Raw genomic sequence first — 111,051 nt, 5'->3', positions numbered from 1 at the left:
CGCTCAAAGGCTATCAACAAATAGGACCCTTTTCATTAGTTCTTTGCACGTTTTGGGCTGCGTCAGCTACAATCGGCTATGCCCTTGATTTCCTTTAAAAAGAACATTCACGCACCTATTGAGGTTCCCTCGCAAACCATCCTGATGACGGCGTTGCTGGATGCGGGACTCCCCGTCGCCTCGAGCTGCGATGGCGATGGCGTTTGTGCGAAGTGCAAAGTCATTATCGTGGAAGGAAAAGAGAATCTGACCCCGGAGAACCCCACTGAGAACTTTCTCAGGGAAACCAACAACATCCCCAAGGATGTCCGCATCAGTTGTCAGACGCAGGTTCTGGGCGACATCACCGTGGACACCACTTATTGGTAGGCTTCAAAGTCTGACAAGTTTTGACGCCACTTGTGCTGTCAGCTAAAGATCCCGCTTCTTAAAGGGAATGCCCGGATCTTCCGGCTCGTGATCAGGACGATCCAGACGCCGAGCCTCTGTTGGTTTCGGCAAGGCGCAGCGGTCACCTTCGATGTATGAAAGCCGCAACCGGGCCGTAAGACCCTTCTGATTTTGATTGTAGCAAGGAAGCGCTGAACTGCGCAGGGTGGATACGGAGGGCTCAGCCGGTATAAGGTATTCAGAGCCTCTGACAATCGCGGCTTCAGCCGATGGTGACAAAAGAAGCCCCAATAAAATCCATCTCATAAGACCCCCTTGCAGAGGTCTCAGTATAGCCTGTTATCACGACAAAATCTTAAATCTGCCAAACGACGCTGGACCCAGCCCCAGGGGCCTAGACAGTGCGGTTGTTTCTTAAACGGACAAAATTGATCTTGATACCTTCACGCAGGAAGATCTTTTCAAAAGCGGTTTCGAAGTTCTGCTCTTTCATTTCTGAATTGTGCAGATCCTGAGTTTCAAAAACGATCTCATACGGGGACTGACGGATTTCATCCATCGCCCACAGGAAGTACACCAAAGAATCTGTTTTAAAGTTGATGTAAGAGCCCGGCTTCTGCAGACGATACAAAAGCTCCAGATTCTGTTTGCACACAAAGCGGTTCTTCGGCTTCTTCGGAGACGTCCAAGGATCCGGGAAATGAATGTACACGTTGTCGATTTCGTTTTCTTCAAACAGCTCATCAATGTTGAAGGCATGAAAACGTGTGATCGCCGCATTCGTGCAGCCCGCGTTCACCGCGCGGCGGATGCTTTGAATCAAAGGTTTGTATTTCAACTCCAGGCCCACCAAAAGACGATCCGGATGAGTCTTGGCGTGATGGGCAAAGTAAGTCCCGTTTCCGGTCCCCACTTCCACATCCATTGGCATCTTGGCGTCTGCCTTAAACACATCAGAGCGCCATTTGCCCTTGTTGAGCGGCGCACGCAGTTCATCAAAGGCCACATGGGAATATTCCCCATTCAAAGCCAAAGTGTAAGCGTTCTGATTCGGTAGGTCTTTTGTGATATTAATTTGTCTTCTTGGAGCCTGAGTCGTCATGGGTCCCTTGATTAGTCGGCCCCGGGTCATCGGTCAAGCTTTTCACAGAGAAGTCGGCCAGAGACTGGAACGGCTGCAAACGAATCGGGCACTGAGCCAAATCACAGTGAGCACAAAAGGATTTTTTACAAGGGTCCAAGTGAAACGCCAGCTCTCCATCAAACTCATAGTCCTTGACCACACGAGCCTCAAACTCCTGGGTCATATCGTGAACCTGAGCCACATCCCAATATTCCGGAACCACCATGTGAGCATCCACGTGGTGGAAACGCCCTGAGCGGATCACACGCATATGATGAATGTCGATGACTCCAGGGACCCGGTTCTTTCTGATCGCCTCAGCCAGAAGCTCCAAGGATCCCAGATCCTGCGCATCCAGCAACCCACCCAGCGATTCACGTACAATTTTGAAGCCGGAATACGCCAGCTGCAAGCCCACGACAATGGCAATGACCGGATCCAGCCACTCAAGCCCCGTCAAAAGCACCAGGCCCAAGCCCACCATGACACCCACGGTGGTCCATACATCCGACAAAACGTGAGACCCACTGGCTTTCAGGGCATCAGAATGATGACGAGTCCCCACCGTTTTCAGATAAAACCCTAGAATCAGATTCAAAACTGCTGCACCACCCACAATCAGCAAACCAGTTTCCAGCTCTTGTGGAGGTTCGTGAAAAAGCAACGCTTTGGCACTTTCGCCGATGATCATGATCGCTGCAAAAAAGATCATCCCACCTTCAAATGCTGACGAAAAGTATTCAGCTTTGCCATGCCCGTAAGGATGATTTGCGTCCGCCGGTTGCGCGGCAAAACGAATCACAAAAAGAGCCACCACCGCGGCAATCACATTCACAATGCTTTCCAGAGCATCTGACAAGACCGCTGCCGAGCCAGTTACTTTGTAGGCCCCAATTTTCAGACTGAAAATCAATACACTGGCTACCGCCGACACCCAGGCCGCGCGCGAACGAACTTTATCTGAAGAAGATGGCATTGCTTTATTCATATATGAGGGTTTTCGTAGATCCCCCCAGGAAGGTCAATAGATATTAGCCCGCAGCCTTACGACGCTTCATCGCCGCTGCTGATTTGAGCTCGACCACCGGGGCCGTTTCGGGTTTGTAGAAAGCCACACGGTTTCTGCCCGCGCGTTTGGATTCATAAAGAGCATGGTCCGCACGACGAACCAGTTCACGGGCACTGATATTTTCCCCAGGAACCGTGATTGCAAACCCCAGGGACGCCGTCAGCTTCATGGAGTCTTCCCCATTACGGAAGGTCGTCTTTTCAATATTCTCGCGCAAACGTTCGCAGAAATACATCGCTCCGGCGTGGTTGGTCTCTGTCAAAACCATCAGGAACTCATCCCCACCGTAACGGGCCGGGATGTCAATATTGCGGGTGTTGGCACGAATGATCTTGCCCACTTCGGACAGCACGTAGCTTCCGAACAAATGATCATGACCGTCATTCACGGTTTTGAAATAGTCCATGTCCATCATCACCACGCAGACATCACGATGGAAACGACGTCCCCGCTCCAGCTCGAAGTCCAGACGTTGATACAGCGAACGCATGTTGTACAGACCCGTCAGGTCATCCGTATCCACAAGTTCCTTGAGTTTTTCATTAGCAAAAAGAAGCTGTTCATGCAGATCACGAATTCGCAACTGCGAGCGAATGCGTGCCAGCAGCTCCAGCGGCACAAAAGGCTTCACGATATAGTCATCCGCCCCAGAGTCCAGGGCTTCGATAATAGCTTCAGTACTGGAGTTTTCAGAGACGAAAACGCAGGAAACATGAGACAAACGCTCACGCACGGATTTTAAAACCCGTAAACCCGCCATCGACGGCGCCATCCAGTCAAGAATCACAATGTGAGGAATCCAGGATTCGATCAGCTTGTGCGCTTCGGCTTCCGTCGTCACACCACGAGCGTCATAGCCTTCCCAACGCAAAGGCTCCAGGAGAATCTCCAGGCTGTCTTTGTCATCGTCGATCACCAGGATACGGCGACTTTTAGGTTGTTTGGGGCTGACTTCAAAACTCATCTACATACCAGTGTAACGTTTGGAATACTGATCGGTTAGTTCCGGGAATTGTTTAGACGATTTTCTAATCATTAGACCAGAAGCGGACTTCGGTCGGGGACCGGTCGGAGAAGGGCTGTGGGAGGGGCTCCGGCGCTTCGGACAATGTGACTGGCCTCCTGCCAATCACCCCTTCGGGGCTTACGCTTCAAAAGGCCATCATGGCCTTTTGATCCTCGCTCGTTGCTGCTTTAGGGCTTCGAGATGGTTTTGCGGCTCGTTGGTGGGCCTGTTAGTTAAGTGGTCTGGGATCACTGCGGAACTTGCGACGGAGCCCCTCCCACAGCCCTTCTCCGGCGCGGCGACCTTGTTTCTTACGCAGACTTAAGACTGGGCGGATTCTTAAATTTTCTGTGATTTTTTGTCGGGTGTTTTTATGCGGTCTTGTGCGGGCTTATTCGTTGAATTGTCTTGGGATTTTCGTTATTTATGGTTGTGGTGTTTTTCTTTGAATTTTGAAGGATGTTTTTATGAGTTTGAACTTCACCGAATACGAAGCAAAGTGGCAGAAAAGATGGGCGGACGCGAAAGCGTTTCAGGCTGAAACAAACAGTTCCAAGCCGAAGTACTATGCCTTGGACATGTTCCCTTATCCGTCTGCTTCTGGATTACATGTGGGTCACATGGCCTCTTACACCCCAGGGGATATTATCTCTCGCTACAAGCGCGTGAACGGGTTCAATGTTCTTCATCCGATGGGATATGACGCCTTCGGCTTGCCGGCAGAGCAATACGCCATCCAAACGGGTGTTCACCCGGCTATCACCACTCGCAAAGCTATCGACAGCTTCCGCAAAACTTTGCAGACCTTTGGTTTCAGCTTCGACTGGAGTCGTGAGATTTCCACCTGTGAGCCTGATTACTACAAATGGACTCAGTTTATATTCCTGAAACTTTACGAGCGTGGACTGGCTTATCAAAAAGAAGTTCCTGTCAACTGGTGCCCGGCTTTGAAAACGGTTTTGGCCAACGACGAAGTTGTCGATGGCAAATCCGAGCGCGGCGGTCACCCGGTGATCCGTGTTCCGATGAAACAATGGATGCTGAAGATCACCGACTATGCCGAACGTCTTTTGAATGATCTGGACAAATTGGACTGGCCGGAAAGAACCAAAGAAGGTCAGCGCAACTGGATTGGCAAATCCGAAGGCGCGCGCATCACCTTCCAGGTTTCTGAAGACCCCGAAACCTTTGAAGTCTTCACCACTCGTCCGGACACTCTGTACGGAGTGACCTTTATGGTGATGGCACCGGAACATCCTCTGGTGAAAAAGATCACTTCTCAGCCACAATACGCGGCTGTGGAAAACTATATTGCTGAAACTGCCAAAAAATCAGAAGTGGACCGTAAAGCCACGACTGAAAAAACCGGTGTTTTCACCGGGGCTCATGCCATCCACCCCATCACGGGCGAAAAGATTGAAATCTGGATCGCCGATTATGTTCTGATGGACTACGGCACGGGCGCCATCATGGCCGTTCCCGGTCACGATGCCCGCGACTTTGAGTTCGCAACCAAGTTCAATATCCCAATCAAGAGTGTTCTGGAAAGTGATCAACTGCCGTTTGAAGGCGACAGCGTCATGATCAACTCTGAATTCCTGAATGGCCTGAACAAGCAAGAAGCCATCAAAAAAATGCTCGACTACCTTGAGCAGAACAAACTGGGTGTGCGCGAAGTTCAGTACAAACTGCGTGACTGGCTGTTCAGCCGTCAGCGCTACTGGGGTGAACCGTTCCCGATTGTTCACTTTGCGGACGGCTCCAAGGGTGTTCCTTTGAACGAGCTTCCTGTGGTTCTGCCTGAAGTGGCAGACTACGAACCGGCTGACACTGGCGAAGCTCCGTTGGCCCGCAATGCTGAATGGGTGAAATACATGGATGGCGACAAAGAAGGTCGCCGTGAAACTGACACCATGCCAGGAGCGGCAGGATCTTCCTGGTACTTCCTGCGCTATATTGATCCTCACAACACGGAAGCTCCTTTCAGCCCCGAGGCTGAAAAGTACTGGATGCCGGTGGATCTTTACGTCGGTGGCCCCGAGCACACAGTCGGCCACTTGCTGTATGCCCGCTTCTGGACAAAGGTTCTTTTCGACTGCGGCCTTGTAACCCACGATGAACCCTTCCAAAAACTGGCTCACCAGGGAATGATCCTGGGGCCCGATGGCGAGAAAATGTCGAAATCCCGTGGAAACGTGATTTCTCCAGAGGACATTGCGCGCTCTCACGGGGCTGATGCTTTGAGAACCTTTATCAGCTTCATGGGTCCGGTGGACAAGGACAAGCCTTGGGCTCCGACCGGTATTGACGGCGTCAAACGCTTCCTGGATCGTATCACTCGCCTGGTGGTCAACGACGATGGCCAGTTGGTGGCAACTCAGGAAGCTTTGACTCCGGAGATTGAGAAATTAGTTCACAAAACGATTAAAAAAGTCACAGAAGACATTGAATCCATGAGTTTCAACACGGCAATCAGTGCCATGATGATTCTGGTGAACGAACTTTACCGTGCAGAATGCCGCTCGGTTTTGGCTCTGAAACCTCTGGTCCAGATTCTGGCGCCGTTTGCTCCGCACTTGGCTGAAGAATTGTGGGAAAAAATGAATGGCGAAGGACTTTGCGCTTTGGCTCCATGGCCAAAATATGATAACACCCTGTGCGCTGATGACACTGTGACTATCGGCGTGCAAGTGAACGGAAAAATGCGCGGCACGATCGAAATTGGCGTGGCAGCTTCTGAACAAGAGGCTGTGGCGGCGGCGAAAGCCGTTCCTCAGGTGGCTTCTGTTCTTGGTGACAAAAATCCCGACAAGGTGATTTACAAAGCCGGGAAGATTTTGAATTTGATCGTTAAATAACTGGGTTCTTTTACCGAAAAGGACCCCTGAAAAACAACATGGGGTCCTTTATCCGGGCCCCCTAGTCGTGAGGGCCAAAAGAGATGTCTAATTGGAGTCCTGAAAAAAGCGCTGAGCTTTATGGGATCAACAACTGGGGCAACGGTTATTTCAGAATTAACAGCGCAGGCAATGTTGCTGTCACTCCTATGGGGGCGAACGGTCCAACTGTGGACCTGCATGAGCTGACCCAAGATCTTTTGGACCGCGGTATTCGCGTTCCTATCATGATTCGTTTTCCGGAAATTATTAAATCCCGCGTGGAGCTTCTGAACGGCTGCTTCCAAAAGGCATTTGCCGATCATGGCTACAAAGGCCAATACCGTGGCGTTTACCCGATCAAGGTGAACCAACAACGTCACCTGGTTCAGGAACTGGTGAAGTACGGTAAAGGTTATTCCATGGGTCTTGAGGCGGGCTCCAAGCCGGAACTTCTGGTGGTTCTGGCATTGATGAACACCGAAGACGCGTTGATTATCTGCAACGGCTTCAAAGACTGGGAATACATTGAAACGGCGATCTTGTCCCAAAAACTGGGCCGCAACACCATCATCGTGGTGGATCGTAAAGAAGAATTGAAAATGATCGTGGACGTGGCGAAGAAGTTCAACACTCGTCCAAAAATCGGCTTCCGCGCAAAGCTCAACACTCAAGGCGCGGGTAAATGGGTTGATTCTTCCGGTGCACGCTCCAAATTCGGTCTGACTTCCACAGAAATCGTCGAAGGTGTGGAGTTCCTGAAAAATGAGGGCATGTTGGATTGCCTGGAACTTCTGCACTACCACATCGGTTCTCAGGTGCCTCAGATCCAGTCCATCAAGTCCTCTTTGAAAGAGGGCGCACGCTTCTACACTGAGCTGTACAAAATGGGCGCAGGCCTGAAGTACATCGACGTGGGCGGCGGCTTGGGCGTGGACTATGATGGTTCTGGCCACTCTGACAGCTCTGTGAACTATTCTGAGCAGGAATACGCCAACGACATCGTGTCTGTACTTCAGACTCTGTGTGATGAAAAAGGCATTCCACATCCAAACATCGTGACAGAATCCGGCCGCTTCCTGGTGGCTCACCACTCGGTTTTGGTGTTTAACGTGATGGGCGTGAACGATCTTCACCGCCATGAACCGCCTCGTCCCGCGACGAAAGGCGATCATTCCATCATGCAGGACATGCAGTACATCTTTGAAAAGGTGAACAAAGACAATATCAACGAGTGCTTCAATGACCTGGAACAGGCCAAACAAGAAACTCTGCAGTTGTTCACTTACGGCGTCTTGAGCCTTGAGCAGCGTGCATGGTGTGAATCCATGTACTTTGCAATCGCGACCAAAATGGTGAAGCTGGCAAAAGCCACTCCAGACTGTGAAGACATCGTGGCCGCCCTTTCCAAAGAGCTGTGCGACACTTACTTCTCCAACTTCTCTGTGTTCCAGTCTGTACCGGATTCCTGGGCAGTGGGTCAGTTGTTCCCGGTGATTCCTATTCACCGTCTGGGTGAAGAACCCAAGCGTGAAGCGACTTTGGCGGATTTGACTTGTGATTCTGACGGTGTGATCGAAAAATTCATCGACACAGCTTCCGGCGAACCGAAAGAGACCATTCGCTTGCATCAGTTCACCGATGGACAGCAGTACTATCTGGGCGTGTTCCTGACCGGTGCTTACCAAGAGATCCTGGGCGATTTGCACAACTTGTTCGGGGATACTGATGCGGTTCATATCTCTTTGAACGGCGTGGGCTACACCATTGACCACTACGTTCCTGGTGACACTGTGACAGAGGTTCTTTCCTACGTTCAGTACGGCCGCTCTGAAATGGTTGATAGCGTTCGTCAGGCGACGGAGGAAAGTATCCAGAAGGGCTCCATCACCAAGCAGGAAGCCAAACTTCTGATCAAACATTATGAAGAAGGTCTTTCCGGTTACACGTACCTGGAAGAGGCTGAGTAAGAAGAATTTTAAGTTCCCAATAAAAAAGGGCTTCTTACGAAGCCCTTTTTCTTTTTCCAGAAAAATCATCGTCCCGTGGAAACCTTTGAGGAACTCTATAAGTCCCTCAACATAGAATTTATTCTCGCTCTGACATTACTGAATCGTCGCCACAAAGGAACTGCTGGATTTCATCTTGGTCGGAATGATCACAGCCGGGCAGCGAGCGTAGTCTTTTTTTGATTTATAAGCTACTCGATCCTGAGACTGTTTGCGGGTAAAACGATAACCATCCGCGGACTTGGCAAAGGAATAAGTAGTGACTGTATCAAGACGCAAAGTCTTGCGACTGGTTGAATAAGGACGACAGTCGAAATCATACTGCGTGTCCTGATACTGGACTGTAGAGTCAGTGTGGGCTGTGAACTCGACTGTTCCATCCGCCAGAATACGACCTTTCTCCTTCCCTTGGGCATCCACCAAGGAACCACCTTGAACCTTCAAAGACACCGGCAGATCATTCCAACCACCAAGGCGGTTGCAGTCATAGAAAGAAAAATCCAACTCCACTTTCTCGGCGGACTGGTGGTAGTTTAAAGCCACCGTGCACTTTAAATCCATGTTTTCATAGCTGCCATCTAGGCGCTCGTAAGAAGCCGTCATAGAACCTGAGCCCTTCAACTCCCCTAACACCTGCGCTTGGGAAGCCGAGAATCCAAGAACAACTAAAATGGAAGCCATGTATTTCATCTAAAACTCCTTTGGACTGGGATGCTGACGCGCCTTAGCCAGAAAAAACAACCAGGCACCTTTTTCCAAAAAAAATGGGTGAACTTTCGTTCACCCACATCATCAAATCTGTTTTTATTTTGCACCAAAATAAGACTGTTTTGCCTTACATTTTTGAATCGAAGGCGTCGCGGACTGCGAAACCGATATTGATCAACAAGGTCAGAGTCAAAACAATCGCCACCATCGGACCCCAAACGATCCACTCTGCAATCGTGAACCATTTTTGGGCCTGAGCCAGCAGCTCACCCCAGCTTGGTGTCGGAGGACGAAGACCCAACCCCAGATAATCCAGGAAGGACAACGTGTTCACCCCACCGGCGATAAAGAACGGCGCAAAGGTCACAATCGGCGTCAAACCGTTCGGAAGGATGTGTTTACCAATAATACGCTTGTGGTCCGCACCAATCGCGCGGGCCGCTTCCACGTATTCACGCTTTCTCAAAGAAAGGAACTGGGCACGCATGTAAGCAGAAATTCCTGTCCAACTAAAGACAGAGAAGAACACAACCAACAATGGCAAGCTTGGGTTGAAGATCGAGATCACTGTGATCAATACGAACAGGATCGGAATACTTTCCACAACCTCAACGATACGCTGACCGAACAAATCGGCTTTGCCGCCCAGATAACCCATCAGGGCCCCCATCGTGATACCGATGGCATAAGTGACAATCCAGCACCCGATAGAGAACAACATCGTATAGCGGAAACCGTAAAGCAGACGAGTCAAGACGTCACGACCACTTTCATCAGTTCCAATCCAGTTGATCTTGGTTGGAGGAGATGGGTAAGTGTCGACCATTTTATTGGCCTCATAAGGGTCCCACTGAATCAGAGGCCAGACTGCCCAGTCGCCCTCTTTCATTTCAAGCTCACGATAGTCCATCACAAAGATGTCATCACGGCCAAAGGCAGTTGGGTGATAGTCCTTAAATAGTGGGAAATACAATTTACCCTGATAGCTCAAAACATGGGGATGATTGTTCGCCCAAAGTTCTGCAGTGAAGCTCACGAAGAACATCGCCATCAAAATCCAGAAAGAGACCACAGCCACGCGATCGCGCTTGAATCGCTTATATCTCTTCAACGTCAATTCATTGCGGATAAGATATTTTTCGATCATTTGAAGTCAATCCTTGGATCAATAAGAACGTAAATGATGTCGCTGAAAATACGGCCCAACATCAACAACATGGATGAAATAAAGGTCAGACCCATGATCACGTTATAGTCACGGGACAAAACGGACTGATAGCCCAGCAAACCAATCCCATCCAGGTTAAACATCTGTTCGATGATCAGAGAGCCCGCCAGGAAGGCACCAAAGAAGCCGCCCAAACCTGTGGCAATCGGGATCAAGGCATTACGAAGAGCATGTTTGAAGACGACCACTCTTTCAGCCAGACCCTTGGCACGTGCCGTACGAACGAAGTCGGACTTGATCACATCCAGCATGGAGTTTCTCATCAAAGTGGAAAGCTCCGTGAAGCCGCCGATCATGTAACAGATCAAAGGCAATACAAAGTGATGGGCGCGGTCCACGATTTTACCCCAAGTCGTCAGGGACTCATAGTCGTCGGAGTGCAAGCCGCCTAAAGGGAACAAATTCAACTTACCCGCCAAAACCACGATCAGGAAAATACCCAAAACAATCGGCGGAATAGAATAAGTCAGATTCAGAATAATGGTTGTCCAGCGGTCGAACCCCCCGCCCGCATTGATGGCCTTACGAACCCCCAATGGGATACAAACCAGATAGGTCAAAAGCAAAGAGGCAATACCAAACTGCAGGGAGACCGGGAATTTACTTTTGATAACGTCGATCACCGGTTCCTGGTAGGTGAAGCTTTCACCGAAGTCCATGCGAACCAGGTTTTTTACCCAGATAAAATAACGAACGTGGATGGGCTTATCGAAGCCATATTGTTTTTTCAAAGCCTCGATAACTTCTTCATTCACGGAGGTGTCGCCACGGGTGTTGATCCCGCCTCCACCGCCGCCGCCCCCACCACCACCGGCAGCGCCGAAGCGGATGGCTTGAAGCTTCTGCTCAATAGGGCTTCCTGGAGCGAGGTTAATCAACGCAAAGGTGACGATGGTAATTCCGAAAAAAGTCGGAATCATCAATAACAATCGGCGAATCAGGTAAACGATCAAGGCCTTACTCCCACAATATGCATTCGATTACAGATTAGACAGTTACGCTGTAATACTAATTTCGATGAGGCGCAAGAAAGAAGGCGTACATTGTACGCCTTCTGGTAAAAAATTAATTATGATTGCGCAGGGCAAAGGCTATTTAGCCTGCAACCACCAGTAGTCTCTACCGATCTCATATTTGAAGGTATCTGCAGGTTTCCCCATACGAGAGGAATTTGCATAAAATGCATACTTATCGTTGAACAGGAACGCATAAGGAGCATCTTCAGCGATCTTCGCGTAAACCTTTTTAAGTGCAGCAACACGTTTTGCTTTATTTGGCTCAACGCGAGCTTGGTCGATCAGCTTGTCCACTTCAGGGTTTTTGTAAGCGATGAAGTTAGAACCACCGGCAACCGCACTTGCGGAGTGCCAGATTTGTTTAGGATCTGGATCTACAGAACCACCACCCCAAGCCATAGTCACAGCGTCGAAGTTCCCTTCGTCAACCAGCTTCAGGAAAGAGTTCCATTCCAAGTACTTAAGATCCATGTCGATACCCGCTTTTTTCAGGTCTTCACGGTACATGGTGTAGTATTTTTCAGTGTCTTTAGATGGGTAGATCAAAGTGAATTTGAATTCCATCTTTTTGCCGCCAACTTCTTTTTCAAGAACACCGTTCTTGTCTTTGTCAGTCCAGCCAGCTTTAGCCAAAAGTTCTTGAGCTTTCTTCGGATTGAATTCCAAAGCCTTGTTACCTGGGTTGTACTCAGAACGAAGGTAGATCGCACCGTTAGCAAGATCAGACATGCCGTAACGGAACTTTTTGTTCATTTCTTCGCGGTTCAACAAGTGAGCCAAAGCCACACGCACGTTCTTGTCCTGGAACAAATCTTTGCGGAAGTTCCAGCCGATGAAACCGTAGGATTTCGGCGCGCTGTTTTCAACTTTGTTCTTGATGATGGTTTTGCCCCAAGGAGCACCCACCGCTTTTTTCATGAACGCTTCAACACGCAGATCAAGGTAATCAAGCTCGCCTTTTTTCGCGCGCTCAAGCTCTACGTTTTCATCTTTGTAGAAACGCATTGTGATCGTGTCGAAGTTGTACATACCAGCGTATGCAACGTCTTTGTTGCCGTACCACTTATCGAATTTCTTCAAAGAGATCAGCTGACCACGGTCAAACTTGGAAAGAACGTAAGGACCCGCGCAGATAAGCTGGCGGTTCATTTTTTTGGACTTTTCAACATCGCTGTAGATCTTCTTAGGGATTACAGTCAAAGTCGCCGCAGATTCGAAGTTGTTGAAGTAAAGATCACGAGCCGTGAAACGGATTGTGTGAGCGTCGATAACTTCGGCTTTCGTCAAACCTTCATAGTACGGACGCAAGTGAGCAGCTTCGTACTTAGGCTCAAAGATCGCGTCGAAAGAGAATTTCACGTCGTCAGCCGTGACTGGCGTGCCGTCGTGGAAAACTGCGTCTTTGCGCAGGTGGAACGTGAATACTTTATTGTCTTTGGAGATTTCCCACTTTTCAGCAAGACGTGGTTTCCAGTCGTAAGTTTCGCTATCACGAGTCGCCATGCCGTCACACACGTAGTTTTGAACATAACGTGAGTAAGCGTCTGTTGCTGTGATCGGATGAACCGTCGGAGGCTCACCGCCAAGATTGAAAACGAAATTTCCGCCTTTTGGTGCGTTCGCATTTGGTGCGGCTGCAAAAGCGGGAGCTGTCAAAGCTGAGCTCAATACAAGAGCCAGGAGTCCCTTCATATTCATTGTGTATCCTCCAAGGAATTTCGCTGGGAATTTAAGTGGTTCCCAAAGTTGGGTTAAAATGGGTTATGCGACAAAAATAATCAAGTTATTGCTCGATTGACGCCGCGCTTAAATGCTATACCATTGGGGCTGATTTAAGGAGTAAAAAATGTCTGAAAAGACTACGAAATTTGATCCCACAACCACCATCTCTGCAGAGTTCGGAATCTTCGGAATTCCTATGACCGAAGAAGAGTCCAAAGTCGTCTTGGTCCCTGTTCCCTGGGAAGTGACAACGTCCTATGGCGAAGGCGCCTCTCGCGGCCCAAAAATCATCCGCCAAGCCAGTGAACAGATTGATCTTTTCGACATCGAAGTGGGTAAAGCCTACGAGGTCGGCTACCACATGCGCGATTTCCCGGAAGACCTGTGCACTATGAACGACAAGTTCAAAGCTGTGGCTCAGGAATTGATCGAAATGCGAACAAATCTCAGCGAAGACGAAGCCAAAATGAATAAACTGGCCGCTCAGGTCAACGAAGCCTGCGAAGAGATGAGCCAATGGGTCTATGACCAGTGCTCAGACGTCCTGAAAAAAGGTAAACTTCTGGGGCTAGTGGGCGGCGACCACTCCACCCCGTTGGGGGCCATCCGTGCCGTCAGCGATAAATACAAAGGTGAGTTCGGTGTTTTGCACATCGACGCCCATGCCGATCTTCGCAAAGCCTACCAAGGATTCAAACAATCTCATGCTTCCATCATGTACAACGTGATGACTGATGCTAAAAAGCCTCAGAAGCTGGTTCAAGTCGGCATCCGTGACTTCTGCGAGGAAGAATACGACTTCAGCAACTCCCGCGAAGACATCAAGGCCTTCTACGACCTGGAACTAAAGCGCCGCATGCTCAAAGGCGAAACCTGGGAACAAGTCTGCAAAGACATCATCAAAGAGCTTCCTCAGAATGTGTATATCTCTTTTGACATTGATGGACTGGACCCGGCGTTCTGCCCTCACACAGGGACTCCGGTTCCGGGCGGTTTGAGCGTGGATCAGGTGTTCTTCCTGTTCCGCGAAGTTCATGCCTCCGGTCGCAAGATCGTGGCCTTTGACCTGAACGAAGTTTCCACTGGCGGCCTGTCCGAAGAAGAGGTCGAGTGGGACGGCAATGTCGGCGCACGTATTTTGTATAAGATGTGCGGTTGGCTGGTGAAGAGTCATGCTTAAAGTTTACGAATACGCCAAGTGCTCCACTTGCGTGAAGGCTTTGAAGTTCCTCGATGGCAAAAAAGTTAAATACGACAAGTTGCCCATCGTCGACAAAGCGCCCACTCAAAAAGAGCTGAAGGAAATGCTGGCCGCCCTGAAAGAACGTGGCGGCAATCTTCGCAATCTCTTTAACACTTCCGGTGTGATGTACAAAGAGATGAAGCTCAGTGAAAAACTTCCTTCAATGAGCGAAGCGGAGGCGATCAAGCTGCTTTCGGAAAATGGCAAGCTTGTGAAACGCCCGTTTGTGATTGGCGAAAATGTTCATCTGGTCGGCTTCAAAGAAGACGATTGGAAAAAAGAGTTCTAAGAAGACAAAAAGGGATTCAGCAACTGAATCCCTTTTTTAATGGCGTGGACGATAGCTCGGAGGACGTTTTTTGTTCACTTCCTCCTCGAAGAATCCATGCTTTTTAAAGCGCAGGATCAACAAAGCTCCCCCGAAACTTAACGCCAGCACCAGAATCACGACAGACAGGCTGATCATACCAACCTCCTCTCTTCGCTTCCTGATTCTTACACAGGAAAATGTGAGCAAATAGCAGAAGTGTCGTGTTAGTTCTTGTTTTTAAACAAGTTAGAAATTCTTTGCATCCAGCGCTTCACTGCACGCCGCAAGGGTGTCGCATCCGACATATCGTCCAGATTCACCAGGACGTGCAGGACCACGATCATCACCGTGACCAAGGCCATAGAGCCTGGAATAAGGGCCAACGCCGGTGAAAGTCCTGAGAGCTCTTCCTGCAGGATTCTAACCGAGATGGCCTGAATAACGAAACAAAGTGGCTATGAGAAGGCCAGATAAAACCATCTTCTTCATAGGGGTGTCCTTTCTAATACAAACGAAGCCGTTGTGACTCCGTTGCTTGGCAAAAAGGATCTAAAGCAACAGTGATGCCAGAAAAAACGCACCACTTCTTCTGTTGGATTAGATGGCAAATTTCAATTGAGAGGAATCTTCATCTGTCGTGGATTTCTTTTGGGAGCCTAAGCGAACTCCCAACCCCACCAGGCGCACGGGCACCGCACGTCGGTTCCAGGCCTTTACTAAAAGACGTTCAAAATCCTGCAGCGTGGGAAGCTCCTGAAAGACCTCCTCATGAGTGGTTTGTTTGAAGTCGAAGAATTTCAACTTCACCACCATGCCCTTGATGCGATCATGATACTGCCCACGATCCATGCGCAAAACAAAGTCCTCGTACAGAGAAGGCAGTGCTTTGGCACAATCCTCAAGTGTCTGCAAATCCTTGTTAAAGGTTTCTTCCACCGTCAGGGACTTTCGCTCCCACTCAGTGACAACATCACGATTGTCGATCCCCCGGGCGAAGTCATAAAGTTCCGCCGCCCGGGAACCAAACCAATGTGAAAGCTCCAAGACCGAATACTTCTGAATGTCACCGCAGGTGTACAACCCCAGATCATTCATTTTTTGTCCGGTCACTTTACCAACCCCGAAAATTTTCCCCACAGGCAGATCCTTCACGAAGGCCTCTACATCCTGAGGGCGGATCACAAACTGACCGTTGGGTTTTTTCCAATCGCTGGCTATCTTAGCCAGAAACTTATTCGGAGCCACCCCGGCTGATGCCGTCAACTTCAACTCGGTAAAGATCAAGCGACGGATTTCCTGCGCAATCAGGGTTGCACTGCCACCAAACAGCTGGCAGTCCGTCACATCCAGATAGGCCTCATCCAACGACAGGGGCTCAATCTTGTTTGTGAATCTTTCAAGAATTTCGCGAACTTTGCGGCTTTCAGATTTATATAAGTCAAAATGCGGAGGAATCAAAATCAACTGCGGGCACAGGCGCACGGCTTGAGACGACGGCATGGCAGAACGAACCCCGAACTTGCGAGCCTCATAGCTGGCAGTGCAAAGAACACTTCGGGAATTCGGTGGCCCACCGATGCCCAAAGGCTTCCCCTTGAGCTCAGGATGGTGCTTCACCTCCACCGCTGCATAAAAGCAGTCCATGTCGATGTGAATGATCTTCCTCATTTACATATTATTTACACATCAAAGGAACTAAATCAAGTCGGATCTGCTTCCATCTCGGCCGGAGGCTGGGCCTCGATCGGAAGTCCCTTCACCGGAACGAACTTCGATGAAATCATCAGATGAACTTTGTCGGCAATCAAACCACGGTCATCTTCCGGGGTGGTATAGACAGGCTCCAGGAATTCGATTTCACCTTTAACGGATTTAAGCACCGCCGACTTCCACATCGAAGTCACAAACGGAATGTCACCATACCAACAAAGGTGATCCCGCCACTTCAATGAAAACTCTTCGCCATTCACTTCACGGAAGTTGATCACCACGGGCTGAATGGGAACCCCGGCCTGAGCCGCCGCCATCATCAGGGTCTTTTTAAATGGCAGGACTCTCTCTCCGTTTGTGGATGTCGCCTCTGGATAAAGCACCACGCGGAAACCGGCACGCAGGGCCTTTACGATGGATTTCATCTCTTCCAAAATTTTTGTGCGGCTGCGGCGCTCGACGTAGATACAACCACCCATTTCAGTGAGCGTTCCCAAAAAAGGAGTTTCACGCATTTCATTGGAAGTCACAAACAGCATCGGGTGGCAGGAAGCAAGCATCAAGATATCAACAAAGCCCATGTGGTTGCTGACTATCAGACACTTCTGGTCCGGCGAAGGTTTATTGACGACTTTCAGATCAAGATTGAAGACTTTAAGAATCAAGCCTGCAAAGAAGTTAGAGTTGCTGGAAAAACGAATCAGTCGCTTATGGGGATCCCGCACCACCAAGTGGCAAATAAAGGACCACACCATAAACGTCAGAATGATGATAACAAAAACGGTCAGTTTTATGACTCCGCGGAGTCCAGCTTGAATCTCTTCCACAGGGTCCTATTTAAATCTTCCCGGTGAAGAATGGTCAAGAAGTCAATGCACTGAAACTCGCGATCCCAGGCCGGTTCCCCGCCGATATAGGCCCCCGCCTTCAGATAAGCACGACATAAAGGAGGAAGAAGTTCCTCGGCCTGAGCTCTCTGAGTCTCCGTGAGAGGGCTTCGGACTTCTTCTAAAAAGTGATTTAACATAGGCATGGTGTATGCCAGAGTCGGGCGCGTGCGCAGTCCCGGCACCACCCGACCTTGCTCTTCAAAGTATCGGGTCAGCAAGGCCGCATCACGTGGGTCATCCGTTTTCACTGTGGCACAGCCAAAAAGCATTTTAGAATCCGAGGCCGCCATGTACTCCGCAATCCCTCTCCACAAAAGAGAAATCAAAACCCCGCGGCGGAAGTCTTTGTGAATGCAGGCACGGCCCAGCTCTAACTTCACACCCGGCTGCGCCAGAATTCCGTTCATCATAAACTCTTTGGCCGAATAAAACTCATCGGTAAAGAGGGAGCAGTTCAGGCGATAGGTTCCAATAATGCGATCGCTGCGTTTTTCCTTGATGATCAGATGATCACAATCAAAATCAAACTCATCAACGTCCACTCCTGTCGGAGCTTTCTTCCCCTGCATTTCGCGGTGAAAAACCTCGTAACGCAAAGTCAGGGCCTCTTTCAGTTCTTCCACATCCGTCACCGTCTTGATTTCAAACGGTCCGACATCGGAATGAATCTGGATTTTGGCTTTGAACTTGTGAATGCGGTTCAAACGCAATTGATAGAAAGACTGCAAATTCAAAGAAACACGTTCCAGACTGGCGTAAGCAAGTGAGTTGATCATCAAGGCCCCTCCCCTTTTGGATCTGCCTCAGTGTAGCGGGATTTGTTTTTCAGAATTGTCAGAACTCGATCAGGATATTGTTGGCATTACCTTGAAGATCCATGATATGACCAGCTCATGGGTGAAGACACATTCAAAAATACTCTCAGTCATTTGCAATTGAACGAAGAGGCTCGGTCCTACCTGAAAGAAATCATTCAGAACCTGCCTCAGGACCTTGCTCCAGATCACCCCGGTTACTACTCGCACGAAACCATCGAAAAACTTTACACTGACGCCGGCGAAAGACTGTCGCGGCAGTTGGCTTCCGTTTCCGGCACCATCGATTTTGAAGAGCTTCGCTCTGCTTGGACCATCGTGGTTGTGGACTATCACCGCAACAACAACTGGAACTATCCCGTCACAGACAAGAAGCCTGAAAAAATTCTGACCCAGGAACAAAAAACCGCCCGCGAGCTGTGGCCTTATATTCTGATCATGACTCTGGGGCTGCTTGTTTTAAAAACCAGCTTCTTCTATTTCGGAATGCATTCTGCGGCAGCTCCCAGCACCACCAACACGGTCATGCTGGTGGTGACTCTTGTGGCGTTCTTCGGCGCCCTGGGATTCTTTATATGGAAAAAGAACAAGAAGGACTGATTAAATAATCAGAGAAGCCGCCTTGTTCAGGCGATCAAACAAGGATTCCCAACGTTCACCCTGTTGATGAGCTTCGCGATAAAACAGGATGCAGTCCTTGCCATGGGATGCCGATTCGCGCAGATGCCCGTAGAGCTCGCGCGTGGCCAGCAAAGGATCCGCCGACAGTTTCAATATTTCATAAGAATGAATACCGCCCTTGGGTTTGATGATCTTGATACTTTCGATTTCATCGGGCAGATCATTCATCTTGGTATTTACTTCCGCCAAAACACTTTCGGGGCTGCGCTGCGGGTCCAGACACACAATCAGCGGAACTGGTGGCATATAGTGATGCTTCATGTGACCCGGTGATTCCCTTTTGTCCACCTGCTCTATAAACTCGTAGGCAAGTCCTTTATTTTTTAAAACCTGTTCCAGATCAGATTTCAAAATGTGCCCACGGCGCAAAATCGACAAAACTACTTTTTCTGGACGGTGTCGCACCAACAATACGGTCGACTCGATACCGATTTCACACTCACCACCATCGACGACAAAGACATTTTCATTTTTGAATTCCACACGCACATGGCTTGCCGAGGTGGGCGAGGTTCGGCCAAATTTATTCGCACTGGGCGCTGCCAGCGGAACACCCACCTGCTGCAAAAGCTCCAGAGCCAGGGGGTGGTTCGGCATACGAATCCCCACCGATTCCAATCCCGAAGTGATCATGGAGTTCACCGACGGATCACGTGGCAGAACCATCGTCAAAGGTCCCGGCCAGAAGGCCTCGGCAAAGGCTTGGGACGCTGGCCCCCAGAAGGCGGTCACCTTTTTGGCTTGTTCAATTGATGCCACATGCACGATCAAGGGATCGAAGAAGGGTCTTTCCTTTGTAGTAAAGATCTTTTCAATGGCTGAGGGGATATCAATACGGGCAGCAAGCCCGTAGACCGTTTCGGTGGGGAAGCCAATGACTCCCCCTTCTTCTAAAATAATTTTTGCCTTAGCCAAGGCTTCGTTCGGCGTCATGGTCTGTTTGTACCACTACTTTTCCTCGCGGAGAATACCTAAAGCACTTTCCCGGACAATATCCACACTGGCCAGGAAGGAAATCAGCAAACTTAAACAGGTGATAATCACCACCGACAACAAAGGCTGTACCAGCGACAACCTGAATTCACTTTCAAATATGAATGTATTCAGCCCAAAACTGACCAACACGCTCAAGGCGGCCCCGAAAAACGAGGCAATGAAGGCCAAAAACGCAAACTCCGTCAGAATGAAGCTTGCGACCTCACCTCCGGAAGCGCCCAGAATCTTCAACATGTTCAGTTCCCAACGGCGCAGCTTGATCTGACTTCGCACGATCGAAAACAAGACGATGTATCCGGTCAGCAACGCCAGGCCCGCCATCAGCTCCAAAGACCAGCTCATCTTTTCTGCGGTTTTAAGAACATCATCCACCGTGCGAACCACATCGATGATAGATACGTTGGAAAACTGCTGCGCCAACGCATTTTGCAGATCAACCCTTTGCTGTTCTGGCAGGAAAGGAATGGCCGAAATCCACGACTTCGGAGCGTCATTTAAAACACCCTCCTGAACCAAAATAAAGAAATTCGGCTGGAAACTTGTCCACTTCACTTTGCGCAGATTGATGATCTCACCTTCCACCTCCACGCCCTGCACATCAAAGACCAGAACGTCTCCCAGCTTAAAGCCCATGCGATCGGCGAAGCGGGTTTCCACCGACAGTTCGGCACGCTTTTGTTTGTCCGGGTCAAACGGCCCTGAGAACGGCCGCCCCTTGATCATGATCTCTGAGCTCGACAGCCCTTCGCGGTAAGACAGATTCATACCTCGATTGCGGAAGCGGGCTTCGCGTTCTTCTTCGCGGGTTTTAAAGCCCTGGCTTTCAATCTTTCTTTCATAGTCCTGGCCGTTGACCTTCAAAATACGCGCGCGCACCAATGGTGACCTTGCCAGCGGTGTCACATTTTTTTCTTTTAGAACCTGATCAATGCCCGGCCACTGTTCATCCTGAATATCAAACATGAACAAGGATGGAATTTTGGATTTTCCTTCAAACTGAAATTCGGCCTGCAAAGAGTTTTTCAACTGGGGCAGAATATTAATCAGCAAAGCACCCATCCCCAGCGCCACAAAGACCGCCAGGCTGGCTCCTGCACGTCGGGAAAGACTTAAGAAGCTGAATTTAAAGAACCAACTATGCAATCCCTTGATCAGGCCTGCGGCTTTGACTGTCACATAACCAATCAACAACAATGCCAAAACCACCAAAATCATGGCACCGATAAACAAGCTGCCAATTTTCCAGGAGTGCGCCTGATAGACCGCCAAAAAATAGAAAAGCACCAGACATGGCAGGAACGTCCAATAACGTCTTTGCCCTTCCCCGACAGCAAACTTTTCTTCGCTGAATAATTTTGCCGCGCGAAGATCAAAGATTTTCATCAGGAACGGGATACTGACAACAAAACTGCCAAAGACCGCCATGAAAAGACAAATCACAAACGCTTCACTCGTGATAGTGGGATGCAGATCAAACGGCGTAAAACTTCCTAAGAGTTTACTTAGAAGGGGCAGCACCAAAAGACTGAAAAGCATCGTCGGGACTGTTGCAATCAACCCCAGCATCGAGGCCTGCAGAATATACACCCCAACGGCTTGCCCGCTTTGCAAGCCCAGAGTGCGAAGGATCGCAATCTCCTTCATGCGCGTGGAAAGGAACAGACGGTAGATGTAGGCCGCCCCCAACGCTGACATGAACAATGCCACAATCGACACCAGCCCCAGATAGTCCGAAAGATAACCCAGCTGTCGACCGGAATCCTCTCCTGCGGTCGCCGGGGTTTCCACGTTAATTTGTGGATCGTTCAGCACATTGTAAAGCCCCTCTCGCACCTGGGCTTCCACAGATCCTGATGGCAGCAGAAATAAGTGCGCCAAAGAAAAGGTGCTGCCATACTGAAGCAGACCCGATTGCGGCAACAACTCACGATTGATAAATACACGCGGCGCAAGACTCGCAGCACGGAAGGTCTGAGTCGCATCCTTCTTGACCAAATCAGAGATCTGCAACTTGAGCTGCCCCAGTTGGATTTCATCACCGGCGTCCAATCCCAGTTGGGATCTTAGTTCCGGATAAATCCAGGCCTTTTGTTCTTTCAAAATATCCTTATTGTCGCTGGTCGAGGTGATCTGACGACCGGATTCCAGTTCCAGCTCTCCATAGAACGGATAGGTGCCATCCACGGCCTTAACCAAAACCAGACGCGAGCCCTTGGAAGAACTTAGCATCGCAAAGAACTCGTAGATCTTTCCTTCTTTGGTGCCCGCAGGCAGAGCCTGGCGCATCTTCGCAGTTTCATCTTCGGTCAGCTCACGACGAGCCGTCACAGCCAGATCCGCTGAAAGGATGGCCTTGGAGTTGGCCTGGATTTCAGTTTCCAACGCCTCATTAAAGGCCTGGAGGGACACAAAGCCCGTCAGCCCCAGACTTAAATTGAAAATAAAGAACAAGCCAAAGCGCCAACTGCGCAAAAGCTCTCGGCAGGCCAGTCTTAACAACATTATGCTTCCCTCAATTGGCCGTCTTCAAGGCGCAAAGTGCGTTCACATTTTTTCGCCAACGCTTCACTGTGTGTCACCAGCAAGGTCGTGATCTTGTGTTTGCGAACGATATCAAAGAAGACATCCATGACCTTGTCACCCGTGTGCGTGTCCAGATTTCCGCTGGGTTCATCCGCTAAAAGAATTTTTGGTTTTACCACCAACGCCCTGGCAATCGCCACACGCTGGCACTCCCCACCGCTCAATTGACTTGGGAAGTGAGTCAATCGATGCCCCAATCCCAGTTCACGCAAAGCCTCTTCGGCTCGTTCGCGCGGGTTGTCCATTTTCAGGATCTCCAACGCCAGCATCACGTTTTCCAAAGCCGTCAAGTGAGCGATCAGGTGATACTGCTGAAAGACGACAGCAATGTTTTGCGCACGAAACAAGGTCATCTGTTGTTCTGTCATCGGGGTCAGGTTGATATTATCCACAAGGATTTCCCCACGATCCGCACGTTCCAAGCCAGCCAAAATTGACAGCAGCGTGGACTTTCCGCTTCCCGATTGACCGACGACGGAAACCACCTGGCCGGGTTCAATGGTTACGTTCAGGCCTTTGAGAACCTGGATCTCGGTTTCGCCTTGGTTAAAACCTTTACGGACATCTTTCAGGATCAAGCTCACAGGGCCCCCTTCAAAGCTGTAAAAACATTGTCAGCAATAATTTTGTGACCTTCTTCATTTGGATGAATTCCGTCGGCCAGATTGTATTTCGGATTTCCCGCCACCTTATCCAGGATGAACGGAATGAAAGTGACCTTGTACTTCTTCGCCAAGGTCTCGTACATCTTTTTGAATTGGTCGGTGTAGGCTTTGCCATAGTTCGGCGGCATGTACAGGCCCCCTAGAATGACCTTCACCTTTTGCCCTTGAGCATACTCTATCGCCTGAGCCAGATGCTTTTCGCTGTCTGCAATCTTAAGACCCCGCAGGCCATCGTTCGCCCCCAAGGCCAGAATCACCGCATCGGGCTTGGACTTAAAGACCCATTTCATACGACTGATACCAGACGCTGTCGTCGACCCACTGACGCCGGCATTGATGACGGTCCACTCCTTTTTGCCAGCTTCATGCAGCTTCTTTTCAAGCACCGCCGGAAAAGCCGCCTCTTTAGCCACGCCATAACCTTCAGTGAGCGAATCACCCAAGACGACTAGTTTTTTTTGAGCAAATGAGAAGGAACTAAAAGTAAGAATCAGAAGAAATAAAAAAGGTCTCATAGGGTTCCTATGAGACCTTAGTTTTGAAGACTATGACAAGTCCAGCTTCGTCAAAGTATGGGCTACTTAGCGAGGACCACCACGGCCGCCACCGAAGCCGCCGCCACGTGGACCACCGGCATTACGGCCGCCACCACCGAAACCACCACGACGAGGACCACCCTCACGAGGAGCTTGAGGACGAGCCTCAGAGACATTGATAGCACGGCCATTCAATTCAACGCCGTTGCCTCTTTCAATCGCCTGATCCGCAGCGGAATCATCAGCCATCTCTACAAAGCCGAAGCCTTTAGAGCGACCTGTATCTCTGTCCATGATGACTTTTGCTGAATCCACCGCACCGAATTGTGCGAAGTGCTGATGAAGTGCCTCATCGTCTACAGAGTAAGGCAAATTGCCTACGTAAAGTTTTTTAGCCACAAAGACCTCCTATAATGGTTGGGCTGTTATACCCGAGGAAGCCTTCGAACAAGATAAAATCGAGTACACTCACACGGGGACCTTAACTATCAATAACGCTAGCATAGCCCAAAAAACGTGCAAGACCAAATTTATGAGCGCATATTATTAAATTGTAAGGGTACTGGGAAATTGCCTCCACGTACCAAGCTGATGCACTCCTGAAGCTCGTCAATACTTTTTGACGACACCTTCAATTTGTCATCAGCAACCTGAGGCTGCACCTTTAACTTGGAATCCTTAATCAATTTAATGATATCCTTGGCAACCTCGCGGTCAATTCCCTGTACTAAAGTGACCTTTTGACGAAGCATTCTTCCGCCGGCTTCCTCAATTTTTTCAAACTTGATGGCTTTAATATCAATCCCGCGACGATGCAGTTTGGTCTGAAGAATACTGGCCATGGCACCGATTTTGTAATCGTCTTCGGCCGTCAGTGTGATTTCTTTTTTATCCCACAGAACTTCAGCTTTACTGCCCTTAAAATCATAGCGCGCTTCGATTTCCTTGCGCGCCTGATTGATGGCGTTGTCCACTTCCTGAATGTCGATTTCAGATACGATATCAAAAGATGGCATAACGTTTTCCTCTATCCAAAAAATCTATTAGTGGTGACCTGCGTCCCCGTGCAAACCATGCGGGTGACCGTGTTGAATTTCTTCAGCCGTCGCTTGACGAACCAAAACCATTTCAATGGCGAACTCAAGATCCTGACCAGCCAAAGGATGATTGCCATCCAAAGTCACCGCTTCGTCAGTGATTTTAGTCACGCGAACGATGTGTGCTCCTTGACCTAGCTCCAAACGAAGGTGAGCGCCCACTTCCAACTGAGGAAGATGTGCAAGCTCTTGCTTAGGAACATCCATGAACATGTTGTCCTTCACTTCACCGTAAGCATCTTTCGCCGCAAGCTTAACAGTTTTTTTATCGCCCTCTTTCATCTCTTTGATTTCTTCTTCCAATTTAGGAATGATCTGGCCCGCACCCTCAAGGAATGGAAGTGGTTGATTCTTTTCAGAAGCGTCCAACACATTGCCATCAGGCCCTTTTAGAACGTAATTAAATGCCAAGACTCTTTTCATTTTTAGGCCTCCTATAGCGCTAATGCCCGAGGGTATCCCATTTTGGGCCCCCTCAGGCAACCGAAAAGACCCAGTTCTTTTGAATATTTAACGAGACACTTGAAATTGAGACGCAGAGCTAGATATAATTATATTTAGGACCTCTTTCTGAATGAAAACGGTCCCGCACCTGAGGGGGGAAGCATGATGCACGTGTCCTCGCTGAGGTCCTTGTTGCTCAACTCCAGTTACGAACCCATGAAGGTCGTAAGTTGGCAAAAGGCCTTGGTATTGTGGTTTCAGGGTAAAGTAGAAATACTTGAATATCACTCAGCGTTTGCCCGGTCGGTCCACCGGAGGTTTCAGCTGCCCAGTGTATTACGGCTAAAAACCTATGTCCGGCCGCGGACCTTCGAAGCCGTCCGGTTCTGCCGGGAAAATGTTTACATCCGCGATAATTACACCTGCCAGTACTGCGGCACCAAACTCGCCGCCAAACAACTCACCCTTGATCACGTCGTCCCCGCCTCTCATAACGGTCCCAAAAACTGGACCAATGTGGTTTCCGCCTGCCGGGACTGCAATCAGAAAAAAGCCAACCGAACACCCCGCACCGCCAATATGCCTTTACTGAACGAGCCTCGTGCTCCATCATGGCTGCCGACACTGGAACTGGAAATCGGCGAAGATCATATTCCACCGGATTGGACGCCCTACTTACGATTGAGCACAGGATGACCCTCGAGCACGAAATTAGAAAAATCAAAACCACCGACACGCTTCCCATCCGCAAGCGTGTCTTGAAACCTTTTCTTTCTGAAGAAGAGTGCATCAATCCTGGCGACGATCTGATTACCACCTATCACTATGGCCTTTTTCACGCCGACAAGCTGATCTCTGTTGCGACTTTCATCCAGGAATCTCACCCAGCCTTCGGTGCGGGCTTTCCTTATCGACTGCGGGGCATGGCCACGGACGACAACTATCGCGGTCAAGGTATCGGACAAAGACTGGTGCGATTTGCGGTTGAAGACTTGAAACAGTGTCGTTGCGATCTTGTCTGGTTCAATGCGCGCATCAAGGCGTTCCCCTTCTATGAACGACTCGGGTTTTCGTACTATGGCGACCTGTTTGACATCAAGGACATCGGCCCCCATAAAGTCATGTACAAGCATCTGATTCCCCGTTAATCTTCCTGTAGGACTTAAACGACCTTAAGTCCTCGTTTTGTCAGGAGGAATTCCGTGAATAAGGATGTTCACAACAAGCTGACCACAGCTCTTACCACCATCATCAGCGAAACAAACGGAATCTCTCTTTCCGACACCATTGACCTGCTGATTTCATCTAAACTTAAAAACGAAAGTCCGGACGCTTACCAGCTGGCTGTCGAGTTTCGGGAACTGCTGAATAGCTTTCAGATCAACCAGGTCACGATTTCTTCGCTGTTAAAGCACCCGCTGTCTGCGGCTCTTTTTGAGTTCTTTAAAAACTTCCCGCTGAAGTATCACGAAGAACACATCCATCTGACAGGTGCAATCACGGCCGAGTTCATTTATCCGCGCCTGAAGAAACTTCTGGAGGGCCCCGACAAGGCCATCTACGAACAGAAGATCGCAGAGGTCTATGGTGACAAGGCCCTGCCGATTAACTCCGTCGAGGACGTGGATCGACTGATCCGTTTGCAGGAAAATGAAGGCTTTTCACGCTATCTGAAAATTTTGTATCTGCCGAAATTGATCTTCATCAACCGCGAAGTTCACAAAGACGCGGCCTATTCCATGGCCGAGGAGCTTTATTATAAATTCAACGTCGGTCGTGTGCGCCTGAAGTTTTCCCTGTCACGTTCGACCGCCAGCTCTTCTGAACAAATTCCCGGAATTGACAGCGTCACATCTGAAGACGTGGTGTTGGGTTTGTACGAGGGTTTCCGCGCCTTCCAGGAAAAACACCCCAATTTCGACTTCATTCTGTCACCGTCGTTCAGAAAAGAAGCCAATCACTTTGATTCCGAAAAGTACGAAACCCGGCAGGAACACTTCATGGCCCAGATCAACGAAATCGTGGACATGATCGACAAATATCCGTTCCTGGAACGACACCTGCGTGATGTCGACACGGTCGGCGATGAACGCGAACTTTATCGCAAAGAGCATTTCAATGAAATGCAAGCCGGCTTCCGCAAGTTGCAATATCGCGGATTCAAGATTCGTTCGCATCACGGCGAAACCTGGCACACCCTGAAAAAGGGCATTCAAGCCGTCGATAACGCCATGAACATCTGGCACATCGACACACTGGAACACGGAATCAGCCTGGGGATTAATCCCAACAAATACTTCCACCGCATCTATCAGGATATTCTGGCGAAAAACCAGCAAGGCCAGGCCATCACAGAAAAGGATCCCCTGTTCCGCGAATTGAATGAGCTGGACTGGGGCTTTAACCGTCATGTCCTTGAAAAACTTCACAAGGGAATCAAACTGACAGCGGAAGAAGACATTCTTTTTGTCAAAGCCAAGTTCCACACGGCCCGTGAAGTTGAACACTACCAGCACGACGTTTTAAATCGCATGATTCAAAAAGGTGTTACTTTGGTATCCCTGCCTTCTTCAAACAACAAGCTGACCGGCAAGTTTGAAGATTACAAAGACCACCCGTTTTCCTGGTGGGAGAAAAAAGGTGTTCAGCTGGGCGTCGGCACCGACAATCACGTGACACTGAACACGAACTTCATCTATGAAATGTTAATACTTCTGTACACGGATGCCGTGAACTTGAAGATCACGAAACTTCTGATGGTGACGACGGGTGAAACCCGCCGCCCTTACATCAGCCACCTTCTTTGGAAGATGAGAAAGCAACTGGGAAAGACAGCACAGAAATGACAACTGTTAAAAAATCACGACGTCTGAGTTGGATGGACACCATCCGCTCGTTGGCCCGACCTAAAGTTTCAATTATGCTGGCCTTGGGCTTTTCTTCCGGACTTCCCTTCATGCTGGTCGGTAATACTTTGGGTTACTGGCTGCGTGAAAGCGGTATTGCCTTAGCCACCATCGGCTTTCTGTCGTGGGTGGGTCTGGCTTATTCGCTGAAATTCCTGTGGGCACCTTTGATCGACAAAATGGATGCTCCGCTGGTCGGAAGATGGCTGGGCCGTCGTCGTGGCTGGATGATCATCTCTCAAATCCTTGTGGGGCTCTGCCTTTTGGGCATGTCCTATGTGAAGCCTGAAGGTGGATTGATGCTCTTCACCTTGCTCGCAGCTATCGCCGCGTTTGCCTCAGCCACACAGGACATCGTTGTGGATGCGTGGAGGATCGAGGTTTCCGATGCCAGTGAGGATATGGCGCTTTTGTCATCTTCCTATCAATTGGGTTATCGCGCATCGTTGCTTGTCACTGATGCCTTGATTTTGATTTTGGCAGGCGCCATCGGCTGGTCGATTTCTTATACTGCGATGGGCGCCTTGATGGCTGTAGGAATCATCGCCACTTTGTTTGCCACAGAACCCAAAAGAGGCCCTGCCGTTGCCGATGTGGCCCCACTGTGGAGTGCTCGCGGCCTGTTCGATGCTGTGGCAGGTCCTTTTATATCCTTCTTTAAACAACACGGCCACCGCGCAATTTTAATTCTGGCGGCGGTCTGCCTGTACCGCCTTTCTGACTTTGTCATGGGTCCGATGGCCAATCCCTTTTATGCGGATCTGGGACTGACGAAAGAAACCGTGGGGGCTGTGCGTGGCTCCATCGGATTGATTGCATCTGTCGTGGGTGTTGCGGCAGCAGGACTGACCGCGGTTCGATTTGGGTTTATTTCAACCCTGCTGATCGGTGCTGTGATTGGACCGGCCTCCAATCTGGGGTTCTCTGTTCTGGCGATGGTCGGCCCCAGCACGGAAGTGTTCACGGGTGCCATGATCGTGGATAACTTTGCCACTGGATTTGCAGGCACCGCTTTGGTGGGCTACATGTCCAGCCTGACCACTCTGGGTTATACAGCCACACAGTATGCGCTGCTCAGTTCGTTCTATGCTCTGCTGGGAAAAGTTTTAAAAGGATTCTCGGGACTGGTTGTGCAAAAGCTTTCTGAAACTCATGCACTGATGGAATCTTATGCCATCTTCTTCCTGGGAACAGCCCTGATTGGTGTTCCGGCATTGTTGCTTTGTATCTTGTTGGTCCGAAGCAACACCAAGCTGCCAAAAACCTCTAATTCCTAGACCTAAATTCCAATCTGCTTATTTCTCTTGTTAAGCAGATCGGAGTCAAACGACAAACTTAAAGAATCCAATTCACAACAGTGTTGTTTTTACGACAACACTGTTGAAAATAAATCCTTCAGAGCCCAAGTCATTTCGCAACCAGATAAAGGCCTTTCTATTTCTCTCTATCAGAGAAAATGTTAAGGTGGGCCCAGAGGTATATATGCCAACTAAAAAAGTCGTCATCGTCGGTGGTGGTTTTGCAGGTCTCAAGGCAGCTCGTGCGCTCGGCAATAAAGAAGATGTCTCTGTGACGTTGATCGACCGGCGCAACTATCATCTGTTTCAACCTTTACTTTATCAAGTTGCCACCGCGGGACTTTCACCTGCGGAAATCTCGGGCCCGATTCGCGGCATTCTTTCCAAGTATCAAAACATCTCCGTGTTTCTGGACAATCTTGAATCGGTCGATTTACTGAATAAAAAAATTCGTGTCCCCGGTCGCGATATCAACTATGACTATTTGATTCTGGCTTGCGGTGCCAAGCACAGCTATTTCGCCCATCCCGAATGGGAAGAAAATGCACCGGGATTAAAGACACTGGAACAAGCCACTGAAATTCGCCGTCGTGTTTTGATGGCCTTTGAGCTGGCAGAAAAAGAGACGGATCCCGAAAAACAAAAACAACAACTAAGCTTCGTCATTGTGGGAGCCGGTCCCACAGGTGTTGAGCTGGCCGGAACGATCGCCGAAATCAGCCGCCACACACTGACCAAAGACTTCCGCCATATTGATCCTTCCCGTACTCGTGTCATTCTGATTGAAGCAGGTCCACGCATTCTGGCCGCCTTCCATCCGGATCTGTCCCGCAAAGCAGCTCTGGATCTGGAAGATCTGGGAGTGCAGATTTGGACGAACACCCGAGTCACAGATGTGCGCGTTGATTCCGTGGTTTTAGGCGACGAAGTGATCAAGGCGTCCACGATCTTGTGGGCCGCCGGGGTTCAACCTTCCAGCATCAACAAAACCCTGAATGTGCCTTTGGATCGCGGGGGCCGCGTGCTCATCGAAAAAGATTTAAGCCTGAAGAATCATCCGGAGGTCTTTGTGCTGGGGGACCAAGCGTGTTTCCCAACAGAAGACGGCAAATCCTTGCCTGGCCTTGCGTCGGTAGCCATGCAACAAGGTGTGCATGCGGCGAATGTCATTCTAAATGAAATTAGCGGAAAGTCGCGGACCGGGTTTAAGTATCTCGACAAGGGACAGATGGCGACGATCGGTCGCAGAAAGGCCATTGCACAGATTCACAATCTGAAGTTCAGCGGTTTTTTTGCCTGGCTTTTGTGGCTCTTCATTCACGTCTACTATTTAATTGGTTTTAAGAACAAGGTCTTCGTCATCTGGCAATGGGCTTACGCCTACTTCACCTTCAAACGGGGTGCGCGTTTGATCGTCGATAAAGAGTGGAGATCAAAACCAAAGCCGCCTGTTTCGTAACACTGGATCTATTCAAGCCTTGAGGCGATCTCTTAGCCTCAAGGCATGTACTTAGAAAACTTTCACTCCATTCAGCCGCCTTATCAAAAAAACCAAAAGGAATGCCTCGAGTGGCTTTCTGAAGCTCACAAACTGGCGCAGAAGAAGCAGGGGTTTTCGCAGGAAGAATACCTCAAGATGCTTCAGCGCGTGGGCTGTCCGGAAACGCAAATCGAAAAAAGGTATTTCTTCATTCCGGATGTCGAAAAGACCCGTTGGGAGGACAAGCCCATCTATCCGGTGAAAGAAAACTCCCACGGCGTCAGCATGCATCGGCGCCATGAGTACTATCACAAGATCGTCACCGAACTCTTTGATCGCATTTACACCGAACGTCCGTTTCCGGATGATCTGATCCACGTCAGTTGCACGGGATACATTTCCCCCAGTGCGGCACAGATGACGGCAGTGAAGTCCAAAACGCCGGTCACAGTGACTCACTCTTACCATATGGGTTGTTATGGCGCTTTCCCCGCCCTGCGCATGGCTTCGGGCTTTTTGGCCAATGAAAGTATTTTGGGGAAAAAGAAGAAAGTGGATCTGGTGCATACAGAGTTGTGCAGTCTGCATATGAACCCTGAAGATCCGACGCTGGAACAGATGGTGATTCAAAGTCTTTTCGCGGATGGCTGCATTGCCTACTCTTTATCCCAGAATCAACCGCAAAAAGGATTCAAGGTTCTTTCCCTTTACGAAGAGCTTCTGCCGAACACCACAGGAGCCATGGAGTGGATGGTGTCAGACTGGGGCATGAAAATGACTCTGTCGAAGGATGTTCCGATGATGGTGGGCGATAAGATCCGGGAATTCACTCAGCGTTGGTTAAGCGAAAGGGGATTTGATGTGGCTTCCATCATGAAAGACGGATTGTTCGCCGTTCACCCCGGAGGCCCCAAAATCATCGACCAGACGGTAAAACATCTGGAGCTAAAGGAATCACAGGTCCATCACAGTCGGCAGCTGTTACGTCAGCGGGGGAATATGTCTTCGGCTACTTTGCCTCACCTGTGGGAACAAATTCTGCGCGATGATTCCGTGCCTTCAGGAACTCCGATTATCAGTTATGCTTTCGGTCCGGGTCTGACTGTTTGTGGAAGTTTGATGGAGAAACTATGAGCGCGTTCTTAATTGCCTCTGTCGTCCAGGGAGCCGTGATCCTGTTTGATGAATTTGTCTTTCACCGACGCCGGGGCCTGCCTCGGTGGGAACGTATTGGGCACCCTATAGACACTTTCTCGGTGATCGCGTGTTTGCTGTTTTTAACTTTTGTGGATCGCACTCCGACCACCGAAATCGTCTACTATGTGATGGCCATCGGGTCTTGCCTGCTGGTGACCAAAGATGAATGGGTGCATCGCAAGTACTGTTCCGCCGAAGAAATGTGGCTGCACGCCCTTTTGTTCATTATGCACCCGCTGGTTCTGTTCACAGGGATGGCCGAGTGGGAGGACAACCGCCCCTTGTTCCTGGCAGTAGCCGGAGGTGTTTTCGTATTTTTCATCTATCAGATCGTTTATTGGAACTTTGTGGAGGCCCGAGCTCTTAAAGCCAAGCAAAAGGCCCACTATGCCCGGGTCCGGCAGGAGGATTTGTACGAATACTTCAGTGAGTGAGGTCTTTTTTCCGTAGAAGCTCTTGCCTTGCTGCAATGCGCTATGCTATCTTGGCTTCTCTTTACGTTCCTGTTTGCGGAGAGGTGGCCGAGTGGTTGAAGGCGCACGCCTGGAACGCGTGTGTAGGTCACAAGCCTACCGAGAGTTCGAATCTCTCTCTCTCCGCCATTATTTCTAATTATTAAAACGGGTTTGGGGATTTTTCCTAAACCCGTTTCTTTTTTTGTGGGCCATTATTAATTTAATAATTTCGCCTATTTATTAAAAAATCAGGCCAGTCTCAATTTTAGACGGCGGAAAGTTTAATATTTTTTGTCCACCCAAAAGTAATCCAGTGGATGACGGCCATAAAAAATCTATGAGTTTTTGAGTGTGAGAAAATAAAAAACCGCCGAGAGTGTCGGCGGTTTTTTTCGTCTGTGATTTTATAAGTGGATTAGATTTTATCCGCTTTTGCGGTTTTTCGTGTGGGGCTTCAACTTGTGAGAAACTCCCTTGATGTCTTCTGGTTTTAACTTCGCTGTATAGTGTTTTAGAGTGGCATAATCCGCATGGCCTACGAGTTGCTGGACTGTTAAATGCGGAACCCCTGCCGTGAGTAAGTTCATAATGTAGGATGCCCTTAAACTATGAAAGTTCGGCCATAGTTCTTTACCCTTGGCATTTTTCTCTGGTGTGTATCCCACCTCTTTAAGGGCCGCTCTCACTGCTTGGGCGGCCTTGCCTGATTTCCATTCTCTATCACGGGGAAAGAAAAAATCTTTTTCTACTGCCTTGGTTCGTAGTCTGTGGGCGAGTAGGTATTTTCTAATGGCGGTTACATCCACCACTCTCTGCTGTCCTGATTTAGTCGGTGTGATTTTTTCGGTTTTCCAGTTGTAAGTGGTCTTTACCACCACATAACTATTCTCTGGATTTTCTAAATGAACATCATCTGCGGTAAGAGAAAAAATCTCTCCGCTTCTCATTCCCGTATAGTAAGCAAAATAAAATAGGCTGGCCCACTTGCTGAGTGGGTTCATATCTTTATCATGGTAAAGGTCTATGATTTTCTCCATGACCTCTGGCCGTATCCATTGGACTTGATGCGGTTCTTCGTCCTTATTTCTGGGAATATAAACATTATGGGCTGGGTTTAGGTAAAGGCTTGCCATTGGCCCCATGATGAACTTAAAGGCCAGTCTTATGTGTCTCATGTAGTGTTTTTTTACTCCATAAGTAAGGGCCTTAAACTCTGGCTTATTCATCATGCTATGAACATGACTGGGGGATATTTGCCCGATAAATAATTTTTCCCACTGTTTTGTGTATTTGTAAGCGGCGATGGCCGTCTCAAATGAACCTTCGCCCATTGGCTTATGACTTGTCTGGCTGTCGTCTATTTTTTGCCTAATGTGGGATACATATTTTTTGTAAGCCACATCCCACTTAAATTGACCGTCCCGATGTTTTAAGTCGTCTTGACTGAGTTGATAGATAAACCCTTTTCTAATTTGTCGGGCCTCTTGAATGAGTTTAATGTTTCGTTTTTTCTTCGTCTTAATTTTTCCGTTAATCCGTTTTTGAACCACCACCATGAAACGGCCATTAGCCATCCTAAAAATATTTTCCTCTAATTTTTCTTTAACCATGTCGTGATGGCTGATGGATTTTTCTTTTTCCTCACTCATAAAAATCTCCCTATCTCTTGTCGGTAAAATTATGAAAAGATTGAATTAAGCCGCTCTTGCGGTTTGGTCTTGCTTCCTTAATTTTGCGAGTAGTTGCCTATAAAAGTCGGGGTCTAATTTTCTCAATGGTCTGGGGGTGTGATAAATCCAAAACTTTTCCGTTTTCTCACTCCAACGAGTGGGCGAGTTCTCCAATAGAAAGGAACGGACAAAAGCCATCTCTACAAAAAGCCGTAGAGCCAACTTTTTAAGGTCGTCTGGATTTAAGTCAGGGGCATTGTCGGGGTCGTAAAATGCCGTATGAAACTCAACGGGAAAAAATACCCCTCTAACTCTCACAATTCTATCAATGTATTCACGGTCAAGGTTGTGGGGGAATATCTCATTAAGGGGTAAGTCTGGGCTGTATCCCGTCCGTGTAGCCTTTAAAAACTCTGGGCTGTCTTCGTGTGGTTTATGTGGGATATGTTTTTTCTTAAATAGTTTCGTTATGGCCTTAAAAATCATCATAACGGGCCAAATAACAATGGCCAAAAACATGACGACAGGCCCACCAAAGGCGATGATAAAAGGGATTAAGAAAATTATATTTAAACCTATATCAACACTTGACATAGTAAAATAATAATACAAAATAACTCATTAAGTTAATTAAAATATGTAGTATAGTTTTACTATATTGAAATAAGGTAGGGTTATGGCACGGAATGAAACAATAGACCTTAAAGGCTTGTATAAAAAGAAACGGAAAAAACTCCCAAGGCTTAAAGTGGCCGAGGCCATTGAGAAAAGTGGCTTAACCTATATGGAAATAGCCGAGCAATTAGGGATGAACTACTACAACAACATAACCAAGTGGAAAACCGCCGATAATATCAACTTTAAAACCCTTGCGGCCCTTGCCCTTGTTCTTGATTGTCGTATCCGTGACCTTTACGAGGAATAGGGAAAATAATGAGCCATAAGGCCATTAGCGAGTTCATGGATGGCGATAATTTCGCCGTCCTTTAAAGAGTAGTCCCCATTATAAGCGGTGTAATCATTAGGACTGATTTTTATAAAAGCGATTGAATGGGGATAAGATAAAGACCTAACTCTAAATACTATAAAGTAAGCGCCCCATGACGCCTTTTTGCCGGACCTCTTAAAAGCACATAGTCTGAACTTCACAAGGAGGTTCAGTATGAGATCAATATCCAAACATTCCGACAAAGAGATATTCTGGCGGGACCAGGTACGATCATTCGCCAGGTTTCACGGATCGCAGGCGGCGTTCTGCAGACACCACGGGCTCTCAGTCAGTACATTCCAGTATTGGTACCGCAAGTTTCATCAAACAGATCGCGAAGTACAGATCATCGAGCCATCGCCATTTATTGAGGTTCAAGTTGAGTCCCCCCCTTCAAAGCACAATATGCCCGATGCAAAGTGGGTTGCAGAGCTGATCCTGCATCTTCAGGAGGGCTTGCGATGAAATCCCCGAAAGAGTTTAAAGGAGTCTTTCTTCACAGAGATCCCGTGGATATGAGGAAAGCCATCAACGGCCTCAGCGTTATAGTGCAAGAAGCTGGTATGGGGGATCTAATGGGGCCTTATCTATTTGTCTTTTGCGGTAAGCGCCGGGACGTGATGAAGGTTCTTTATTTTGACAGATCCGGATTCGCGCTTTGGCAAAAGCGATTGGAAAAGGACAAGTTTCCGTGGCCCAAGAAATCCTCTGTGGAAAACGTGCAGTTATCCACAGAACAATTTACTTGGCTACTTGAGGGCTACGATGTCTGGAAGATGAAGCCGCACGCGGAGTTAAAATTTGAAAAAGTTTGTTGAGAGCTTTAGCTGAATGCTTGATACTCGCAAAAGGCATGTCAAAGTCGGAAACACTTTCTACACCAGAACAAGAAATGGCTCTGCGAATTGCAGATCTGGAAAAGCTTTTAAAGCAAGAGCGTGAAAAGAATAAAAACTTTGAGAGTCAGGTCAGTTGGTTGACGGAGCAACTTAAAGCTTTAAAGCGCAATCAATTCGGAGCAAAGTCCGAGCGCTGGGAATCCCAAGAACAGTTAAAGTTTAATGAAGCCGAAGTGGAATCTCAAAGTCCTACCCCCGACAAAGAAGACTACACAGTTGAAGTGCGAGGGCATACCAAGAAGATTCGGGGGCATAGAAAGCCCCTGCCGGAGAATCTGCCCCGCGAGATTGTAAAAGTCGAACTTCCAGAGTCCGAACAAATCACGGAGCAAGGTGAAAGGCTCAAAGTCATTGGCTGGGAGATCTCTGAGAAACTTAGGTACGAGCCGGCCAGGATCAGCGTGCTTGAGTATCACCGGGCCAAATACGGTGTTGGCAGTGGTGATTACGAAAAGACCGCGCCGCCGGTTCCTTCAGTGATCCCAAAAGGCATTGCTACACCAGAGTTATTGGCCGCTATCGTTGTAGGTAAGTATAGCGACGGCTTGCCACTTTATCGTTTAGAAGAGATTTTCGCCCGTCAGGACGTGGAGTTGAGCCGTACAACAATGGCTAGATGGATGGTGCAAGTAGCTCAAGCCCTGATGCCAATCAGAAACGTCTTATCCGACCGGATGTTGAGTGCACACGCCATTTCCTGCGATGAGACGAGTGTTCAGGTGTTAAAAGAAAATGGCCGTTCTGTCGAGAGCAAATCGTGGATGATTGTGCGGGCAACTCCGTGTGAGAAAAGCAAGATCGTATTGTTTGATTACAGCCCTTCTCGTAGCGGCGAAGTGATGAAGAGCCTCTTTGCGGGCTACGAGGGGCGCCTATTGTGTGATGGTCTTGATGTGTACAACGGTCTTGAAAGTGAAACATTGGTTCGCTTCGGCTGCCATATGCACGCGCGCCGCCGGTTTGAACAAGCGGTCAAAGATGGTGCTAAATCCGGAAAAACCATGGCGGCTCAAGTGATGGACATCTACAAAAAGCTTTATGACTTCGAAGAAAAAATACGAGATCACGCACCCGAAGAAAAAGTCAAAGCGAGATTGAGAGATCAAAAACCTCTGCTTGAGGAAATTAAGCAAATCGCGGAATCCAATATCGCAAAGGTTCCAGACAAGAGCAAGCTGGGACAGGCTTTCAAGTACTACTTGAATGAGCATACGTATCTGACGAGGTACTTAGACGATGGGTTGATGGAGCCAGACAATGGGTTCGCTGAGCGCGCCATCCGCAAGTTTGCTATCGGCAGAAACAATTGGCTTTTTAGCGACACGCCCGATGGCGCGGAGGCCAGCAGTATTCTTTACAGTCTCGTGGTGACAGCAAAGCTCAATGGCGTCAATGCTTACAAGGCCCTCTGTAAAATCTTGACTGATGTTCCTCTGGCCAAAACCGTGGAAGATTATGAACGTCTCGCCGACGCCATCTTAACATCCGAGGCACCGGTTTAACAAAAAGGCGTCATGGGGCGCTTACGTTGTAAATGGCAAAACTGTACAAGCGATGAAGGAACATTTGGCCTATATTCCAGGTCGAGAGCGTGTTCGTGAAGTCACCATCGATATGTGCGATCCATTTAAGAAATTTGTGCGAGAGTTTTTCCCCAACGCAAAACTTACAGCAGACAAATTCCATGTTCTTCGCTTGGCCAACCCGATGATCAACAAAGCTCGCACTGAAATCACCGGTGATCAGCGATCTAATCCAGTTAGAACTTTGCTTCTGCGGAATCGGCATCGACTGAGGTATTTTGAAAAGTCAGCCCTGGATCAATGGCTCAATCATCACGCAAAACTTAAGGAAATATACTGGTACAAAGAAGCCCTTCATCAATTATATCGAACAAAAGGGTTTGAGCGCGCTTCGCGCGCTCTCACGAACCTCACAGATCGAATGGCTTTATCTAAACTTCCTGAGATCCTGAAATTACGTAAAACTCTTATGAAATGGCGATCCGAGATCCTTCATTACTTCAAATCAGGATTGACCAACGCAAGAACGGAGGGCTACAACCGACGCGCAAAGGGCGAACAATACAACGCTTTTGGAGTTCGCAGTTTTAATAACTACAGACTTCGTTTGCTAAATATTTAAGATGTTTGGGATTTTGAGTGAGTTCCACCATCGACCGTGTAGAACCAGATGTTTGGGATTTTGAGTGAGTTCCACCATCGACCGTGTAGAACCAAAGAATTTAAGCGAGTAGCTTGATCAAAAATGGCGGAGATGATTTTAATAATATTAAAAATCCATTTTCAACAATTATATCATATACTTAAGCCATTACAAAATTATCTGGATGACAAAAGTAGCACACTTCATTATTAAATTTTTTATTCCCAAACTATGCTTAACTATTCAGTTGCTCTTTCGCCGCCTGTATATGGTTATCATCTTTTGTTTTGAGAGCAAACACTCCAAACTTGAGCGGAGCGGCTAAAGTTCGTTGAATTATATGCTCTTTCATTCTCGGCCAAGTTCTTCCGCCCAATTTTTCATAGGCCAATAAAGTCTTATCTAATTGGATTTCACCCAATCCAATGTACTGACCTGCAAAGTCAATGGATGAGTCTCCAATTTGCATTTCACTCCAGTCTATAATTCCCGTTATCCGCTCTTCGGAATTAACTAAAGTGTGGCCTGCATATAAATCTCCGTGGATAATGGTAGAAAAAGATGGCCAGTAAGTATCGTCATCAATCCAAGTTCTCCATTTTTCTTCTAAATGATTAGACAGACCTAGTTGAGTTTTAACCAAATCAATTTCATCCAAAAGTTCTTTTCTAATCTTCTCGGGTGTTCTTAGTGGCAAGCCAAAATCATGAGCCTCTTGGGTAAGTTGATGTAGTTCGTATAAAACTAAGCCCAGTGATTGAGAGTATTTATAAGATTCTAAATCCACATTCCAAATAAACTCTTGGGTGGCTGGATTTACTTCTAATGCAGGTTTATCAGTCAATAGTGGATAAGCAATTAGTTCTGGATTCACAACCTTCCAATCTGGAACATCAAAACTGACTTTAGATTTTAAAAAATTGAGATGGCCCTGCTCTTTTTGAATCTGAGAAAAAATATTTTTCCTACGAGGAACTCTCAAAATCCATTTTTTGCCATCAACACTTTCGCCAATAGAAGTTTGGAAATCCAATCCAAGTTCATTGGTGCTGATAATCTTTTGTATCGGAATACCATATTTAAAAGCCAAACTTAAAATTACATTTTCCATATATTTCCCAGATTTTCTGTCTCTCTATAAATACTATATTATAGTAATATGATACTATATTAGACATGATTCACAACCAAAGACTTTCCTTAACGGGTTTTTTTCCGTCCATTATTTTCCCACTCTATCCGCTCTTGTTCCTTGATTAGTGGATAAGCCTTTATCCACACACTCAAAAAATCCACGGCCAGAATAAGAACAAATACACCGCACAGAGCTAAGAATTGTTCCCCCGTTATTGAACGGCCTAAAAGCCCCAGAACGGGGCTTAAAAAAATCACGGACAAAAACAAAAACCACGACCGCATAACAAAGCGGTAGAAAAAATAAAAGCGGTCATCATTTTCAGGACGGAAATTATTTAAAAGCACTGGCAACCTCGCCAATTCCCCACAAAAGCCCCACGACCATTAAGGTCAATGGGGTAGGGATTAGGATAAGGACGAGAACGGAAATCAAGAAACAACAAAAAACCAAATCAATAAAATGAGTTATTTTCTTTTTAGGACGGCCAACTGTGCTGTCCGAGCTCGTTCGACACAGTCAAAAGGGCAATTTAAGTCAAAAAAATGTGTCGATTTCAGCGTAAATAGCTGAAATCTGGAAGGTGACCCCTGTTCTCAAAGGAGAGCAAACCATGATAAAAGGGAGTCACAATGAGTCAGATCAAAGAAAAGAAAAAGCGCGCAAGAAGATCGCCAGAAAAAATGGCGGAACTGGTTTTGGAAGCAGAACGAGTCGGACAAGGCGTCGTGTGTCGGCGAGAAAATATAGCACCGGCGCAGATGTCTCGATGGAAGCAAAAGTTTCTACAGGCCGGTATTGCGGGTCTCAAAGACCTAAAGCGCGGTCCAAAACAAAAAGCAGATCCAGTAGTGGAAAAGCTTCAAGCCGAAACCGAACGCCTCAAGGAAGCCCTTCTAGAGACAGCCATAGAGTTGCAGGCCTTAAAAAAAAGCGGCTATTAGGACTAGAGGGCCCCCTTTACAATCGCCACCTGACCAAGGCGCACCGCGAGGCTCTGGTGGAGTTTATCGATAAGGCTCGCAAGAGCGAGTCGCTCCTTGCTGTTTGCAAATACCTGCAACTAAATCCAAGAGCCTATTACCGTTGGAAACAAGATCCCGCCAAAGAAAATCATGGCGGGGGCGGTGGCAAAAATAAGATCACACCTCTTGAAGAAAAGCGAGTGATTGCTCTCGCGAAGAGGCGCCCCGATTGGCATTGCCGACGAATCGCTTATTATCTTGAAAAAACCGCGAAGGCTTTCGTCGGAAAAACCAAAGTAGCGGAGATCATGAAGTCACATGTTCGATTTCACCGATTTGACCACCTGAATTTCACGAAGTTTGACCACCCCTTGAGGTGGTTGGCGGACCGTAGGGACGCTGGTTAATTTTCATGTTCCGAATGATCTGTCAATCCTTTAGCGGCATCGCCTCTTTTGCTGGGACCCTTTACTAGAATCTTAAAGGCTCGTGCGGTGAGTCTGTCCGAAATGGCTTCGCAAACCAAAGGGTCTTGAATTACTTCGTTCCAGTTTTCTGAAGGAAGCTGTGTCGTCACGATTGTGGACTTGCCATTTTCCCGTTCATCAAGGACATCGTAGAAATCCTGGAACTGTTGTTCCGTCAGCGCTTTAATTCCGAAATCATCAACAATCAACAAGTCTGCGGAATGGATTCTTTTCAGGAAGTTCAAATAAGTTCCCTCGGCTCTAGCCAATGCAATTTTCTCTAACAACAAGTTCATCTTCAAAAACACAACGGACCTGCTGTTGCGGCAGACATGATTACCGATGGCCGTTGCTAGGTACGTTTTCCCGACCCCTGTGGCACCAAAAATGAGGACGTTAATGCCGTCGTCAATAAAGCGCATGGTGGCCAGCTCTTGGATAGTCTTCTTATCGAAGTTGCGGACTTTCGAATAATTGATCCCCTCAAGACTTGCTTGGGATCTGAATCCCGCAGCCTTTAGGAGTCGCTGCCTACGAAGATTTTTGCGATATTGGATTTCATCAAAAAGAATCAGGTTCATAAATCCTTCATAATCAAGATCCGCATCAAGGGCCTCTTTAATCCGAAGACTCAGTGTCTCACGGATACCCTTAAGAGACAGTTCCGTCAGATATTGATCTGTCATGTTGAGTGGTTGACTCATAGTTATTAGCTCCTTCTGTTGTAAAACTCATTTGCCCGCGCAGATGAGGATTTGGTTTTCTTTCTATTGGCACTGCTTTGGGTTTATTGCCGAGATTGGGGCTTTTCAGCATTCGCTCGACATCTTTGACCGTTGGTTTAGTTCGTCCGTGTGTTATGAGAATCTCACAAGACCTTTCCAGCTTTTCGGCACCATAGCGGCCCTTAAGGCGCAAGATTCCCATCGTACGGCGAAGGAACATCAGGGGGTGTGACACATCAGTTAGAAGTGTGTTGATAATCTTGCCAGTGCTTGGGCCAATCCTGGCAGCATCTCTGATTTGGCGGGCAACACTCATCTCTTCCATGGCTTGGAATTTCTCTGGTAAGTGGGATTTGTCGGTACAGTAGTTACCTCGCTGGTGGTCCGGTCGGCGCTGATGGATGGCGATACGCTCTTGCTGATAAAATATTTCAACATGAGTCAAGGTGACGCGAACATCGAGATCTTTGCCACGCTGCTGGTAAGGGGCTGAGTAGTAATTGTACTTGTGCTGTATGTGACAGTCTTCGTGAAGCTTGGCCTTCTTCCACTCGCCAGCTTCATAGGTCCTGACAGGTAAGGGTTTTAGAGTGGATTTTTCCTGTTGTTCAAATCTTTCCCTTCGCGAAGAACCATATTTTCGTTGGTAGCGTTCATTGAATTCATCGGCACATTCCAAGAGATAGCGGTTTAGTTCTCCTATAGAAAAAAACTGTTGCTGTCGCAGGCGACGACGGACCCACCGCCAGAAGACCCCGAGGTGAACTTCAATAAGGTTTTTGTCGGTTGGTCGTTTAGGCCGCGCAGCCACCACTGTTGTGCCATAGTGGTTACAGAAGTTGTAAAACTCTTGGTTGATGTCCGGATCAAACCAGTCCGCCGCATTCACAGCACACCGGGTGTTATCCACCACCAATACCTGAGTAACCCCACCGAAGTATTTGAACCCCTCGCGGATGCCCGCAAGCCAAGAGGATTGTTTTTCATTAATGGTGGCATAAGGGAAAAATAAACGACTATTGCAGAGAACCTGGCCAAACAATCGGCAGGCTATGAATTCCCCGGTTGCTTTGTCGATATACCCCAGACCATGGGTATCGCCCTTATAATCAATTTCCGTACGGAGTCCCGGCTCATGATTTTTATGGTAGTGGACGTTGATGTTGGGATGACGGCGGCGGAACTCCCGCCAAAATGTCTCATAGGGAACATTGCGAAGATCTGCTGCGGGGTTGGCGCCTAAATTATTTTCCCAGAACTCTTTAATCGGCGTGCCACCCTCAATTTCCTTAAGGGCCTCTTCCCATACGACCTGCGAACTCCAGTGTGGAGAAAATATCTGCACGGTGGTTGAGCTAAATCCCTCCAACAATAGCCTCTGGGCATCACCAACCTCGTATGCCCCGGCATCTTTAAGGCGGCTTTTGACGGTGTTCCTGGCAATGCTTAAATCTATTGCGATGGTCTGAAACCCATCACCATTGGCTCGTCGCCGTACCAAATCCTCGATCATTTTGGGACCCTTCTTTTTGGCCACCGATACCTCCTTTGGGAAGTCCAAAGGTGTATCTGAAGCTTCTTAAAAAGCCCAACGATCCGCGTTAATGGGGGTGGTCAAATGATGCAATTGACCTGGTCAGACCTCATGAAATCGGGGTGGTCAAACCTGTGAAATTTGGGTGGTCAGTTCCGGTGAAATCCGGCAGTCACACGGGTTAAATCACCCCTTTGTACCAGAAAAGCCAAGGCCAGTAGTACCACCAGCAGATATGCTTTTGCACGAGCCCTGGCAGAAGAATTTACTGTGGGGTATGGATTGGACCTGGGTAACTGTGAAGGGGAAATTTATGTTTTGTCTGGTTCTTCTAGACTGGTATTCAAGAAAGATTTTATCTTGGGGTCTTTACCATCAGATCACCCAGATCCAAGTTGTTACTGTCGTCACCGAAGCCGTTGCCATCGAGAAAATTGACTTACTTCCGAGTGGTCACCTCAAGCCCTTTGTTGTCGCAGACCATGGCAGTGCCAATATTGCAGCCTATACAAAAACTAACATCGAGGTCCAAGGATTGAAGTTGTGGCTAAGCGGCATCGGTAGACCCACTGGCAACGCCAGAACTGAAAGAGTGATTGGAACATTGAAGCGCGAAGAAATAAATCTTCAAGAGCAGTATGCTGATGAAACGGAAGCAAGAGATCTTATCGGCAAAGCCATTAACGATTATAACTTCAACCGACCAAACCAAGGGAACGGAGGCTTTGCTCCAAATTCAGTTCATCATCAAGGACGGTATGAACTATTGAAGCGCAGAGAAAGAGCTAGACATAAAGCTCAAGAACTGAGAAGAAAACACTGGGAACAGGCAATGACATCTTCAACAGAGTCTTTGACTTAAATTCTCCTCTCGAGACTGTGTCACCCCTGCTCGGACAGAACACAACCTTTCCCATATTTTCTAAATAGAACACACTACGGGCTAATAATTCTTTCATAAGAACTTGTTTTTAACTTGTATTATTATTTTACTACTTATCTAAATCTATTTTTTAGAATAGGTCTAAAAAAGTTTTCCAGAGGCTTAGGCTCCCGTAAGGGCTGGGACATGGCTTAATAGTATATATACTATATAAGTATATAGTAAATAATTACTATATTACTTTTCTCTCGCAAGCCTGCGGATTACTGCCCGTCTTATGGCTCGGTCTCTTTCAGGATTAGCCCTTTTCCGCCTTATTTAGCCTGCCCATCGTTGGGTGTTGCGGTTTTCCTGCGGTCAGTATTTTTACCCCTGACTGGGACGGTTCCAACTGTTTTCCGTCGGCCCCGCTATGGCTTAATTCCGCTCGCTTGAATAGGCTTTTGCTTGCGAAATTGGGCTTAACCATCCGCCCCCATCCTACTCATCTACCTAAATGGAAAACTCAAAAAATAGATTTAAAATGATGTTTTCCATTTACCCCTTACACAACCAAGGGGGTAAGTTTATGAAGTTTTATGGGTGGTTTTTAGATAGTGGAGTAGTGCCAGATACGGCTTTAAGGGTTTTTCTGCTTTTCCGTTATAGAGTGGAGAATAATCCGCATTTACAGGCAAAAAAAATTATAGAGTTTTCCCGTGGTCATCTTTGCTTTTCTACTCGGCTTTCCTACAATTCTATTCAATATGCTCTTAAAGATTTACAGAAGATGGCCCTTATTAAAATTGACCCCCTTGATAAGGGTTCAAAACACACGGTAAGGCTTACTGAACCGACAGAGTATAATTGGGAATTGATACAAGAACGGTTAGGCTCTCGTTTCAAGAACACGGACACGGTAGATAAAAAATAATCACTCTCAAAAAATGCTCATCATCAAAAATTGATGTTTTTCTCTTAAAAATAATTATTAGGAAATTATAAATCTAATTTCCTAATAATTAGGCCATCAAGATTTAATGATAGGTCTATCCATTTAAGTTTTATGGATAGACTTGAATACATTTGGCCAGAAGAACAATTTAGAGAAGATGATTTTATAGTGTAAGCGCCCCATGACGCCTTTTTGTTAAACCGGTGCCTCGGATGTTAAGATGGCGTCGGCGAGACGTTCATAATCTTCCACGGTTTTGGCCAGAGGAACATCAGTCAAGATTTTACAGAGGGCCTTGTAAGCATTGACGCCATTGAGCTTTGCTGTCACCACGAGACTGTAAAGAATACTGCTGGCCTCCGCGCCATCGGGCGTGTCGCTAAAAAGCCAATTGTTTCTGCCGATAGCAAACTTGCGGATGGCGCGCTCAGCGAACCCATTGTCTGGCTCCATCAACCCATCGTCTAAGTACCTCGTCAGATACGTATGCTCATTCAAGTAGTACTTGAAAGCCTGTCCCAGCTTGCTCTTGTCTGGAACCTTTGCGATATTGGATTCCGCGATTTGCTTAATTTCCTCAAGCAGAGGTTTTTGATCTCTCAATCTCGCTTTGACTTTTTCTTCGGGTGCGTGATCTCGTATTTTTTCTTCGAAGTCATAAAGCTTTTTGTAGATGTCCATCACTTGAGCCGCCATGGTTTTTCCGGATTTAGCACCATCTTTGACCGCTTGTTCAAACCGGCGGCGCGCGTGCATATGGCAGCCGAAGCGAACCAATGTTTCACTTTCAAGACCGTTGTACACATCAAGACCATCACACAATAGGCGCCCCTCGTAGCCCGCAAAGAGGCTCTTCATCACTTCGCCGCTACGAGAAGGGCTGTAATCAAACAATACGATCTTGCTTTTCTCACACGGAGTTGCCCGCACAATCATCCACGATTTGCTCTCGACAGAACGGCCATTTTCTTTTAACACCTGAACACTCGTCTCATCGCAGGAAATGGCGTGTGCACTCAACATCCGGTCGGATAAGACGTTTCTGATTGGCATCAGGGCTTGAGCTACTTGCACCATCCATCTAGCCATTGTTGTACGGCTCAACTCCACGTCCTGACGGGCGAAAATCTCTTCTAAACGATAAAGTGGCAAGCCGTCGCTATACTTACCTACAACGATAGCGGCCAATAACTCTGGTGTAGCAATGCCTTTTGGGATCACTGAAGGAACCGGCGGCGCGGTCTTTTCGTAATCACCACTGCCAACACCGTATTTGGCCCGGTGATACTCAAGCACGCTGATCCTGGCCGGCTCGTACCTAAGTTTCTCAGAGATCTCCCAGCCAATGACTTTGAGCCTTTCACCTTGCTCCGTGATTTGTTCGGACTCTGGAAGTTCGACTTTTACAATCTCGCGGGGCAGATTCTCCGGCAGGGGCTTTCTATGCCCCCGAATCTTCTTGGTATGCCCTCGCACTTCAACTGTGTAGTCTTCTTTGTCGGGGGTAGGACTTTGAGATTCCACTTCGGCTTCATTAAACTTTAACTGTTCTTGGGATTCCCAGCGCTCGGACTTTGCTCCGAATTGATTGCGCTTTAAAGCTTTAAGTTGCTCCGTCAACCAACTGACCTGACTCTCAAAGTTTTTATTCTTTTCACGCTCTTGCTTTAAAAGCTTTTCCAGATCTGCAATTCGCAGAGCCATTTCTTGTTCTGGTGTAGAAAGTGTTTCCGACTTTGACATGCCTTTTGCGAGTATCAAGCATTCAGCTAAAGCTCTCAACAAACTTTTTCAAATTTTAACTCCGCGTGCGGCTTCATCTTCCAGACATCGTAGCCCTCAAGTAGCCAAGTAAATTGTTCTGTGGATAACTGCACGTTTTCCACAGAGGATTTCTTGGGCCACGGAAACTTGTCCTTTTCCAATCGCTTTTGCCAAAGCGCGAATCCGGATCTGTCAAAATAAAGAACCTTCATCACGTCCCGGCGCTTACCGCAAAAGACAAATAGATAAGGCCCCATTAGATCCCCCATACCAGCTTCTTGCACTATAACGCTGAGGCCGTTGATGGCTTTCCTCATATCCACGGGATCTCTGTGAAGAAAGACTCCTTTAAACTCTTTCGGGGATTTCATCGCAAGCCCTCCTGAAGATGCAGGATCAGCTCTGCAACCCACTTTGCATCGGGCATATTGTGCTTTGAAGGGGGGGACTCAACTTGAACCTCAATAAATGGCGATGGCTCGATGATCTGTACTTCGCGATCTGTTTGATGAAACTTGCGGTACCAATACTGGAATGTACTGACTGAGAGCCCGTGGTGTCTGCAGAACGCCGCCTGCGATCCGTGAAACCTGGCGAATGATCGTACCTGGTCCCGCCAGAATATCTCTTTGTCGGAATGTTTGGATATTGATCTCATACTGAACCTCCTTGTGAAGTTCAGACTATGTGCTTTTAAGAGGTCCGGCAAAAAGGCGTCATGGGGCGCTTACTTTACAACTTCTGCGATTCGCTTGCGATCATAGTCCACGATTAAGGATGCAAACTCAGTCACACCATTCTTGCTTCGCTTTTTGCGCCAGGTATGTTCATCAATGCCTAAGCGGGTTCCCCAGCAATTAGCAATACGCTCTTTGGTTTTAGCCTCAAGACGTTCATAAAACACTTTGTGCGTAAGCCAAGCGGAACAACCAAAGGCTCTCTGAACACGCTTAAGGTCTTTATAGTTATCACAAGCCCACTTAAGGCCCTTGCGGTAGCGCTCAGATGTTTTAAAGCCCTTACGAACCCCACTCAGGGGTTCTGTGAAGACCTTTTTGCAGCCAGGACACCTGAACCTGCGTTTCAGAACATGCAATTCGACACCAGAACCACGGATGGGGTGATCTTTAACTTTGACCCACCTTCGATCGTGAACCGAGGATGATGGTATTGCGCATTTTGGGCAGACTTCGAATTCAGATTCTTTCCTGCATTTGTAGTGGTATCGAAATCTGTCTTGCTGCCATTGGTTGATGAGTTTAAGTTCTGGTAAAAGAACCAAACGATTGGTATTTTCCCAAAGGGATTCCATTCAATATATTCTCTTCTTTCCTTAAAATTTAAGCTTCGATAACTAAAATCTTAAGTAAGTCTGAGATTTGAGTGGATCCCTTTTTATCCAAAGGTCCTAACGCTTAGCATTCCACCATGAACCGGGTAGAGCCCGAATTCATTCTCTTCGCTGACAAAGCCTTCCATCCGCGCCAACTGAACAATGGTATTAGATAACATCGCATCGATATTCTTGGCGGCAGTCTGAAGCCAGATGTGAGTCGCGGCATCCTTGGGGTACTTCGTGATACATTCCGTTGTGTAATCGTGAAACTCTCGAACCTTCGCCAGAATCGCCATCAGATGGGCCGGACATTCGCACTCAATTAAATCAGTGTGGCGACTTAGTTCGGCCAGAGCTTCTGGTGTTATGTGACCATTATCAAAAATCATCGGGTTCTCCTAAAAATCTATAAGAATCTATTTGTCGGCAACAACCAATAAGTCGGTTGGCTTGACCTAACACCCCTCAAAGATCGCAAGGGCATTTTCTGAAATTGCATACGCTCTTTACACGCCTCAAAGACCGACTGAGAGACCAAACAGTCCACGAGAAACTCTTTTGTCAAATTCTCAATCCTTGCCGCAAGATTCACGACATCCCCAAGAACAGTAAATTCTGATTTTACAGAGGTTGAGATCACACCCGAGGCAACAACGCCCGTGTGAATGCCCATGCCTACCGCAACGACAGGCTGATCCGCGAAGTAACGCTGAAGATTGAGTTTTGCCACACTTTCGCGAATCCGTACGGCGCACCAGCAGGCGTCCTGAATATGACTCGTATTTTTTTCCAGGACTCCAAAATGGGCTAAGAACCCGTCGCCGGTAAATTTATCGACGACTCCCCCGCAGGCTTCCACCACCATACCCAATTCCGAAAGGACCGAGTTCGCAAAATGAAGAACTTCCATGGGATCATGCTCATCAAACATGTGAGAGAACCCACGTATATCCAGAAATAAAATGGTGGCTTCGTCCCGACTGGGCGCACGTGCCAGGAGTGTTCGTTGAGACGGCATGGGAATCATCTTAATTCGGCGTTAAGATCAGGCAACTAAATTGTCCGCATCTAGACCGTAAAACCGAAATAGGCCCTCCGCTTGCGGCACGCCTTTTTTAGTTGAAGTTGACCGTCGCCGTCGCTGGCACTGAGCCCGCATCAAACACCCCAGGCACTCCCACCGAATTTTCCCCCAGGCTCAGGACACCATTGCTGTAGCTGAAGGTATTGTAGATGTCGTCGTTAGAGGCATTGGGCAGGGTTATGTTTGAACAAGTCATCGTATAGGTGGTTTTTTGCTGGCCGATATCAGCCATGTCACCACCTGGCTGATAAGGGCTGGTCCCACCGCAGGCCGTGTTAAAGCTGTCCTGAACATCCAAATTAAATGCGATGATCGAGGCAGTTTCTGAGCTTAGCACATGAAATGCCATCGTCGATCCGCTGACGGTCCAAAGGCCCCCAGCGTAATGAGCCACCCTGTAGTTTTCAGGCAAACAGGTGCCTGCATACCAGTTTTCAAGATAGCTGTAGGTTCCACTTCCATCCAGGACCAACACGCGCTGAACGTGATCCGCTTCGCTCACGACGGGGTGAACCTTTGCATCGCAAGTCGAAGTCCACTCTTTAATCAGATCGCTGGAGGCCAGATCCCCACCAACGATTTCTTCACCGGCCTTCGGCGCACAACCCATTCCCAAAACGGAAAAGACGGCAAGAAGGCTTACCAAAGAGCGAATAAAATAATTTCTCATTTAGTCCTCCGGCAATAAAAGCTCTGGGTATTCCGAGTTTTTTGTGGGTAGCCCGGCGCGCACGAATTGAATTCGCTTAATTTATGAGCTTCGATTTTCGGATGAGAAATCCATCCGATTCACACCAGTTGTTCGAGCAGCTTCTCGGTCTTGTGCCGCCGTGGTCAGTCACTAACGTCAACCTTGATACCGTAAATCGTCTCGTCGAGGTTGATGTCGAGTGGTCGAAAGGCCACGAGCCGGAGTGCCCCGAGTGCGGGCGATCGTGTTCGATCAAAGATCACCGCGAGGAGCGCAGGTGGCGGCATTTGGACACGATGCAATTTCAAACGATCATTCGCTCACGTGTACCAAGATCAGATTGCAAGGAGCATGGGGCGAAGACAATCAACGTCCCATGGGCTGGTCCGAACTCTCGCTTCACTCTGCTTTTTGAGAGGCTCGCGATTGACGTCATGATTGCCGCCAAGAGCCTCAAAGAGGCGGCAAGGCTTTTAGGGCTTTCGTGGGACCAGGTCCATCACATCCAAAAGCGCGCGGTCGAACGCGGTCTTGAGCGTCGCAAGCTTGATGAGATCAAACACGTCGGTATCGATGAGAAAAGTTTTTTGAAAGGTCACAAGTACGCCTCACTGATGACCGACATCGGTGGTGCACGCGTTCTAGATGTCGTCGAAGGCAGAACACTTGAGGCCACAGACTCACTCTGGCAGAAGCTTCCAGAGGAGACGAGATCCGGCATCGATGCTGTTGCGATGGATATGTGGGACGCCTTCATCACGTCAACAAAGACGAATGCGCCCCAAGCCGACATCGTGCACGACAAGTTCCACATCTCAAAATACTTGGGCGATGCGGTCGACAAAGTGAGGCGCCAAGAGCATCGGGCGTTTATGAAAGACGATGTCGAGACACTCAAAGGTGCGAAATATCTGTTTCTGAAAAACCCCGAGAACATGAGCGATGCCGAGACCTCTCGGTTCAACGAGCTTCGCATGGATAAACTTAAATCAGGGCGAGCGTGGTCGATGAAGGAGATGTTCTCGGAGTTTTGGAGCTACACGTATCAAGCTTCGGCGAGAAAGTTCTTCGACCGATGGTATTGGTGGGCGACGCACTCCAGGCTTAAACCGATGAGCGACGTCGCCAAGCTCATGCGCCGGCATCTCGACAACATCTTGACCTACTTACGCCACCACATCACCAACGCGATGATGGAGGGGTTCAACTCGAAGATCCAATCCATCAAAGCCAATGCTCGTGGCTTCAGAAACTTTGCCAACTACCGAATCGCGATCTTGTTCTACTGCGGAAAACTTGAACTCTACCCGGCGTAAGGGCACAAGAACCTCGGAAGAACCAAAGCTCTTAAAGCTTTTCGACCGAAGTCTTTAGAAGTTTAACCTTTTTAGGCGACTTTCTCACAAAGACTCGCCTAATAGAGTCGTCTTCACAGAATCCCTCTCAAATGGAGATTAAACGACAGCGATATTCAGAATTAAATCAGATATGAAATTCCGATTAACTGCTCATCTTTTGCAGCATCACGATGGCAATAAAATGCAAGGTCGCTGCAACGATTGTCAGGATATGAAAGATCTCGTGATATCCGAAAGTTTTGGGCCAGGGATTGGGTTTCTTCACGGCATAGATGACGGCTCCGATCGTATAAATCAAGCCTCCCACCAGTATCAGCATCAAGCTGGGAAAACCCAGGGCCGCCTTGATATCAGAGATATAAGGTGACGCCAGCCAGCCCATCGCCACATACAAAACCGCCGAAAGCCATTTGGGTGCTTTCACCCAAAACAAGGACTGAATGACCCCCAACAAAGCGGCCACCCATACCAGGAACAAGAAATTCTGGCCACTTTCTTTCAGAGCCAAAGCTCCAATGGGAGTCCCTGTTGCGGCAATCATGATGAATATCGCCGCATGGTCCATTCGCTTCATCCACAAGCGCGAATTCTCGTTCCAGTTAATACGGTGATACAACGAACTGACACCAAATAATGTCACAAGACCCACGGAATAAATGGTCATCGCCACAAATTCCCGCGAACTTCTGCAACCCGCAATCAACATCGCACAAGCACCCAGAGCAAAGTAAAAAGCGCCCTGATGAAAGTGACCCCGAAGAAATGGTTTTACAAGTGCAGGATTGTTGCTCATCGTTTCTCTATTTTTTTCGTTTTTTGGATTTCTTATATTCATCTTCGCTGGCCAGCATCGCTGCCAGACTGCGGTCAATGTCATCTTCCAGCGGAGCAGAAATGACAGCTTTATAGTCGGTCTTGCTCACATTGATCACTTCAACTTTTTTCGTCAGAAGCTCTTCAATGGCTGTCAGAAGCTCTTTTTCGTCCTGACTGCAGAATGAAACTGCAATTCCTTTATTGAATCCCCGCCCCGTGCGCCCGATGCGGTGAACATAGTTCGCAGGTTTTTCCGGCAGGTCATAATTGATCACATGAGTGACATCAGGGATATCAATACCGCGCGCACTTAGATCCGTCGCGATCATGATTTTACATTCACCATTGCGGAAAGCCTTCATAACCTCCGCACGATCGGTCTGATCCTTTTCACCGTGCAAGGTCAAAGACGTGATGCCCGCACGCTCCAGTGCCTTGGCAACACGTTCTGCACGCACCCGGGTGCGCACGAAGATAATAAACTTCCCATCCGGATTCTGGTGCAGATATTCGGCCAGGAAGAAGCGCTTATCGTCCATCTCCACGAACATCACAAAGTGGGACACATTTTTAGACACCGGATCTTCCGGGGAAATCTGAATACGAATGGCGTTGCTGCGCACCTGTGAAAAGGCCAGCTTCTTGATTTCTGGATTGATCGTGGCCGAAAAGAACAACGTCTGATGACGACGGGTCAATTTGCGCTTGATGGATTCAATGTCCTCGATGAATCCCAGATCCAGCATGTGGTCGGCTTCATCCAGAACCAAAGTTTCAATGTGGCTGATATCCACATACCCCTGGCTGATCAAATCAAACATACGCCCCGGAGTCGTGATCAAAATATCAATACCGTCTTGGAGCTTTTTGATCTGCGCATCCTGCTCCACCCCACCATAAAGGGCGAATGGCTTGGCTTTGGTGTGTTTGGACAGGCGATTGAAGACTTCACCGATCTGCTGAGCCAGCTCCCGCGTTGGCACCATCACCAGGCAGCGAATGCCCAGGGAACGTTTGCTGCTTTTGCTGGCGTGAATGCTGTCGATGATTGGAATAGCAAAAGCCGCTGTCTTACCCGTGCCGGTCTGGGCAATGGCCAGGACATCTTCGCCCTTTAAGATGGACGGAATAGCTTTAAACTGGATATCAGTCGTACGGAAAAAACCATTGTCATGCAGGTTGCGCAACAGATCTTCAGATAGGTGGAACTTCTCAAACTTCAACGCGAACCTCGCTATAGATACAAGTCAAACAGATGATTGCATTTACCACAGAAGGCGACAGGGGTGAAATCCTAAAGAAAAAAAGGCAGAAAGCCTGTGATTACTACACGTTATCACCTCTTTCTGCCTGCCAAAAACCACTAAAAATGGGCCCGTGGGGACTATTTACGACGGAACAGCCCTTTTACAACGTGGGCATAAGGTTCTGCAAAGAACGCCAGATGCAAGGTGAACATCCCGATAATGATGGCCAGAGGAAGCCCACTTGGCGCAAGGAAGGCATGAACAAGAACGATATTCAAAACAATTGGAGCCAAAACCACCAAGGCCAGCGGAACAAAGTAACCACTGAGCAACAGCAATCCACAGACAGTTTCAGTCCCCGTTAAAAGAGGGAAGAAATAGCCAGAGGCTGCCAGACCGGTATTGAAAGCCACCAGACGCTCTGGTAAATCCGCAGGAGGTGGCACCAGATTCAAAAGTCCGGTCAATCCTGCGGCAAAAAAGATCAGACCCAACAGTATTCGCACCACCAATGTCAGTTTGGATTTCATTTAAATCTCCTTTCCTCTATCCCATAACACAATCCCAACCGGGGCAAGAAAACTCTTAAGGCCTTGTCTGACAAATGCCGGATGTGGAAGGATGAAGTATTGGATGATTCAAGATGACTGACACAAGCGTGCTTTTAAATTTTGGCCTTAAAGCCGTCCAAAAACTTTTACTGCTTTCTGGGGGAGCTTTTGCGGTCGGTTTTGTTCTACACTGGATTTCGTACGGCCTTAGAAACTGGATTGCGGAAAAATTAGGGGAAAAAGCTTTTTTATGGATTTTCGCTCCAGGGATCATGATTCATGAAATCAGCCATATGCTGGCGGCCCTGGTGTTTCTACACGAAATTGTCGGCTTTAATCTTTTTGATCCCAAGGCCCGCAACGGCAGCCATGGTCACGTCGTCAGTCGGCCCCGCCAAGTCCCGAATATCCTGTTCATTCCACAGATCTGGATCGCCATGGGGGATTTGTTCATTGGCATTGCACCTTTGATCGTAGGCCCCATTCTGCTGGCCGGAGCCTTATATTTCGTTCCCGGCGGCGAAATGTTCTTAAAGCATCCCACCTGGTCATCCATTCCAGGCTTGAGTTGGCAATTGGGATTCTGGATTTATCTATTTGCCTCGACAATCTTTCATATGGAACTAAGCAAGGCCGATCTGAAGGGAACCTGGAAAGGCTTTTTGTGGCTAGTGCTAGCCACCTTCATAGTCGCCATCACTTATAAAAAACTGCATCCCTACTTTCCTTAGGCCTGCGGAACAGTAAAGACAAAACGAGTGTGCTCCGACTGGTTATCCAGATAGATGTCACCACCATGAGCAAGAACAATCCCCTGACTGATACTTAGCCCCAGCCCTGTCCCCTTACCGACCTCTTTGGTGGTGTAAAACGGTTCAAATACCCTGTCAGCGCCAGGAATATCTTTGAAGTGCCCACTGTCTGAAACACTGAACTCAACCATGGGTCCTACTTTCTGCACCTGCAAACGAATCCATGGGGACTTGGTATCCTCAATGGCATCCTTCGCATTCTGCAGCAAGTTGACCAACACCTGCAGTATCTGAACTTCACGGCAAAGAATCTTAACGTTCTTTGACGGCAGTTCCAGGAAGAATTGTATATTCCTGGACAAATACTGATCCTCAAAGAGCACGCAGGCATCACCCACTATTTTTTCAACTGACACAGGCAAGTAGGGATCGGCTTCATTTTTGCGTGAATACACACTTAAAGACCTGACAATCTTATTGATCCGCTCGGACATTGAAACAACTCGTGTCAGATAATCTGTCATTGTGGATCGATCTAAAGCATCTTCGCCCAGCCCCTCCAAAGTCACTTCGCTTAAACCTTTGATGACCGACAGGGGATTATTGATCTCATGAGCCACACTGCTGGCCATCTGACCCAAAGCCACCATTCGCTCGTTGTGGATAATCCGCCCCGCTTCAAGCTCCAGTTCTGCCTGAGCCAAAGCATAGATCGTGCGCAAATATCGGATGATGAAGAAAATCATCATCGCCGAAATCAGAAACGATATCTTGCGATAATTATCAGAACCAATGACCTCAATTGACGGTAAATTCAAACGTGATTCGGGCAAAAGATACTGTCCAATCACAAACAAAGTGATCGTATAAATCACGAACGGAGTGACATAACGATCCTCTTCTTCCTTGTCGAACATAATGAAAGTCACGCAGATCAACATGAAATAGAAGAACTCGGCCCCAGAGCTTCTTCCTGTCACATAAGAAATCGCAAAGATTGCCAGATTCCCCTGAATTAAAAAAGCCACACGCGTCAGAGCATTCCATTTGGGGTTACCGACAACTAACAAAAGTAAGATGCTGCCAAGAAGAAAGAAAACATTCACCGACATCATCACATAGTCAGCCGTCAGAAGATAAATGATGTCATAGGAAAGATAAGCCGGAACGGCCGTCAGCATAGCCACATTGGAGGCACGAATCGCCGTTTTGCGACTGGGTGTATCCTTTGTCGACACACCTCTATTAACCAAGAATCTCCAATACGCACCGATCTTATTGCTCATTGTTTGTTTATATATCACAACGCGCACTAGTCGTTGAAGAATTTCTCTCGAATACTCCAGAAGTATTTTTGCTTACGCGCCACCGCGAACAACGAGACTCTGAACTTTTCTTGAATGCGCAAAACCTCATCAACACTGCGGACGAAGATTTTTCTTTCTGGCAAGCGGTTGTGCATTCTGATGAAGTTAAAATGGAAGGCCTGGCAGTCCTCGGGGAAAACTCAAACAGGTCCGGGAGGAAATGTCATTTTCCTCCGCACACTTGTCACAAGTTGATACATGTTTAGCTTAATAGCTTATTCAGATTCTCTGTCGGTCGAGCGACAACTGCAACAGGGCCTTTCACAACCACCGGGCGCTCCATCAACTTCGGATTTGCGGCCAGCTTCTGAGCCACCACTTCTGCAGAGTTCACATCAAACGGCGCCGCCTGGAAGTCCTCTTCTTTCGTACGAACCAGGGCAGGTGCTTCGGCACCCAGTTTGTTCTGAAGCTCCAGAAGTTCAGATTCAGACAGAGGCTCTTTCAAATACTCAACAACTTTGGCGTCAACGGACTGGGATTGCAACAGAGCCAGAACCTCGCGGCTTTTGCTGCATTTGGGATTGTGATAAATGATCCAGGAGCTCATGTTTATTTCCTTTTTGCTGAAACACCTTTTTTAGGTGCCACAGACTTTCCGGTAAAGGGATTGATCTTGCCACTGCGGCCTTTAGCTGGCGATGCAGTCCTTGCGTCGGTCTTCGGATTCTTTGCATCGCCACGCAGATGTTTCTTGGAGCGATCAATAAAGCTGAATTGTGGATCCACCTTGATTTCCTCGGCCCCCTGCAAATATCCCTTGATACGGCCATACATCCTTGTATCCGATGGGGTCACAAACGTAATCGCCTCACCGGCACGCCCGGCGCGCGCCGTTCTTCCAATACGGTGTAAGAAATCTTCCGGCTGAAATGGCAGATCAAAGTTCACCACGTGATCGACATGAGGAACATCCAGACCCCGCGCCAGCAAGTCGGTCGCAACCACAATGCGCAGTTCTCCATCACGGAAAGCGCGCACCACGCGGTTTCTTTGCCCTTGAGAAAGACCGCCGTGGATCAGATCGGCCGAAAAACCGTACTCTTGCAGATAACTGCCAACGGCCTCGCAGGATTCCTGATTACCAGTAAATACGATGACTCCGCCACGGGTGGCGTTGAGCTCATCCAACAATCGGTCATTTTTCATAGTGCGATCCAGGAACAAAACCTTCTGCTTCAGACTGGAAACCGGCGCCTCGGCTTTTTCTGAGCGAATCATCGTCACATCGTTACGCATGAACAGTTTTGCAATAGCCTCGACATTCGAACCAAAACTTGCAGAAAACATCATTGTCTGTCGGGGGCCACGCAGTGTGTTCTGAATGGTTTTAAGCTGTGGGGCAAAACCCATGTCCAGCATACGATCTGCCTCATCCAAAACGATGATTTCCACATGCTGAAGCAGCAGTTTGTTTGTAGAAAGATGATCATTCATGCGCCCCGGTGTCGCAATAATCAAACGCGGATTCTTCTTCAACTGATTGGCTTGCTTAGAGCCGGTGCTTCCGCCAATGGCCAGACAGACTGAAACCGGCATTTCCGTACAAAGCTCCAGAAAGACTTTATAGATTTGTTGAGCCATTTCCCGACTGGGCACAAGAATCAAGGCACGTGCTTGTGGTTTCCGATGCAACGTCGTCAGCAATGACAGGGCAAAAGCCAAAGTCTTCCCGCTGCCAGTCTGGGCAATGGCAATCAGATCCGAGCCTTCCAGACCCACGGGGATCGCCTGACTCTGAACTGGAGTCGGCTTGGATATTTTCATTTTCTGAAGAGCCGTCATCAGTGCCGGCGCCAGATTCATTTCCTGAAAGGTTTTAGCTTTATGCGAAGATGTATGCAGTTTCATAAGGGGCAGACTTACCACAAACTGCTGAAATGAGACAGAAAAAGCGGCTTCAAACCCTGGGTTTCAAGCCGCTCTTGCAATTATAACAGGCTCTCTTAACGCAAAGACGCCAGAGCTGCCTCGTAGTTCGGCTCGTCCACGATCTCAGCCACCTGCTCCACATGCAAAACCTTGTTATCTTCAGAAAGTGTCACCACCGCACGGGACAACAAACCTGCCAGCGGGGAATCGGCAATCTGCACACCCCAGTCCTGACCGAAGTTGCTACGGAAGGAGGAAACTGTTTCGCAGTTTTTAATGCCTTCAGCACCACAGAAGCGAGCTTGTGCAAATGGAAGATCTGCAGAGATATTCAAAACAACCGTGTTGTCCAGTTTGGCTGCTTCCTGATTGAAACGTCTGACGGATGCTGCGCATGTGCCTGTATCAACACTTGGGAAGATATTCAGAACTTTCTTTTTGCCAGCATAAGTCGCCAAATTTACTTCGGACAAATCATTGCGCACCAATGAAAAATCTTTTGCCTTTGTGCCCTTGTCTGGAAGAAAGCCGGATGTCTTTACAGGGTTGCCTTTTAGAGTGATCGATGCCATGAGTTCTCCTTTTTATACTCAGATATGGAAACGAGAATCAGCATAGCACCGTTCATCTTAAGATCAAACTACTTGCAGAAGGATAGATTCTGACTCCAGCTCAGAATCGATTTGTAGCTGGTCTTATCGCCTGCGCGCAGCACCGACCAATATCTCGCCCCTCCGCGCCATGCTCCGTCCACCTTGCCTGCAATACGCCCATCGCGCCCCAACCAACGATCCAGAATGCGAATGCCGCAGCTGAGATTCTGTTTGGGATCGTGCAAGTCCTTGGTGGTCTTAAATCCGCAGCCATACGCATTGCCGCTTTCAATCGAGATCTGCAACAGGCCTCGGCTGATCACACGATTGCCATGACTGTCGTTGAAGTCCTCAGTATAAGAAGTCTCGGTCTTAAAATTGCTTTCAAAGCGCACCATGGCTGACAGCATAAAGGCCCAGTACTGCTTTCGTTGAGCGTAAGAAAGACTTTGATACTTTGGGCAGAACAGATTTTTATCCGCAGGAATCACATCCAACAGATTTTGCCCCAATCGATCCAGCTCACGATCCACATGCGTCGTCCATTCTTTGGCACCACTGACTTTCCCTTCCCATAAAGGTGTGACTTCGCGCAAGACCTCTTCTGTCGTCGGCGGAGGTGGCAGTGCCGGAACCGGATCCGGCTCGGGAACCGGCTGAGGCGTTGGGGTTGGTTCGACGGCTGAAGAGGAGTTGTCAGCAGAACCCTGTGTTCGAGGAGCTTCCGAAATTTTACAGCCTGCCATGATTTGAACAACGAACAAAACGAGAACAATAAAAAATAATTTGTTTGTGGCGTTTTTCATAAGTAACAGATCGGCAGACAAATCCCGATCTTTACTGTTGAAAAAACTGTCGAAATTCTAGTGAAAAATTTCAGAGATTAGACTGGGCCAAATGCCGTAAATAAAGGCTATTTACGACTTTGACAGTAACTGGAAACTTTGGTCTTCATCTCATCACATACGCCACGGACTCCAATTGAAAACCCGGCACAGGGATCATAGTTCTTCGGACAATAAGCATAGGACGGAATCCAGTTTTCCATTTCTTTCTCACTCAGAATGGAGCGGCCCACCGCCACCAGATCTTCTTCGTTCAATCGCCCACTGACGAACTCCCGGAAGGCAATATCGAAAGAAGTCACAAATGTCCTGGCGTGCGGCGAGGTCTTCCCTTCGACCGTTTGTCTTAGATAGATCTCAGCCACTTTCCCCGGGTGCAAAGCTTTCAACAGTTCTGTCAGCTCAAGACTGGCGGTGGAATTATCCAGAATCACGACCAACTGGCTGTCGGGATTTACTTTAAGAACTTCCTCGATGTGATGCATTTTAAATTTCGTGATGGACCATTCGGTCACCCAATCTCTCATCGTGACGGAATGTGGCGGATACTTATAGTCCTTCATAAACTTCTCAACCCGGGACTCCAGCCAGTTTGTCAGTCCCGTGATAACATAGAACTGTCCGGCCCCACTGCCGGCCAGCATACGGCGATAGAGTTCCGGCATACCCGCATAGGACCGATCCTTGTCCATCAACTTCAGACCTGCAGAAAGAATGTTGGTGTTGTGAGCTTGGCGAAGAACATCGTCGAAGCCGCTGACCAGAACCACCTTTGGAGCCTGCGCTTTAGAGGCAAATGGAACAAATATAAGGAAAAGAATAGACAGAGAGTAAAGTAATACCGATGTTCTCATACACAAATATTGGCTTAGTCGCTGTTTATTGGCAACCGGGCTCCGCCTTAGGTCCGCTTCGGAAAGACCTTCCCTTTTTGTCAGGAACTCTTTAAAACAAGATATGTATTTTGAAAAACGCATACCCGTCTTTTTACAACTGGGCTTTAACGAGGCCGCTTTACCTAAACTCAAGGCTTACCTAGACCTTCTTTGGAGCGCCAACGAAGAGCTGAATTTGATCAGTCGAAAAATGACTTATGAGGAGCTGATCGACAATCACGTGATTGATTGCCTGCTGCCTCTGAGTCTGTTCCCTAAGGATGTTAAAGTGGCTGCGGACTTTGGGTCCGGCGGGGGGCTTCCGGGGGTGATCTACGCCATTCAATTCCCGGATGTTGAGTATCACCTTTATGAAAAGAGTAATTTAAAACAGGACTTCCTTAAGCGCTGCACAGCCATTGCTCCGAATCTGCGCATCCACGGCGAAATCCCACCCAAGCTGGAGAAAATCGAAGTGGTCACTTCCAGAGCGTTCAAACCGGTGGATGTCATTTTGGAGTTTAGCCGCGACTATTACAAAAAGGGCGGCAAGTACTTCCTGCTGAAAGCTCGCAAAGAAAAGATCGACGAAGAAATTGGCCTGGCCCGCAAAAAGTTCAAAGATCTGAAGGTCACCATCCAACCCCTGACTTCTCCGGTTCTGGAAGTCGAACGCCATTTGGTCCTTATTTAGTTTTCTTTGCGAATCAACAGCGGATCGCAATTTAATTTGTCACCCCGGGGCTTCTTCCTAAAATCATACGTTAATGAAAGAAGGAGCCCACATGCTGAAAGTAACAGCTGAACATCCCAAGTTTCGATACATTGAAATTCTGATCGATGGCGACATCAACTCTGAATCCGTCACGGCCCTTCTGAATCTTCTTCAAAAACGCATTGATGAATGGGGTGAAGTCAACCTTCTTGAAGAAGTGCGAGGCATTGGCAAGGTCGAGCTGGCCGTCTTTTGGAAAGAGCTTCGCTTTGGTCTTAAAAACCTTAACAAGGTCCCCAGAACCGCTATTGTCACAGACATCCACTGGGTCAAGAACATCAGCAACTTTCTGGATCCTATTGTTAAAATGGACATCGAAGTTTTTACCAGCAAAGAGCGTGATGTCGCACGCGCCTGGCTGGCACAAAGCGACCTGGAAGAATCCATGTATCCCTGACTGTCACAGAGAAAGATTCTGCCCTCCATCTTCCAGCCGCTCGGGACGGCGCCAGTAAGAGTACTGTGGTGTCCACTCCTCCATCCCGACTCCCGCCAGACTTAAGATGCTCCACAAGGCACAGAAGTCATCGCCCGGACCGAAGACACTGCTGTTTTTTCTGAAGATGCGCTCCCCTTTTTTTTCGTAGCAGACGATTCCTGGCATGTTGTTCTGTCCGGCAAGCACACTCTGCTCCCGAATGTACAATCCACCCCCGTGCGAAACCATATTAAATCGCCAGCCTCGCGAGTTGGCAAAACGCCGCTGCTCTTCCGGCGCATCCTTGGACAACATCACAACGGCAAACTGATCCTCCAGAGCCGGCAGAAAACCATTCAGCCCATCCCCCCACAAAGTGCAGGAACGACACCCTTGACCCATATTATGAATGGCGATCAGTCGGCTCTTATCCGCAAACAGATCCCTCAGCGTGACTTCGGCATTGAGACTGTGAAAGATATAATTCTTCACTTCCATTGCAGGTGATTCTTTTCGTAGGGACTCCAGCCGACGATGCAGACGATAAATCTCGTTCTCCACTTTCTGGATTTCATTCAACGGATGTTCGTTCAACATAGAGCCTCCTTGAAGCCCTATTTTAGATTGATCACTATCGGAAGTCTGAAAAATCAGGTGGCTCTGTCAGATTTCAGAATTCCCAACACGAGCTGAGCTTCGGGCCGCAGGCTACGACCTTAATCCAGTTTGTCAAAGTGGCCCAGAGGGGTATTTTGACTTCGTGCCAGAACACATTGAGCCTAGTTGCATGCTAGAAATGATTTTGTCTCTTTTCCTCATGACGAAAGCCGCTCCTGCAAGCAATTACACAAGTGTGCAAGACACTCTTCGCCGAATTACTCAGGAGAACCCCACAACAACACAATGGATCGACATCGGGCTTTCCGATTCCGGTCAGATGATTTCAGGCCTGAAGATCGGCAATGGCGAGGTGGCGGACTTGATCGTTGCCACTCACCACGGAAACGAATACGGATCCACGGCTGTTGCTCTGGGGGCCGCCGAGGCCTTTGCGCGAAATCCAATTCCCGGGCACACTATCTATGTCATTCCCGTGCTGAATGTATCCGGTTACAATTCGCGCAATCGCTACGAAAGAACATCCAACGGCACCGTTGATCAGAACCGCGACTATCCGGGCCCCTGTGTATCAGGTGTGTCTTACAGGTCCAAGGCCACCAAAGCCCTGGCTGAATTCCTGGAACAAGCCAACATCGTCAGCTCCGCCACCTTGCACACTCACTGGCCGGCAGTGCTTTATCCATGGGGCTTTTCCACACGTGACACCCAGACACAGTACGACAGCACGTTTATCGGCCTTTCCAAGGATGCTGTCGTGGAAAGCGGTTATCAGGTAGGAAACTCCAAAGAGCTTCTGTATGCCGCCGACGGAGCGTTTGAAGACTACGCTTACTGGAAACACGGCATCTGGTCTTTGCTGTTTGAAATGGGAACCACGCATTCCCCATCGCAGGCTCAGATGAAGCAGATGATTGAGGTGAATGTGCCGGGCTTGCGTCGTTTCTTCGAAAATGCACCCAAACAGCGCGCAACCAACCATGCCTTTACGGGAAAATGTGACAAGAGCTCCCGTCAAAGAGAGCACTTGGAATAGCGGCCTCTATCTGACCTGAAGAACAATCTTGCCTGTGTGCTGACTGGACTCCATTAGCACATGGGCCTCGGAGGCCCGATCCAAAGGCAGAACCTTAAAGATCACCGGCTTCATCTGTCCCTGATTTAACATCGGCCAGATATTTTCCTCCAAAGCCTGGGCAATTCGCGCCTTCTCGACAACGGGACGCGCTCGTAAAGTCGATCCCGTCAAAGTCAGTCTTTTGAACATCATCTTACGCAGATCCAACTCCACCTTAGAACCCTGCAAAGTGGCGATTTGCACCAAACGCCCTTGCATCGCCAAAGCCTCCAGATTCCGCGCAAAATAATCCCCGCCCACCATATCCAGAATCACATCCACACCGCGGTCTTGAGTTTCCTTTTTTACCGCGCTGACAAAATCCTCTTCCTTGTAAAGGATCACTCGGTCCGCTCCTAAATTTCTGCAGATCTCGACAGAATCCCGCTTTCCAACCGTCGTGAAAACACGAGCCCCCATGGCAGAGGACATCTGAATGGCCGTCGTCCCAATGCCACCGGCACCGCCATGGATCAGAATGCTTTCGCCTTTCTTCAGGGCTCCACTTTCAAAGACATTTGTCCATACGGTAAAGAATGTCTCGGGCACGGCGGCCGCCTCGACCATGCTCATCCCGGCGGGAATGGGCAGGCACTGACCTTCCGGAGCACAGACATACTCGGCGTAACCGCCCCCTGTAACTAACGCACAGACTTCGTCATACAGCTTCCAGCGGGTGACATCTTTCCCGACAGCGACGATCCGTCCTGCCACCTCCAACCCCGGAATGTCAGAGGCACCAGGCGGAGGTGGATAAGTCCCCTGTCTTTGTGCACAGTCCGGACGATTGATTCCTGCGGCGTGAACTTCTATCAGCACTTCGCCCGTGCCTGGTTCCGGCCGGGCTCTTTCTGCCACCTGCAAAACCTCTGGACCACCGGGTGTCTTAATTTCAATCACTCGCATATAAGCTCCTTTAAAGTTTCAAAATGCTCTTGGAACTTCTCTCAGTCAAGTCAGGCAAACTGGCCCAAAGGCGAGCCCTCCGGCGTTAAGTCTTAAGACGGAAAAACGATAAGTTAACTATGGGAAAATGGCTTGTTTACTTCATCTTGGGTACGGCACTTCAGACACAGGCACAAAGCTCGGTCTATAACTGCAATTTTGCAGAAGACTACAACAACTTCTCTTCTGTGCGCATGAAGAAGTATTTTGATCCGACAGAAAACATGTACTTGGGAAAAGTGGATCTTTTACAGAACACAACGGTCGTGGAAAGCACTCCCGTGCGTATTTATCAAATCCCACTGCTGGACAATCAAACTTATGTGCAGCTTTGGAACTCCAAGGACGTGCGCGTGGATGCGCAACTGTCCTATTCGCAAGGTGGCCGCGAATTTCGGGCCACCTACACGAAAAATGAAACCAAGAAAGCTCTTATTTGCAAAGAGCTTCGGGATTAAAGCTCGAACTGACCTGAGGCTTCGGGCTGATAAATCACAGCCTTCACTCTCAGTTTTTTAGTCTGTCCATTTGGCATCTTCCAGTTGATCTCCTGACCGACGCTCAGACCCAACAGGGCAATACCCACCGGTGCCAGAATAGAAAGTCGACCTGCTTCCAAGTTGGCTTCCTGCGGATACACCAAAGTCATCTCACTTTCCTGACCAGTGACTTCATCCAGGAACTGCACTCGAGAGTTCATGGTCACCACGTCTTTAGGGATCTCTTTCTGCGCGATGACGTTGGCTCGGCCCAGCTCTTCTTCCAAGGCTTCTGAAAATGGTCCTTCAACCTGAGACACCAGTGCAGACAAACGATGGAAATCCTGATCGGTAATAAGAATACGAGGTTCTGTGTTCATAAATTCCTCCTCACGAGAGAATGATGTTGTGTGTGTTTTTGATTTTTAAGAAAGATGTTCAGAGAACAAAAAAGATAGAACTAGGCCTTCAGCAGATCTTCTCTGCTGCAACAAAATCTTAGAATAAGATTCATGAACGTTGAACGGCGCATGGGACCATTAGACCTCAAATTCGGGCTTTTTTCAAGGTCGAGCGCGAAATCCGTCTAAGTTGCTGATTACTTTACAAGATCCTGAACCTTCTGGCCCAGATCCAGCAGAATTTGTCGGGCACCGTCATAATCTTTATCAGAGCAATCTTTGAATCCCGTCAGATGATAGAGCTTCTTTAAGGCCGCTGCGCCTTCTGGAGTTGAGGAGAAGCTTTTTAAAGCCTGACTGATCTTTCGTTCCAGCTCCGTCGGGAAATTTTTGCGGTAAACCACCGGTTCACTGGGGATCGGCCCGGTCTTGGCGAGAATTCGCACCTTTTCATAGACATCCGGGAACTGTGTCGTCACCAAACGACGAGCATCCTGGGGGACTCCGTTTTCGGAGGGGGTGTTATAAGTGGCCCCCGCATCCACACGCCCCTGATAAACCATGGTGACCACGCTGTCGTGTTTGCCGGCAAAAATGGTTTCACCAAGCTTGATCTTTTCATCCTGCAGAAGTTTGGCCGCAAGAATATATCCTGAAGTTGACACCGGATCGACAAAGGCAAATTTTTTACCGTTTAAATCCTTCAGATTTTTAATCTTCGGATTGGCCGTGATGATCTGACCCCAGTAGTGAGAATACTCTCCATTGACCCCCATCAGCTTCGCCGTCGCCCCGTACTTTTCGTGCGCCAGGATGTATCCAAAGGGATTTAAGATCGCGACATCCACACGCTCAGATCCCATAGCTTCGACCACAGCGACAAAGCTGACAGGCACCTGCACTCGGACATGCACACCGCTTTCTTGAAGAATCCATTTCTCAAGAATTTTTCCATTTTCAATCAAGACGGCAGAGTCCTGCCCTGGCACCAAAGCAAGACGGACTGGCCTTTCCGAAGAGCCCAGGTCCTTTTGTGACGTGCATGTAATCATAAAAGCGGAGCAGACGACGACGAGTACTTTCTTGAACACAAAACCTTCTCCTGAAATCCATTTTTTCGAATCTACTCTCGGTATTAAATGTATGCAATAAACACTGTCATAAACTAATATGAATTGAAAACCTGAGCCATTATCGAGGATAAGGAGGGCATGGAAATGTCTAAAGTGAAGGTTGAAATTGATGCTGACCTACAGGATCTGGTTCCTCAATTTGTTGAGAACCGGAAGAAGGATATAGAGTCTCTGTCCGTTCTTGTAGAGAAAAACGATCTGACAGCCATTGCTCAAATGGCTCACAAAATCAAAGGCGCCGCTGCTGGATATGGTTTTGTTGAACTCAGCGAGCTTGCCGCCCAGATGGAAGTTGCTGCAAAAAAGAATGACTCAAGTCCACTTCCTGATCTTCTGAAAAAAATGAAGATTCACTTTCTTAACATCGATATCCACTACGTTCCAATGTAGGAGTCTATGAACCACAAAAACCGCCTGTTTCTTTTCACCTCGGTACTGGTGCTGGGTACACTCCTGGTTGCCGGAACTGTGGGTTATCAGGTGGGCAGTTCTTCGCTGGAACAAAGTACTCGGGAACGTCTGACCCAGATTCGCCAATCCAAGGCCGAAGAACTGCAAAGCGAATTTTCCTATATTAAAAACACTCTGGTACTGACTTCGGAATACTCTCCGGCCCTGGAATTCCTCAAACGCTTTCCCAGCGAATCTCAGCAAATTCAAGACTGGATTCGCCGTCATCCCAGCCTGAATCAATGGCGCCAGGGTTTGGCCGAAAGCTCTCCGCTGACACAAGTGACGGATCTTGAAAAAGTATTGAGTCAAATGACGTCCCTACCTTTGTTTCTGCAGTATCAGTTCCTGCAAAGTTCAAAAGTAACAGGCCGTCCCCTGTTGCAGGTTTCCACGGTTCAGGGATTCCCAGATCTGGCCTACTTCAAAAGCTACGAATCTTTGCACACCAGATTGACTGAAGTTCTTGAGCGAGCTCACCTTGGTGATATTCTGCTTGTCGACCCTCGCGGTGTCGTGGCTTATTCAGCCCAGAAAGGGCTGAACTTCGGTGAAAATCTGACGACCGGGACCTTCGCAAACTCGCGTCTGTCACAAGCCTATCGATGGTCACTAAATGCCCCCAAAGGGGCCACCAGGTTCTTTGATTTCGCATCACTAAGCCACTTCTGGCACGTCCCGGCAGGTCTGATGGTGATGCCTCTGTTTGATCAGACAAAGTTTGTCGGCAGTTTGATATTCCAAATTCCACTGGAAAGAATTGATCGCATTCTATCCAACAATAAGAACTGGAAGGATCTGGGACTGGCTGAAACCGGCGAGGTGGTCGCCTTCGGATCCGACGGCTTGCTCCGCAACAATCCTCGTCTGTTCCTGCAGTCCCCTGAAGCTTTTTTGAAGAAAGTTCGAAAGCATCATGATTCGACGATCGTCCTTGAAAACATGCGCCGTTCCCAGAACGCCGCTTTGTCCGTGGTCCTTCCCAGCAATCAGGTCCGACGTTATATGGACAAGACCACCCTGTTTGAATCATCGGACGACTATCTGGAAACCCCCAGTTTACAGTCCATCGGCCGTGTTAATATCCTGGACAACAGCGATTGGATTCTGATCAGCAAAACCAGTCTGAATGAAATCCTGGCCCCTTTGTCCCTAAAGATCCCTTGGTTTTTTATCGGTGGTTTTCTTATCTGGAGCCTGGCCTTGGCCGGAGCCTGGCTTTTATACCGCCGCATCTTTTTCCCCACGGCCGTTTTGGCCGACGGCTTGGACAAGCTGAAAGAACACCAGTTTACGGAGAAGCTTCCCCTGAGTGAGGAGGACGAATTTCAAGATATTTTCAAGAAATTCAACGAAGTCTCGGAAGAATTCAGTAAAACTCAACTGGCCCGCGACTTCCTGGAAAATGTGGTTCATTCACTGAATGAAGTGTTCTTTGTTGTTGATGTCGAAGAAACCACTCCAGGAAAGAATGTCTTTCGCATCCGTGGCCTCAATCCGGCAGCCGAGAATCTTATTGGAACCAACGCCGCAACACTCAGAAACACCGACCTGCGCAATTGGCTGGACACTGACTATAAGAAAATCGAAGAGTCTCTTCATCGCAACTCAGGCCCGAAAAATCCACACACCTCGGAAGCCACACTCAAGCAGGTAAACGGGGAAAGAATTCCTCTGGAGATATCCTGGGCCCGCATACGCAGCGAGCGCTCCAGTAAAGTCATTCTGGCGCTCATTGGTGCGAATATGACGTGGAAAAAAGAAATCGAAAAAGAGCTCAAACTGAAAGAGGAACTGCTCAAGGAGTCCCAGGCACTGTCAAAAACAGGCTCTTTCCGTTGGGATATTAAGACGGGACGCTGCCTTTGGTCCGAAGAAGAGTTCCATCTACTAGGACTGACCCCTGAAAATGTTGTCCCCAGCTATGCTCTTTTCCGCTCGCTGATCCACCCCGAGGATCTTCCACTTTTTGATAAAGCTCTGGCCGAGGCCCATAAGAACATTACGCCGTTCCAGGTGGATCTGCGCATGAAGAAGGACGCCAATGAGCTGATTTGGGTTCGCTGCAAGGGCCGGACGGAATATGACGATTACGGAAATGCCCTGTATATGTATGTGACCACTCAGGACATCACAGAGCTTCGAAGGGTTGAACAGTCACTGATAGCTACAAAAAATGAAGCTCTGAAATCGTCGCAGGCCAAATCTGAGTTTCTTGCGCAAATGAGTCACGAGATCCGCACACCGATGAACGCCATCATGGGTATGGCCGAACTGTTGAAGGAAACAAAACTGGACGCAGATCAGCAGTATTATGTGACCATCTTCTGTAAGGCCGGTGAAGTTTTGATGGCTCTTATCAACGACATCCTGGATCTTTCCAAGATTGAGGCTGGCGAGGTCTCAATTGAAAATATCCCCTTTGACCTGAAGAAAATTCTTTCGGACCTGGAGGATATGGTCAAACCCCGAGCTCAGGAAAAAGGGCTTCAATGCAGTTGCGAAATCGCCCCGGGGGTTTCACCGTATCTGATGGGAGACCCCACAAAGCTGCGTCAGGTGCTGATTAATCTGATTGGGAACTCGATCAAGTTCACCAACAAAGGGCATGTGCGTGTGTTGATCGGAAAGAACCCCTCGAAGAAGGACACTTTACTGATCAGTGTCAGCGACACCGGAATTGGAATCCCTGAAGAAAAACAGAATGTTATCTTTCAAAAGTTCTCTCAAGCCGACAACTCCATCACACGCAAGTATGGTGGAACCGGCCTGGGTCTGGCCATTTCCAAAAGTCTGGTGGAACTGATGGGTGGACAAATTTGGTTTAAAAGTAAACCCGGCGGAGGCACGACCTTCTTCTTCACAATTCCTTATCGGGAACAGATTTACAATCCGGTGACACACAAGCCGTTGGCTATGAAAACACCCGAGTTGACTTTTGCCCAACCCAAAGTCCGCGATCCGAACAAAAAAATTCGCATCCTGATCGCCGACGACACGGAAGACAATCGAACATTGTTCACACATTATTTAAAGAACGAACCTTATGAAATAATTGAAGCCGAGAATGGACTTCAAGCCATAGATCAGGTAAAGTCAGGTGAGTTTGACATCGTCTTTATGGACGTGCAAATGCCTGAGATGGATGGCTACGCAGCCACGGATCGAATTAGAGAGTGGGAACGAACTGAGCACAAAAGCCCAGTTCCCATCATAGCCTTGACGGCCCACGCGCTCTCGGAGGATCGCCAGAAGTCTCTGAAGGCGGGATGCAATGATCACATTGCCAAGCCCTTTAAGAAAGACACCCTGTTGGGAGTCATAAATAAATACTCTTTATAGGGAGAACTCAGGATGGCCGGGCAAGAAGAGAAAAGTCGTTTACTGATTGTAGAGGACGATTCTGATATCCGCGAACTTCTCAAGCACTTCCTAAAAGAGTTTGTCGATGAGATTGTCGAGGCAGAAGATGGCTCTGCGGCCCTTCAGTTCGTCAAAACTCAAGAGTTTGATACCATCCTTTCTGATATCGAAATGCCTCACATGAATGGCTTGAAGTTCCTGGCCTATGTTCGTTCTTTGGGCCAGATGACTCCCTTTGTGGTTCTAACCGCGCACGGGGATCATTCCCGCGCCCTGGAAGCCCTGTCGCTGGGCGCTTTTGACTTCATCACTAAAGACTCCAAGCGCAAAGTGGTGATCGAAAGTGTGTGTGCGGCTCTCAAATTTGGTCGCGAAATGAAGACCTCCAAGAATGACCCTGTGAGATCCACTCATCTTCGTAAGATCTACGCGGATATGTCCAAGTCCTCAGAGATGCGCCTGTGTAAAATTATCGAAGAGATGTCCTCTTCTTAGTTCTGTCCCCATTGACCTTGCAGCAATTTGAGTCCATGTTAAGGCTTTAGGAGTTACTTCATGGTTAAAATGTCTGCCGTCTATCAAGGTGAAAAACATTGTGAGATCACTCATGGCCCGTCCTCTTCGCGCATTGAAACAGATGCTCCCAGAGACAACAATGGCAAGGGTGAGGCCTTTTCTCCAACGGATCTGTTGGGAGCCGCGATGGGATCTTGCATGATGACTGTGATGGCCATTGCTGCAGAAAAAGATGGTGTTGAGCTTAAAGGCGCTCGCGTTGAGGTTGAAAAGGAAATGGGCACAAACCCACGCCGCATTGTAAAGCTCAACGTTGTTTTACACATGCCTCAAAGTGTTCCACACGATTATCGTAAAAAGCTGGAAGACATTGCCATGACATGCCCGGTTAAACAAAGCGTGCATCCGGACATGCAGGTTCCTGTGTTGTTCCATTACGATATTTAATCATTTAACCAAAACCGAAACCTCACCCAGCTTATTATCCCCATCATAAAGGGAAAAGCGGTGACGACCCAATGAAGGCGACCAAAGATAAGAACCGGTCGCCTTTATTTTTTCTGTTTCATTGATCCGCCAATACAAGTCACGATGAAGTGTGTTTTCAACCAACAAAGGCATCTTTTGATGGGCCGCCGGAATGGCCGGATCCAAGGCCAGAATCATTCCATCCTGAGGATACAAAATACGTGCGCCGGGGTAGGCCTGAGGTTTGGAGACCTCTTTGCCGTCACCTTCAACCAACTTGACCTCTTGTGAAGGGTAATGTTCTTGCAGCCACATCATCGTTTTCTTCCAGATCGGCGCAGCCCCGGTAACCCCCATCACGTTCCACATCGGTTCGCCGCCAAAGTTACCCACCCAAACACCAACGGTAAAACGATCATTCATACCCACACACCAGTTATCGCGCATATCCTTGCTGGTTCCCGTCTTGACGGCAGCGCCAGCAAGGGCCAATGCCGAATCAAGACCAAAACCCAAAGCACGATTCTGATTCTCGGATAAGATCTTACGAACCTCTCTGGCACTTTCGGGTGTAAATACAGGCTGCGCGGGCGGCAGGACTTCGTCGGTTTGCCACTTCATCGGGCCAAAGTATCCTTCACGAGCCAAGCTTCGATAAGCCAGCGTCAGGTCTTCCAAAGTCACATCCGCGACCCCTAACGCCAAGGCCGGGCCATAGTGCTCCGGATCCTCCAGATTTTTAAAGTTCAGGTTTTTGAGTTTGCTCCAGAAAGAGTCATCATTAAGAAGTTTAAAAACCTTCACCGCGGGAACGTTCAGGGAAGAACCTAATGCCGTCTTCGCCATCACCCAACCATAGAACTGCCGATCATGGTTTTGCGGCTTATAAACACCACGATCAAAAACAATGTCCACAGCGGAATCTTCTATCCACGATTCTGCATTCAGCAATTTTTTTTCAAACGCTGTGGCATACAGAAACGGCTTCAAGGTCGATCCCGCCTGCCGCAAAGCCTGAACGCCATCCACATAAGGAGCCGAGGACAGATCACCCGAACCACCCACATAAGCCCAGACTTCACCGGTTGCATTTTCAATCACCAGGACGGCGGCATCGCTCACATTCTGTTCTTTGAGTTTTCGGATCTGACCTGTGATCTGCTCTTGGATATAATTTTGCAATTCGCGATCCAAAGTGGTTTGCACAAGTCCCCGATGCCCCTCACGAGATATCCTTTGCGCCAGATGCAGGGCTTCATTGGTGGTATTCATTTTCAAATTATTGGCGTGACGAATGCGCGACTCAAAAGCAGCACATAAATCCGGCGCCTGCCAGCAGGCCCTCTGCGCCCACTGTTTTGCATCCGCATTCGGAGACCGAATCAAAACCGCCAGCAAAGTTGCATCAAGCCTTGAAACATTCCGCGGAGTCTGACCGTACATGTTCCATACCGCAGCACTGATTCCGCGGGATTCTCCGCGAAATCCCACCAAATTCAGATAAGCCTCAAGGATCTGCTCTTTGCTCCAACGGCTTTCCAGAAAAGACACCGCCACAATTTGTCGGATCTTCCCAGAAAATCCGCGCCATAGATGCTTGCGTGGATGAAGCAGCTTCAGAAGCTGCATGGAGATCGTGCTTCCTCCCCGCGAGGAGTCCTTAAAGCTGCGCTGATAAGCTGATGCCACAAGAGCTTTCCAGTCCACTCCGTGATGACTAAGAAAGTTTCTGTCCTCTGAAAGAAGAACTGCTGAAATCACTTCCGGCGAGATATCCTTGTATTTCACCCACAGAAATGAGCGCTTGGACATATCCTGCCGCCATTGCTGCAGAGGCTGACCTTTGCGATCCACCAGAAAAAGATCTGAACTTTTGTAGGACTTCTCCAGTCCTGAAAAATCCGGCACAGCGGGAGCGGTGTAAGCATAGTACCCCAGCCCCGCCATCAACGCCAGAACACCGGTCCCTACGATGAGTCCTGCGATAACCTTCTTTCTCACTCCTGAACCTTCCATACTGATTCTGGCAACTCCGCAAACAGATCCGGGCTGTACATGGCCTCAATGCGGGTGACTGGCAACTGATAAGTTCCGACCTGATTAAAGCGCAGTGTGTATTCGATGATCTGCTCTTCCTGAGGGAACCACGAATGATAGAAGCGGATCAGCTCCGGCTTTCTTTCCACAGAAGTTGCGTAGGATGCTTGAAGAATACTGGCCCCGGTAGGGATCGGATCTTCCACCACCACCCAGGTTTGTGCCGCTTTGGCTTTGATCTTCAGTTGAACCTTCGCGGTATCTCCGACACTCCAAACGCCCTTCTTCTTTTGTTCAACGGCCGTGATCGTCTTTTCCACGTTGAAACCTGCCAAAACCGGCTTGGACACCGGAATGGCCGCTTTGGCAGAAACAGTGATCCAAGGATTGCCCGCACCTTTCTGCTCCAGAGTCAGTTCCCCTTTGTTTGTCGTCCACGGCAACGTCACAACGCCGGTTCCGCCTTTGGACCAATTCCACGTTTGAGAGTTTTTATTCAATGTCGCTGCAAAAGTGCCTTCGACCTTGTCAGAATAAACCTCCTGAAGCTTTCTCGCGGTTAAAGAACCCCAGGCATTTCCTGCCGTCAGACTCCACGCTCCTTGCACCTGACGAGCGAGCACACCCTGGAACAATCTTGGAGCATCCTGTTTCCACTGCGGCAAAGTCACAGTCGTCAAAATCAGCCTTAAAATGGAGCTTTCCGGATCTCTCATCAGCCACGGCATGGATTCAAGACTTTCTTCGCGCAACTGCAGTCTCTTGGCAGAGAAATAGAATCTGTTTCTTAAAACAGGTTCTATTTCCACCAGTTTCTGTTCGCGCCCTGGAAGATCTTTTTCCCACAGATGAATCTGATACCACTCCACCAGACTGTACAGCGGCCACTGGTTCGGCTGATAGTCCACTCCAGACAGAAGATCCACATTCAAACGACGATAGCGGGAGAGGTTCTCGAAAACAGAAATCTTCTTCAGAACTGTATCCGCTCGATTGAACTCAGCCCCGTCATTCAGTCGGCCTTCTGCAAATGCGTTCATGGCATCAAGCAAACGTGCCTCATGATCGTCACTGAAAGTAAATCCGGCCTCGTGTGCAACACTAAGGATATAAGCCGTCAGGTTCACACTGCCGGGTGAATTCCCCGGGAAGTAGCGCAACAACCCATTGCCATCAATATACGCATCCAGTTTTTCTTCCAGCTTCTGCCAGGCCTTTTTGTCATTTAAAGATACTGTCCGGGACACCTGCTGCTCAAGGCAGGTGAACACATAGTTCTTCCAGAAGTCCTCAATACCCGCGCTGGAGGCTCCTAAAGAGTTTGCCACCTCCACTTGAATCGAACTTTTTGCAGGATCGGCCCCCTGAGGCTGCTGCAACGACAGCTTTTTAAAATCCGGCCAAGAGCCCCATTCACTTTGATAGATTCTTGCCACTCGTAACGGCAGAATGGTCTGTGTTTTCTTGATCTCATCCATCACACGCCCTTGAGAGTCTTTGGCGGTGATCACATAGGTCATGGTGCCAGCCCCCGAGGCCTTGATGTTCCAGAAAACTTCTTTCGCTTCTCCCGGATTCAAACGAAGCTGTTGAACATTGTGACCTTCCTGCGGCGGTGTTACTGCCAATGCCAGATTCAGGTTTTGCACCGATGACGAGGCATTGCGCACGGTAAAGCCAGCCTGGAACGCATCACCTTCACGAGCCACCGCAGACAACCCGGGAAGAATCATCAGATCCTGTGAGGACTGAATGGACGTCCATCCCGTTCCAAACTGATCCTTGCCCTGCAAGGCCACCGCAACAATCCGGAAGCTGGTGGTTGAATCATTCAGGGTGATATCGATCTTGGCTTCACCCTTCGCATTGAGCTTCACGGACGGATTCCAGTAAAGCAAGGTATCAAACAGCTCCCGCCGCAATCCCCCGCCGCCGTCACCGCCAATAGGAAGAGCTTTTAAACCGAAATGACGTTTCCCCACCACCTGCGTCTGCGACGTCGCCGTCTGCACACTATGAGGACGCAAGCGCATCATGGAAGACAAAAGGTCCCACGAGTTATTATCTCGCAAAGCCAAGAGCCCCTCATCCACAGCCACCAAAGCCACTTCCGCCAAAGACGCCGGGCGCCCCAAATGATCTTTCACACTGACAGTGACCTGGGACTTTTGACGGGCCTTATAAGTTTTCTTATCCGTCGTGACCGCGACCTTCAGTGTATTTTCTTTCCAGCCAACTTTGATCTGCGCCAGACCCAGTTTGTAAGCGGGCTTTGCCAAATCCACCAACGCTGTTGGTTTCGGATCGGCCAGTCGACCGCGAATGGCAAAGGCCGATACTACGACATTGGGAACATATTCTTTCTTAATCGGAATCTTGATTGTCGGCTTTTCACCGGACACATCCAGCACTTCGGAATGCAGAACACCTTCGCGTTCCACCGTCACCAGAACCTTCGACTGCGGGAAGGGAGTGCGCAGCTGGAACTCCGCCACCTCGCCCGGTTCGTAAGTCTTCTTAAATGGAATCAGGTCCGCGCGATCGTTGTCATCTGCCCCGAACCACTGCGTTTCGCCGGGTTTAAGAATCCACTGCGAAACATTGGCGTAGCTGATGCGTCCCTGGGAATCCTTGCTGGACACCACCGCAATCACATTGCCAGCCACCTTGGATTTTCCGCGACACAGGAACTGCCCTTTTGCGTCGGTGGTGCCTTTGCATAGCTCGCCCACCTTCTTGTATTCTTGGAAGTCCTCGTAAGCGTAGAACCCGCCGACCAGACGCTTCCGGTGAGAATAATAGCGGCTGGTGAAAAGATCGACCTGAATCGACTGGCCCTTCAAAGCCTTCTGGTGCAGATCCAATGCCACCACGTCAAATTCAACGGCCTCTTGTGTCGCAGACCAACCATGGGACTTGATCCCCAGAACAACTGAAGACGGCCAGAGCGGGAATGTGCGGCTGACACTTTGAATCTCACCATTGGGATCTTTGAATTCAACTTCGGCGCGAAGATTCTGAGGACCGTCGGCGTACCTGATTCCGCTGACGGTTTCTTCGGCTACACCTTGTTTGTTCAGGCGCAAGTCCTTCACACCGCTTTGAGGAATATAGCGATTGCTGTCACTTTCCCCCTGACGGAACAATCCCTCTTTCACCGCACCATTAGCAAAAGAATAGTCATTGAAATCATCATCCTGCGGAGAAAAATATCCCGGCTCCACACTCCAGCGCATTTTTGCCTGCAAAGCCCCTGTGGGCCCGCCCGAGAAGTAAGTTCCGGAAACCTGCACGGGGACGTCTTTTTGCAGAACATAGGATGGCTGACGGCCGTCCACACGTACCTGAATCAGTGGGACACGGAAGCTTTCCACCGCCACATCCCCGACAACAATCTGCAGGGCCGGCTTGTCGCGCTCCAAAGTCAAAGACCAGTTCCCCAGTTTGGCTCCGGCAGGAATCGTCCACGAAAACAGTGCCACACCCGAATTTTTATTCCATTTCAAAGGCAGTTTGAAAGACTGCAATCCCGAATCATGGACCAGAGAAATCCTGGTTGGAAGTTCCGAATCTGTCGGCAGCCCCAGTCCGTCCGCCGTGGTTTTGCGAAGAACAATCTTGGCCGAAAGTTTGTCTTCCGGCTTTAACAAAGTCCGATCCAAAATGGCATGCCCCAGGAAGGAACTTTCACTGTCGCCTCCCCGAATCTGAAATCTCCAGGACTCTATGCCCTTATCCCAGGATGTATGGGTGAAACTAAAATCATCGCCCTTTTCTGCAACCGCAAAGAATCCGCCATAGAAATTACTGCTTTCGTCTCTTTTCCAGTCGGAAATCGATTTTACAAACTTGAAAGACGTCCACCCCTTGGCATCCGTCGTTGCGGTGGCCATGACATTTCCAGCGTTGTCGAAGATCTGCACTTTGGCACCTGAAACGGTTTTGGCCGACTTCAGCTCCGTGACCCAGACCCAGGCTTCCTGCTGTGTGTACTTCACATGGACAGAAAGATTCGTCACCAATCCGGAAGAACGAACATAGAATGGTTTCTTTTTGTCCAGAAGACTTTCACCCAACAAAGGACTTTTCATTTCGACCACAAAAAAGCCGTTGCCTTTGAGTGGCACGCCAACGACTTCTGTTTCCGCAGGATTGGACGGTTTTTTAATTTGAATCTTTTGTGTGGGTTTATTTCTCCACTTCAGAGGTTCTTCACCGTAAGGGCGCTGCTGCACTTCACTGAGCATGGCGATGATGGACTTAAAATCCGCCGCCTTAAACTGCCCGGTCCATCCGGCAAACTGCGTATCCACCGTCTTTTCCACACGTCGCAGAGTCACGGCCATGGCCGCATCGGAACCGGACTCAATCACACCGAAGCTGGCTGGGAACTTCAGCAGGGCTGGATCATCACCTGTTTTTATTTTTAAAGGAAACTGCGACTGATTTGACAGCAGGCGCCCCTCTTCATCTTTTAAACCTTTGGGGATGACAAGGGTGAACAAAGACTTTTGTGCAAAAGGTCCTTTGAACTCCAGATAGCTGATACGCTCTTTGGCACTTTGATCTTCCAGTCCCCAGGGCTTGAGGATCTTCTTGTCAGCCGTCTCGATGTAAATCTGACGGGCGTCCTGAAGACTGATTGAAGAATTAAATGAAAGACGCATCCCTAACAGAGGTACGCAGGGCTTTCCCGCCCCTTCCCGTTCACAGCCGAATTCAGCTTTGAACGGCTCACGCACCTGAAACTCAAATGTTTCATCTTCTTGCGAAGTGTTTCCTGAAGGGGACTGAATCCACTTGGACCAGACAAAGCTGACACGACCTCCGGCAGGGAAGGGGCGCTGGGCTTTTAACACAACGATGTCGCCCTTGAATTCCTCTTTTTCATATTGGTATTCCTGCTGGGCCGCCTTGAGAACCTTATCAGCTTCACCACCAGTGACTTCCACAACCGGCAAGCGGTCTCCCAAGCCCTCCGCAACAAAGTAGGCTTCGGTTTTCAACGTCTCTTTTTTGACCGGCGAATCCAAAACGATGACGAAGTTCTGTTCCGGATCCACAGGGCGATAAATCTGCGGGAAGATCTGCTTTACGTGAGGCCCACCTGTATTGAAGCGGTACTTTTGCCCGTGCACAGTGACCTCGCAGGAAAGCCCGCCAGCAAGTGGTTCTTTATAGTCAAATACCCAGTTGCGTGTGTCGATCCAGCGCCCTTGCCCTTTTTTGAAGTCCAGACACGAACTCTGTGCCGGAGCTTCCAGATTCAGCTCGCCGAACTTCACCATGGGTTTAGCAAATTCAATACGAATCTGTTCTACAGATTTGACGTAGCCCTGAGGCGTGAATGTGCTTACTTGCGTTTTTTCCTGAGCAAATCCCACAGAGAAAAGAAGAAAGACAAAGACGTTGAACATAAGAGGAACTCCTTCTGACCTCTAAGCTTGTCCCTCGCTCTCTAAATGGTCACTGGTTGATGCCCTATGACGATGCCTGTGAAGGCCACTTCCACTAAAAACTAGACCTCTCTGGACGCGGGACCTGAAGGTTTTCTCTATAGCGCTCTTAGCTTTTATCTATTGGAGCGGCCTTCTCAGAACATGAGATAATACAAAGAAGTAAAGGAGGCCTTATGACGACTCTTGAAACCAGAGCCAGATTGGCTCCTAAAATCCGCTTGGGCCGCGTGGTCATCTACTTTTATCTGAGCGTTTTTATCCTGGTCGGTATTGTCGCTTATTTTGCGAATGGGTAATGACACGGACAAGTTCTGATGAGTAAACTGTTTTGCATATAAATCACTGAAAGGGGATCTCATATGAAAAACATGTTACTCATCGGGCTTGTATCTCTTTCCATGGCTGCTTGTGCACAGAAGGAAAAGGCCGCCGAAACACACCACCATGATCATCACAATCATGAAGCAGCGGCTGCAGCTCCACAAAAAGCTCAGGCTGTTTTGAAGACTGTTAAAGGGTCCAAACTTAAAGGCATCATCCACTTCACCGAAGAAAACGGTAAAATGAAAATCGAAACAATGGTTGAAGGTATCAAACCAGGTCCTCACGGATTCCATATCCATGAAAATGGTGACTGTTCTGCAGCGGACTTCTCTTCCGCTGGCGGCCACTTCAATCCAAGCAAGGGCACCCATGCAGGTCACGATGTGGCCGGCCGTCATGTGGGTGACTTGGGCAATCTAGTGGCAGACAACAAAAGCAAGGCCAACACCACTTTGATCATTGATGGCATGACCATGAAAGGTCCTGAAAGCATCATTGGTAAAGCTGTGGTTATTCACAAAGACAAAGATGATTTGAAATCTCAGCCTGCTGGCAACTCCGGCGCACGCATTGCGTGTGGAGTGATTGAAGCTCTTTAAGACCAAAGAGCTTCAAAAAGATGGGTGAAGGCTTAAACGGCCTTCACCTTTTGGAAGATTCTTCCGAAGATACTTTCGCCTTTTTCATTCAGCATTTGCATCTCGACAGTATCACCAGACTTCATGAACGGAGTTTTAATAGCACCCGTTTCAATCTGTTCGATCATACGCTTTTCTGCCAGACAACTTGAACCATTTCCGTGCTCTTCGTTGGATACGGTCCCGCTGCCGATGATGGTGCCAGCCGCCAGGTTGCGCGTCTTCGCCGCATGAGCAATCAACTGTCCAAAGTGGAAGTGCATAGCTCCCGCATTGGCCTTACCGAAGAATTCTCCGTTATACTTTACATGCAACGGAAGATGGATACGGCCGTCTTTCAAAGCCGACCCCAGCTCATCCGCCGTCACCGCAAACGGAGACAGCGCAGAAGCTGGTTTACTTTGGAAGAAGCCAAAGCCTTGCGCCAGTTCTTCAGGAATCAGACCACGCAACGATACGTCGTTAATCAGCACATAAAGGCGGATGTACTTCAAAGCTTCCTCAGGAGTCACACCCATCGGAACATTGTCTGTAATCACACCCACTTCACCTTCGAAATCTGTGCCGTGAGCAAAATCACGTTGCGGGATATCTTCCGTCGGAGCCAGGAACTGACCGCATTCGCCCTGATACATCAAAGGCACTGTGCTCAAAGTTTCCGGCAACGCCGCCTTGCGGGCCATACGAACAAGCTTGATATGATAAATAAAAGCCGAACCATCAGCAAACAGCCACGTGCGAGGCATTGCCGAATGGAAGTCGTCTTCTTTCACCGCAAAAGCGCCGGAGGCTTTACCTTCATTCAGATCTGAGTAGAGTTTCTGCAAAGCAGACTCATTTTCAGACCATTTTTCCATCGCTTCACGCAGACTGGGAGCAATGTGTGTCGCCTTCACCGCCATCTTAAGATCACGGCTGATCACACACAATTGTCCATCCTTGCTTTCAGAAGACTTCAAAGAACCTAGTTTCACGTTACAAATCCTTAGTCAAAAGTGATCATCAAGTTGGCACCCACGGCACGATAGTCTTTTAGATCTTTCGCAGCCTCACCACTTGCTGATTCATAATACAAAGTTGCACCCAACTGCGGAGCAAACTTAAAGCTTGCACCGATCAACAAAGGAATCAGCGGCGATTTAACATCTGTTACTTTGCAACCAGTCGCATCGCAGGAGCTGTCCAAGTTCATACCCAAAGAAACTCCGGCAAAAACACCAGCATATTCTTCGAACTTGTACATCAATGCCACAGGGATATCGAGATAGTTCATGCTAATTTTTGTCTCATCGCCGGAAGCATCATCTTTTGCAATCAAAGGTCTTTGTGTGAACAGCATACCTGTGCGCAGATGCAAAGGACCGGAAATCGGGAAATGAGCTGTGGCCCCAAACTGGAAACCCATCTGAGATTTAGCAGAAGACGTCGCCGCATCCACTTCACCGGACTGCTGACGAATCCCCACTTCCAAACCATAATCAATATCAGCCAAAGCCACCGAAGACATCATCCCCAAAGCCGCCACAACAACAACTACTAACTTCTTCATTATATCCTCCAGAATAAAATCCAATTCAGAGTCACTCAATACCCACTTAAGATACTACCAACACCAGGACGCCGAAGCATTAGTTTTTACAAGGCGCAAGGAGAAAGGCGTACTACAAGTACGCCGCCGACGAAGCAACGCAGCTAAAAACTAATGATCCGGCGCGCGAGTTATTTGTCGAGGCACCAGGGGGCATTCAATGCCATCTCATTGATAACCTTGTCCAAGGAGACCTCGCTGTGTTCCAACGCAAGGTGATGAGGCTCGACTGTTCCACGCGCCGCAAGAACGATAAGAATCAAAGGCAGAAGTATTCTAAGGACAATTTCGATTTTACCACCCGGATGTGGTGAGTATTCATCTTTCCAGTCTCCGAATTTCAGACTTTTGATCAACATGTAACCCAGGCTGAACAAAAGCACTGTGATGATTGTGAATATCCAAGACTGATTCGCCGGCATAGTCTGAAACTGCTGCAGCCAGGATTCAAAGTTCCACTGGCTGTATTCGGCCCAGCGCATGCGCTGACCAAACTTTGCGAAATGGAAGAAGTCCAAGTAAGTTAAAGCACAGATGGCAAACCAGACAGTCAAAAAGTAGATCTTATAGATCACAAACAAAGACTTGGGCCACTTCTGCGCAAAAGCCTGCAACATCAATAGAAAATAAATCGGCAGGAAGATAAAGCCGAAGATCAGAAGATCAAATCGAAACCCCGCAAAGAAAGACTGCGCGATTTCAACGAACGCGGCATCCGGTGTCGCATGAAACACTGACAGGAAGTACAGATTCATACGGAACAATGTCATGAAAGCGATCAGGGTAACAGCCAGAAAACCGAGCTTAAGAAATACTTTCGTTGAAAAACGCAGGGAAAAGATAAAACGATTGGGCATCGAAAAGTCCTTTGACTGAGTATCAAAAGCACGCGAACAATAAAACTCAATAGGAGTCAGTATATGGCCTCGATGGTACTTTACAACTATTTTCGCAGCTCCACCTCTTACCGCGTTCGCCTGGCCTTGCATTACAAAGGTCTGCAGTTTGAATACAAACCGATCAATCTTTTAAAAGGCGAGCAACTTTCCGCTGACTACAAAAGAATCAATCCTCTGGGGGGTGTCCCTACTTTGGTTCACGACGGAAAGATCATCCCGGAATCCTTTGCCATCATGGAGTATCTGGACGAAGTCTTCCCTCAGAATCCCCTGTTCCCCCAAGACGCCTACACCAAAGCGCGCATCCGCCAGGTCTGCGAGGTGATTAATTCCTTCATGCATCCGATGGCCAACCTGAAGACCCTCAAGTACATGGAAACCAAACATGGCTATGATCAGAACCAAAAAGACGAATGGGCCCAACATTGGATCAACCAGGGCCTGGAAGTTTTGGAAACAACATTAAAAGAGTTTTCAGGCACCTACAGCTTCGGCAACGAAATCACCATGGCCGACCTGTTCCTGATCCCACAGCTTCTGACGTCACAAAGATACAAAGTGGATATTTCCAAATACCCCACTCTGGTGAAGATCAACGAAAACTGCCTAAAACTGGAAAGCTTCCAAAAAGCCCACCCCTTCGCACAGATCGACACCCCAGAAGAATTCAAAAAGAAATAAAGACAGCGCCGCCGAAGGCCAGCCAAAAAAAAGCAGTCGCCAAGACTGTTCAAAACGGTTCAAGCGCAAGGCGGAGGGGTTTCTCCGAAACGGAGGCGTGCTCCAAGCACGTCGGAGAGAAGGAGGGGCCCCGACAACGCAGTCGATTGGGCCGTTTTCAACAGTCGTCTAGTTGTGAGAAATAAATAAGAAGTTCCATTTGTCGATGACTGGGATGATTAGGAACACCAGCATCGAAACGTTCAACCACATAAAGAAAGCCAACCAGCGTTCAGTGCCGTTGGATTTATAGTAGCGATAGAACTCTTGAAGAACTTTGAAGCAGAACGGGAACGTCAGAAGGATGAACATCCAGCTGGCGTGAACAAACATCGGTGCCGCCAAAGCCACGCCCACATATACGAAAGTATACAGGCCCACTTGGAACATCGTGCGGTCCATCCCCAAAGCCACAGGCAAAGTAGGAACACCACCCTTGGCATAATCATCCTTGTAGCGAATCGCCAGCACCCAGAAGTGCGGCATCTGCCACAAGAACATAATCAGGAACAAATACAGGGATTCAGAATTCCAGATGTCAGGATTGGCTACGGCATAGCCGATTGTCACCGGCAAAGCTCCCGGAATGGCTCCAGGTACCGCGGCAAAAGCCCAACGGCGCTTCCACCACAAAGTGTAAGGTCCATTGTAAAGAAACACACAGAACAGACCAATCCAGCCCGCCACAGGCTCCAGCGTGAACAGGAAATTCAAGCCCACAACCAGAAGGCACACAGCCAGAATACCCGCCGCCGCCGGCTTGATTTTGCCAGACGGAATCGGACGCTTGGCTGTGCGAGGCATCTTGGCATCCATCTGCCAGTCCTGCACCTGATTCAGCGCCAAAGAACCCGAGCTAAGGAAGTAAATCCCCGCCAGGGTCTCTAGAAAGACTTTCCAATCAAATGTGTTTTCGATCTGAAAACCGGTGGCATAGCCGGCCAGTCCCGCAAGAACTGAAAAAACGACTATGCCAAACTTGGTAAGATCCGCGTATGTACGTAGCACGATCTTAAAGTGGGCTGATCTCTGGAACGCGAGTTGCGAAGTCCAAAGCACAGATAGCAAATAGCAACGCCAGGAAGAAGAATCCGATACCGAAGATGAAACGATTCATCTTAGTGTCGTCCTTCAAGTGCATGAACCAAAGGATCACAAGGGCCGCTTTGACCAGGGCGATCAAGAATGCCACTGGAGCTGCCCATGAACCCATCTGGTGATGGAACTGGTGTGCAAAGACTGTCAGGAAAGTCAGACCAAACAATGCCAAGGCAACTTTGAAGTAAGTTGCCATTGGCGTGATGTGTGGATGAAGAACATATGCGTTGTTGTCGTTATTTTGAGCCATGTATTACCCCACCAAATATAAAAGAGGGAACAGGAAGATCCAGATCAAATCGACGATGTGCCAGAACAACCCAACACCTTCAACCGGGATCCAGTACTGACTGTGGAAGTCCCCGCGAACCGTACGGATCAAACACCAAGTGATCAAGCCGATACCGATCAAAACGTGGATACCGTGAAGACCTGTCATTGTGTAGTAGAAGCCGAAGTACAAACCAAGGTTGGCGTGCTCTGCACCCACTTTCGCAGCGTCCAGGAACTTACCTGGGTACAAGCCCAAGTGGAACTTATGCTGGTATTCGAAGTACTTGATCACCATGAAGATCGCGGCACACAGAATCGTGGTGGCCAAAGCCAACGCCGCTTTCTTCTGCTCGTTCTTCTGGATGAAGGAAATCGAAATAGCCATGGTGAAGGAAGAGAAGATCAACACCAAGGTGTTCACGAAGCCCATCTTCCAATCCAAGGATTTCGCACCTTCTGCGAACATCTCCGGATACATATTGTGGTAGTAGAAGTAACCAACAAAGATCGCACCGAACATCAGGATCTCTGTCAGCATGAACAACCAGATACCCTCTTTACCAGAGGAGTACTGCTGCTCGGCTGTTTTAAAGTGGTGAGCGACATGCGCTGTGTGAGCGCCGTGTGCGTGATTATCTGTACTCATATGGCCCCGCTGTTACTACTGGTTCAACACTGAAGTTGTCGTGAGGAGGAGGAGATGACGTTTGCCATTCCAACGTTTTAGAGCCCCAAGGATTCATCGGAGCTTTCTCACCTTTCATAAGACCTTGAACAATTGTGTATAGACCGACCAAGAATCCAATACCGATCAACCAAGAACCGACAGTGGAAATCTTGTTCAGAGTCTCATAGGCTGGGATGTAGTCGAAATAACGACGAGGCATACCCATCGCACCCAGGATGAACTGAGGGAAGAAGGTCACGTTAAAGCCGATGAAGATGAACACGAAGGAGATGCGCGCAGCCGCTTCGCTGTACATTTTACCGAACATTTTCGGGAACCAGTAATAGTATCCACCCATCAACGCCATCAAAGTACCACCCACCATCACGTAGTGGAAGTGAGCCACCACGAAGTAAGTGTCGTGGAAGTGAACGTCGATTGGAAGAGTCGCCAACATGATACCTGTCACACCACCGATGGCGAACAAGAACATGAAGCCCAATGCATACAACATCGGAGAGCGGAACTCGACAGAACCTTTATAGAATGTCGCAACCCAGTTGAACATCTTGATCGCCGTTGGAACCCCTACCAGCATCGTCAGGAAGGAGAACACGATACCTGCGGTACCAGACTGACCGGACACGAACATGTGGTGACCCCAAACGAAGAAGGACACCGCCGCGATACCCAAAGAAGAGTAAGCGATTGCTGTGTAACCGAAGATCACTTTCTTGGAGAAAGTCGTGATCAGTTCAGAGATGATACCCATTGCCGGGATAACCATGATGTAAACCGCAGGGTGAGAGTAGAACCAGAAGAAGTGCTGGAACAATACCGGGTCACCACCCAGTTTAGGATCGAAGATACCGATACCCAGGAATCTTTCCACTGCCAAAAGAAGCAATGTGATACCCAAAACCGGAGTCGCCAACATCTGAAGGATCGCCGTCGCATACAAAGACCAGATGAACAAAGGCATTCTGTGCATAGTCATGCCAGGAGCTCTTAGTTTGTGCACGGTCACGATGAAGTTCAATCCTGTCAGGATGGAAGACATACCCATGATGAAGGCCGCAAGAACCATCATCGCCGTCGCAGTCCCCGTTCTGATAGAATAAGGAGTGTAGAACGTCCAGCCTGTATCAATCTTCGTAGTGAAGAAAGTTGCAATCGCAAGGATCGCACCCGCCATGAAGCAGTACCAGCTTAGAAGATTGATTTTCGGGAAGGCCACGTCCTTTGCGCCGATTTGCAGCGGCAGGAAGAAGTTACCCAAAATCGCCGGGATACCAGGAACGATAACCATGAAGACCATGATCGCCCCGTGATATGTCATGACCTGATTATAAACGTCACCGTTTGCAAGGATTTGACCCACATTCGGAGCTGTATTTGGAGCAAAAAGCTCCAAACGAAGCAACAGGGCCATGATCCCACCGATCAGGAAGAAGAACATAACAGTGATGAAGTACATCAAACCGATACGTTTATGGTCTACCGTGGTCAGCCAAGACCAGAGACCTTTTTCAAAATTAATATAGTTGTCGCCGTGAGCTGTCGTTTTCGCCATGCCCAACTCCTTACTTCAGATTCTTGATGTACTCGACAAGAGCACTGAGTTCGTTTTCGTTCAACTGACCCTGGAAGGTAGGCATTACACCTTTAGGGAAGCCTTTAACGATGTGTTTATTCGGCTCTAGGATGGATTCACGAATGTAGTTTTCGTCAAACACGATCTTGGATCCGTCATCCATAACTTCTTCGTGACCAAACTTCTGGAACAAAGAAGGACCAACCATTGTTGCCGGGCTGTCCACTGCGTGGCAGGAGGCACAAGCCTTCACCGCAAACAACTTCTTACCTTTTTCACCCAGCGGAAGATTTCTTTCTTCCTGACCTTGTTCCATATATTTGTCGAAGTCTTCGCGGGAAACGACTTTCACCTTACCGATCATGCCGGAGTGGGAAGTTCCACAATATTCAGTACAGAACAAGTGGAAGTCGCCCAGCTTATCCGCTCTGAACCACAAAGCCGTGTAACGACCTGGAACCGCATCTTGTTTGATACGGAAAGACGGTACGAAGAAAGAGTGAATCACGTCAGAGGAAGTCAGAAGAATCTTAACATCCTGATTGATTGGCACCACGATCTCATTGACGGTTTTGTAGCCGTTTTTGTATTCCACTTCCCAAGCCCACTGTTTACCCAAAACGTTGATTTCCAACGCGTCTTTAGGCATCGCGCGCATTTGGTGATAGATGTACCAACCCCAACCGAACACAGCCAGGAAGATCACAAGTGGAATGAAAGACCACAAGAACTCCAAAGCGGTGTTGTGAGAGATGTATGCTGTTTTATCATTGGGAGTCTTACGTCTGTACTTCCAGACGAAGTAGATCATCCCACCGATGACAAGCACGCAGGCAATGAAACTTGTTACAAGCAAAAATCCGTATAGATTGTCGACCTGCTTCGCAATCTCGGTTCCTTGCGTGGGCATGAAGGATTGGGCCTTCGCTAAATTAAACCACATCATGTACCTTTATCTCCCCGCCGTATTTTCCTGCTCTCTGCGAGCACGGATCCATACAGGCAATAACCAAATTACCATCACCAAAACCATTACCGCCCCGCCCATCTTCATGACGTTGAAGGCCACGAGCGTGTACTTGCTTTGATGTGGGTCATACTTAAAACAATAAAGCACCAAGCTGTCGACGAAGGTTCCGATTTTACCATCGGTTGCTTCGTTCAGGGCAATCTTGATGTCCTGAGGATTAAACATAATCCCCGGAAGATAGCGCGAGATCGTTCCGTCTGGAGTGATCACGATAGCCGCCGAAGCGTGCGCCCACTCCTGAGCTTTCTCGTCCCATCTGAACTTGAATCCCAAGGCCTGCATCAACGCCTGCACTGTGGATTCATCCGCTGTAATGAAGTGCCAGTCTTTTTCAGCCCCTGCACGATCATACAGTTTCATGTAAGTCTGTTTTTTGTTTGCCGCCAAGTCGGGAGTCTCTTTTGAGTCAAAACTCACAGACAGCAACTTAAACTTCTTACCGACCGTCCAATCTTTATCCATCAACTTGAGCGCGTCCGTCAGACCGTTCAAGTGGAAGTTACAAAGACCCGGACAGGAAAAATACACCGGCGAAATAATCACCGGATGCTTGCCATCGAAGAAAGACCCCAAAGCCACTTCCTGGCCATTGTCGTCTTTCACTTTCATAGTCAGGTCGATTTTAGAACCCAACTTTTCGTCGATGCCGACCCCTTCAAGCTCCTGGGGCTTTTCGCTGGCCACCATCGGAGCTGGCTTACCATCGTAAGCAGGCGCCTGAGCCGAAAACAAAACGAGAACGGACGCTGCCAGCGCCGCTCTCATTGCTTTTGTTTTCAATACAAGCTCACCGGCAAGCATGAATAAATCCTTAATTATTGTGCGGTTTTTGCAAACTCAGCAACTTTAGCAGGATCGTCTTTAGATTTGTTTTCAGTGATAGACTCGATGAAATGGATCACAGCCCAGCGGTCCGCTGGCTTGAAGTGAGCATAAGCCGCCATGGACGTGCCCTTGATACCATTCTGTAGAACTTGATAGTGGGCGATAAGACCGCCACCTTGAGTCCACTTACCTTCAACCAAGTTACGTGGCTTTGGATTCAAGCCCGCACCCGCAGCACCATCACCCTTGCCCTCAGCACCGTGGCACATAGCGCAGTTTGTGGCGAAGAACTTTTTGCCGTAAGCAACCATTTCAGGAGTGGAAACCCATGGCTCTTGTACTTTCGCGATGTCGAAAACAGGAACCGCACCCTCTACAACAGGGGCATTTGGATCTACAACGTTTTCACCCAGATCAACACCTTTATTGATCACAACGATGTAAACGAAGAATGCACAGACGAATACCATTGAAAAGGCAAACGCCAGCAGACCACCACGATTATACTCATCTCTAGCTTCAGACATAGGTTGGCACTCCCTAGGGGACGCAAAGTAGTTTTGTCACAGTATTGTAATTTATTAATCGATAACTAACCGAAAACAGACCGATGGGCAACCTATTAAGCCGCCCCGGACTAGTTGATATTATGCACCGCAAAAGACTGTGTCCTTAAGAAAACAGATAACTCCGAGTGATGTTCACAAACTTTTCGGGATTTTCAATGTTCGGACAGTGTCCTTGGCCGGCAATACGTTCGAACTTTCCGTTTACAAACAGGCCTGCCAGAGCCTGAGAATCAACCTCAGGTAGAAGGGTGTCATGCTCCCCGTGCAGCACCAAAACTTCATGCTGAACGGTTTTCAAATCACCGCGAACATCAAGCCCATCAAGCGCTTCCAAGACCCAGTGACCCACGGCCTTCACAGCCTTAAAGGCGTCCTCCACCACCACTTGGCGGAAGAAATCCGACTCGGCATTATTATTATGAATCGTAGATCCGATCACCGCCGCCGTCAGGTCCTTGTCCAACTTCATCTTTTCAAAAGCCGAAATCATGGAGGAATCAAAGGTAATCCCTTGCGCCCCGACAGGGTCCAGCAAGACCGCCTTGCGGAACAGGTTTGGCTCTTTGGCTAACATCAGGGCCGCAATCAGGCCCCCGGTGGAATGTCCAACAACATGATAAGGCCCAGGTCCCATCGACTTTAACAACGCGATGAAATCCTCGGCAAATAGGTGCAGATTTACTTCGTCACTGCTTTGCGGAGGTGTGCTTTTGCCGCACCCACGGAATTCGCCGTAAATCAAAGAGCCGGAATAATTTTTACCGGCCGCCTGCCTCTTCCAAATTTCTTCAGCCGGATACCACCAGCGATTGGACGCCAGATTCCCGTGGATAAAGAAAATGCTTTCGGGAACGACGCCGGAAACAACCTCGTGGTGAATCATTCGCGACCCACCGTCACCTGATCCTGCCCACTGCGAGCCTCGCCTCGGAAAGGATAACCTTCGAAGTCACGACCCGCAGACAGCAATTTATTTCCCGTCACGATTTCATAAACCCAGGAAGCCGTGAAGTAAGGAACCGCTTCGACCATTTTGTGTTCAGAGCCGTTGATATAAAGACGGCTTGCGCGCGCCGCTGCTGGAACCGCATCCCAGTATTCATCCAGAACGCTTGTTTCGATGTACTGATCCTGGCGGGCAATCATCAAGTGCAGGGACTTGGCCGGGATCGTGTGAGTCAAATCCACCGGACGGAATTTACGAATCCCCTGCACCAGACGGAAAGTCGCTTCCAGCTTGAAGGGATTCTCCAGAACCACAGGCTCTGCCTGCGGATAGGTGGCATAGATGATCTGATGCAAGAAATGATCGTACAACTCATCATCCGTCATTTTGTTAAAAGGGAATATCTGACGAGTCGCCCAGATCTGGGATTTGATCCAGCGATCCTGCCCTTCCAGAGGACGCGTGAACGGCGCCATCATAATCAGATTCTTGACCAAGGATGGATAAGCGGCGGTGAAGCCAGCGGCCACACCACCGCCATAAGACAGTCCAACAATATTAAATGGACCTTTTAATTTCATTTTCTCAAGAAGGACTTTCAGGTCCTGCACCTGATCCTGCACAGGAATCGGCGCTACAACCGGGGCATACTTCAAAAGCGTCTGCCCCTGCCCGATGGGATCATAGCGAAGAACACCCACGCCTTTGGCCACCAGGACATCAACAAAGCGTTCCCATTGACGGGTGCTGTAAGTCAGTCCGTTAACCAAAACAACCGTTGGCTGCTTTTCTTTCGCCGGAACGTAATCCACAAAAAGCTCTTTTTGCGGAGTGATTTGCACAAATCCCTTAACCGCTTCGGCATTCGCCAAAGATTCCAAGGACACAAAGAAACCTGATACCAAGACAAACAAAGCCAAGAACAGAGATCTCATCGAAGTCACTCCTTCAAAAAGTTTATTTATTACAGAACAATACCGCCATCAACACTGAGAACAGTGCCATTGATATAACTTGCCTGCTCGCTGGCAAGGAACAAACAGGCATTTGCAATATCTTCCACCTCACCCAAACGAGCGACTGGAACTTTCGCCGCCATGCCCTCCAGAACTTCCTTCGGCATCGCCTTGGTCATCGCCGTTGCGATAAAGCCCGGAGCAATCGCATTGGACGTAAAGCCCTTGCGGCCCAATTCTTTGCCCCAGGTTTTGGCCATACCAATAACACCCGCCTTGGCGGCAGCATAATTGGTCTGACCGAAGTTTCCATACAGTCCCACCACAGACGAAATACTGATGATACGTTTGTGTGCAGATTGAGGATTGAATTTTTCCAACAATGTTTTTGTCACATTGAACAAACCAGTCAGGTTGGTAGAGATCACGGCATCCCAGTCTTCGGGCGCCATCTTCGCGAAAGATTTATCGCGTGTGATCCCCGCGTTGTTCACAAGAATATCCACAGCCCACGGCAAGGAAGCCGCCGCCTTGGCAACCGAATCGCGATTGCCAACATCGACTTGCGCCAGATGAAGTTGCGCTGAGTACTGAGAAAGTTCGGCCTTGGCATTCTGCAAAGCCTGCTCGGAATAATCCCAGATAGAAACATTTCCACCTGCTTCAAGGAAGCTGCGAGTGATTTGGAAACCGATGCCGGAAGCACCACCAGTAACAACTGCATTTTTATTTTTGAAATCAAAAGTAATATTGTTCATACGTCACGAGTACCCCGACTCTCCCCCCACCCGTCAAAGGAAAAAGCACTTTTTCGCTCGGAGTATAGAGCTAATGCTCTATAAAAGTTTTCTTGCCAAAGTGGCAAAACTGATTTGTAGATAAGCGAAATCGCAAAGGAATAAACGATGAACACGACAAGAAAAGCGACCATTGTAGGAACCGGGATGTACGCGCCTGAACGCGTGATCACCAATCAATACTTTAATGATCTTTACAAAAAAGACATCGGAACTTTCTTAAGTGAGCAAAGAAACATCCGCGAACGCCGCTGGATGAATCCAGAACAACGCACGTCCGATTTGATTCTGCCTGCAGCTGAAGAGGCCATGAAAGTCGCAGGTATCACTGCCAAGGATCTGGATCTGATCATTGTTTCGACCGACACACCTGATTACCTTTCTCCCTCCACCGCCTCGGTGGTGGCTTATCGCCTGGGGGCCGTCAACGCGGGAACGTATGACATCAATACCGCGTGCGCCGGGTTTGTGGTTGGCTGCGATATCGCCTCCAAATATATTGTGGCTGACAGCAAATACAAAAACATTCTGGTCGTTGGCGCCTACGGCATGAGTAAGTATCTGAACTTCGACGACTACAAGATTGCATCCTTGTTTGCCGATGGCGCAGGAGCCGTTGTTTTGCAGCCATCCAAGGACGGTTCGGGCTTTATCGACAGCCAGATGTACACTGATGGTCAGTATCATGACTATATGGGCATCTATGCTGGGGGTACGGCCCAACCGGTCAGTCATCAGGTCATTGAAAACAAAGGCCATCTGCTGGCTTTCCCGAAACGTATTCCACCTGAAACCAACGGGATTCACTGGCCCCGCCTGACTCATCAGATTCTGGATCGTATTAAAAAGAACCCTTCCGACATCCAGCACTTCTTTATCACGCAGTTCAACGTGCAAAGCATTTACGAAACCATGGATCAGTTGTCCCTGCCTCGTGAACGCGCCCACTACGTGATGGACCGCTATGGCTACACGGGCTCTGCTTCCATCGGCATGGCAGTGGCGGATGCGGCTTACCAAAAGAAAATGAAAAAAGGCGACTTGGTCTTTATGTTGGGCTCTGGTGGTGGTATGAGCATGGCTGCCTTGGCCTTGGAATGGGGCTACGACACATAGTCGTCTAAGCAAGAGGAACACATGGAACTGGATTGGCTGAAAAAATGGAATATGTACTCACCACAAAATATCGCCATTCAAGATGGCGATACCGGGCGTGAGTTTTCCTATGCACGATTGTTTGAATTGGCAAACAAAGGAGCAAAGCTTCTTCAGCAAAACTTCCACGTTGGCCAAGGCGACCGCGTTGCGGTTTTGGCCACCAACGAACTGGAGTATGTGTTTCTTTTCTTTGCCCTGCAGCGCCTGGGCGCAATCATGGTGCCGATCAACTTCCGTCTGACACAAAGGGAAGTCCGTCACATTCTGACGGACTCTGCTCCGAAACTGGTGGTACTGCAGGAAAACCTGAACCATCTGATTGAAGATCTTTCTGCAGATGTGGTTCCGCAAAAGCTTTTCCTGCAAGGCTCTGACAGCTTTGCCTCGGCACTGGAGGCCTTTTCCGACAGTAGCGAAACTGCCTTCCTTCCGACTGAAGAAGATCCCGTGATGATTTTGTACACCTCGGGGACCACAGGAAGTCCCAAAGGTGCGGTGCTGACATACAGAATGCTGTTCTGGAATTCCATCAACACAACTTTGCGTCTGAACATTTCACAAACAGACTGCACTGTGATCTTCCTGCCCTTCTTCCACACTGGCGGCTGGAATGTTCTGACGACTCCGTTCATACATCGTGGCGCCAAAGTGGTGTTCTTGAAAAAGTTCGATGCCGATCAGATTCTTCGCCTCAGCGAGGAACAAAAAGCCACTTTACTATTTGGTGTCCCCACAACCATGGACATGATGGCCCGATCACCTCTTTTTAAATCTGTAGATCTTAGCCGCATTCGCTATGCGATTGTCGGCGGTGAGCCTATGCCTTTGGAGCTGATAAAGACCTGGGACAAGAAAGGCGTGCCGGTTCGTCAGGGCTACGGCCTGACCGAGTTTGGTCCGAATGTGTTTTCCTTGAATGAAGAAGATGCCATCCGCAAGATTGGCTCTATCGGTTTTCCGAATTTTTATATAGATGCCAAGGTCGTGGATAACGAAGGACGGGAACTGGGAAGTAATCAAGTCGGCGAACTGGTTCTGCGCGGCCCGATGATCATGCAAGGCTATTGGAATAACGAAAAGGCAACACAAGAAACCATCAAAGATGGCTGGCTTCACACTGGGGATCTGGTTCGTCGCGATGAAGAAGGTTATTTTTATGTGGTTGGACGCAAAAAGGACATGTTCATTTCTGGCGGAGAAAACGTCTACCCTCCCGAAGTAGAACAGATCCTCAGATCCCACCCCGCCGTGCTGGAAGCCGCTGTCATCGGAGTTCCTGATGAGAAATGGGGTGAAGTGGGCAAGGCATTCATCGTGCGTCAAAAACCCGATCTGACCGCAGAGGACCTACTTAACCACTGCGCCAAGAATCTGGCCAAATTCAAAATTCCCAAGCATTTCGTGTTTCTAGCCGCTTTACCCAAAGGCGACAGCGGAAAGATTCTCAAACGCCAGCTCATGGAGCCTGCTGCCAGCCATCCCTAAGCATTTTAAGTTATACAACGGCCCCCACTAGAGTTATACAAGGTCCTCGAAATCGGAGTTTTGTATGAAAAAATTTATGTTGGGCCTACTTGTAGCCGCAAATTTGATTTCCCTGAACGCCTCTGCTGACAAGCAATTCGTGGGTGCTGATAAGTTCTATGATTTGATTGCAGATTACAAATCTGCCTGTGTTCAATCTGAGTGCGCAAAACCCTATCGTGAAATTCCAATCTATTTCGACGGTGCTCGCACGGTCCTTATTTCTGATTACGAAGTCAGAAAGCTTCAGCAGATTTCTCAGAAGCAGTCCTTTATCTGGATGGACACCGTCCTTCAAGGTGACTTCCATTCTGATGGAAAAACAGTCCTGGAAGAAGTCGTGGCGATCTTCAAGTCCTCCACTCTGGTCGCTTACAAGATCGATTACAGCGAAAAGGCCTGGTACATAGGCACTTGCAAGTGGGATGGCGTAAATGCCTCCACATTGGCAGGTTGCCCGGAAGGCAAGATCCACGAATCTTCCTTTGTTTCTCCAGACTTCAAAACCTTTGTCCGTAACACCGACGATATCGCTAAGTTCTACAACTAAAGACGACTCGTCGAAGGTCGAGTAATCAATACTTGTCAGGATGTCCGAAGGAATCTCGTGTAAACTGACAAGTATGTTGAAATTTCTCGTTCTGCCTCTGACATTGCTCGCTCTGTGCTCTTGCCAGAAAGGGCCCACACTTGGGCCCGGTGACGAGGATCTTTTAGCCAGTGCCGCAGAAAATGACTGCGGCTTCGTGCAAAACTCTTATGGCCAGCGCGTTTCCTGGAAAGGAAACATCCCGGTTCGCCTGAAACTTCACAAAGACTTCCCACCAGATTACGAAGACGCCCTTAATAAAGCGGCCTATCGTTGGAATGAAGCTGCTGGGATGACTTTATTTCATTTCGAACGCGACAGTGACACTCTTCCCAATGCCGCCACCAAAGACAGTCAGAATACGATTCACTGGCATTTGACCTGGCCCAATAAAAACATCAACTATCAGGGGCTGACTTCCCTTTATTGGAAAACCAACAAGCTCTATGAAGCAGACGTGGCCATCAACAATCAGTACTTCAGTTACTTCACCGGGACCACTCCGACAACAATCAAAGACGTGCATCTGGAAAGCCTGTTCGTGCACGAACTGGGTCACGTATTGGGACTCAAACATCGCAGCACCGTTCCCAGCGTGATGTGGGCCGTTCTCAATGGCGGATCAGTTCGCGAGACCCTGACTGAAGCGGACCGAACCACAATAAAGTGCGAGTATTAATATGAAGAAAAACCGGACGCCATTACAAAAAATGTCCCGCATGCTCAGCCTGATTCTGCTCATGGCGGCACTTCCTTTTGCTTTGCACCTTTTGGACAAAAAGTTTCTTCCAAAAAGAAATGTGGCCTCTGACGGAGGCCTAAGTGCCGTGGGAAGCCAAAGTGACAACTTCGATCTGTCCGAGGCTTCTCCAGAAGAGTTCCGCAAAGCTTTTAAGTATCAGATCCTTAAGAACGTCGAATTGGATTCCTTTGAAGCCGGTCCCGGCATCAAACTGGGCTTGTTCCTGATGAAAAGTCCCGCTGGGTCCCGCGTGTTTGTGTGTGACCGCTACCCGACACTGGATCTTTATTTTGCCGCGGAAGGTATTGCGATCTCGGGCGAGATTCCCAAGATGGTCGTGCGCATTCCCTGCACCGTCAGCGAAGATCAAAATCATATCGCGGCCTTCCCGATCCCTTTTCAGGAGATCTTCAAAAGCCCGATCAGTCAGTTTGAATTTACAACTTCAGCCCCCGGCATTCGCGAAACTGGTAAAATCTACTTCCGCAATGTGGTGGATGAGTGGCCTCAGGAATGGACCTGGACAGGTGTGAAGTTCTACGGACGAGAAGCCTCAGACACCTTGGAAGTTAACGGCTATGAGGTGATCTCTGTCTTGGGAGAACCGCTGATTCTTCCGGTGGCAAATTAGCGAACCGGCTCAAAGGTCGGCACATAACGGACCTTGTCTTCGCCTTTGGCTTTCTTTTCATATTCTTCGTAAGACTTGCGATGGCTTTCCACTTCACGGGCCAGCATCTCGTCAATTTCGCGATTTTTTTGATCATTGCGCGTGTCCATGGCTATAGCCGTGCGATCTGCCGGAGGCTGCCAGACATCGCCGACATAAACGGCATTGCCTTCAAAGAACTGAACTTCTTTTTCAAAACGAATTCGTTTGTCGTAAAAAACATAGGTCCAGCGGTCTTTACCGTGAAAACGCTGGGTGCGGGTGGGGCTTCCCATCAGATTCAGTACGTCATCTTTTTCCATTCCTGGCGTGATTTCATTAAACTGCTTCAGCATGGATGTCTGACAGGCCGTCGTCACCAAGCTCAGCGAAATCAACGGAATAGCCAAATATCGGAGCATACTTCCCCCACTCTTCTAAGGTATCAGCTTCCACCGATCTCTCAAAGTGAGCAACTTTCTTTTGTCTCATTTTGATGCGCAGAAAATTATTTTTTCAAAATGACAGGATCCACAAGGCCAGGCGCCGGCGTTGTCGCTCCTTTGCCAGCCTGACCGTGGGCTTCAGCCGCATCGTGCTGTTGTCTTTCCTCTGGGGAGCTGTATTGGCTGCGAACCTTTTTCAATGTTCTTTTCACAGAGGAACCCAGGCTCATTTGATTTTCCATCTCCTCAATGGACTTCAAATCAATGCGCTCATATTCCCTTTTGGCCGCCACCCCTTTTTCAGGGTAACGATACTTCAGCAACGTTCGCTGTTGATCATATTCTTTCAGATTCTTTTCCATTTCCTTATGCAAGGCGACCATACTGGAGATGATTTCACTGACTCGCGCCGGATCTTTGCTGGTTTGTTTTTCCAGAATCAACTTTTGGATCTCAGCTTCCCCGGAACGAACCTTGGCTTCCAAAGCAGCCACCCGGGCTTGCACCACCGCGAAGGATTCTTCACCGCTGCGGACTTCTTTAGCTCCCTCTACCGGAGCCGCTTCCCCACCGCCTTCATTAGCAAAAGCCAAAGAAACCGACAAAAGGACTGTAAAAAAGCTCAACGTTTTTTTAGGAACCAGACAGGACATCTTGCCTCCAGGAAATTTTAAAAGGCAGATATTTAATTCGGTTGATAAGAACAGATGCTTTAGCCGGATTCAGACCTCGAAGGACCAACCGTCCACCACCAATCTGAGACAAAAGCGAAGGCACATCCCAACCAAAACGGGAATCCGTCATGGCTTCCTTCAACTGGCTGACCAGCAAGCTGGATTCAATGCCGTCAATCGTCAGGGTATACGCCAAAGGCCCGCTGACCGTATCTGCATTGGCAAAGTCCGTCACATCTGAAAAGTCCGGTGTATCGCTCACCCCTGATGGAGCCAAGGGCTCCGGCATTGCTGGCGACCCCACGGAGTCCAAAGTCTGACTGAAATCATAGGGAGCTTCTTCCACCGCAGGAACCTCACCATGCACTTCCTGATCTTCAGAAGGCGCTTCGTAGGTCATATCCGCTGGTGGCTGCTCCGCCATATTCAGGGCTTCATTGAAGCCCCCATCGAAAGCGGCCGGCGTCTCAGGTTGCTGATAGCCCTGCTCCTGTTCAGGATAGCCACTTTGCTCTTGGAAGTTTTGCTCTTGGAAGTTTTGCTCTTGGAAATTTTGATCTTGATAGTTTTGCTCGACAGAAGCCTCAAAGGACGGAGCCGCCGTCGGCTCTACAACTGGTTCTGGCTCAGGTTCATGCTGAGCCATCTCAGGTTGGCCATTCCAGTCGATAAAATAAACTGCATTGCAATGGGGACAGGTGTAAAGCGTCCCCAGGTGCTTATCCAGAATCTCTACCGACTTATGGCAATTCGGACAAGGGATCAATTATCTTTTTCCCTTCGAATCTTTTTCCAAACGACGACGCTCTTCGCGGTTCATCGGACGATCCTCACGAGGACCGCTTTGGAAAGTCATTTTGCGTTTCGGAGCCTCTTCAGCTTCCGGAATGCTGTGACCGATATCCGCTTCGCTTGGAGACGAGTAATCCAACTCATCCAAGTCAGCTTCTTCCGGACGCAGGCTTTCCAGCACCTGCTCTTCAGTTTGTTGGGCAACCAACTGAACACGCATCACTTTTTCGATCGCGTCTGACTTGATGGTATTGTTCAACGTCTCAAAGGCTTTGAAAGCCTCTTTTTTGTACTCAAGCAAAGGATCTTTCTGAGCATAACCACGCAGACCGATACCTTCTTTCAGCTTGTCGATAACATAAAGGTGGTTCTTCCAGTGGTTATCGATGCTTTGAAGCAGGATCATTTTCTGAACTTGCTCAAAGAACGGACCCATGGAGTTCTTCTGACGATCCCAAACTTCTTTCACACCGGCTTTCACAGCTTCAGTCACTGTGTCGGTGTTCACAGACATTGTCGAGAAATCAACTTTGAAACCGAACGTCTGAGCCAGGGCATTGTTCAGGCCCTCCAGGCTCCACTCTTCTTTTTTTCCGTTTTCAGGGATGTGAGTGTCCAGAATTCCGGAAACCACATCGCCCAACCAGTCCAAAGTGGTTCTTTCGATTTCCTGACCCTCCAAAACCTTACGGCGCATTCCATAGATCGCATTTCTTTGTGCGTTCATCACGGAATCGTATTCCATCAGGTTCTTACGGATATCGAAGTTGTGTCCTTCAACCTTACGTTGCGCACCTTCGATGGCGTTAGTCACCATTTTGGCTGTGATTGGTTCATCTTCAGGGATGTTCAGCATTTCCATGATCTTCTGAATACGCTCGCCGTTGAAGATACGCATCAGCTTGTCTTCCAAAGACAGATAGAATCTGGATTCACCCGGATCCCCCTGACGGCCGGCACGACCACGCAGCTGATTGTCGATACGACGGGATTCATGGCGTTCTGTACCGATGATGTACAAACCACCCAAAGAACGAACTTCGGCGCGCTCCGCTTCGACCTGTGGCTTCAGCTTTTGAACGGCCTCCAGATACTCTGGAGAATCATCATTACCGACCTGAGTTTTTGCCAGCATTTCAGCGTTACCACCCAGCATGATGTCGGTACCACGACCTGCCATATTCGTAGCAATAGTCACAGCCCCTTTACGACCGGCCTGAGCGATAATTTCCGCTTCACGTTCGTGGTGTTTCGCATTCAGGACTTCGTGTTTCACACCCTCTTTACGAAGGAAGGCGCTCAACGCCTCGGACTTTTCAATGGATTCCGTACCCACCAGGATCGGCTGACCCTTGGCAATACGTTCTTTGATATCCGCCGTGATCGCCTTGAACTTTGCAAGTTCAGACTTGTAAACCACGTCTTCCTGATCCTTACGCATGATCGGACGATTGGTTGGAATCACGTTCACATCAAGTTTATAGATCTTTTTGAACTCCACCGCTTCTGTATCAGCAGTCCCCGTCATACCAGACAGCTTTTCATACATACGGAAGTAGTTCTGGAAGGTGATTGTTGCCAAAGTCTGATTTTCAGACTTCACTTCAACACCCTCTTTGGCCTCGATCGCCTGGTGCAAACCATCGCTCCAGCGACGACCCGGCATCAAACGACCTGTAAACTCATCCACGATCACGATTTCACCGTCTTTGATCATGTATTCCACGTCACGACGGTACAGATAGTGAGCTTTCAAACCCTGATACACATGGTGCAGGATTTCGATGTTTTGCGGATCGTAAAGATTGGAAAGACCCATCAGTTCTTCCACTTTCGCGTTTCCGGCGTCGGTCAAAGAAGCTGTTTTTGATTTTTCTTCCATCGTGAAGTGCAGGTCGCGCTTCAGGTGAGGAATGATGGCGTTCACAGCGTAGTATTTGTCAGTGGAGGATTCCGCAGGACCGGAAATGATCAGCGGAGTACGCGCTTCGTCGACAAGGATGGAGTCACACTCATCCACGATGGCATAGTAGTGAGGGCGCTGAACGTAGTCATTCAGGTCAAACTTCATGTTGTCACGAAGATAGTCAAAGCCCAGTTCATTGTTGGTGCAATAAGTGATGTCACAAGCATACATCTGCTTGCGTTGCTGGTCGTTCAAACCATGAACGATGATACCTGTGGTAAGACCCAGCCAGCCATACAGACGACCCATGTGTTCGGCGTCACGACGAACCAGGTAGTCATTCACAGTCACAACGTGAACACCGCGACCCGTAAGAGCGTTCAGGTACACCGGCAGTGTTGCCACCAGGGTTTTACCTTCACCCGTTCTCATCTCAGCGATATTTCCACGATTCAGAACATAACCACCGATCAACTGAACGTCATAGTGGCGCATTCCCAGCACACGCTTGGAGGCTTCACGGCAGACTGCAAAAGCTTCAGGCAGAATGTCATCGACAGTTTCGCCCTTTTTCAGACGTTCCTGGAACTCTGGAGTTTTGGCTTTAAGTTGATCATCCGTAAGGGCTGCCATCTGAGGTTCCAAGGCATTGATACGATCCACAGTGGGCTGGATCTTTTTCATCTCACGGTCGTGCTTCGTTCCGAACATTTTTGTCAAAATTTGTGTAACCATAGCCTAAGAGGATAGACCCAAATACTCACAAGCGGCAAGGTAAGGGGGCAATTTCTGGATGCGTCATTGACGCGATTTCATTCGGAATTTTAAAGACTTGGTCGGGTTGAACCCCGACCAAAGCCTTAAACTATCGCAATGGATACTTGAGCTGACGAAGACCCTCGTAGGCGGCAATGGCAACACTGGTGGCCAGATTCAGACTGCGCGCGCCTTCACCAATCATGGGAATGGTCACTGTTTGACTGGGGTGTTTCATCAGGAAATCAGGGTCCAGACCCTTGGTTTCCTTCCCGAAGACAAACCAATCCCCGGCCTGGTATTGAGGCTCAAAATAGGTTCGCTGTGTTTTGGTCGTAAACAGCCAGATACGGCTGGGATCTTCGACGTGTTTCCACCAGTCTTCGAAAGTCTCGTGGCGGTGCCAGGTCAGATGGGGCCAGTAATCCAGCCCCGCTCTTTTCAGGTTCGTATCGTTGATTTCGAACCCCATTTTTCCCACGATGTGCAGCTCGCAGTTGGTGCCGACACAAGTGCGCCCGATATTTCCCGTATTCTGAGGAATTTCGGGCTCAATAAGAACAATGCGGAAAAGTTTCTCTGTATTAGGCAAGGTGTCTGTAAACCTCTTGGCCCAGTTTAGACAGCGCCAATCGACGACCTTTATCGACGATCAGCTCCAGATTCATCAGCTCACGATAGAGCGTCAGATCAATCGGAACGATCTCGCGGCCCGAAGAACGTCCCAGTCTTTGAATATAAGTTGCTTGCTTTTCACTGAGTTTGGAAGTCAAAGCCGGTTGTTCCTGTAAGGAACGTTTCCAGTCTCCGCCGGCAATCACAGTGGCATTCACCGGAAGTTTTAACGGATTCAGGAAGTAAATCCAAGCTTTCACCGGCTCAGACGCACCCTCTGGATGCACATCAATTTCTTCCCTGGAGTAAAGGCTCTTGTCTGGATCAAGGCGGTTGTATCCGTGGAACTCATCCATCAGATTCAACAAAAGATCGGACCCCTTAAGCTCGATCATCTGCCCCGGAACCAGATCAGATCCCCCTCTGACCAGTGCCGGGAAGCCTACTTTCAAACGGTAAGCTGTGGCCTTAACTCGTGCAAATACTGAAGATTCCACGAAATTTTGGATCTTGCTGAAGTGAACCATGCCTTCGCAGAAAGAACCGTAAACGAAAAAACGATTTGTAGTCATTATCCCCCCCGAGTACGACAACAATAGTGATTTTCCGAAAATGAGGTCCCGTGTGTACCAAAAACCACATAGCCCCGCAAGCCGCTTTACGAGAGCTTTTTCTTTTTTTCCAAACAGTGACACTTACTGGAATGCGTTATGCAGAAATTAAAAAAATAAAATGACCTTTTCAGTTTTTGCATTCTTCGGATGCTTTGTTATCCTTTTACAAATCTGACGTAGGAATTCTTTTTCAGAACAAAGAAGTACATGAAAAAAATTGAGGCCATTATCAAACCCTTCAAATTGGATGACGTGGTCGATGCTCTAGCTGAGGTCGGCGTTGAAGGGATCACTGTCTCGGAAGTCCGGGGCTTTGGCCGTCAAAAAGGCCGCACTGAAGTTTACAAAGGTGCGGAATACGTCGTCGACTTTCTCCCAAAAATAAAAATTGAAGTGGTTCTTCCGTCTGCACTGGTTGATAGCGCCGTGGAAGCCATTCAAAAAACAGCTCGCACAGGAAAAATTGGTGACGGAAAAATCTTCGTTATTCCTGTGGAATCCGCACTTCGCATCCGCACCGGTGAGAAGGACGAACAAGCACTTTAAAAAGTTTTTAACCCCTCAGGGAGGCTCACGATGACCGGACAAGACGTTTTAAAATTCGCCAACGAAAAAGGCGCAAAAATGGTGGATCTGAAGTTCTGTGACATGATCGGAACTTGGCAGCACCTGACAGTGCCAGTGCACCAGTTGACTGACGAGGCTTTTGAACAGGGCTTCGGCTTTGATGGAAGTTCCATCCGCGGCTGGAGAGGCATCGAAGAATCCGACATGATCATCCTTCCAGATCCGTCCACAGCGATGATGGACCCGTTCATGCAAGTGCCCACTTTGTCTTTGATCTGTGACGTCTGCCTTCCGGAAACTCTTCAAGCTTACAACCGCGATCCTCGTCAAGTGGTGAAAAAAGCCATCGCTTACATGCAATCCACCGGCATTGCTGACACCGCTTACTTCGGTCCTGAAGCGGAATTCTTTATTTTCGACGATATTCGCTACGAACAGACCAACAGCTCAGCTTTCTACATGATCGACAGCGATGAAGCTTCCTGGAACACCGGTCGTGACGAGGGTGGCAACAATCAGGGCTACAAGATCCGCTCCAAAGAGGGCTACTTCCCCGCTTTGCCAACCGATTCCCAACAGGATCTCAGAACAGAAATCTGCCTTGAGCTTGAAAGATGCGGCATGCAAGTGGAACGTCATCACCACGAGGTCGCGGCGGCACAAAGTGAGATCAACTTCCGCTTCGATACAGCCTTGAACATAGGCGACAAAATGATGTGGTTCAAATACATCGTAAAAAACGTAGCCAAACGCTATGGAAAAACCGCGACCTTCATGCCAAAACCCATTTTCGGCGACAACGGTTCGGGAATGCACATCCATATGTCCCTGTGGAAAGATGGCAAAAATCTGTTCGCAGGCAACAAGTACGCCGGTCTTTCGGAGATGGCTTTGCACTATATCGGCGGCGTTCTGAAACATGCTCCAGCCCTTTGCGGAATCATCAACCCAACAACCAACTCTTATAAACGTTTGGTTCCAGGTTTTGAGGCTCCGACGAAGCTGGCTTACAGCTTTAAGAACCGCTCTGCAGCGATGCGTATCCCGAATTCAGGGCCAAATCCGAAGGCAAAACGTATCGAGTTCCGCACTCCAGACCCTTCGGCCAACATTTATCTGGCGGAAGCGGCGATTCTGATGGCCGGTCTGGATGGCATTATCAACAAGATCAATCCGGGCGATCCATTGGATAAGGACATCTACGGACTGCCTCCTCAAGAGGCTGCGGCGATTCCTTCTGTTCCGGGAACCCTGGAAGAAAGCTTAAATGCCCTGCTCAACAACTGCAGCTTCCTGAAAAAAGGCGATGTTTTCAGCGACGATCTGATCCAGACCTGGGTTCAGTACAAAATCGACAAAGAAGTTCGCCCAATTCAGCAAAGACCAGTTCCCTACGAGTTCCATTTATACTACGATTGTTAAGCCGCAACGCGGGGATGTGGTGCGGTTCTGCCGCACCACTGGATTAGATCAGCTTAGATAAGGAAAGATTATGGCATCAGACGACGTTAGAAATTTTATGGGCTACCTTTGGGTGCGCCAGGAAGATGGACTCATCACCATCGGCATCAATGAAGACGGCCTTGAAGACTTCGAATCCATCTCTTCCGTGGATTTACCGGCGGAAAATGAGCAAGTGGATGAAGATGTCGTTATCGGCACCCTTGAAACTGATGACGGTCCTTTGGATATTTATACTCCGGTTGCCGGCACTGTGGTTGAAGTGAACTCTCAGGTCATCGACGATCCGTCCCTTATTATGGAAGACCCTTATGAAGAAGGCTGGCTGATTCGCATCGAAGCCGACGAGGACTTCGATGAGGATGAAGAAGACGACGAAGATGATGAAGACGATGAGGACGAGGACGAAGACGACGATTATGACGATGAGGATGAAGACTAGTCCTTAAAGCAAAGCCCCGGACAGCCGGGGCTTTTTTTATTTTTTCTTTAGTGCCAAGTTGTGCCCTTCGGCGCAATACGATCGAGTTTTCGAGCGGTCAACCAGGCCCCAATCACAAACACCGCTCCGATCAGGATATGCACAACATGGTCTGCGGTCCCCAGTTCCAGATATCCCGGAATCAAACGCCACCAGAACGAATCATAGTCCATAGTGGGTGGAATCATGCTGGTGTTGGAACCAAACAAGAAGCCCGCCAGCCCCAACATTCCATAGATGGCCCCAAAGATGTAACTAAAGCGTTCTGCCGTGATAATGGAGTTTCCCACTCCAAACCACAGAGCTGTGATTCCTGAAACAATATGAATGATGTTATGCCCCCAGCCCAGATGCATTCCAAACAGATTGGGCAGAACAAATCCCGACATTCCCACCAATACGAACGCCACCCCTAACACCATGCACACCCACTGGGCCGGGCTGGTCTCGGATTCCACCTGAACCGCCGGCTTACTCTCAACTTTTGCAGTTGTGGGCTTACCGACTTTCTCAGGCTGGGGTGTCTTCTCTAGATCCGGTCTTTGTGGTTCCATAAGATGCTCCTTGTTGATTTGCTCTTTCATTATGCCGCTGGATGAAAGGGCGAAGCAGAAGAGTTCTCGAACTTTGACAAGATTCAGTTGATTCTCTGCGAACCCACAAGAAGTGCAGTGACCCCCTCTGGACCTTCTGCTAAATTTCCTCTATGCCAGCAAGATTCGAAAATCTCATCCTTTACACCATCTGCACCGTGATCTGGGGTTCCACCTGGCTTGTCATCACATTCCAGATTGATTCTGCGTCTCCAGTCACCTCAGTCTTCTGGCGGTTTCTGCTGGCGGCGGGAATGCTTTTCACTTTCTGCTTCTGGAAAAAACAGAACCTAAGATACACCCGACGTGAACATCTGCTTTTTGCGGGTCAGGGTATTTTGATGTTCTCGATTAACTACATGCTGACCTATGTGGCAGAAACCATGATCAGCTCTGGTCTGGTAGCTTTGAGTTTTACCGCCTTGGTTTATTACAACATGTTCGGGATGAATCTGTTTTTCAAAAAACCCATCACCCGCAACGTGATCTGGGGGTCAGCTCTGGGCGGGATCGGAATCATATTTATATTTCTAAATGAGATTCTGCATTTTGATCCGAATTCGAAAACCATCTGGGGTCTTTTGGTCGGTTTTCTGGCAACTCTTTCAGCCTCCATGGGTAACATGGTGGCGCAAAAAAGCTATCAGCTGCGTATTCCCGTCGTTGTCACCAACACTTGGGGCATGATGTATGGAAGTCTCTTCACCTTGCTGGTGGCACTGATTTTAGGTCATGATCTCAGCATCCCACTGACCGCCAAATTCCTGGGAGCTTTGACGTATCTGGCTCTGTTTGGGTCTGTTATTGCCTTTGGGGCCTATCTTTCTTTGGCCGGAAGAATTGGAGCGGAGAAAGCCGCCTATACCAGCGTACTTTCCCCGGTGATTGCTCTGACACTTTCCAGCTTTTTTGAAGGCTTCCACTGGACACCTTACATAGTTTTAGGTGTCGTGCTTTGCCTGCTGGGAAATATCCTGACACTTACCAAGCGGGTGGGTTGATTCCCGGAGGAAGGAAAAACACACCCACCTGGTACATGATTGAAATTGTTTTGTCTGTTGTCTTGCGCAGATCCCGGCCCTGAGGGGCTCCGTTATCCACGATAATCATTCCATCGTCTCCGGCAGAGATATACGTATGCCCCGGCGTATAGCCAGCCCCATTCATCATGATGGATCCCAGAATCGGACGATACTTGGTCGCATCCCACGGAACCCACCCGGCCTTATACAAGGCCATCGAATAATTCACCACCGCTGCTGTACTGGACCAGATCAGCTGATTGCCCTTAGCTTTGTTGAAGTCATCGGCCACCCGATACCCGGCGCGCTGATAAGCCTGTCGCAAAAGTTCTGACTGGAACTCTGCACAGGGCACATTCGAAAAGCCATGGCGAACAGCCGTGCCTTGGGTTGCGATACTCCAGGCCCCACTGGTGGATATCACACCGGTCTTTTCAAAGTTAATCGACCACTGAGTCGCAACCGCCTTGTCCATCATCAGATAGGACTTCGGTGTCGCCACGGTTCTGTTCACAGCTTTCTTGAGTTCATTGAAAATCGCCTGATATTTGGCGCGCGTTTCAGATTTCATCGTGTCGGGATTTAGGCCCTTGTTAAGTCTTTCCCCAAACCGTTTCATCACTGACGAGGTATAATTGAACCTCGGCTTGCCGCTGGCATTAAAGTTTTTAATAAACCCATCCCCCAAAGCCGAAGCTGTCACCACGGCGAAGTTCCCTTCCGTCCCTTGCAGATTTCCGACGATCGAAGCAAAAATGAAAAGCCCGCCAGAGGTTTTGTTAATTTCGGCAATCTTCGCTGCCGTAAACTGAGATTGATACTGGGACAAGACCGAGACCACCTTCACCGGATAGATGAAGCCCGTGCTGGAGCGCTCAACTCCACCGCTGGAGGTGCGATAATCCAGGTGTTTGACTTCATAGTTCGCCGGAATCTCAATCTGTGTGCCTTCGGGAAGTTCAATTTTGTTTTCCAGAATGCCAGCCTTTTCGTAACGCAAGGTCATGGCCTGATTCAAAAGCAGTTTCTGACTTGCGGTCACCGGAACTTCCGGAACATCCGGCGCTGGATCCATCACTTCCGGTGTTCCCGGATCAGAATTGGGAACACTTGGTTCCACGACAGAAGCACTTTCATTTCCACTTTCATCAAGAGCAGGAAAGTCATTGGAGGGTGCACAAGCTGCCAAGACCAGCAGTCCTGCACTTAAAAGAAGACATCGGGTGATTGCTTTGGTTGCCGCCATAGGACCTCCGTTCCCAGAGGTCTTCGGCCGACTCACATTCGAAATTTAATATTTTTTGTAGTGTCCAAATTCTGTTCACCAATTCACTTTCTACTGTCGAATTTCTTTCGGAAAGAAAAAAGCATCTGTTTGTTTACGCGTCCTGTGTCGTGGTCCGACCTTACTTGGTGGAAAGATTGATTGCCGACAAATAAAGGGACTCACTCGGCTTTCTCCCGTATCTAGCACGGATCAAGAAGGAGTTTTATTTTATGAGAATCATCGCTTGCGCTCTGCTATCCACTCTACTGACGTTGTCTCTGACATCCAACGCGGCCCTTTTACAAATGGAACAAGGCACACGTACCATTGAGGGAGTTAACATAGCTAAATCCGCTCAAGGCACACTTGACAGCAAAAAGATTGAACTGGGTTCTGTCGGGGCAGGTCTGCGCTGGAAGAAAGTTCTGTTGATGAAAGTAAAAGTCTATGTGGCTCAGCTTCTTATCAGCAGCCCCGAGCGTTTTGTCAGAAAATCAACGGAAGCTCTGAAGTCTTTGGACGACAGCGAAAGCGTGGCTATTCAACTAAGCTTCCTACGCTCGGTAGACGCCGATACGGTGCAAAGCTCTTTCCGTGACGCTTTAGGCGCCAACAAAGTGGATATGCAAAATCCTTCCATCAAAGCATTTCTGGATGCTGTCCGTCTGGGAGGCGATGCTGATGCGGGATCCAGCCTGACTATCCTGGTGACTAAGCATTCAGACGGTTCAGAGTCCCTGATCTATGAAGACACCGCAGGCCACTTGACCCGTATCAATGGCGACAAAGGCCTTTCTCAAAAGATCTTCTCAATCTGGCTGGGCACCCCTGCCGACGATGGTGTGGCTTCTCTTAAGAACGACATTCTCAATCCCTAATCATGGATATTCAGATGAAAAAACTATCTCAATTGCTGATGTCTGCAACACTCATCACGGGCCTTGTCGCCTGCGATGCCCAAGATGCCATCGACAGCACCAAACAGATTCCCGAAAAAATGAATCAGACCAACTCCAAGATGGATGGCATGCTGGACGCCATGAAAACCACCAACAAAGGTGTGCATGACCAGTCGCTGCTGATTCCCTTGGAAAACCTTTTGAAAGAGGAAAACTACGACACCCTGGCTCCTGTTCCATTCAAGCTGATGCCTTTTGGAAAGAAGTTTGCTGAGGCTGCCACATCCGAAGAACTGGTGGAATTGACTTATCTTTGGCTTAAAGAGGTCGATGAGGCCATGCCCGCCAAAGGGATTGATGAAACCACCGGCGAGGAGCTTCCTTACAGCAAGACACAAATCCAACGCATTAATACGCAAAAGATTGCAAAGCTCACCGCCTTGCAGATCATTGCTGGCTTCACGCCGCAGTCGGTAGTGCAAGAAATGATTCAGAACTACGTCATCGGGGGATCCATCGAGGGCGGGCGTCGTTTTGAAGAAACCACCTATTCCTTCCTGATGATGCGAACGATGTTCATTCGCGATGTGCTTCTAAAGGAAAGCATTCTTTCAAAGTCCATCGACAATGTCGGAAAACTTGAAGAGGCCATGAAATACATCAAAAAAATTGATGCCATCGCACGATTGCGTTTTCACGACAAGATCCAGTTCAAATCCCGAGGTCTGGTGGGTTTCGATGGCCGCCAGCTTCCAGCCGATGAACAACCTCAGGAAAAATTCAATCGATCCACAGCACGACGACTGTGGGAGTCTTTGTACGACAAGGCCTCTGCCCAGATGAAGCTGGAAGTCCGCAGTGTCGGAACTTCACCGGAAGAAGATCAAAAGTTGCTGGAAAACGAAAAGAAGCGGATTCAGTACAATATGCAGCTGATTGAGCAGTCTCTGCAGTACTGGAAAAGCCTGCACCTCGAAGAAAGTGAATACTAGATTACCGGGTTCGTTTGATAATGTGATAGCCAAATCGCGTGCGCACTGGTTTGGCTGTCACTTCATTCACCTTCAGTGCAAAGGCTGCTTCCTCAAAGTCCATGTCCATGCGTCCTTCACCAAAAACCCCCAGGTCACCACCGAGTTTCGCTGAGGAACATTGCGAATAACGTTGTGCAAGCTCCTCGAAGCTCTTTCCGTCCTTCAGATTTCTGATCAAATCCTCGGCTTCATACTGATTCTTAACCAAAATATGACTGGCTCTGATTTTCATAAGATCCCTTTTAATTTGACCATCCCGGAAAGACTCCTTAAGGTTCTTAATGTGAAAACTGCTTTAATTTTAATGCTAACAAGTCTGACGACTTGGGCGAAACCTATTCCCGTTCGACTGGGGGGATATGAGTTTCCACCTTATGTCATCAACCGCGGCGGCACTTATGAAGGGCTGACGCTGGATCTCATTGCATTATTAAATCAAAAGCAGACGAAGTATGTCTTTTCTTTTGTTCCCACAACCACCTATCGACGATACCACGATATGAAATCGTCCCGCTATCAAATCATGGCATTTGAAAGCAAGACCTGGGGGTGGCCGGCCGAATCTGTTGAAACCTCAAAAATATTCCGCCACGGCGCCGAAGTTTTCATTGCCCATAAAGACAACGCCAAAAGCCAAAAATATTTTGAAAACCTTCACAACAAGACCATCAAGGGCATGCAAGGGTATCATTATGGATTCCTGGGCCACTCCACCAGCGACAAAGCGCTTAAGCGATTCAACGTGGAGTTCACAAATACTATAGATGGCAACATTCGATCGGTCGTAACCAAACGAGCAGATATTGCCATGGTGACCAAAGAATACCTTGAAATGTACCTGAAGAATCATCCCGAAGAGCGAAGCAAGCTGGTGGTTTCCACCAAGTATGATCAACTTTATGATCTGGGTATTCTGGTATCAAAAGGACAACACGTCATCACCGTTGCTGAAATCAATCGACTGATCGATCAAATCGTCAATGACGGCTCCTGGTCGGCTCTTTTAAAGGACAAGGGCATCGAGGAAATGCGAGACTAAGAGTCCTCGTTACCAAAAACCAGCTCAACCGTCATGTACAGGGCCCACGCCGGAGTAAAACCGTCTTCGCGTGACCAAGACAACGAGGGCGTGGTCTTCAGGTAAATCCACTGCATCGGAAGTCTTTGGGTAAAGGTTGAGGAAAGAACGAAGCTTTCGCTGTACATCGCGCTGCCAATCAACTTCGTATTATAACGGAAATCCTGTGACAGGGCCGAGTCCTCACTTAAAGTGCGAATCAGGGACGGACCATGATGCGTATCAAAATCCCGGTTGGTCATTGCCCAGTTGGCTTCATTGACGAAACGAAATAACAAATCCCGGGAAATTGCATAGTCCGTCGTCAGCGAGGTGCGCTCTTCCCATTCGTCCTTCTTTGACCAGCCAATCTGTTCAAAGAAAGAATTTTCAAAGTACCCCCATAAAAAATTGCGACGCAGACGAAGACGCGCAAAATAGTTCACGGGGATGGCCACGACCAATCCAGTCTCGCTATTCAGATCCCACAGTCGCTCTTCAGTATCGGCTTCAGAGGAACTCGAAGTTCCGGCAGATCCCGCACCTGGTTTAGGTAACTGGATCTTGTCCTGAACCGCCCTTTCCCAGCGCTTCAAGTTCGGCAGAAAAAGATTTAATGAGGTCCCCGGATCGTCTGCCCCCAAGTTTCCGCGACGAATATAGTAGGTCTGGCTTACACGCAGCGTACTGGTGTTCTTCTGGTCGTCCGCCCGGGCATTGCCAAACAAAGAATCTACACTTTCAGACAGACGGATTACGCGCGAAGACAGCAACTCTCGTGTGCCCTCCAAATAGGCGGTGGCTTTTTGTGCAGAAGTGGTTTGTTCAACGGATTCTTCCGGCAAGGCCTCTGATTCGACTTGAGCCCCCGCAAACGGGGAAAATGCAATAAGAATAACCGGAAGAAGACGCCACATATAAACAAGGTATGTTTCAAGTTGCGCCGTGGGCAAGGAAAACCGAGTTCATTTTAAATTTTTGCTATCGCGTTTAGCAGTGGTTTGTGATTGATTAGAGCCTGTGAGAAAAGTGTCTTTGGATGTCCGACAATTTGCCCTGCCCTGCCCCCGCCGAGGAAGTATTGAGCTGCACTCGGGTTATGGCGCGCCTCCGATGAGTGGTCAGGAAATTC

At 48.6% G+C, this 111,051-nt stretch carries 118 protein-coding genes, 1 tRNA gene and 2 pseudogenes (1 of these 121 cut by a window edge); 49 read left to right on the top strand and 72 right to left on the bottom strand.

Annotated features, from left to right (window positions below; genetic code table 11):
- Positions 1–78: 78 nt before the first annotated feature.
- Positions 79–369, top strand: coding sequence for a 2Fe-2S iron-sulfur cluster-binding protein (locus tag ACZ5ZV_RS02400; protein WP_464119849.1), 291 nt, complete (start codon positions 79–81; stop codon positions 367–369).
- A 42-nt stretch (positions 370–411) separates the two neighbouring features.
- Here the strand turns inward: ACZ5ZV_RS02400 and ACZ5ZV_RS02395 are convergent, their stop codons facing one another.
- The 4 genes from ACZ5ZV_RS02395 to ACZ5ZV_RS02380 all read right to left on the bottom strand — a co-directional run bounded on the left by ACZ5ZV_RS02395 (position 412) and on the right by ACZ5ZV_RS02380 (position 3,546).
- Positions 412–696, bottom strand: a complete 285-nt coding sequence (locus ACZ5ZV_RS02395) for a hypothetical protein (protein ID WP_464119848.1) — start codon at positions 694–696, stop codon at positions 412–414.
- Between the two features lie 88 nt (positions 697–784).
- The gene (gene trmB, locus ACZ5ZV_RS02390) at positions 785–1,492 is read right to left on the bottom strand and encodes a tRNA (guanosine(46)-N7)-methyltransferase TrmB (RefSeq protein WP_464119847.1); all 708 of its coding nucleotides are present in this window, start codon (positions 1,490–1,492) and stop codon (positions 785–787) included.
- Positions 1,461–2,501 (bottom strand): cation diffusion facilitator family transporter, encoded by a 1,041-nt coding sequence (locus ACZ5ZV_RS02385; RefSeq protein WP_464119846.1) that lies wholly within the window; start codon positions 2,499–2,501, stop codon positions 1,461–1,463. The genes trmB and ACZ5ZV_RS02385 overlap by 32 nt, the downstream gene beginning before the upstream one ends.
- Before the next feature lie 43 nt (positions 2,502–2,544).
- Positions 2,545–3,546, bottom strand: coding sequence for a GGDEF domain-containing response regulator (locus tag ACZ5ZV_RS02380; protein WP_464119845.1), 1,002 nt, complete (start codon positions 3,544–3,546; stop codon positions 2,545–2,547).
- Positions 3,547–4,055: 509 nt separating this feature from the next.
- Between ACZ5ZV_RS02380 and leuS the strand changes: the two genes are divergently transcribed.
- Positions 4,056–6,446 carry a leucine--tRNA ligase gene (gene leuS, locus ACZ5ZV_RS02375; RefSeq protein WP_464119844.1) on the top strand — a complete coding sequence of 797 codons (2,391 nt, stop codon included), beginning with the start codon at positions 4,056–4,058 and terminating at the stop codon, positions 6,444–6,446.
- An 83-nt stretch (positions 6,447–6,529) separates the two neighbouring features.
- Positions 6,530–8,434 (top strand): biosynthetic arginine decarboxylase, encoded by a 1,905-nt coding sequence (gene speA, locus ACZ5ZV_RS02370; RefSeq protein WP_464119843.1) that lies wholly within the window; start codon positions 6,530–6,532, stop codon positions 8,432–8,434.
- A 135-nt stretch (positions 8,435–8,569) separates the two neighbouring features.
- Here speA and ACZ5ZV_RS02365 read toward each other — a convergent pair whose 3' ends face one another.
- From ACZ5ZV_RS02365 to ACZ5ZV_RS02350, 4 genes are all read right to left on the bottom strand, one after another.
- Positions 8,570–9,163, bottom strand: a complete 594-nt coding sequence (locus tag ACZ5ZV_RS02365) for a hypothetical protein (RefSeq protein WP_464119842.1) — start codon at positions 9,161–9,163, stop codon at positions 8,570–8,572.
- 145 nt (positions 9,164–9,308) lie between these two features.
- Positions 9,309–10,328 (bottom strand): ABC transporter permease subunit, encoded by a 1,020-nt coding sequence (locus ACZ5ZV_RS02360; RefSeq protein WP_464119841.1) that lies wholly within the window; start codon positions 10,326–10,328, stop codon positions 9,309–9,311.
- On the bottom strand, positions 10,325–11,362 hold the full coding sequence (locus ACZ5ZV_RS02355) for an ABC transporter permease subunit (protein WP_464119840.1): 1,038 nt from the start codon (positions 11,360–11,362) through the stop codon (positions 10,325–10,327). Before ACZ5ZV_RS02355 ends, ACZ5ZV_RS02360 begins: the two co-directional genes overlap by 4 nt.
- Positions 11,363–11,500: 138 nt before the next feature.
- Positions 11,501–13,123 carry a peptide-binding protein gene (locus tag ACZ5ZV_RS02350; RefSeq protein ID WP_464119839.1) on the bottom strand — a complete coding sequence of 541 codons (1,623 nt, stop codon included), beginning with the start codon at positions 13,121–13,123 and terminating at the stop codon, positions 11,501–11,503.
- A 148-nt stretch (positions 13,124–13,271) separates the two neighbouring features.
- On the opposite strand from ACZ5ZV_RS02350, the gene ACZ5ZV_RS02345 reads away from it, so the two are divergent.
- Entirely contained in the window at positions 13,272–14,327 is a 1,056-nt protein-coding gene (locus ACZ5ZV_RS02345) for an agmatinase family protein (RefSeq protein WP_464119838.1), read from the top strand.
- Positions 14,320–14,679 (top strand): arsenate reductase family protein, encoded by a 360-nt coding sequence (locus tag ACZ5ZV_RS02340; RefSeq protein ID WP_464119837.1) that lies wholly within the window; start codon positions 14,320–14,322, stop codon positions 14,677–14,679. Before ACZ5ZV_RS02345 ends, ACZ5ZV_RS02340 begins: the two co-directional genes overlap by 8 nt.
- A gap of 36 nt (positions 14,680–14,715) precedes the next feature.
- Here ACZ5ZV_RS02340 and ACZ5ZV_RS02335 read toward each other — a convergent pair whose 3' ends face one another.
- The 5 genes from ACZ5ZV_RS02335 to ACZ5ZV_RS02315 form a co-directional block, all read right to left on the bottom strand.
- Positions 14,716–14,856 (bottom strand): hypothetical protein, encoded by a 141-nt coding sequence (locus tag ACZ5ZV_RS02335; RefSeq protein WP_464119836.1) that lies wholly within the window; start codon positions 14,854–14,856, stop codon positions 14,716–14,718.
- Positions 14,857–14,924: 68 nt separating this feature from the next.
- Entirely contained in the window at positions 14,925–15,083 is a 159-nt protein-coding gene (locus tag ACZ5ZV_RS02330) for a hypothetical protein (protein ID WP_464119835.1), read from the bottom strand.
- Positions 15,084–15,297: 214 nt separating this feature from the next.
- Complete coding sequence (dinB, locus tag ACZ5ZV_RS02325) at positions 15,298–16,368, bottom strand: DNA polymerase IV (RefSeq protein WP_464119834.1); 1,071 nt, start codon at positions 16,366–16,368, stop codon at positions 15,298–15,300.
- 32 nt (positions 16,369–16,400) lie between these two features.
- The gene (locus ACZ5ZV_RS02320; protein WP_464119833.1) at positions 16,401–17,237 is read right to left on the bottom strand and encodes a lysophospholipid acyltransferase family protein; all 837 of its coding nucleotides are present in this window, start codon (positions 17,235–17,237) and stop codon (positions 16,401–16,403) included.
- Positions 17,201–18,076 (bottom strand): GNAT family N-acetyltransferase, encoded by an 876-nt coding sequence (locus tag ACZ5ZV_RS02315; protein WP_464119832.1) that lies wholly within the window; start codon positions 18,074–18,076, stop codon positions 17,201–17,203. Before ACZ5ZV_RS02315 ends, ACZ5ZV_RS02320 begins: the two co-directional genes overlap by 37 nt.
- A gap of 117 nt (positions 18,077–18,193) precedes the next feature.
- Between ACZ5ZV_RS02315 and ACZ5ZV_RS02310 the strand changes: the two genes are divergently transcribed.
- Complete coding sequence (locus ACZ5ZV_RS02310; protein WP_464119831.1) at positions 18,194–18,715, top strand: hypothetical protein; 522 nt, start codon at positions 18,194–18,196, stop codon at positions 18,713–18,715.
- Here ACZ5ZV_RS02310 and ACZ5ZV_RS02305 read toward each other — a convergent pair whose 3' ends face one another.
- The 7 genes from ACZ5ZV_RS02305 to ACZ5ZV_RS02275 all read right to left on the bottom strand — a co-directional run bounded on the left by ACZ5ZV_RS02305 (position 18,716) and on the right by ACZ5ZV_RS02275 (position 25,096).
- Positions 18,716–19,729 carry an L-threonylcarbamoyladenylate synthase gene (locus tag ACZ5ZV_RS02305; protein WP_464119830.1) on the bottom strand — a complete coding sequence of 338 codons (1,014 nt, stop codon included), beginning with the start codon at positions 19,727–19,729 and terminating at the stop codon, positions 18,716–18,718. It abuts the gene before it with no gap.
- Between the two features lie 15 nt (positions 19,730–19,744).
- Positions 19,745–22,294, bottom strand: coding sequence for an ABC transporter permease (locus ACZ5ZV_RS02300; RefSeq protein ID WP_464119829.1), 2,550 nt, complete (start codon positions 22,292–22,294; stop codon positions 19,745–19,747).
- Positions 22,294–22,959, bottom strand: coding sequence for an ABC transporter ATP-binding protein (locus tag ACZ5ZV_RS02295; protein WP_464119828.1), 666 nt, complete (start codon positions 22,957–22,959; stop codon positions 22,294–22,296). Before ACZ5ZV_RS02295 ends, ACZ5ZV_RS02300 begins: the two co-directional genes overlap by 1 nt.
- Positions 22,956–23,555, bottom strand: a complete 600-nt coding sequence (locus tag ACZ5ZV_RS02290) for an arylesterase (RefSeq protein WP_464119827.1) — start codon at positions 23,553–23,555, stop codon at positions 22,956–22,958. Before ACZ5ZV_RS02290 ends, ACZ5ZV_RS02295 begins: the two co-directional genes overlap by 4 nt.
- 66 nt (positions 23,556–23,621) lie before the next feature.
- Positions 23,622–23,975, bottom strand: coding sequence for an RNA recognition motif domain-containing protein (locus tag ACZ5ZV_RS02285; protein ID WP_464119826.1), 354 nt, complete (start codon positions 23,973–23,975; stop codon positions 23,622–23,624).
- Positions 23,976–24,106: 131 nt separating this feature from the next.
- On the bottom strand, positions 24,107–24,592 hold the full coding sequence (locus tag ACZ5ZV_RS02280) for a YajQ family cyclic di-GMP-binding protein (RefSeq protein ID WP_464119824.1): 486 nt from the start codon (positions 24,590–24,592) through the stop codon (positions 24,107–24,109).
- 27 nt (positions 24,593–24,619) lie between these two features.
- Entirely contained in the window at positions 24,620–25,096 is a 477-nt protein-coding gene (locus tag ACZ5ZV_RS02275) for an FKBP-type peptidyl-prolyl cis-trans isomerase (RefSeq protein ID WP_464119822.1), read from the bottom strand.
- A gap of 183 nt (positions 25,097–25,279) precedes the next feature.
- On the opposite strand from ACZ5ZV_RS02275, the gene ACZ5ZV_RS02270 reads away from it, so the two are divergent.
- From ACZ5ZV_RS02270 to ACZ5ZV_RS02235, 8 genes are all read left to right on the top strand, one after another.
- Entirely contained in the window at positions 25,280–25,813 is a 534-nt protein-coding gene (locus tag ACZ5ZV_RS02270) for an HNH endonuclease (protein ID WP_464119820.1), read from the top strand.
- The gene (locus ACZ5ZV_RS02265) at positions 25,810–26,265 is read left to right on the top strand and encodes a GNAT family N-acetyltransferase (RefSeq protein ID WP_464119818.1); all 456 of its coding nucleotides are present in this window, start codon (positions 25,810–25,812) and stop codon (positions 26,263–26,265) included. Before ACZ5ZV_RS02270 ends, ACZ5ZV_RS02265 begins: the two co-directional genes overlap by 4 nt.
- 54 nt (positions 26,266–26,319) lie before the next feature.
- Entirely contained in the window at positions 26,320–27,963 is a 1,644-nt protein-coding gene (locus ACZ5ZV_RS02260) for an amidohydrolase family protein (RefSeq protein WP_464119816.1), read from the top strand.
- Positions 27,960–29,300, top strand: coding sequence for an AmpG family muropeptide MFS transporter (locus ACZ5ZV_RS02255; RefSeq protein ID WP_464119814.1), 1,341 nt, complete (start codon positions 27,960–27,962; stop codon positions 29,298–29,300). The genes ACZ5ZV_RS02260 and ACZ5ZV_RS02255 overlap by 4 nt, the downstream gene beginning before the upstream one ends.
- Before the next feature lie 205 nt (positions 29,301–29,505).
- Complete coding sequence (locus ACZ5ZV_RS02250; protein ID WP_464119813.1) at positions 29,506–30,780, top strand: NAD(P)/FAD-dependent oxidoreductase; 1,275 nt, start codon at positions 29,506–29,508, stop codon at positions 30,778–30,780.
- 45 nt (positions 30,781–30,825) lie between these two features.
- A complete protein-coding gene (locus tag ACZ5ZV_RS02245; protein ID WP_464119812.1) occupies positions 30,826–31,935 on the top strand; it encodes a 3-oxoacyl-[acyl-carrier-protein] synthase III C-terminal domain-containing protein in 1,110 nt (369 codons plus the stop codon).
- Complete coding sequence (locus tag ACZ5ZV_RS02240) at positions 31,932–32,432, top strand: hypothetical protein (RefSeq protein ID WP_464119811.1); 501 nt, start codon at positions 31,932–31,934, stop codon at positions 32,430–32,432. Before ACZ5ZV_RS02245 ends, ACZ5ZV_RS02240 begins: the two co-directional genes overlap by 4 nt.
- A 77-nt stretch (positions 32,433–32,509) precedes the next feature.
- Positions 32,510–32,600 (top strand) — tRNA-Ser (locus tag ACZ5ZV_RS02235).
- Positions 32,601–32,875: 275 nt separating this feature from the next.
- Here ACZ5ZV_RS02235 and ACZ5ZV_RS02230 read toward each other — a convergent pair.
- Together ACZ5ZV_RS02230 and ACZ5ZV_RS02225 are read right to left on the bottom strand one after the other, a co-directional pair.
- On the bottom strand, positions 32,876–34,102 hold the full coding sequence (locus ACZ5ZV_RS02230; RefSeq protein ID WP_464119809.1) for a tyrosine-type recombinase/integrase: 1,227 nt from the start codon (positions 34,100–34,102) through the stop codon (positions 32,876–32,878).
- A gap of 45 nt (positions 34,103–34,147) precedes the next feature.
- On the bottom strand, positions 34,148–34,735 hold the full coding sequence (locus ACZ5ZV_RS02225; protein WP_464119807.1) for a hypothetical protein: 588 nt from the start codon (positions 34,733–34,735) through the stop codon (positions 34,148–34,150).
- Between the two features lie 64 nt (positions 34,736–34,799).
- Here ACZ5ZV_RS02225 and ACZ5ZV_RS02220 point away from each other — a divergent pair, with 64 nt between their 5' ends.
- The 5 genes and pseudogenes from ACZ5ZV_RS02220 to ACZ5ZV_RS02200 form a co-directional block, all read left to right on the top strand.
- On the top strand, positions 34,800–35,048 hold the full coding sequence (locus tag ACZ5ZV_RS02220; protein ID WP_464119806.1) for a helix-turn-helix domain-containing protein: 249 nt from the start codon (positions 34,800–34,802) through the stop codon (positions 35,046–35,048).
- A 237-nt stretch (positions 35,049–35,285) separates the two neighbouring features.
- Positions 35,286–35,576 carry an IS66 family insertion sequence element accessory protein TnpA gene (gene tnpA / locus ACZ5ZV_RS02215; RefSeq protein WP_464118800.1) on the top strand — a complete coding sequence of 97 codons (291 nt, stop codon included), beginning with the start codon at positions 35,286–35,288 and terminating at the stop codon, positions 35,574–35,576.
- Positions 35,573–35,929, top strand: coding sequence for an IS66 family insertion sequence element accessory protein TnpB (tnpB, locus tag ACZ5ZV_RS02210; protein WP_464118799.1), 357 nt, complete (start codon positions 35,573–35,575; stop codon positions 35,927–35,929). Before tnpA (ACZ5ZV_RS02215) ends, tnpB (ACZ5ZV_RS02210) begins: the two co-directional genes overlap by 4 nt.
- 35 nt (positions 35,930–35,964) lie before the next feature.
- Complete coding sequence (gene tnpC, locus ACZ5ZV_RS02205; protein WP_464118798.1) at positions 35,965–37,512, top strand: IS66 family transposase; 1,548 nt, start codon at positions 35,965–35,967, stop codon at positions 37,510–37,512.
- 34 nt (positions 37,513–37,546) lie between these two features.
- A pseudogene (locus ACZ5ZV_RS02200) lies at positions 37,547–38,155 on the top strand (ISL3 family transposase); the annotation flags it as partial.
- A 256-nt stretch (positions 38,156–38,411) separates the two neighbouring features.
- On the opposite strand, the gene ACZ5ZV_RS02195 reads toward ACZ5ZV_RS02200, so the two are convergent.
- Entirely contained in the window at positions 38,412–39,287 is an 876-nt protein-coding gene (locus ACZ5ZV_RS02195; protein ID WP_374000024.1) for a macrolide 2'-phosphotransferase, read from the bottom strand.
- Between the two features lie 89 nt (positions 39,288–39,376).
- Positions 39,377–39,658 (bottom strand): hypothetical protein, encoded by a 282-nt coding sequence (locus ACZ5ZV_RS02190; protein ID WP_464119805.1) that lies wholly within the window; start codon positions 39,656–39,658, stop codon positions 39,377–39,379.
- Positions 39,659–39,943: 285 nt separating this feature from the next.
- Between ACZ5ZV_RS02190 and ACZ5ZV_RS02185 the strand changes: the two genes are divergently transcribed.
- Both ACZ5ZV_RS02185 and ACZ5ZV_RS02180 read left to right on the top strand, forming a co-directional pair.
- Positions 39,944–40,255 carry a helix-turn-helix domain-containing protein gene (locus ACZ5ZV_RS02185; RefSeq protein ID WP_464117936.1) on the top strand — a complete coding sequence of 104 codons (312 nt, stop codon included), beginning with the start codon at positions 39,944–39,946 and terminating at the stop codon, positions 40,253–40,255.
- Between the two features lie 56 nt (positions 40,256–40,311).
- On the top strand, positions 40,312–40,683 hold the full coding sequence (locus ACZ5ZV_RS02180; protein WP_464119803.1) for a helix-turn-helix domain-containing protein: 372 nt from the start codon (positions 40,312–40,314) through the stop codon (positions 40,681–40,683).
- Here ACZ5ZV_RS02180 and istB read toward each other — a convergent pair.
- A complete protein-coding gene (gene istB / locus ACZ5ZV_RS02175) occupies positions 40,680–41,447 on the bottom strand; it encodes an IS21-like element helper ATPase IstB (RefSeq protein ID WP_464119802.1) in 768 nt (255 codons plus the stop codon). The genes ACZ5ZV_RS02180 and istB overlap by 4 nt on opposite strands.
- Complete coding sequence (gene istA / locus ACZ5ZV_RS02170) at positions 41,395–43,005, bottom strand: IS21 family transposase (RefSeq protein ID WP_464119800.1); 1,611 nt, start codon at positions 43,003–43,005, stop codon at positions 41,395–41,397. Before istA ends, istB begins: the two co-directional genes overlap by 53 nt.
- A gap of 310 nt (positions 43,006–43,315) precedes the next feature.
- Between istA and ACZ5ZV_RS02165 the strand changes: the two genes are divergently transcribed.
- Both ACZ5ZV_RS02165 and ACZ5ZV_RS02160 read left to right on the top strand, forming a co-directional pair.
- Complete coding sequence (locus tag ACZ5ZV_RS02165; protein WP_464119798.1) at positions 43,316–43,864, top strand: integrase core domain-containing protein; 549 nt, start codon at positions 43,316–43,318, stop codon at positions 43,862–43,864.
- A gap of 589 nt (positions 43,865–44,453) precedes the next feature.
- On the top strand, positions 44,454–44,798 hold the full coding sequence (locus ACZ5ZV_RS02160; RefSeq protein ID WP_464119796.1) for a hypothetical protein: 345 nt from the start codon (positions 44,454–44,456) through the stop codon (positions 44,796–44,798).
- A 216-nt stretch (positions 44,799–45,014) separates the two neighbouring features.
- Here ACZ5ZV_RS02160 and tnpC (ACZ5ZV_RS02155) read toward each other — a convergent pair whose 3' ends face one another.
- The 7 genes from tnpC (ACZ5ZV_RS02155) to ACZ5ZV_RS02125 all read right to left on the bottom strand — a co-directional run bounded on the left by tnpC (ACZ5ZV_RS02155) (position 45,015) and on the right by ACZ5ZV_RS02125 (position 49,673).
- Entirely contained in the window at positions 45,015–46,562 is a 1,548-nt protein-coding gene (gene tnpC / locus ACZ5ZV_RS02155; protein WP_464118798.1) for an IS66 family transposase, read from the bottom strand.
- Between the two features lie 35 nt (positions 46,563–46,597).
- Entirely contained in the window at positions 46,598–46,954 is a 357-nt protein-coding gene (gene tnpB, locus ACZ5ZV_RS02150; protein ID WP_464118799.1) for an IS66 family insertion sequence element accessory protein TnpB, read from the bottom strand.
- Positions 46,951–47,241: an IS66 family insertion sequence element accessory protein TnpA gene (gene tnpA / locus ACZ5ZV_RS02145; protein ID WP_464118800.1), complete on the bottom strand. Its 291-nt coding sequence runs from the start codon at positions 47,239–47,241 to the stop codon at positions 46,951–46,953. Before tnpA (ACZ5ZV_RS02145) ends, tnpB (ACZ5ZV_RS02150) begins: the two co-directional genes overlap by 4 nt.
- A gap of 69 nt (positions 47,242–47,310) precedes the next feature.
- Positions 47,311–47,895, bottom strand: coding sequence for a transposase family protein (locus ACZ5ZV_RS02140; protein ID WP_464119795.1), 585 nt, complete (start codon positions 47,893–47,895; stop codon positions 47,311–47,313).
- An 83-nt stretch (positions 47,896–47,978) separates the two neighbouring features.
- Complete coding sequence (locus ACZ5ZV_RS02135) at positions 47,979–48,308, bottom strand: hypothetical protein (protein ID WP_464119793.1); 330 nt, start codon at positions 48,306–48,308, stop codon at positions 47,979–47,981.
- A gap of 17 nt (positions 48,309–48,325) precedes the next feature.
- Entirely contained in the window at positions 48,326–48,937 is a 612-nt protein-coding gene (locus tag ACZ5ZV_RS02130) for an adenylate/guanylate cyclase domain-containing protein (protein WP_464119791.1), read from the bottom strand.
- A gap of 97 nt (positions 48,938–49,034) precedes the next feature.
- Positions 49,035–49,673: a hypothetical protein gene (locus ACZ5ZV_RS02125; RefSeq protein ID WP_464119789.1), complete on the bottom strand. Its 639-nt coding sequence runs from the start codon at positions 49,671–49,673 to the stop codon at positions 49,035–49,037.
- Positions 49,674–49,774: 101 nt separating this feature from the next.
- Here ACZ5ZV_RS02125 and ACZ5ZV_RS02120 point away from each other — a divergent pair, with 101 nt between their 5' ends.
- Entirely contained in the window at positions 49,775–51,010 is a 1,236-nt protein-coding gene (locus ACZ5ZV_RS02120) for an ISL3 family transposase (protein ID WP_464117565.1), read from the top strand.
- A 184-nt stretch (positions 51,011–51,194) separates the two neighbouring features.
- On the opposite strand, the gene trhA is transcribed toward ACZ5ZV_RS02120, so the two are convergent.
- From trhA to ACZ5ZV_RS02105, 3 genes are all read right to left on the bottom strand, one after another.
- Positions 51,195–51,845 carry a PAQR family membrane homeostasis protein TrhA gene (trhA, locus tag ACZ5ZV_RS02115; RefSeq protein WP_464119787.1) on the bottom strand — a complete coding sequence of 217 codons (651 nt, stop codon included), beginning with the start codon at positions 51,843–51,845 and terminating at the stop codon, positions 51,195–51,197.
- Between the two features lie 7 nt (positions 51,846–51,852).
- Entirely contained in the window at positions 51,853–53,091 is a 1,239-nt protein-coding gene (locus ACZ5ZV_RS02110; protein ID WP_464119785.1) for a DEAD/DEAH box helicase, read from the bottom strand.
- Positions 53,092–53,252: 161 nt separating this feature from the next.
- Complete coding sequence (locus ACZ5ZV_RS02105; protein WP_464119783.1) at positions 53,253–53,645, bottom strand: DoxX family membrane protein; 393 nt, start codon at positions 53,643–53,645, stop codon at positions 53,253–53,255.
- 113 nt (positions 53,646–53,758) lie between these two features.
- Here ACZ5ZV_RS02105 and ACZ5ZV_RS02100 point away from each other — a divergent pair, with 113 nt between their 5' ends.
- Positions 53,759–54,397, top strand: a complete 639-nt coding sequence (locus ACZ5ZV_RS02100; protein ID WP_464119781.1) for a hypothetical protein — start codon at positions 53,759–53,761, stop codon at positions 54,395–54,397.
- On the opposite strand, the gene ACZ5ZV_RS02095 is transcribed toward ACZ5ZV_RS02100, so the two are convergent.
- The 7 genes from ACZ5ZV_RS02095 to ACZ5ZV_RS02065 form a co-directional block, all read right to left on the bottom strand.
- The gene (locus tag ACZ5ZV_RS02095; RefSeq protein ID WP_464119780.1) at positions 54,394–55,656 is read right to left on the bottom strand and encodes a sensor histidine kinase; all 1,263 of its coding nucleotides are present in this window, start codon (positions 55,654–55,656) and stop codon (positions 54,394–54,396) included. The genes ACZ5ZV_RS02100 and ACZ5ZV_RS02095 overlap by 4 nt on opposite strands.
- Before the next feature lie 74 nt (positions 55,657–55,730).
- Positions 55,731–55,868 (bottom strand): hypothetical protein, encoded by a 138-nt coding sequence (locus ACZ5ZV_RS02090; protein ID WP_464119778.1) that lies wholly within the window; start codon positions 55,866–55,868, stop codon positions 55,731–55,733.
- 119 nt (positions 55,869–55,987) lie between these two features.
- A complete protein-coding gene (locus tag ACZ5ZV_RS02085) occupies positions 55,988–56,335 on the bottom strand; it encodes an ArsC/Spx/MgsR family protein (RefSeq protein WP_464119776.1) in 348 nt (115 codons plus the stop codon).
- A 2-nt stretch (positions 56,336–56,337) separates the two neighbouring features.
- Positions 56,338–57,636 carry a DEAD/DEAH box helicase gene (locus ACZ5ZV_RS02080; protein ID WP_464119774.1) on the bottom strand — a complete coding sequence of 433 codons (1,299 nt, stop codon included), beginning with the start codon at positions 57,634–57,636 and terminating at the stop codon, positions 56,338–56,340.
- Positions 57,637–57,731: 95 nt separating this feature from the next.
- Positions 57,732–58,229, bottom strand: a complete 498-nt coding sequence (gene tpx / locus ACZ5ZV_RS02075; RefSeq protein ID WP_464119772.1) for a thiol peroxidase — start codon at positions 58,227–58,229, stop codon at positions 57,732–57,734.
- Positions 58,230–58,297: 68 nt separating this feature from the next.
- Positions 58,298–59,056 carry a transglycosylase SLT domain-containing protein gene (locus tag ACZ5ZV_RS02070; RefSeq protein ID WP_464119771.1) on the bottom strand — a complete coding sequence of 253 codons (759 nt, stop codon included), beginning with the start codon at positions 59,054–59,056 and terminating at the stop codon, positions 58,298–58,300.
- Between the two features lie 107 nt (positions 59,057–59,163).
- Positions 59,164–59,949: a phosphatase domain-containing protein gene (locus ACZ5ZV_RS02065; protein ID WP_464119769.1), complete on the bottom strand. Its 786-nt coding sequence runs from the start codon at positions 59,947–59,949 to the stop codon at positions 59,164–59,166.
- A 103-nt stretch (positions 59,950–60,052) separates the two neighbouring features.
- Between ACZ5ZV_RS02065 and ACZ5ZV_RS02060 the strand changes: the two genes are divergently transcribed.
- Positions 60,053–60,664 carry a 16S rRNA (guanine(527)-N(7))-methyltransferase RsmG gene (locus ACZ5ZV_RS02060; RefSeq protein WP_464119767.1) on the top strand — a complete coding sequence of 204 codons (612 nt, stop codon included), beginning with the start codon at positions 60,053–60,055 and terminating at the stop codon, positions 60,662–60,664.
- Positions 60,665–60,755: 91 nt separating this feature from the next.
- Positions 60,756–61,142, top strand: coding sequence for a SpoIIAA family protein (locus ACZ5ZV_RS02055; RefSeq protein WP_464119765.1), 387 nt, complete (start codon positions 60,756–60,758; stop codon positions 61,140–61,142).
- Between the two features lie 3 nt (positions 61,143–61,145).
- On the opposite strand, the gene ACZ5ZV_RS02050 is transcribed toward ACZ5ZV_RS02055, so the two are convergent.
- Positions 61,146–61,760, bottom strand: a complete 615-nt coding sequence (locus tag ACZ5ZV_RS02050; RefSeq protein WP_464119763.1) for a DUF899 family protein — start codon at positions 61,758–61,760, stop codon at positions 61,146–61,148.
- A gap of 190 nt (positions 61,761–61,950) precedes the next feature.
- Here ACZ5ZV_RS02050 and ACZ5ZV_RS02045 point away from each other — a divergent pair, with 190 nt between their 5' ends.
- On the top strand, positions 61,951–62,817 hold the full coding sequence (locus ACZ5ZV_RS02045) for a M14 family metallopeptidase (protein WP_464119761.1): 867 nt from the start codon (positions 61,951–61,953) through the stop codon (positions 62,815–62,817).
- Positions 62,818–62,823: 6 nt separating this feature from the next.
- On the opposite strand, the gene ACZ5ZV_RS02040 is transcribed toward ACZ5ZV_RS02045, so the two are convergent.
- Positions 62,824–63,804: an NAD(P)H-quinone oxidoreductase gene (locus ACZ5ZV_RS02040; protein ID WP_464119759.1), complete on the bottom strand. Its 981-nt coding sequence runs from the start codon at positions 63,802–63,804 to the stop codon at positions 62,824–62,826.
- Positions 63,805–63,923: 119 nt separating this feature from the next.
- On the opposite strand from ACZ5ZV_RS02040, the gene ACZ5ZV_RS02035 reads away from it, so the two are divergent.
- Entirely contained in the window at positions 63,924–64,301 is a 378-nt protein-coding gene (locus ACZ5ZV_RS02035) for a cell wall hydrolase (RefSeq protein ID WP_464119758.1), read from the top strand.
- On the opposite strand, the gene rnk is transcribed toward ACZ5ZV_RS02035, so the two are convergent.
- Complete coding sequence (gene rnk, locus ACZ5ZV_RS02030; RefSeq protein ID WP_464119756.1) at positions 64,298–64,702, bottom strand: nucleoside diphosphate kinase regulator; 405 nt, start codon at positions 64,700–64,702, stop codon at positions 64,298–64,300. The genes ACZ5ZV_RS02035 and rnk overlap by 4 nt on opposite strands.
- A gap of 218 nt (positions 64,703–64,920) precedes the next feature.
- The gene (locus tag ACZ5ZV_RS02025) at positions 64,921–65,814 is read right to left on the bottom strand and encodes a phosphate/phosphite/phosphonate ABC transporter substrate-binding protein (RefSeq protein WP_464119754.1); all 894 of its coding nucleotides are present in this window, start codon (positions 65,812–65,814) and stop codon (positions 64,921–64,923) included.
- Between the two features lie 126 nt (positions 65,815–65,940).
- Between ACZ5ZV_RS02025 and ACZ5ZV_RS02020 the strand changes: the two genes are divergently transcribed.
- Genes ACZ5ZV_RS02020 through ACZ5ZV_RS02005 form a run of 4 tightly spaced genes read left to right on the top strand, consistent with a single transcriptional unit; the run spans position 65,941 to position 70,632 of the window.
- Complete coding sequence (locus ACZ5ZV_RS02020) at positions 65,941–66,246, top strand: Hpt domain-containing protein (protein WP_464119752.1); 306 nt, start codon at positions 65,941–65,943, stop codon at positions 66,244–66,246.
- Positions 66,247–66,252: 6 nt separating this feature from the next.
- Entirely contained in the window at positions 66,253–69,648 is a 3,396-nt protein-coding gene (locus ACZ5ZV_RS02015; protein ID WP_464119750.1) for an ATP-binding protein, read from the top strand.
- Between the two features lie 12 nt (positions 69,649–69,660).
- Positions 69,661–70,164: a response regulator gene (locus ACZ5ZV_RS02010; protein WP_464119748.1), complete on the top strand. Its 504-nt coding sequence runs from the start codon at positions 69,661–69,663 to the stop codon at positions 70,162–70,164.
- A 60-nt stretch (positions 70,165–70,224) separates the two neighbouring features.
- Entirely contained in the window at positions 70,225–70,632 is a 408-nt protein-coding gene (locus ACZ5ZV_RS02005) for an OsmC family protein (RefSeq protein WP_464119747.1), read from the top strand.
- On the opposite strand, the gene pbpC is transcribed toward ACZ5ZV_RS02005, so the two are convergent.
- Together pbpC and ACZ5ZV_RS01995 are read right to left on the bottom strand one after the other, a co-directional pair.
- Positions 70,633–72,654, bottom strand: coding sequence for a penicillin-binding protein 1C (gene pbpC, locus ACZ5ZV_RS02000; protein ID WP_464119745.1), 2,022 nt, complete (start codon positions 72,652–72,654; stop codon positions 70,633–70,635). It abuts the gene before it with no gap.
- Positions 72,651–78,107 (bottom strand): alpha-2-macroglobulin family protein, encoded by a 5,457-nt coding sequence (locus ACZ5ZV_RS01995; RefSeq protein ID WP_464119743.1) that lies wholly within the window; start codon positions 78,105–78,107, stop codon positions 72,651–72,653. Before ACZ5ZV_RS01995 ends, pbpC begins: the two co-directional genes overlap by 4 nt.
- Before the next feature lie 215 nt (positions 78,108–78,322).
- Here ACZ5ZV_RS01995 and ACZ5ZV_RS01990 point away from each other — a divergent pair, with 215 nt between their 5' ends.
- A complete protein-coding gene (locus ACZ5ZV_RS01990) occupies positions 78,323–78,445 on the top strand; it encodes a hypothetical protein (RefSeq protein WP_262554655.1) in 123 nt (40 codons plus the stop codon).
- Between the two features lie 63 nt (positions 78,446–78,508).
- Positions 78,509–79,072, top strand: a complete 564-nt coding sequence (locus ACZ5ZV_RS01985; protein ID WP_464119740.1) for a superoxide dismutase family protein — start codon at positions 78,509–78,511, stop codon at positions 79,070–79,072.
- Between the two features lie 32 nt (positions 79,073–79,104).
- On the opposite strand, the gene ACZ5ZV_RS01980 is transcribed toward ACZ5ZV_RS01985, so the two are convergent.
- The 3 genes from ACZ5ZV_RS01980 to ACZ5ZV_RS01970 all read right to left on the bottom strand — a co-directional run bounded on the left by ACZ5ZV_RS01980 (position 79,105) and on the right by ACZ5ZV_RS01970 (position 81,556).
- Positions 79,105–80,085 carry a fumarylacetoacetate hydrolase family protein gene (locus ACZ5ZV_RS01980; protein ID WP_464119738.1) on the bottom strand — a complete coding sequence of 327 codons (981 nt, stop codon included), beginning with the start codon at positions 80,083–80,085 and terminating at the stop codon, positions 79,105–79,107.
- An 11-nt stretch (positions 80,086–80,096) separates the two neighbouring features.
- Positions 80,097–80,660 carry an outer membrane beta-barrel protein gene (locus ACZ5ZV_RS01975; protein ID WP_464119737.1) on the bottom strand — a complete coding sequence of 188 codons (564 nt, stop codon included), beginning with the start codon at positions 80,658–80,660 and terminating at the stop codon, positions 80,097–80,099.
- A 170-nt stretch (positions 80,661–80,830) separates the two neighbouring features.
- On the bottom strand, positions 80,831–81,556 hold the full coding sequence (locus ACZ5ZV_RS01970; RefSeq protein ID WP_464119735.1) for a hypothetical protein: 726 nt from the start codon (positions 81,554–81,556) through the stop codon (positions 80,831–80,833).
- Between the two features lie 63 nt (positions 81,557–81,619).
- Here ACZ5ZV_RS01970 and maiA point away from each other — a divergent pair, with 63 nt between their 5' ends.
- Entirely contained in the window at positions 81,620–82,279 is a 660-nt protein-coding gene (gene maiA, locus ACZ5ZV_RS01965) for a maleylacetoacetate isomerase (protein WP_464119733.1), read from the top strand.
- A gap of 168 nt (positions 82,280–82,447) precedes the next feature.
- Here the strand turns inward: maiA and ACZ5ZV_RS01960 are convergent, their stop codons facing one another.
- The 10 genes from ACZ5ZV_RS01960 to fabG all read right to left on the bottom strand — a co-directional run bounded on the left by ACZ5ZV_RS01960 (position 82,448) and on the right by fabG (position 91,034).
- On the bottom strand, positions 82,448–83,326 hold the full coding sequence (locus ACZ5ZV_RS01960) for a UbiA family prenyltransferase (protein WP_464119731.1): 879 nt from the start codon (positions 83,324–83,326) through the stop codon (positions 82,448–82,450).
- A 4-nt stretch (positions 83,327–83,330) separates the two neighbouring features.
- Positions 83,331–83,666, bottom strand: a complete 336-nt coding sequence (locus tag ACZ5ZV_RS01955; protein WP_464119729.1) for a cytochrome C oxidase subunit IV family protein — start codon at positions 83,664–83,666, stop codon at positions 83,331–83,333.
- Positions 83,667–83,669: 3 nt separating this feature from the next.
- A complete protein-coding gene (locus ACZ5ZV_RS01950; protein WP_464119727.1) occupies positions 83,670–84,335 on the bottom strand; it encodes a cytochrome c oxidase subunit 3 family protein in 666 nt (221 codons plus the stop codon).
- On the bottom strand, positions 84,322–85,929 hold the full coding sequence (gene ctaD / locus ACZ5ZV_RS01945; protein ID WP_464119725.1) for a cytochrome c oxidase subunit I: 1,608 nt from the start codon (positions 85,927–85,929) through the stop codon (positions 84,322–84,324). Before ctaD ends, ACZ5ZV_RS01950 begins: the two co-directional genes overlap by 14 nt.
- Before the next feature lie 10 nt (positions 85,930–85,939).
- Complete coding sequence (gene coxB / locus ACZ5ZV_RS01940; RefSeq protein WP_464119723.1) at positions 85,940–86,896, bottom strand: cytochrome c oxidase subunit II; 957 nt, start codon at positions 86,894–86,896, stop codon at positions 85,940–85,942.
- 6 nt (positions 86,897–86,902) lie between these two features.
- A complete protein-coding gene (locus ACZ5ZV_RS01935; protein ID WP_464119721.1) occupies positions 86,903–87,760 on the bottom strand; it encodes an SCO family protein in 858 nt (285 codons plus the stop codon).
- 35 nt (positions 87,761–87,795) lie between these two features.
- A complete protein-coding gene (locus tag ACZ5ZV_RS01930) occupies positions 87,796–88,332 on the bottom strand; it encodes a c-type cytochrome (RefSeq protein ID WP_464119719.1) in 537 nt (178 codons plus the stop codon).
- Between the two features lie 145 nt (positions 88,333–88,477).
- Entirely contained in the window at positions 88,478–89,257 is a 780-nt protein-coding gene (locus tag ACZ5ZV_RS01925; RefSeq protein WP_464119717.1) for an alpha/beta fold hydrolase, read from the bottom strand.
- The gene (locus ACZ5ZV_RS01920) at positions 89,254–90,255 is read right to left on the bottom strand and encodes an alpha/beta fold hydrolase (protein ID WP_464119715.1); all 1,002 of its coding nucleotides are present in this window, start codon (positions 90,253–90,255) and stop codon (positions 89,254–89,256) included. Before ACZ5ZV_RS01920 ends, ACZ5ZV_RS01925 begins: the two co-directional genes overlap by 4 nt.
- A 29-nt stretch (positions 90,256–90,284) precedes the next feature.
- On the bottom strand, positions 90,285–91,034 hold the full coding sequence (gene fabG, locus ACZ5ZV_RS01915; RefSeq protein WP_464119713.1) for a 3-oxoacyl-ACP reductase FabG: 750 nt from the start codon (positions 91,032–91,034) through the stop codon (positions 90,285–90,287).
- A gap of 147 nt (positions 91,035–91,181) precedes the next feature.
- On the opposite strand from fabG, the gene ACZ5ZV_RS01910 reads away from it, so the two are divergent.
- The 5 genes from ACZ5ZV_RS01910 (at position 91,182) to ACZ5ZV_RS01890 (ending at position 95,717) form a co-directional block, all read left to right on the top strand.
- The gene (locus tag ACZ5ZV_RS01910; protein ID WP_464119711.1) at positions 91,182–92,189 is read left to right on the top strand and encodes a ketoacyl-ACP synthase III; all 1,008 of its coding nucleotides are present in this window, start codon (positions 91,182–91,184) and stop codon (positions 92,187–92,189) included.
- A 21-nt stretch (positions 92,190–92,210) separates the two neighbouring features.
- Positions 92,211–93,716 carry an o-succinylbenzoate--CoA ligase gene (gene menE, locus ACZ5ZV_RS01905; protein WP_464119710.1) on the top strand — a complete coding sequence of 502 codons (1,506 nt, stop codon included), beginning with the start codon at positions 92,211–92,213 and terminating at the stop codon, positions 93,714–93,716.
- A 64-nt stretch (positions 93,717–93,780) separates the two neighbouring features.
- Positions 93,781–94,305 (top strand): hypothetical protein, encoded by a 525-nt coding sequence (locus ACZ5ZV_RS01900; protein ID WP_464119708.1) that lies wholly within the window; start codon positions 93,781–93,783, stop codon positions 94,303–94,305.
- Between the two features lie 73 nt (positions 94,306–94,378).
- The gene (locus tag ACZ5ZV_RS01895; protein WP_464119706.1) at positions 94,379–95,023 is read left to right on the top strand and encodes a matrixin family metalloprotease; all 645 of its coding nucleotides are present in this window, start codon (positions 94,379–94,381) and stop codon (positions 95,021–95,023) included.
- Position 95,024: 1 nt separating this feature from the next.
- Positions 95,025–95,717, top strand: coding sequence for a hypothetical protein (locus ACZ5ZV_RS01890; protein WP_464119705.1), 693 nt, complete (start codon positions 95,025–95,027; stop codon positions 95,715–95,717).
- On the opposite strand, the gene ACZ5ZV_RS01885 is transcribed toward ACZ5ZV_RS01890, so the two are convergent.
- The 6 genes and pseudogenes from ACZ5ZV_RS01885 to ACZ5ZV_RS01860 all read right to left on the bottom strand — a co-directional run bounded on the left by ACZ5ZV_RS01885 (position 95,714) and on the right by ACZ5ZV_RS01860 (position 101,496).
- Positions 95,714–96,157 carry an outer membrane protein assembly factor BamE gene (locus tag ACZ5ZV_RS01885; RefSeq protein ID WP_464119703.1) on the bottom strand — a complete coding sequence of 148 codons (444 nt, stop codon included), beginning with the start codon at positions 96,155–96,157 and terminating at the stop codon, positions 95,714–95,716. The two genes, ACZ5ZV_RS01890 and ACZ5ZV_RS01885, sit on opposite strands and share 4 nt — an antisense overlap.
- Before the next feature lie 86 nt (positions 96,158–96,243).
- Positions 96,244–96,834, bottom strand: coding sequence for a hypothetical protein (locus ACZ5ZV_RS01880; RefSeq protein ID WP_464119701.1), 591 nt, complete (start codon positions 96,832–96,834; stop codon positions 96,244–96,246).
- Positions 96,815–97,501 carry a hypothetical protein gene (locus ACZ5ZV_RS01875; RefSeq protein ID WP_464119700.1) on the bottom strand — a complete coding sequence of 229 codons (687 nt, stop codon included), beginning with the start codon at positions 97,499–97,501 and terminating at the stop codon, positions 96,815–96,817. The genes ACZ5ZV_RS01880 and ACZ5ZV_RS01875 overlap by 20 nt, the downstream gene beginning before the upstream one ends.
- A 324-nt stretch (positions 97,502–97,825) precedes the next feature.
- Positions 97,826–100,288 (bottom strand): annotated as a pseudogene (gene secA, locus ACZ5ZV_RS01870) (preprotein translocase subunit SecA); the annotation flags it as partial.
- Between the two features lie 130 nt (positions 100,289–100,418).
- Positions 100,419–100,901 (bottom strand): tRNA (cytidine(34)-2'-O)-methyltransferase, encoded by a 483-nt coding sequence (locus ACZ5ZV_RS01865; RefSeq protein WP_464119698.1) that lies wholly within the window; start codon positions 100,899–100,901, stop codon positions 100,419–100,421.
- Positions 100,894–101,496, bottom strand: a complete 603-nt coding sequence (locus ACZ5ZV_RS01860; protein WP_464119696.1) for a gamma-glutamylcyclotransferase family protein — start codon at positions 101,494–101,496, stop codon at positions 100,894–100,896. Before ACZ5ZV_RS01860 ends, ACZ5ZV_RS01865 begins: the two co-directional genes overlap by 8 nt.
- 249 nt (positions 101,497–101,745) lie before the next feature.
- On the opposite strand from ACZ5ZV_RS01860, the gene ACZ5ZV_RS01855 reads away from it, so the two are divergent.
- The 3 genes from ACZ5ZV_RS01855 to ACZ5ZV_RS01845 all read left to right on the top strand — a co-directional run bounded on the left by ACZ5ZV_RS01855 (position 101,746) and on the right by ACZ5ZV_RS01845 (position 104,008).
- Positions 101,746–102,084 carry a P-II family nitrogen regulator gene (locus tag ACZ5ZV_RS01855; RefSeq protein ID WP_347358666.1) on the top strand — a complete coding sequence of 113 codons (339 nt, stop codon included), beginning with the start codon at positions 101,746–101,748 and terminating at the stop codon, positions 102,082–102,084.
- Positions 102,085–102,114: 30 nt separating this feature from the next.
- Positions 102,115–103,527 (top strand): type I glutamate--ammonia ligase, encoded by a 1,413-nt coding sequence (gene glnA / locus ACZ5ZV_RS01850; protein WP_464119694.1) that lies wholly within the window; start codon positions 102,115–102,117, stop codon positions 103,525–103,527.
- A 70-nt stretch (positions 103,528–103,597) separates the two neighbouring features.
- Entirely contained in the window at positions 103,598–104,008 is a 411-nt protein-coding gene (locus ACZ5ZV_RS01845) for a glycine cleavage system H family protein (RefSeq protein ID WP_464119692.1), read from the top strand.
- A gap of 47 nt (positions 104,009–104,055) precedes the next feature.
- Here ACZ5ZV_RS01845 and ACZ5ZV_RS01840 read toward each other — a convergent pair whose 3' ends face one another.
- Complete coding sequence (locus ACZ5ZV_RS01840) at positions 104,056–104,601, bottom strand: DUF4383 domain-containing protein (protein WP_464119690.1); 546 nt, start codon at positions 104,599–104,601, stop codon at positions 104,056–104,058.
- A 152-nt stretch (positions 104,602–104,753) separates the two neighbouring features.
- Here ACZ5ZV_RS01840 and ACZ5ZV_RS01835 point away from each other — a divergent pair, with 152 nt between their 5' ends.
- Positions 104,754–105,641: a DMT family transporter gene (locus tag ACZ5ZV_RS01835; protein WP_464119689.1), complete on the top strand. Its 888-nt coding sequence runs from the start codon at positions 104,754–104,756 to the stop codon at positions 105,639–105,641.
- Here ACZ5ZV_RS01835 and ACZ5ZV_RS01830 read toward each other — a convergent pair.
- Positions 105,622–106,908 (bottom strand): hypothetical protein, encoded by a 1,287-nt coding sequence (locus ACZ5ZV_RS01830; RefSeq protein WP_464119687.1) that lies wholly within the window; start codon positions 106,906–106,908, stop codon positions 105,622–105,624. The two genes, ACZ5ZV_RS01835 and ACZ5ZV_RS01830, sit on opposite strands and share 20 nt — an antisense overlap.
- A gap of 251 nt (positions 106,909–107,159) precedes the next feature.
- On the opposite strand from ACZ5ZV_RS01830, the gene ACZ5ZV_RS01825 reads away from it, so the two are divergent.
- Positions 107,160–107,807 carry a chalcone isomerase family protein gene (locus ACZ5ZV_RS01825; RefSeq protein ID WP_464119685.1) on the top strand — a complete coding sequence of 216 codons (648 nt, stop codon included), beginning with the start codon at positions 107,160–107,162 and terminating at the stop codon, positions 107,805–107,807.
- A 14-nt stretch (positions 107,808–107,821) separates the two neighbouring features.
- The gene (locus ACZ5ZV_RS01820) at positions 107,822–108,820 is read left to right on the top strand and encodes a hypothetical protein (protein ID WP_464119683.1); all 999 of its coding nucleotides are present in this window, start codon (positions 107,822–107,824) and stop codon (positions 108,818–108,820) included.
- Position 108,821: 1 nt separating this feature from the next.
- Here ACZ5ZV_RS01820 and ACZ5ZV_RS01815 read toward each other — a convergent pair whose 3' ends face one another.
- Complete coding sequence (locus tag ACZ5ZV_RS01815) at positions 108,822–109,094, bottom strand: peptidylprolyl isomerase (protein WP_464119681.1); 273 nt, start codon at positions 109,092–109,094, stop codon at positions 108,822–108,824.
- A 51-nt stretch (positions 109,095–109,145) separates the two neighbouring features.
- On the opposite strand from ACZ5ZV_RS01815, the gene ACZ5ZV_RS01810 reads away from it, so the two are divergent.
- Entirely contained in the window at positions 109,146–109,901 is a 756-nt protein-coding gene (locus ACZ5ZV_RS01810; protein ID WP_464119680.1) for a substrate-binding periplasmic protein, read from the top strand.
- On the opposite strand, the gene ACZ5ZV_RS01805 is transcribed toward ACZ5ZV_RS01810, so the two are convergent.
- A complete protein-coding gene (locus tag ACZ5ZV_RS01805) occupies positions 109,898–110,836 on the bottom strand; it encodes a hypothetical protein (protein WP_464119679.1) in 939 nt (312 codons plus the stop codon). The genes ACZ5ZV_RS01810 and ACZ5ZV_RS01805 overlap by 4 nt on opposite strands.
- A 103-nt stretch (positions 110,837–110,939) precedes the next feature.
- On the opposite strand from ACZ5ZV_RS01805, the gene ACZ5ZV_RS01800 reads away from it, so the two are divergent.
- Positions 110,940–111,051 carry the 5' portion of an ATP-dependent DNA helicase gene (locus ACZ5ZV_RS01800; RefSeq protein ID WP_464119678.1) on the top strand. It continues 2,267 nt past the right edge of the window, so 112 of the gene's 2,379 nt are visible here — the first part of the coding sequence; the start codon lies at positions 110,940–110,942; its stop codon lies off the right edge, out of view.

The organism is Bdellovibrio sp. HAGR004, from assembly GCF_055397015.1.
This window is presented reverse-complemented; position numbering and strand designations above follow the sequence as displayed.

Bases quoted from the DNA above. Each gene is read 5' to 3' on its own strand.
- tnpA (WP_464118800.1), bottom strand. From the start codon at position 47,241: ATGAGATCAATATCCAAACATTCCGACAAAGAGATATTCTGGCGGGAC.
- ACZ5ZV_RS01895 (WP_464119706.1), top strand. From the start codon at position 94,379: ATGTTGAAATTTCTCGTTCTGCCTCTGACATTGCTCGCTCTGTGCTCT.
- ACZ5ZV_RS01925 (WP_464119717.1), bottom strand. From the start codon at position 89,257: ATGATTCACCACGAGGTTGTTTCCGGCGTCGTTCCCGAAAGCATTTTC.
- ACZ5ZV_RS01970 (WP_464119735.1), bottom strand. From the start codon at position 81,556: ATGCCCAATCGTTTTATCTTTTCCCTGCGTTTTTCAACGAAAGTATTT.
- ACZ5ZV_RS02230 (WP_464119809.1), bottom strand. From the start codon at position 34,102: ATGAGTGAGGAAAAAGAAAAATCCATCAGCCATCACGACATGGTTAAA.
- ACZ5ZV_RS02310 (WP_464119831.1), top strand. From the start codon at position 18,194: ATGGGTGAAGACACATTCAAAAATACTCTCAGTCATTTGCAATTGAAC.
- menE (WP_464119710.1), top strand. From the start codon at position 92,211: ATGGAACTGGATTGGCTGAAAAAATGGAATATGTACTCACCACAAAAT.
- ACZ5ZV_RS02245 (WP_464119812.1), top strand. From the start codon at position 30,826: ATGTACTTAGAAAACTTTCACTCCATTCAGCCGCCTTATCAAAAAAAC.
- ACZ5ZV_RS02140 (WP_464119795.1), bottom strand. From the start codon at position 47,895: ATGGAATCCCTTTGGGAAAATACCAATCGTTTGGTTCTTTTACCAGAA.
- ACZ5ZV_RS01875 (WP_464119700.1), bottom strand. From the start codon at position 97,501: ATGGCTCAGCATGAACCTGAGCCAGAACCAGTTGTAGAGCCGACGGCG.
- ACZ5ZV_RS02305 (WP_464119830.1), bottom strand. From the start codon at position 19,729: ATGACGCCGAACGAAGCCTTGGCTAAGGCAAAAATTATTTTAGAAGAA.
- ACZ5ZV_RS01955 (WP_464119729.1), bottom strand. From the start codon at position 83,666: ATGGCTCAAAATAACGACAACAACGCATATGTTCTTCATCCACACATC.
- ACZ5ZV_RS01855 (WP_347358666.1), top strand. From the start codon at position 101,746: ATGAAAAAAATTGAGGCCATTATCAAACCCTTCAAATTGGATGACGTG.
- tnpC (WP_464118798.1), top strand. From the start codon at position 35,965: ATGTCAAAGTCGGAAACACTTTCTACACCAGAACAAGAAATGGCTCTG.
- ACZ5ZV_RS02045 (WP_464119761.1), top strand. From the start codon at position 61,951: ATGCTAGAAATGATTTTGTCTCTTTTCCTCATGACGAAAGCCGCTCCT.
- ACZ5ZV_RS02080 (WP_464119774.1), bottom strand. From the start codon at position 57,636: ATGAAACTGCATACATCTTCGCATAAAGCTAAAACCTTTCAGGAAATG.
- ACZ5ZV_RS02085 (WP_464119776.1), bottom strand. From the start codon at position 56,335: ATGAGCTCCTGGATCATTTATCACAATCCCAAATGCAGCAAAAGCCGC.
- rnk (WP_464119756.1), bottom strand. From the start codon at position 64,702: ATGAACACAGAACCTCGTATTCTTATTACCGATCAGGATTTCCATCGT.
- ACZ5ZV_RS01845 (WP_464119692.1), top strand. From the start codon at position 103,598: ATGGCATCAGACGACGTTAGAAATTTTATGGGCTACCTTTGGGTGCGC.
- ACZ5ZV_RS02385 (WP_464119846.1), bottom strand. From the start codon at position 2,501: ATGAATAAAGCAATGCCATCTTCTTCAGATAAAGTTCGTTCGCGCGCG.
- glnA (WP_464119694.1), top strand. From the start codon at position 102,115: ATGACCGGACAAGACGTTTTAAAATTCGCCAACGAAAAAGGCGCAAAA.
- ACZ5ZV_RS02060 (WP_464119767.1), top strand. From the start codon at position 60,053: ATGTATTTTGAAAAACGCATACCCGTCTTTTTACAACTGGGCTTTAAC.
- coxB (WP_464119723.1), bottom strand. From the start codon at position 86,896: ATGATGTGGTTTAATTTAGCGAAGGCCCAATCCTTCATGCCCACGCAA.
- ACZ5ZV_RS01950 (WP_464119727.1), bottom strand. From the start codon at position 84,335: ATGAGTACAGATAATCACGCACACGGCGCTCACACAGCGCATGTCGCT.
- ACZ5ZV_RS02290 (WP_464119827.1), bottom strand. From the start codon at position 23,555: ATGAGACCTTTTTTATTTCTTCTGATTCTTACTTTTAGTTCCTTCTCA.
- ACZ5ZV_RS02005 (WP_464119747.1), top strand. From the start codon at position 70,225: ATGGTTAAAATGTCTGCCGTCTATCAAGGTGAAAAACATTGTGAGATC.
- trmB (WP_464119847.1), bottom strand. From the start codon at position 1,492: ATGACGACTCAGGCTCCAAGAAGACAAATTAATATCACAAAAGACCTA.
- ACZ5ZV_RS02050 (WP_464119763.1), bottom strand. From the start codon at position 61,760: ATGTTGAACGAACATCCGTTGAATGAAATCCAGAAAGTGGAGAACGAG.
- ACZ5ZV_RS02250 (WP_464119813.1), top strand. From the start codon at position 29,506: ATGCCAACTAAAAAAGTCGTCATCGTCGGTGGTGGTTTTGCAGGTCTC.
- ACZ5ZV_RS01825 (WP_464119685.1), top strand. From the start codon at position 107,160: ATGAGAATCATCGCTTGCGCTCTGCTATCCACTCTACTGACGTTGTCT.
- ACZ5ZV_RS02365 (WP_464119842.1), bottom strand. From the start codon at position 9,163: ATGAAATACATGGCTTCCATTTTAGTTGTTCTTGGATTCTCGGCTTCC.
- ACZ5ZV_RS01930 (WP_464119719.1), bottom strand. From the start codon at position 88,332: ATGTCTGAAGCTAGAGATGAGTATAATCGTGGTGGTCTGCTGGCGTTT.
- ACZ5ZV_RS01890 (WP_464119705.1), top strand. From the start codon at position 95,025: ATGAAGAAAAACCGGACGCCATTACAAAAAATGTCCCGCATGCTCAGC.
- ACZ5ZV_RS02350 (WP_464119839.1), bottom strand. From the start codon at position 13,123: ATGAATATGAAGGGACTCCTGGCTCTTGTATTGAGCTCAGCTTTGACA.
- ACZ5ZV_RS02105 (WP_464119783.1), bottom strand. From the start codon at position 53,645: ATGAAATCCAAACTGACATTGGTGGTGCGAATACTGTTGGGTCTGATC.
- ACZ5ZV_RS02020 (WP_464119752.1), top strand. From the start codon at position 65,941: ATGTCTAAAGTGAAGGTTGAAATTGATGCTGACCTACAGGATCTGGTT.
- ACZ5ZV_RS01820 (WP_464119683.1), top strand. From the start codon at position 107,822: ATGAAAAAACTATCTCAATTGCTGATGTCTGCAACACTCATCACGGGC.
- tnpB (WP_464118799.1), bottom strand. From the start codon at position 46,954: ATGAAATCCCCGAAAGAGTTTAAAGGAGTCTTTCTTCACAGAGATCCC.
- ACZ5ZV_RS01805 (WP_464119679.1), bottom strand. From the start codon at position 110,836: ATGTGGCGTCTTCTTCCGGTTATTCTTATTGCATTTTCCCCGTTTGCG.
- tnpC (WP_464118798.1), bottom strand. From the start codon at position 46,562: ATGTCAAAGTCGGAAACACTTTCTACACCAGAACAAGAAATGGCTCTG.
- ACZ5ZV_RS02035 (WP_464119758.1), top strand. From the start codon at position 63,924: ATGGGAAAATGGCTTGTTTACTTCATCTTGGGTACGGCACTTCAGACA.
- speA (WP_464119843.1), top strand. From the start codon at position 6,530: ATGTCTAATTGGAGTCCTGAAAAAAGCGCTGAGCTTTATGGGATCAAC.
- ACZ5ZV_RS02195 (WP_374000024.1), bottom strand. From the start codon at position 39,287: ATGGAAAATGTAATTTTAAGTTTGGCTTTTAAATATGGTATTCCGATA.
- maiA (WP_464119733.1), top strand. From the start codon at position 81,620: ATGGCCTCGATGGTACTTTACAACTATTTTCGCAGCTCCACCTCTTAC.
- ACZ5ZV_RS02380 (WP_464119845.1), bottom strand. From the start codon at position 3,546: ATGAGTTTTGAAGTCAGCCCCAAACAACCTAAAAGTCGCCGTATCCTG.
- ACZ5ZV_RS02040 (WP_464119759.1), bottom strand. From the start codon at position 63,804: ATGCGAGTGATTGAAATTAAGACACCCGGTGGTCCAGAGGTTTTGCAG.
- ACZ5ZV_RS01885 (WP_464119703.1), bottom strand. From the start codon at position 96,157: ATGCTCCGATATTTGGCTATTCCGTTGATTTCGCTGAGCTTGGTGACG.
- ACZ5ZV_RS02255 (WP_464119814.1), top strand. From the start codon at position 27,960: ATGACAACTGTTAAAAAATCACGACGTCTGAGTTGGATGGACACCATC.
- tnpA (WP_464118800.1), top strand. From the start codon at position 35,286: ATGAGATCAATATCCAAACATTCCGACAAAGAGATATTCTGGCGGGAC.
- ACZ5ZV_RS02240 (WP_464119811.1), top strand. From the start codon at position 31,932: ATGAGCGCGTTCTTAATTGCCTCTGTCGTCCAGGGAGCCGTGATCCTG.
- ACZ5ZV_RS02065 (WP_464119769.1), bottom strand. From the start codon at position 59,949: ATGAGAACATCGGTATTACTTTACTCTCTGTCTATTCTTTTCCTTATA.
- tpx (WP_464119772.1), bottom strand. From the start codon at position 58,229: ATGGCATCGATCACTCTAAAAGGCAACCCTGTAAAGACATCCGGCTTT.
- ACZ5ZV_RS02135 (WP_464119793.1), bottom strand. From the start codon at position 48,308: ATGATTTTTGATAATGGTCACATAACACCAGAAGCTCTGGCCGAACTA.
- ACZ5ZV_RS02120 (WP_464117565.1), top strand. From the start codon at position 49,775: ATGAGAAATCCATCCGATTCACACCAGTTGTTCGAGCAGCTTCTCGGT.
- ACZ5ZV_RS02400 (WP_464119849.1), top strand. From the start codon at position 79: ATGCCCTTGATTTCCTTTAAAAAGAACATTCACGCACCTATTGAGGTT.
- ACZ5ZV_RS01830 (WP_464119687.1), bottom strand. From the start codon at position 106,908: ATGGCGGCAACCAAAGCAATCACCCGATGTCTTCTTTTAAGTGCAGGA.
- ACZ5ZV_RS02165 (WP_464119798.1), top strand. From the start codon at position 43,316: ATGTTTTGTCTGGTTCTTCTAGACTGGTATTCAAGAAAGATTTTATCT.
- ACZ5ZV_RS01910 (WP_464119711.1), top strand. From the start codon at position 91,182: ATGAACACGACAAGAAAAGCGACCATTGTAGGAACCGGGATGTACGCG.
- ACZ5ZV_RS01995 (WP_464119743.1), bottom strand. From the start codon at position 78,107: ATGTTCAACGTCTTTGTCTTTCTTCTTTTCTCTGTGGGATTTGCTCAG.
- fabG (WP_464119713.1), bottom strand. From the start codon at position 91,034: ATGAACAATATTACTTTTGATTTCAAAAATAAAAATGCAGTTGTTACT.
- ACZ5ZV_RS01990 (WP_262554655.1), top strand. From the start codon at position 78,323: ATGACGACTCTTGAAACCAGAGCCAGATTGGCTCCTAAAATCCGCTTG.
- ACZ5ZV_RS01860 (WP_464119696.1), bottom strand. From the start codon at position 101,496: ATGACTACAAATCGTTTTTTCGTTTACGGTTCTTTCTGCGAAGGCATG.
- ACZ5ZV_RS02125 (WP_464119789.1), bottom strand. From the start codon at position 49,673: ATGAGAAATTATTTTATTCGCTCTTTGGTAAGCCTTCTTGCCGTCTTT.
- ACZ5ZV_RS02315 (WP_464119832.1), bottom strand. From the start codon at position 18,076: ATGATCAACTCACTTGCTTACGCCAGTCTGGAACGTGTTTCTTTGAAT.
- ACZ5ZV_RS02220 (WP_464119806.1), top strand. From the start codon at position 34,800: ATGGCACGGAATGAAACAATAGACCTTAAAGGCTTGTATAAAAAGAAA.
- ACZ5ZV_RS01920 (WP_464119715.1), bottom strand. From the start codon at position 90,255: ATGAGATCTCTGTTCTTGGCTTTGTTTGTCTTGGTATCAGGTTTCTTT.
- ACZ5ZV_RS01900 (WP_464119708.1), top strand. From the start codon at position 93,781: ATGAAAAAATTTATGTTGGGCCTACTTGTAGCCGCAAATTTGATTTCC.
- ACZ5ZV_RS02160 (WP_464119796.1), top strand. From the start codon at position 44,454: ATGAAGTTTTATGGGTGGTTTTTAGATAGTGGAGTAGTGCCAGATACG.
- ACZ5ZV_RS01815 (WP_464119681.1), bottom strand. From the start codon at position 109,094: ATGAAAATCAGAGCCAGTCATATTTTGGTTAAGAATCAGTATGAAGCC.
- trhA (WP_464119787.1), bottom strand. From the start codon at position 51,845: ATGAGCAACAATCCTGCACTTGTAAAACCATTTCTTCGGGGTCACTTT.
- ACZ5ZV_RS02015 (WP_464119750.1), top strand. From the start codon at position 66,253: ATGAACCACAAAAACCGCCTGTTTCTTTTCACCTCGGTACTGGTGCTG.
- ACZ5ZV_RS01985 (WP_464119740.1), top strand. From the start codon at position 78,509: ATGAAAAACATGTTACTCATCGGGCTTGTATCTCTTTCCATGGCTGCT.
- ACZ5ZV_RS02300 (WP_464119829.1), bottom strand. From the start codon at position 22,294: ATGTTGTTAAGACTGGCCTGCCGAGAGCTTTTGCGCAGTTGGCGCTTT.
- tnpB (WP_464118799.1), top strand. From the start codon at position 35,573: ATGAAATCCCCGAAAGAGTTTAAAGGAGTCTTTCTTCACAGAGATCCC.
- ACZ5ZV_RS02055 (WP_464119765.1), top strand. From the start codon at position 60,756: ATGCTGAAAGTAACAGCTGAACATCCCAAGTTTCGATACATTGAAATT.
- ACZ5ZV_RS02010 (WP_464119748.1), top strand. From the start codon at position 69,661: ATGGCCGGGCAAGAAGAGAAAAGTCGTTTACTGATTGTAGAGGACGAT.
- leuS (WP_464119844.1), top strand. From the start codon at position 4,056: ATGAGTTTGAACTTCACCGAATACGAAGCAAAGTGGCAGAAAAGATGG.
- dinB (WP_464119834.1), bottom strand. From the start codon at position 16,368: ATGAGGAAGATCATTCACATCGACATGGACTGCTTTTATGCAGCGGTG.
- ACZ5ZV_RS02130 (WP_464119791.1), bottom strand. From the start codon at position 48,937: ATGCCGTCTCAACGAACACTCCTGGCACGTGCGCCCAGTCGGGACGAA.
- istB (WP_464119802.1), bottom strand. From the start codon at position 41,447: ATGAGTCAACCACTCAACATGACAGATCAATATCTGACGGAACTGTCT.
- ACZ5ZV_RS02345 (WP_464119838.1), top strand. From the start codon at position 13,272: ATGTCTGAAAAGACTACGAAATTTGATCCCACAACCACCATCTCTGCA.
- ACZ5ZV_RS02280 (WP_464119824.1), bottom strand. From the start codon at position 24,592: ATGCCATCTTTTGATATCGTATCTGAAATCGACATTCAGGAAGTGGAC.
- ACZ5ZV_RS02100 (WP_464119781.1), top strand. From the start codon at position 53,759: ATGACTGACACAAGCGTGCTTTTAAATTTTGGCCTTAAAGCCGTCCAA.
- ACZ5ZV_RS02395 (WP_464119848.1), bottom strand. From the start codon at position 696: ATGAGATGGATTTTATTGGGGCTTCTTTTGTCACCATCGGCTGAAGCC.
- ACZ5ZV_RS02270 (WP_464119820.1), top strand. From the start codon at position 25,280: ATGATGCACGTGTCCTCGCTGAGGTCCTTGTTGCTCAACTCCAGTTAC.
- ACZ5ZV_RS02070 (WP_464119771.1), bottom strand. From the start codon at position 59,056: ATGAAAAACGCCACAAACAAATTATTTTTTATTGTTCTCGTTTTGTTC.
- ACZ5ZV_RS01880 (WP_464119701.1), bottom strand. From the start codon at position 96,834: ATGTCCTGTCTGGTTCCTAAAAAAACGTTGAGCTTTTTTACAGTCCTT.
- ACZ5ZV_RS02275 (WP_464119822.1), bottom strand. From the start codon at position 25,096: ATGAAAAGAGTCTTGGCATTTAATTACGTTCTAAAAGGGCCTGATGGC.
- ACZ5ZV_RS01835 (WP_464119689.1), top strand. From the start codon at position 104,754: ATGCCAGCAAGATTCGAAAATCTCATCCTTTACACCATCTGCACCGTG.
- ACZ5ZV_RS02265 (WP_464119818.1), top strand. From the start codon at position 25,810: ATGACCCTCGAGCACGAAATTAGAAAAATCAAAACCACCGACACGCTT.
- ACZ5ZV_RS02360 (WP_464119841.1), bottom strand. From the start codon at position 10,328: ATGATCGAAAAATATCTTATCCGCAATGAATTGACGTTGAAGAGATAT.
- ctaD (WP_464119725.1), bottom strand. From the start codon at position 85,929: ATGGCGAAAACGACAGCTCACGGCGACAACTATATTAATTTTGAAAAA.
- ACZ5ZV_RS02340 (WP_464119837.1), top strand. From the start codon at position 14,320: ATGCTTAAAGTTTACGAATACGCCAAGTGCTCCACTTGCGTGAAGGCT.
- ACZ5ZV_RS02335 (WP_464119836.1), bottom strand. From the start codon at position 14,856: ATGATCAGCCTGTCTGTCGTGATTCTGGTGCTGGCGTTAAGTTTCGGG.
- ACZ5ZV_RS01975 (WP_464119737.1), bottom strand. From the start codon at position 80,660: ATGAAGAAGTTAGTAGTTGTTGTTGTGGCGGCTTTGGGGATGATGTCT.
- ACZ5ZV_RS01840 (WP_464119690.1), bottom strand. From the start codon at position 104,601: ATGGAACCACAAAGACCGGATCTAGAGAAGACACCCCAGCCTGAGAAA.
- ACZ5ZV_RS02185 (WP_464117936.1), top strand. From the start codon at position 39,944: ATGAGTCAGATCAAAGAAAAGAAAAAGCGCGCAAGAAGATCGCCAGAA.